Below are 94,496 nucleotides of genomic sequence, written 5' to 3' on the forward strand. Positions count from 1 at the left end.
GGCTGGAGCGGGTACTGCGCGCACTGGTCGCCGACCCCGACCGCCGGATCAGCCGCATCGACCTGCTCGACCACCACGAGCGGCAGCAGATCCTGCTCGACGGGAGCAGTGCGGCCACCGCCCGGCCCGCCTGCCTCCCCGCCCTGTTCGAGGCCCAGGCCGCCCGCACCCCCGAGGCCACCGCCGTACTGCACGACGGACTGCCGCTGAGCTACGCCGAGCTGAACGCCAGGGCGAACCGGCTGGCCCGGTTCCTGGTCGCCCGGGGGGCCGGTCCGGAGTCGGTGGTGGCCCTGGCCCTGCCGCGCTCGGCGGAGTTGATCACCGCGGTGCTGGCCGTGCTGAAGGCCGGTGCGGCCTATCTGTCCATCGACCCGGACTACCCGGCCCAGCGGGCCGGCTTCATGTGCGCCGACGCCGCACCGCTCGGCGTGCTCACCGCGGGTGACGCGGCCGGGCGGATGCCCGACACGGTGACCCGCTGGCGGCTGGACGACCAGAGCACGGCCGAGGAACTGGCCGGGTACTCCCCGGCGGACCTGTCCGACGCCGAACGCAAGGCGCCGCTGCGCATCGGCCACCCAGCCTACGTGGTCTATACCTCTGGCTCCACCGGGCAGCCCAAGGGCGTCCTGGTCAGCCACCGCGGCCTGGCGGCGCTGGCGCTCTCCCACCAGGAGGCGCTCGGGGTGGACGGCGACTCCCGGGTCCTGCAGTTCGCCTCGCTCAGCTTCGACGCCTCGGCCTGCGAACTCGTGATGACGCTGCTGGCCGGCGCCACCCTGGTGGTCCCGCGCCGTGAACAGGCCATCGGCGACGGGGTCGTGGCGCTGATCGCCGAGGCCGGAGTGACGCACGCGATGCTCCCGCCCGCCTTCGTCGCCACCCTCGACCCGGCCCAGGTGCCGACGCTGCGCGGCCTGATCACGGGCGGCGAGGCCTGCCCGCCGGAGGTCACCGCCCGCTGGTCGGCCGGCCGGACGATGCTGAACGCGTACGGCCCCACCGAGTCCACGGTGTGCGCGACCCTGAGCCGGCCGCTGACCGGCGCGGTCAACGCGCCGATCGGCCGCCCGATCACGGGCACCCGCGCGTACGTGCTCGGCCCCGGGCTGCAGCCGGTCCCGGCCGGGGTCCCGGGTGAGCTGTACCTGGCCGGCGACGGTCTGGCGCGGGGCTACCTCGGCCGGTCGGGCCTCACCGCCGAGCGCTTCCTGGCCGACCCGTTCGGCGAGCCGGGCTCCCGGATGTACCGCACCGGCGACCTGGCCCGCTGGAACCGCGACGGCGAGCTGGTCTTCGCCGGCCGCGCCGACGACCAGGTCAAGGTGCGCGGCTACCGCATCGAACTCGGCGAGATCGAGGCGGCCCTCACCCGCCACCCCGCCGTCGCCCGCGCCACCGTGGTGGTCCGCGAGGACCGTCCCGGCGACAAGCGCCTCGTCGGCTACGCCGTCCCCGAGGACACCGCCACCGCCGACCCCGTCGAACTGCGCGCCCACCTCGCGGCCGCCCTGCCCGAGTACATGGTGCCCGCGGCGGTCGTGCTGCTGGAGGCGATCCCGCTGTCGCGCACCGGCAAGGTGGACCGTGCCGTCCTGCCCGCGCCCCGGTTCGACTCGATCAGCTCGGGCCGCGGACCGCGCACCGCGCGCGAAGAGGTGCTGTGCGCGCTCTTCGCCGAGGTGCTCGGTGTGGAGCAGGTGGGCGTCGACGACAGCTTCTTCGACCTCGGCGGACACTCCCTGCTCGCCACCCGCCTGGTCAGCCGGATCCGCACCACCCTGGGCATCGAACTGCCGCTCGCCGCGCTGTTCGAGGCCCCGACGGTGGCGGCGGTCGCGACCCACGGCGGCGGCACCGGACCGTCCCGGCCCGCACTGGAGCGCAGGCCCCGGCCGGACGTGCTGCCGCTGTCCTTCGCCCAGCACCGGCTCTGGTTCCTCGGCCGGCTGCACGAGGCGGACGCCGTCTACAACATGCCCCTCCCGCTGGCCCTGACCGGCACCGTGGACCGCACCGCACTGCAGGCGGCGCTGGACGACCTGCTGACCCGGCACGAGTCGCTGCGCACGCTCCTGGTGGAGACCGAGGGGCGCGCGGAGCAGCGGGTGCTGCCGCCCGGCGAGGCCGCGTTCCCGCTGGCCTTCGTGGACGCCGAAGGGGCGGACCTGCCCGATCTGGTCACCGCCGCGGCGCGGGCCGGCTTCGACCTGGCCACCGAACTGCCCGTGCGCGCCTCGCTGTTCAGCTACGGTGCGACCGAGCACGTGCTGCTGCTCTCCCTGCACCACAGCGCCGCGGACGGCTGGTCGCTGGCGCCGCTCGCCCGCGACCTGGGCACCGCGTACGCGGCACGGCTGGAGGGGGCCGCCCCCGGCTGGGAGCCACTGCCCGTGCAGTACGCGGACTACGCCCTGTGGCAGCGCGAGCTGCTCGGGGACGAGGACGACCCCGAGAGCCTGGCCCACCGCCAACTCGCCTTCTGGCGCGACACCTTGGCTGGCCTGCCCGAGGAGCTCGCGCTTCCGGTGGACCGGCCACGGCCGGCCGTGGCCGGCCACCGGGGCGGGCGGGTCGCGGTGTCCTGGGACGCCGCTCTGCACCGGGCCGCCACGGCGCTGGCCCGCCAGACCTCGGCCAGCGTGTTCATGGTGGTGCAGGCGGCACTGGCCGCGCTGCTCACCAGGCTCGGCGCCGGCGAGGACATCCCGGTCGGCAGCCCGATCGCCGGACGCACCGACGAGGCGCTCGACGACCTCATCGGGTGCTTCACCAACACGGTGGTGCTGCGTACCGACACCTCCGGCGACCCCGGCTTCCGGGAGCTGCTGGCCCGGGTGCGGGCCGCCGACCTCGCCGCCTACGCTCACCAGGACCTGCCGTTCGAGCGCCTGGTGGAGGTGCTCAACCCGGTGCGCTCGCTCTCCAGGCAGCCGCTGTTCCAGGTCCTGCTGGCCTTCCAGAACACCCCCGAGGTGTCGCTGCGGCTGCCCGGCCTGGAGATCGGGCCGGCGCCGGTCGAAGTGGGCGTGGCCAAGTTCGACCTGTCGCTGAGCCTGCGGGAGACCGGGAGCGGCTCCGGCATCGAGGGCATGCTGGAGTACCGCACCGACCTGTTCGACCACGCGAGCGCGGAGCTGCTCGTCGCCCGGCTGACCCGGCTGCTGCGCGAGGCGCTGACCGATCCGGACCGTCCGATCAGCCGGATCGACGTCCTCGGCGACGCCGAACGGCACCGGGTGCTGCGGGAGTGGAACGACACCTCGGTGACGCTTCCCGGGTCCGGCTCCACCGTGCACCAGCTCTTCGCCGAGCAGGCGCGCCGGCAGCCGGACGCGGTCGCCGTCCGGTGCGGGGAGCGGGAGCTGACCTTCGACGAACTGGACCGCCGGGCCGGCCGGCTGGCCCGGCACCTGGTGGAGCTGGGCGTCCGGCCCGAGGACCGGGTCGCGGTGCTGATGGAGCGCTCGCCCGAGCTGGTGGTCGCCCTGCTCGGCGTCCTCAAGGCGGGTGCCGCCTACGCGCCGCTGCACGAGGGCTACCCCGCCGAGCGGATGCGGGAGGTGCTGCGCCGGTCCGGGGCCGAGGTCCTGCTCACCGACCGGGCCTGGCACGAGCGCGGCGTGCCCGAGGCGGCCCGTACCGTGCTGGTCGGCGCGGACGACCTGCCGGCGGCCGGCGAAGGGTCCGGCCCCGACGTGCCGGTGCACGCCGAGCAGGCGGTGTACGTGATGCACACCTCGGGCTCCACCGGCGAGCCCAAGGGCATCACCATCACCCACCGCGGGCTGCTGGAACTGGTGCTCGACCCGTGCTGGGAGTCCGGCCACCAGGACCGGGTGCTGATGCACGCGCCGTACGCCTTCGACATCGCCAACTACGAGCTGTGGATCCCGCTGCTGACCGGCGGCCAGGTCGTGCTGGCGCCGCCCGGCGACCTCGATGTCGCCGAGCTCAAGCGGCTGATCACCGAGTACGGCATCACGGGGGTGCACTTCACCGCCGGGCTGTTCCGGGCCGTCGCGGACGACCTGGCGGACGCGCTCGGCGGGGTCAGGGAGATCCTCACCGGTGGCGACGTGGTCTCGCCTGCCGCGGTGGAGAGCGTGCTGCGCGCCGCACCGCACCTGGTGGTCCGGCACCTGTACGGGCCCACCGAGATCACCCTCTGCGCCACCCAGCACCGGGTCACCGCCCCGGCCGGACCCGGTGACCGGCTGCCGATCGGCCGGCCGATGGCCAACACCCGGGTGTACGTGCTGGACGGCACCCTGTCCCCGGTACCGGTGGGGGTCGTGGGCGAGCTGTACATCGCCGGCGCAGGCCTGGGCCGGGGCTACCTCGGCCGGCCGGGGCTCACCGGCGAGCGCTTCGTGGCCGACCCGTTCGGCGAGCCGGGCTCGCGGATGTACCGCACCGGCGACCTGGTCCGCTGGAACGGCGCGGGCGAGCTGGTCTTCGCCGGCCGGGCCGACGATCAGGTGAAGATCCGCGGCTTCCGGGTCGAACCGGGTGAGGTCGAGGCGGTGCTGAGCCGGCACCCGGCCCTCGCCCGGAACACGGTGGTGGTCCGCGAGGACCGGCCGGGTGACCAGCGCCTGGTGGCCTACGTGGTGGCGGCCGATCCGGTGGCGGGCGTCGACCCCGCCGAGCTGCGCGAGTACGTCGGCTCGGTGCTGCCGGACTACATGGTCCCGGCCGCGGTGGTGCCGCTGCCTCAGCTGCCGCTGACTCCCAACGGGAAGCTGGACCGGGCCGCCCTGCCCGCTCCCGCCGCACCGGCGGCCGGGTCCGGGACGCCCCGGAACGCGCGGGAGGAGTTGCTGTGCGCCCTGGTCGCCGAGGTGCTCGGCCTCGACCTGGTCGGCGTGCACGACAACTTCTTCGAACTCGGCGGGGACAGCATCGGCTCGATCCAGCTGGTCGGCAAGGCCAGGGCGGCCGGTCTGGCACTGACCCCGAAGGACGTCTTCCAGGCCCGCACGGTGGCCCAACTGGCCCTCGCCGCAGGGACGGTGACCTTGCAGGCCACCGCCGACGACGGTGTCGGGGAGATCCCGCTCACCCCGGTGATGCACGATCTGCGGGCGCGCGGCGGCACGCTGGACGGCCTGTACCAGTCGGTGCTGCTGCGGGTCCCCGCCGAGCTGACCGAGGACTCGCTGGCCGCGGTGCTGCAGGCGGTGCTGGACCAGCACGACGTGTTGCGGCTGGAGGTCCAGGACTCCTCCTGGCGCCTGCGGACCCGTCCCGTCGGCGCGGTCGCCGCGGCGTCCTGCCTACGGCGGGTGGACGTGGCCGGGCTGGACGACGCGGCGGCCCGCGCGGTGATGGCCGCCGAGGCCGCCGGGGCGGGCGACCGGCTGTCCCCCGCGGACGGCGCGGTGCTCCAGGCGGTCTGGTTCGACGCGGGCGGCGCACGCCCCGGCCGGCTGCTGCTCGCCGTCCACCACCTGGCGGTGGACGGGGTCTCCTGGCGGATCCTGCTGCCCGACCTGGCGGCGGCCTGGAGCGCGGTCTCGGCCGGCCGCACCCCGAAGCTGGAGCCGGTGAGCACCTCGTTCCGGCGCTGGGCCAAGACCCTGGCCGAGCAGGCCGGGCTGGCGTCCAGGACGGACGAGCTCGGGTTCTGGGCCGCTCCGGGCGCCGGTGACGAGCCACTGCTCGGCACCCGTCGCCTCGACCCGGCCCGGGACACCACCGAGACGGCGCGCTCGCTCTCGGTGGCGCTGTCCGCCGCCGTCACCGAGGCCGTGCTCACCCGGGTCCCGGCGGCGTTCAACGCCGGCGTCGACGACGTACTGCTGACCGCGCTGGCGCTGGCGGCGTCGGCCGCCCGGGAGCGCCCGCAAGACGCGCCGGTGCTGGTGGAGGTCGAGGGGCACGGTCGGCAGGAGGACCTGGTGCCCGGTCTGGACCTGTCCCGCACCATGGGCTGGTTCACCACGGTCCACCCGGTACGGCTCGACCCGGGCCAGGTGGACTGGGACGAGCTGTGGTCGGCCGGGCCGGTGGTCGGCACCGTCCTCAAGGGGATCAAGGAGCAGCTGCGCGCCGTGCCGGACCACGGCCTCGGCTACGGGATGCTGCGGTACCTGAACACCGCCACCGCACCCTCGTTGGCGTCCTCCCCCGAGCCGCAGATCGGCTTCAACTACCTCGGCCGCTTCGACACCGCGGGTCCGGACGCCGACTGGGGCCTGGCCCCGGAGAGCGCCCAAGGCGACGCGGCCGGCCCGCCGCCGGGCCCGGCGGCGCCGCTGCGGCACGTGCTGGCGGTCAACGCGATGGCCCGGCCCGGGGCGGACGGCGTCGAACTGCGCGCCGTGTGGACCTGGCCCAAGGACGTACTGCCCGAGCGGGACGCCGAATTGCTGGCCGACACCTGGGTGCGGGTGCTGGAGGCGATGGCCCGACACGTCGAGCGCGCCGACGCCGGCGGCGCCACCACGTCCGACTTCGACCTGGTGCAGCTGGACCAGGACGAGATCGACGAGTTCGAGAGCGAGTTCATGAGCGAGGACGGGGACCTGCTGTGAAGCGTGCGCGGATCGAGGACGTACTGCCGCTGACGGCGCTGCAGGAGGGCTTCCTCTTCCACTCCCTCTACGACGAGGACGCCTGTGACGTCTACCATCTGCAGTTCGCCTTCGACCTGCGCGGCGGCCTGGACGCCGAGGCGATGCACCGGGCGGCCGACGGCCTGCTGCGCCGGCACGCCAACCTGCGGGCCGCGTTCCGCCAGCGCCGCAACGGAGAGACGGTGCAGGTGGTGCCGGGCGAGGTGGCGATGCCCTGGGTCGAGGTCGACCTCTCCGCGCTGCCGCCCGACCGGCAGGAGGAGGAGCTCGCTTCGATCCTCGCGGCGGACCGGGCCCAGCGCTTCGACCTCAGGAAGGCGCCGCTGGTCCGGTGCCAGCTGATCCGGCTCGGCGCACAGGCGCATCGACTGGTGCTGACCAGCCATCACATCCTGCTGGACGGCTGGTCGCTGCCGCTGATGCTGCGCGAGCTGTTCACCATGTACAGCGACGGCGGCGACCACGCGCTCCCGGCGGTCCGGCCCTACCGCGACTACCTGCGCTGGCTCGGCGGGCAGGACCGGGAGCGGGCCCTGGCCGCATGGCGCGGGCACCTCGCCGGCCTGGAGGAGGCGACGCTGCTCGGCCCGGCCGGCGCCGGCCGCGAGACGGTGGTGCCCGAGGAGGCCGTGGTCGAGCTGGGCGCGGAGCTGACCTCGGGGCTCACCGCCGCCGCCCGCCGGTACGGACTGACCCTCAACACGGCGGTCCAGGGGGCCTGGGCGCTGGTCCTCTCCCGGCTGACCGGCCGCGCCGACGTGGTGTTCGGCGCCACGGTCTCCGGCCGCCCGGCCTCCCTCCCCGGGGTCGAGTCGATGATCGGCCTGTTCGCCAACACCGTCCCGGTCCGGCTGCGGATCGACCCGGCCGAGTCCCTGCGGGGCCTGCTGACCCGGCTGCAGGACGAACGCTCGGCCCTGGCGGACCACGAGTACCTCGGCCTCGGCGAACTGCAGCAGCTCTCCGGGATCCGCGCGGAGTTGTTCGACTCGCTGTACGTGTTCGAGAACTTCCCGGCCCCGGCCGAGCGGGGCGGACCCTCCTTCCAGGGCCTGACGCTGGCCGGCGCCGAGGGCAAGGCCGCCGCCCACTACCCGCTGACGCTGACCGTCCTGCCCGGGGCCGCGCTGCGGCTGCGGCTGGACTACCGCGCCGACCTGTTCAGCCGCGCCACGGTGCTCGGCTGGGCCGACTGCCTGCGCGTGGCGCTGGAGGCGCTGCTCGCCGATCCGGACGCACCCACCGCGAGCGTGGACGTCCTCGACGAGGCGCAGCGGCGGCGGCTGCTGGTCGACTGGAACGGCACCGCGGCAGCGCCGGCGAAGCAGTGCCTCCCGGAGCTGTTCGAGGCCCAGGTGCGCCGCACCCCGAAGGCCCCGGCACTGTGGCGGGACGACGCTGCCGTCGGCTATGCCGAGCTGAACGCCGAGGCCAACCGGCTGGCCCGGTTCCTGGCCGTCCAGGGGGCGGGCCCGGAGTCGGTGGTCGCGCTGGCCCTGCCGCGCTCCCCGGAGCTGCTGGTGGCGCTGCTGGCCGTGCTCAAGTCCGGTGCCGCCTATCTCCCGCTCGACCTCGGCCATCCGCGCGAGCGGATCGAGATGATCATGGCCGGCGCGCGCCCGGCGGTGGTGCTGACCACGCTGGACGGCCTCTCCCGGGTCCCGGCCGGGGACAACCGCTGGTGCCTGGACGGCGCCGACTTCCGGGCGGCCCTGGCGGAGTACGCCGCCGAGGACCTGAGCGATGGGGACCGCAGGGCCGCGCTGCGGCCGGAGCACCCGGCTTACGTGATCTACACCTCCGGGTCCACCGGCACCCCCAAGGGCGTGGTGGTGCCGCACCGCGCCCTCGCCAACTTCCTTGCGGCGATGGCGGAGCTGGTCCCGATGAGCCCGGCGGACCGGCTGCTCGCGGTGACCACGGTGGCCTTCGACATCCATGTCCTGGAGCTGTACCTGCCGCTGCTGGCCGGCGCGGGCGTGGTGGTCGCCGACCGCGACGAGGTCCGTGACCCGGCACTGCTGGCCGCCCTGCTCCGCCGCAGCCGGGCGACGCTGATGCAGGCCACCCCGACGCTGTGGCAGGCCCTGCTCTCCGAGCACCGGGAGGACGCCCGGGACTTGCGGATGCTGGTCGGCGGCGAGGCGCTGCCCGCCGCCCTGGCCGAGCGGATGCGGGAGGTCGCCGAGGAGGTCACCAACCTCTACGGGCCCACCGAGACGACCGTGTGGTCGACCGCTGCGGAGCTCGATCCGTCCCGGGTCGGTGCGCCCGCCATCGGCCGGCCGGTCCTGAACACCCGGGCGTACGTCCTGGACGAGCGGCTGCGCCTCGCGCCGCCCGGGGCGGCCGGCGAGCTGTACCTGGCGGGCGAGGGGCTGGCCCGGGGGTACCTGGACCGGCCCGCGCTGACCGTCGGGCGGTTCACGGCCGATCCGTACGGCCCGCCCGGGTCGCGGATGTACCGCACCGGCGACCTGGCCCGCTGGGGCGGGGACGGCCGGCTGGAGTACCTCGGCCGGACCGACCACCAGGTCAAGATCCGCGGCTTCCGGCTGGAACTCGGCGAGGTGGAGGCCGCGCTGACCTCGTACCCGGGGGTGGTGCAGGCGGTGGCGGTGGTCCGCGAGGACCGGCCCGGGGACCGGCGGCTGGTCGGCTACGCCGTGCCGGCCCCGTCGGGTCTCGACCAGGCGGAGCTGGGCGCGCACCTGCGCCGGCGACTGCCCGAGTACATGGTGCCCTCGGCGGTGGTACCGCTCCGGGCCCTGCCGGTGACGCCCAACGGGAAGCTGGACCGCGGGGCGCTGCCCGCGCCCGACCCCGTCGCCCGGGTGACCGGGCGCGGCCCGCGCACCACACGGGAGGAGGTGCTGTGCGCCCTGTTCGCGGAGGTGCTGGGGTTGGAACACGTCGGTGTCGACGAGGACTTCTTCGAACTCGGCGGCCACTCCGTGCTGGCGACCCGGCTGGTGACCCGGGTCCGTGCGGAGCTGGGCACCGCCATCTCGATCCGCGGCCTCTTCGAGGCGCCGACCGTGGCGGCCCTGGCCCGGCGGCTGCACCGGGACGACGACCCCTTCGAGACCCTGCTGCGGCTCCGCGCCGGCCGCCGGGGCACGCCGTACTTCCTCATCCATCCCGTGGTCGGGCTCGGCTGGTGCTACACGGGCTTCATCACCCGGCTCGGCGCCGACTCGCCGGTCTACGCCCTGCAGGCGGCCGGCCTCACCGGGGACGGACAACTCCCGCGCAGCGTACGGGAGATGGCAGAGGACTACGCCGCGCGGATCCGCGCGGCGCATCCGCGCGGCCCCTACCGCCTGATCGGCTGGTCCTTCGGCGGTCTGGTGGCGCACGAGATCGCGACGCTGCTGCAGGCCGAGGGCGCCGAGGTGGAACTGCTGGCGCTGCTCGACTCCTACCCGGCGGCGGACGGCGCCGTCCCCTCCGGCGCCGAGCTCGAACAGGAGATCCTGGCCGCTCTGGCGGCCGGTCCCGGCGGCGGGCCGTCTCAGCCGCCGGTACCGCTGACCGCGGCCGCGGTGGCCGAGCTGCTCGGACGGCAGGAGGGACCGCTGGCGGGCCTGGGCGTACAGGGCGTCGAGGCGCTGAAGCGGGTCGCCGCCAACAACACCCTGATCGCCCGCGACTTCACGCCCGGCAGCTTCCGGGGCGACCTGCTGGCCTTCCGCGCCGGGCGGCACGGCGGCGAGCAGCCACCTTCGGCCAAGGCCTGGGCCGCCCATGCGACGGGCCGGATCCACGAGTTCGACCTGGACTGCACCCACCAGGAGATGACCGCACCGGCCGCGCTGGACGTGATCGCCGGTGTGCTGAACGACCGGATGTCGCCGACATCCGGGTGACCCAAGAGGAGAGAACTGATGGCGACCAACCCCTTCGAGGACGAGAACGGGACCTACCTGGTGCTGGTCAACCACGAGGGCCAGCACTCGCTCTGGCCCGCGTTCACGGAGATACCCGCCGGCTGGGAGAAGGTCCACGGCGAGGACACCCGCCGGTCCTGCCTCGACTACATCGAGGCGAACTGGACCGACATGCGTCCCAAGAGCCTGATCGAGGCCATGGACGCGGAACGCGCCTAGGGTCTGCAAAGGAGCGGCGAGAGCGTGCACATGACTGAGTTGGGCTTGGCAGGGCGTCCCGGCGGGCCGCAGGGCTCCGGCGAGGACCGGCCGATCGGCGTCGGCGGGGCCGCACTCGCGGTGGGGACGCCGTCGGACGGAATGCGGGCACTGCGCCGGGCCCACGAGGCGGTCTGCGACTGGTCCCACCGGATGGTCGGGTCCGGGTCCTTCGGCAGCTTCCCCTACCGCGCGGTCGTCGACTACTACCGCCAGGTGGGCAAGGCGCGGGTGTCCCCGGAGCTGGTCGCCCTGCTGCGCGGCCTCTCGGTCCGGATCGGCTGCTCCGGCCGGGGCCGCCCGTGGTCCTCCCCCGACGCCTGGCTGTTCGACAGCTGGCTGCCGCTGACCCTCACCGACCGGCCGATGGCCTACGACACCTATGCCGGCCACGAGTTGCTGCAGGTGGCGCACTGGGAGGCGGGCGACCCCGAGCGCTCCGAGGACCTGCTGATGGCCGCCCTGCTCGCGGACCTCGCGCAGATCGAGCTGGAGGCCCTGGGGTTCGAGCCGAACGCCCGTCAGCGGACCAGAACCGTCTCGGTGCTGCAGGCGCTGGCCAGGCTCACCGAGTACGCGCCGGCCACCGGGGTGGACACCGCGCCGCTGGCGGCCGTCCGGGAGGTGCTCGCGGCCAGGGGCGGGGACGAGGTGCTGCTGCGGGCCGGGGCCGCCGCCGCGGCGGCGGTCCGGGACCGGGTGCCGGAGCCGCTGGCGCGGGCGGTGGACATCGGGCTGCTCCCGGTCACCACCATGCACGACGAGCAGATGTTCATCCGCTGCATCCAGCTGTTCGAGCGCCTGTTCGCCCGACTGGCGAGCGCGCTGACGGACGCGGTCGAGGCGGTCCGCCTGGGGCGGCCGGCGGAGGCGGCCGCCGGGCTGTCCGCTGCGGCCGACCGGCTGGCCGGCGCCACGGCGCCGCTGTACCGGATCCTGACCACGATGCCGCCCGAGGCGTTCGCGGTGATTCGGGACCACACCCACGGCGCCAGCGCGATCCAGTCGCGGCCCTACCAGATGATCGAGCTGGTCAGCGCCAAACGCGAGGACGGGCCGTACTCCGCCGAGAAGGGGCCGCGGTTCACGGTGGTCGCCACGCTGCAGGAGGAGTTCCTGCAGTACTCCGGCGGCTGGCGGACGGAGGAGACCCGCCTGCTCCAGGAGGCCATGGTCCGCCTCGACGGCGCCTGGCGGGCGATGAAGCGCACCCACTGGGGCGTGACCCTGAAGATCATCGGCAAGGTCCCCGGCACCGGCGGCACCGCCGGCGCCGAGTACCTGAAGGCGGCGGCGAGCGTACCGCTCTTCCCGCTGCTCGCCACCGTCTGAGGGACGGCGCGGACCCGGTGCGGCCGATCCCGCGCACCCGGCAGGATCGGCCGCACCGGGCCTAACCGAGCACGGCGGCGAGGCCGCGGGCGGCGGCGAGGTCGGGGCAGCCGGACAGCAGGAGGGCTTCTTGCAGTTCGGTGCGCAGCAGGTCGAGGACGAGCCCGGCCCCGGCCTCGCCGTCCGCCGCCAGGCCCCACAGCACCGGCCGCCCGTACATCACGCCGTCCGCACCGCAGGCCAGGGCGCGCAGTACGTCCGTCCCGGAGCGGATCCCGCTGTCCAGCAGCACCTCGCAGCGCCCGGCCACCGCGTCGACCACCGACGGCAGCGCGGTGATGCTGGCCACCGCGCCCGCGAACTGGCGTCCGCCGTGGTTGGAGACGACCACCGCGGCGGCGCCCAGCTCCGCCGCCCGGGCGGCGTCCCGCGGATCCAGCACGCCCTTGAGGACCAGCGGCAGCGTGGTGTTCTCCCGCAGCCAGGCCAGGTCCCCCCAGCCGAGCGCGGGGTCGAAGGCCAACCCGGTGTGGGTGGCCACGGCCGAGGCCCCGGCCTGCCGGGTGTGCGTGGCCGTCAGCGGTTCGGCGCCGAAGTTCGCCGCGGTCACCGACCGGGGCAGCGCGAACCCGTTGCGCATGTCCCGCAGCCGGCGGCCCATCACCGGGACGTCGACGGTGACCACCAGGGCCTCGCAGCCGGCGCCCTCCGCCCTGCGGACCAGGTCGAGCACCTGGCCGCGGTCGCGCGACCAGTACAGCTGGAACCAGGTGGTCCCGCCGATGGCGGCGATGTCCTCCAGCGGGAAGCTGCTCAACGTGCAGATCGTGTAAGGGACTTGGGCCTTGGCGGCGGCGCGGGCGGCGGCGAGTTCGCCGTCCGGGTGCAGCAGCCGCTGGTAGGCCATCGGCGCGACCACGGCCGGCATCGCCGCGGTGCTGCCCAGCAGGGGGCCGGAGAGGTCCGCCTCGCCCGTTCCGGACAGGATCCGCGGCAGCAGCCGGACGCGGTCGAGTGCCGCCCGGTTGGCGGCCTGGACCGACTCGTCGCCGCTGCCGCCCGCGACGAAGTCCCAGACCTCGGCGGGCACCCTGGCGGCGGCCAGCCGTTCCACGTCGGCCGCGCACACCGGCGGGCACGCTCCGGACTCCGGCCCGGCGGCGCTCATCGGGCCGCCCCGTTCCTGGTCTGCTCCAGCTCCACCGCGGTGTACAGCGCCTTGATGTTGCCGCTGCCGAAGGTGCGCGCGCCCAGGCGCTCGATCACCTCGAAGAACAGGGTGCCGCGCGGGTGCACGGACCTGGTGAAGATCTGCAGCAGCTGGCCGTCCTGGTCCTGGTCGACCAGGATGCCGAGCGCCCGCAGCTCGTCGACGGAGTGCCGCAGCAGCTCCAGCCGCTCAGGCACCAGGTCGTAGTAGGCCCCGGGTGTGTTCAGGAAGCCGATGCCGCTCGCGCCGAGCCGGCCCACCTCCCGCACGATGTCGTCGGTGGCGAACGCGATGTGCTGGATTCCCGCGCCACCGTGGCTCTTGATGAACTGGTCGATCTGGCCCGGCTCCCTGGACGGGTCGGGCTCGATCAGGGTGAGTGTCACCTCTCCGGAGCGGCTCTGCACGACCATCGAGTCCATGGCCTGTCCGCCGACGACGATGCGCTCGGTGAAGACCATCTCGAAGTCGAGGACCGTCCGGTAGAACTCCACCGTGGGTATCAGCTGGCCGGCCTCCAGGCAGACCGCGAAGTGGTCGATGGTGCTCAGGCCGGTCTCCGGCGCGCCGGCGGGCACCGGCTCCCCGGCCGCCCCGGGAACGGCGTCCAGCCCTGGTAGCACGGTTGCGTCCACGGCCTGCGGACGCTGGACGAACGTGTGCACCACGTCGCCGAACGCGGCGATGGCGGCGGTGACCACACCGTCCCGCTCCACCGGCCCGCTCACCGGCCGGGCCCCGCGCCGGACGGCCTCGGTGAACGCGGCCGCCGCGTCCGGGGTGCTCAACGCGATGTCGCACACCCCGTCACCGTGCCGCTCCGTGTAGGCGGCCGCGGGGTGGTCGGCCGTCCCGCCCTCGGTCAGCACCAGCCGGATGCCGTGCCGGCCCACCGCGACCGCGCGCACCCCCTCGGCGGACGGCCCGGCGGACCGGGCGTAGACGCCGAACCCGTAGTGCTCCGCGAAGAGTTCGACCGACCGGGTCAGATCGGCGACCGCGAGCCCGACATGGTCCACGCCGAGTCCGTCGAACACGCTCACAATTGTCCCCTCGTCACGATATCGCCTCGTACTGCTCGAAGATGAAGTCCGCCAGCCGGTCGAGACCGACGGTGATCTCATCCGGCGTCAGGTAGCTGAAGGACAGCCGGATCTGGTGGCGCGGCACGCCGTCGCCGTAGAAGTGGTGCATGGGCGTCCACAACACCCGGTGCCGGCGCGCGGAGTGCTCCAGCAGCTCGTCGTCGACCGGGAACGGTACGTCCAGGACGACGAAGAAGCCTCCGCTGGGCGCGTTCCAGGACACCCCCGGGCACCTTCCCGGCGGGAAGCGCTCGGCCAGCCCGTCCAGCACATGGCGCAGGTTCCGCTGGTAGACCTTGTTCTCCTCGGTGTTCGCCGCCCGCAGGCTGCAGTCGTGCTCCAGGAGCTTCCCGCCGATCACGGCCTGCGCGATCGGCGAGGTGTTCACCGTCAGCATGCTCTTGATCTTCGCGAGCTGGTCGGCGAGCGGCTCCGTCGCGCCGTCCCCGGTGCTCACCCGCTGGTCGGCGACGACGTAGCCGACCCGGGCGCCGGGCAGGCCGGTCTTGGCGAACGAACCCAGGTAGACCACCCGGCGGTCGCGGTCGAGCGCCAGAAGCGTCGGCGGCTGCTCGGTGTCCGGGGACGAGAAGATCCCGTACGGGTTGTCCTCCAGGACCAGGAAGTCGTGCTCCTGGGCCAGTCGTAGCAGGCGCTCCCGGGTCTCGCGGCTGAGGCTGATGCCGGACGGGTTCGCGAAGTCGGCGACCACGTAGCACGCGCGGGGCCGCAGACCGGACTCCTTGGCCCGTGCCACCACCGCCGCCAGGTCCTCCAGGTCGATGCCCTCCGAAGAGCCCTTCACCGGCAGCAGCGGCATGTCCACCAGCTCGGCGGCGCCCGCGACCCCCACGTAGCAGGGCAGTACGGTCAGCAGCACGTCGTGCTCGCTCCGGCGCAGGGCCCGCAGCGTGAGGAAGAGGGCCTCCTGGCAGCCGACCGTGACCACGATCGACTCCGGGTCGACCACCACGTTCTCGTCCACCGCGAGGTTCCTCGCGATCAGGTCGTGGATGATCCCCTTCGTCCGGCCGTACTGCAGCATGGTGCGGCGCACCTGCACGACGTCGCCGTCGAACCGCTCCATCAGGTGGTCGGTGTACCGGCGCAGGTACCGGTGGACCGCCTCGGTGTCGAACAGCCCCTCGTAGGGGCGGCCCGCGGCGAGTGAGACGGCGTCCGGAAAGCGCTGCGAGACCTCATTGAGGAAGTTCATCGACTCGATGACCGGCGACGCCAGCGATTCGTGCAGACCGAGCAGGTCCAGCTCCGCCGATGCGCGATCGATGCCGGACATTCGCATCCCCCTGTCGACTGAATCACCCTGTGAACGCGGCAGATAACTCTTCTCCCCGAACTGCCGAACAACAGGAAACCCTGCGATGAAGTGACCTGCACCGCACTCAATAACGCATACGGAGAAAAACCGCGGCGATTCAACCACAGCGCTCAACAGGGCGTCAACCATTGCATTTCAGCGCCGAGTTGGTGAAAACTGACCCGAACTACCCGAAGCCGAACGGCAGCGGGATGACGGGTCGTCCGCTCGCGCGAAATCCGCCGCCACCACACGTTGCGCCGCGAGCCCAATTGCCGGTCGGTCTTGGACCGACCGGCGCGGAGCGGCCGCTGCCGCCGCCTCGGCCCCACTCGCCTGCTCGACGGAGCGCCGCGCGACGGCCCCCTGGCCGCCGAACGCCAACTCGAAGAGGTGGGCGGACATCGCGAGGGGGTGCACGGCCGTGGCCGGGCAGACGATTTCGATGGACAGGCCGGCCGATCGGAGGTCAACCGCCGAGGCGAGCTTCACCGCGAACTCCTTTGGGCTCAGGCTTCAATGGAGTGGTCCCGCCCACTCTACGGGGGGCGATTAGCCCGGCCCGCGCCAGGTCCGAGTGGAGGTGCGGACAGCCGGTCCAGTCGGCTGATGGGGCACGATCCCTTGCACCACGGTCATCTTGACGGCCACTCCGGACGGCAGCAGAGGCCAGCGCCGCCGCGACCCCTCGAAACACGCGGTGGCGAAGGCTATTTGACTTGACCTCATAATTGCTGAGCGGGACCGGCGTTCGACATTCGACGGCTTCCGCACCGGCCGTCCTGGAGACAGCGCACACCGAGGTCCGCCAGTATTGCCGACACGACAACCGAGCGGTCTTGAGCGGGACGGACCAGTCCTGCCGAGCACGGCCTGAACAGGGGGAACAATGCGTCTTCGGACCCGGGTGGCAGTCGTCGGCGCCGGACCGGCCGGCCTCGTCCTGGCGAACGTGCTGCAGCAGGCCGGCATCGACAGCGTCGTGGTCGAGCGGCAGTCCCGCCCGTACGTGGAGGCGCGCGCCCGGGCCGGCGTGCTCGAGCACCGCACGGTGGAGATCCTCGACGCCCACGGGCTCGCCGACCGGCTGCTCGCCGAGGGCGGCCGGCACGGCAGCTGTGAGTTCCGCCACCAGGGCGAGCGGTTCTCCGTCCGCTACCAGGAACTCGCCGGAGACCGGGCGCACTACGTCTACCCGCAGCAGTTCCTGGTCCGCGACCTCATCGCGGCCTACCTGTCCGGCGGCGGGCAACTGCTCTTCTCCCACCCGGCCGTCGCCCTGGACGGCCTGGACGGCGACCGGCCGGTGCTGCGCTGCGAGCCGGACGGCGACGCGGAGTCGGTGGAGATCGAGTGCGACTTCATCGCGGGCTGCGACGGCTTCTACGGCGCCTCGCGTCCGGCAGTGCCTGCGGGCCGGCTCCGCGCCTACGGCAGGCAGCACGAGTTCGGCTGGCTCGCCGTACTGGCCGAGACCCCGCCGGCCGGCGAGGAGATCATCTACGCCCTGCACGAGGACGGCTTCGCCGGACACATGCTGCGCACGCCGTCCATCACCCGCTTCTACCTCCAGTGCCCGGTCGGCGACCAGCCGGAGAACTGGCCGGACGAGCGGATCTGGTCCTCGCTGCACCGCCGACTGGGCATGACAGCGGCCGAGTTGAAGCCCGGGCCGATCACCGAGAAGAACGTCCTGGACATGCGCAGCTTCGTGGTCGAGCCGATGCAGTACGGCCGGCTCTTCCTGGTCGGCGACGCGGCCCACATCATCACCCCGGCCGGCGGCAAGGGCATGAACCTGGCCATCGCCGACGCCGAGGAGCTGGCGACCAGGCTGCTCGCCCACTACCGCGGCGCAGGCGCCCGGGCGCTCGACGGCTACTCCGCCGCCTGCCTGCCGCGGATCTGGCAGGCCCAGGAGTTCTCCCACTGGATGCTCCACCTGCTGCACAGCCCGGCGGCCGACCAGGACGACTCCGCCTTCCTGCACCGCCTCCAGCTCTCCCGCCTGGCCCAGCTGCGGGATTCGGCGGCGTACGCGACGAACTTCTCGGACAGCTACGTGGGTCGCGCGGTCAGTCCCGGTTCGGACGCCTCGGGCCGGTAGTGCCGTGAACCCGGCGAGCGCGGTGTTCCGCGCGGGCCGCCGGTCGAATCGCGTGCCGCACCTCCCGGCGGGAGCCGTGTCCCGCCGGGGCCGAAGCACGAGCCGGTCACCCCGTGCGGAGCGGGGTCGCCGGATGCCTTCGGCCGCGAGCTGCGCCGTGAACGTCCGGTATGGTGGCGGAGCATGACTTCCAGTGGGGCCTCGAACCCTCTGCACCCGAACCCCGTCCGCCCGATCCGGATAGCGGCCGCACAGGCCCGGGCGGTCGCCGGTGACATCGACGCCAACGTGGCCACGGTGGCCGGCATGATCCGGCAGGCGGGAGCCGACGGCGCCGCGCTGGTCGTCTTCCCGGAGAAGTTCCTCAACGGCTACGAACCGGACCTCATCAAGTCCGACCCGCTGCGCTACGCGGTGCAGCCCGAGGACTCGCGCCTCGCTCTGATCGCGGCGGCCTGCCGGGAAGCCGGAACCGCGGCGGTCGTGGGCGCGGCGGTGCTGGAGCAGGACGAGCTGTACGTCTCGGCGCTGGTGTTCGGGCGGGACGGGGCCTTCGCCGCCCGGTACGACAAGCAGGTGCTGTTCAAGTCGGAGCGCAGCTTCTACCGCACCGGGTCGACCGGTTGCACCCTCGAACTGGACGGCTGGCGACTCGGTCTCGGGATCTGCTACGACTCGGGCTTCCCCGAGCACGCCCGGGCCGCGGCCCTCGACGGCTGCCACGCGTACCTCGTCGGTGCGCTGTTCGGCGTCGGGAGCGGCCACCACGAGTCGCGCACCTGGTTCCCGGCCCGCGCCATGGACAACACCTGCTACGCCGTGCTGGCCAACCACATCGGCGTGACCGGCGGCTGGAACACCTGCGGCGGCAGCGCCGTCTGGGGCCCGACCGGCCGCCTGCTCGCCGAGGCCGGCCAGGACCTCCCCGAGCTGGTGATCGCCGACCTCGAACCCGAAGCGCTGCTGGCCGCCCGGGAGTCGGAGCCCATGCTCCGCGACCTCTCCGAACTCGTCGGCACCGCCACCGCCGCTCGGCCCCGGCGCGACCAGGTCCGCCTGGCCTGAGCCCGGCCGTACTCATCCGCGCCCGGCGGGGAAGCCGTGCGCACGGGCACCGACGATGACGAGGAGGACGGGCGAGTTGGAACGCCTCACCAGCGACGGGGCGGCCACCCGGTTCGATGTGGTGACCGCATGACGGCGGCGAACCCGTTCGGGCACCCGCACTGGGGGCTGCAGTTCCACTGGTGGGCCGTCGACCCGGCGGGCCGGGTGGGCCTGTTCTACTCCGCCTTCGGTCCCGTCCCCACGGCGGCCCGCCGCCACGCACCGGCCCTCGACCGGGCCACGGCCGCCGCGCGGGCCCGCCACCCCGAGTGGTTCGACACCGTCTGCCACGCCGACTTCGAGGACTGCCCCGTCACCCACTGCGTCGTCCGACTGGGCCACGCGCCCTACCTGTTCACCTGGGACGAGGAGTTCGACGACCGCTACACCCGCTTCGGCGTCCCCAGCCGGCCGGTCCATCTCGCCGAGCTCCCGGAGGAGTTGGCCCGGGCCGCGCTGCTGGTACCGGTCGGCTTCCCGCTGAGCGAGGCGGTCCGGGTCGACCTGGCCTACCCGGACGGCCGGGAGCGGCTGTCGGCCACTGCCTCGGACGGTGGTCCGCGCTAGTGCTGTGACCGCATAGGTTCACCGAGTTGGCGGCGACGGCGCCTGAACCGGTTGCATGTGGACCGACATCCGATTCGGTGTGGGGAGGCGTGGTGGCGGAGCCGGTCAGGGTCCGGGGGCTGACCGATCAGGAGGGGCAGCAGTTACAGCGGACCGTGCGCCGGGGCAGCACGAACACGGTGCGCTACCGGCGGGCGATGATGCTGCTGGCGTCGGCCGGCGGGAACCGCCACCCCAACCACACGACTCAGACCCGGGCCCTGCACGCCTACCTGCGCTGGCGCGACGCCAACGCCCGCCACCGCGACGTCCTGGCCGCCGAACGCAAGGAACGCGCCCGCATCCGCAGCGAGAAGAGCATCCGCTGGGGCGGACGCCCCCTCGCGACCGCGGCCCGAACGACCCGGCGAACCCATGCGGTCAGAGCACCTAGAGTTGCGAACCTCCTCCGTCGACAGGGAACTCCGCTCCCGTCGTGAAGGTCGCACCGAACGCCAAGTACGCCACCGCGGCGGCCACTTCCTCGGACGCCCCCAGCCGCTGCATCGGGATCACGCTCCGGTAGGTGTCCTCCATCATCTCGACGACGTCGGCAGGCAAGGAGCGGTTCAGGATGCCCGTGTCGATCGGCCCGGGGCTCACGGCATTGACGCGCACCTTGCGTGGCAGCAGCTCACGGGCCAGGGTGCGCGTCATCGACCGCAGGGCTGCCTTGCTCGCCGAGTAGACACTGAGCGCGTCCAGGCCCAGGACGTTCACCACCGACGTGGTGAGGACCACGCCGCTTCCCTCGCGCAACAGCGGCGCCAACGCCTGCACCGTGAAGTACGGGCCCTTGGTGTTGACGCCGAACAGCGCGTCGTACATCTCCTCCGTCGTTGCCTCGAACGGCGCGGACGCAGTGACGCCGGCGTTGACGAACAGCGCGTCCACCATGCCGAACCGCTCCTGGACCGTGCCGGCCAGCGCCTTGATGTCCTTCAGGGACGCGGCATCGCTGCAGACGGCGATCGCCTTGTCCCCCAACTGCTCCAGCGCGGCGTCCAGGGTGGATCGGGTACGGCCGGTGATCAGTACGTGCGCCCCACCGTCCACGAACAACCGGGCCGCGGCCAGGCCGATACCGCTGCTCCCGCCCGTGATCACGATCTTCTTGCCGTCATAAGTGGTCATGTCCTCAAGTCAAATATCCACCCGCACACCCTGTCCAAGACCTGTTCCGCATGCCGTCATGTCCCAGGCGTATGACGGCGCACGACGTACCCTGGGCGGATGGACCTCGACCTGCGACTCGTGCGCTACTTCACGGTCGTGGCGGAGTGCGGCAACTTCGGCCGGGCCGCCACCAGGCTCCACCTGGCGCAGCCGTCGCTGAGCCGTCAGATCCAGCGGCTGGAGGCTCAGCTCGGTGTCCGGCTGTTCGACCGCTCGCCGCAAGGCAGCAGCCTCACCGACGCCGGTCAGGCCTTCCTTCCCGGGGCCCGGATACTGCTCCAGGAGGCCGAGCAAGCCGCGCACACGGCCAGAGCCGCCGTCCAGCCCCGTACCATCACCGTCGGTTGCGCCGAAGGACTGGTCATCACCGCCTGTGTGCAGGAACTGCGCCGCCGGCACCCTGACGGCCAGTTCCGCACCAGGCACCTCGACTGGCGGGACGCACACGCCCTCGCCGAGGGGCGGGTCGACGCCCTCGTCGCGTACCGGCCCCTGCCCTTGCCCACGGCCGGCTTCCGGGTGACCAAACTCCATGAGGAGTCGCGGGTACTGGTCACGTCGGCAAGTCATCATCTGGCGAACGAGAAAACCGTCAGCCTGCGGGCCCTGTCGGACGAGGAACTGGTCGCCTGCGCCAGCACTCCGGTCCTCTGGGGCACGCCCAAGCCCGTCGGCGACCGCCCGGCACCACCCCCGCCCGCGATCGACGACAGCTACGAGGACAAGCTGGAACTCATCGCCACCGGCCACTGTGTCGCGATCTTCCCTGCAGGCGATCGACGCGCTGCTGTGCGCGAGGACATCGCCCTGGTGCCCGTCATCGACATCGATCCCTGCGAGCTCGTGCTCGTCACCCGCGCTGACGACCCCAACCCGCTGGTCGGATCGCTGGAAGACGTCGCACGTACATTGCTCGGCACAGCCTCCCGACGGGAGAACGACGAACTGCCGGTCAACTGAACCCATTGCCTCTGCGATGTGTTCCAGATGGCTGTCGCCGCGCTGCACAGTCCTGACGCACCGAACTGGTGCTGCCCCGGCGCACGATCCGCTGCAGCTTCTGCCCCTCCTGGTCAGTCAGTCGGCGCACACGGACAGGCTCGTCCACCGCAGCACCTCCAGCAGTCGGATCGGACGTCAGCGCACGTCCAACCGCCACCACGGTCAACCCGGCGAACCTATGCGGTCAGGGCACTGGGCCCGGTCAGCCGGTGGCGGTGATCCGGGCGGCCAGGCGGGCGGGAAGCGGGTAGGGGGTTTCGGCGGCGAGCCTGGCGTCGGCCTCGGCCGTCCGGCCCGCGCGGACCAGGGCATGGGCCTGGTGAGCCAGGGCGGTCACATCGGTGATGCCGAGGATCCACTCGTCGACATAGCGATCGACGGCCTCGCCGGACAGCCCGATCTGGATGGCCCGGTGGGGCAGCGCGGCGAGCTCGGTCGAGCGCTCGGGATCCCACTGGATGCGCACGGGACTGGCGGCCAGCTCCTCCTTCCAGGCGGCGGCCGAGGAGTGCACGTCGCGGTCGTAGTGGCTCAGGCAGGAGTGGGCCAGGGCCCATTCGAAGCCCTCCCGGCTGATCCGGACGGCCAGTACCCGTTCCTGCCCGGCCTTGACGCCCCAGCCGGAGCGGTACATCATCCAGCGGAAGGACGGCTTGATCCAGGTCATCCGCTCACGCTTGAACGGCGGCACGAAGGTGCCCGCCGCGAGCGCGGCCTCGGCGATCGGGGCGGGGTACGCCTGGTAGACGGTGAGGCCGTGCTCGTCGTGGGCGGCTCGGATCTGCCGGAGCAGTGGTTCGGTCATCGGTACTCCAGGATGGTCGGTTCGGTGGTCGGACGCCCGTTCTCGCTGCCGCCGGGAGAGCGCCCGCCGGCCTTCCCGGCCGGCGACAGGGGGTTGGGAGTTCTCGGCACCCGACGGAACGATGGCGCTTTCCCGAATGCCCTTCCGCAGTCCGGACGACCGGATTCCAGCCGGCGGTTCTCCGTGCGCGTCCAGTCTTCGTTCACATACGGACGGAGCACGGTCTCGACGGGGAAATCCCGGTTCGACACCTGGCCGATCGAGGTTTCTCCACGCTCGCCGATCGCAGCCCGACAGCTCCTTCGGCCCAGCCCATCCCCTGGGTGACGTGGCATTTTCGGGGCGAGGCCCGGTGGGTGCGGCCGGCTCTGCGAGGCGGGTCACGGAACGAAGGACCTACGCCTTCCGGTCGTCACATCCCGATCCCCTTGCGCCGTCCGGGCCGTGACAAGGGAACCGTCGAGACTGTCGGGACGTCAAGTGAATTACTTTTCAACGAACATGCGTCCGCGAGCAATCGGACCCGGCGCGGCAACTCACGGACGACCTCCGCTTTGTCGAGTCGCTGACCGGTCGCCGCCCGGTGGGCCAGATTATGAACATGCCAGGCACCACCAACCCCGTGCGGACCAGGTGCCGGCCAGCTACCGCCGGGGCAGTCGACCAAGATCACGCCGCGCCCTTATGCTGCCGCCCATGTCCACCAGCACAGCCCCCACCTTGCTCTTCGTGATCGGCCCGGCCGCCGTCGGGAAAATGACCATCGGCAGCGCCATAGCCGAACGCACCGGACTCAAGCTCTTCCACAACCACCTGACCATCGAGCCGCTGCTCCGGCTCTTCACCTACGAGTCACCGCAGTTCCAGCGCCTCAACCACGGCTTCCGCGAACAGATCTTCGCCGAAGCCGCCGCCAGCGACCTGCCTGGCCTGGTCTTTACTCTCGTCTGGGACTTCGACGACCCCGAGGACGCCGCCCTCGTCGAGCGCTACTCGGCCCCGTTCCGCGCGCGCGGCTCACGCGTGCTGTTCCTGGAGCTCTGCGCCGACCAGAGCGTCCGGCTGGAACGCAACTCCGGCGAGTCCCGTCTCGCGGAGAAGCCGTCCAAGCGTGACCTGGAATGGTCCAATCGCAACCTGGTCGGCATGGATGCCAAGTACCGGCTGAACTCGATCGACGACTTCGCCCACATCCCCGAATCGCACCTGCTGATCGACAACACGCACCTCGAACCCGACCAGGTCGCCCAGCGGGCCATCGAGTACTTCGGGCTCTGATCACATGCGCGAGTTCGCGGACAACATCGATACGGCGCACCGGGGTTCGACGGCGACGAGGCACAATGGGCAACTACACGGACTACACAGCCACCGGCATGGACGAGGAGGACGCGCTGTTCCTCGCCGAACGCGATCGGGTCGACACCCCGCCCGCGCCGACGGACGCGCCCACGCCCGGCTTCAGCCGATTCCTGGTGGAGATCGACGGATCGGCCGAGGAGTACACCGAGCGGCTGCGCTCGCTGCTCGGCGCGGCACTGGACCGGGCGGTGGCCGCGATGGACCTCGACCACCTCGACGATCCCGACTCCCTGGAGCTCGACCTGACGGTACGTCATGTCCCGGAGTGGTTCGCGGCGCTCTGCACCCACTCGGGCACCGAGCAGCCGGCCCCCGACTTCGCCCGGGCCGGCGCCGCCCGGTTCACCGCCGCCGGCCACGGCTCCGGTTGGCGCCTGAGCGGCTGGCTGGAGCGGTTCGACTGGGACAGCACCTTCCGCACCTGGGAGTGGTGGGACATCACCCGCACCGACGAGCGCACCCTGAGCATCTGGGTGAACGCCCACGGCGAGGACTTCTTCGCCTGCGACGACCTGCGCTGGGCCGCCTACACCTCCGGAGCCGTCAAGGTCACCGGGCCCGTGCTGGTGGACGCGGCCGAGTGGCGGGCGCAGCGCGGCCGAGCAGGAAGTGGGTGGCCGCCGGCAGCGGCCCCCGGTAGCCTCTCCGCCCATGGACGCATCGGAGAGCCGTGACGGCGACATCAGCACGCTTTTCGGACCGTCCCGGGTCGCGGCTCTCGACGCGCTCATCGCGGACCTCCGCTCCCCTGACCCCGTGCTGCGCGACGAGCGGGCCTATTCCAGGGCCACGCGCTGGATTCCCGCCCTCGACTCGGCGGAGCGGCAGTACCTGGGTGACCGCATGGCCGCGCGGTTCAGCGACCCTGCCGTGGCGGCCCGCGCCTTCGCTCCGCTGGTCCTGGCCCGGATCGTCGAGGCGGGCGACTGGAAGCAGGAGTGGTGGAGCGCCTTCGCCGACTGGTACCCGGCCGAGGCGGACCTGCGCGGCCATGACCCGGTCCTCGGCTGGCTGCACGCCGTCGCCCACGGCGCCGACCTGCTGGCCGCGCTCTCCCGGCATCCTGGCCAAGACCCCGTGCCACTGGCCGAGTTGGCGGTTGCGCGGCTGCTGGCCGCCACGGACCATCTCTTCGACGCCCAGGAGGACGACCGGCTGGCCCTCGCCCTCGCCCGGATCCTGAGCCACCCGGACCTCACCGCCGCCCAGTCGGCGCGATGGACGGACCCCGTCGCCGCGGCGTTCCGGACCGGAGAGCCGGGCCCGGTTCCGGCCTGGGCCTCCAACACCATGCGAACCCTGCGCATGCTCTACGTCCTGGTCGACCGCGGCCTGCGCGCCCCTGCCCCGGACGGCCCGCCTCGCACGGCCACCCACCGCGAGGCCGTCCTCGGCGCCCTCGCCGACACCCTCGCGGTCGTCGCCCCCTACACCGCATGACGTCAACGGTGAAGGCGTCCCGAAAGGTACGGGCCGTCCCGCCCGCCGGGAAGGCGGACAGGACGGCCCGCCGGGATCAGACCGCCGGGGCCGGGTAGGTCGGGTACTCCACCCCGGAGACGTGCTGGACGACCCGGATGACCTGGCACGAGTAGCCGAACTCGTTATCGTACCACAGGTAGAGGATCGCGTTGTCGCCCTCGACCTTGGTGGCGCCGGCGTCGACGATCGAGGCGTGGCGCGAGCCGATGAAGTCGCTGGAGACCGCGTCGGGGGCCGTGATGAAGTCGATCTGGCGCTTGAGCGGCGAGGTCAGCGACACGTTGCGGAGGTAGTCGAGGACCTCCTCGCGCGTGGTCTCGCGGGCGAGCTGCAGGTTGAGGATCGCGATCGAGACGTCCGGCACCGGGACGCGGATCGAGCTACCGGTGATCTTCGCGTCGAGGTCGGGCAGCGCCTTGGCCACGGCGGAGGCCGCACCGGTCTCGGTGATGACCATGTTGAGCGGTGCCGAGCGGCCGCGACGGTCGGAGCTGTGGTAGTTGTCCAGCAGGTTCTGGTCGTTGGTGAACGAGTGGACGGTCTCCACGTGGCCGCGCAGCACGCCGTACTCGTCCGCCATCGCCTTCAGCGGCGGGACGATCGCGTTGGTGGTGCAGGACGCGCAGGACAGGATCTGCTCGTCCGGCTTGATCGTGTCGTGGTTGACGCCGTGGACGATGTTGGGGACGTCGCCCTTGCCCGGCGCGGTCAGCACCACCTTGGCGATGCCGGGGCGGAGGTGCTTGGACAGGCCCTCGCGGTCGCGCCACCGGCCGGTGTTGTCGATCAGGATGGCGTCGTTGATGCCGTACGCCGTGTAGTCCACCGTGGTCGGGTCGTCGGAGTAGATGACCTTGATCTCGGTGCCGTTGGCGATGATCTTGTCGTTCGCCTCGTCGACGGTGATGGTGCCCTGGAACTGGCCGTGGATCGAGTCGCGCCGCAGCAGCGAGGCGCGCTTCACGATGTCTTCGCCCTTGCCCTTGCGCACGACGATGGCGCGCAGGCGCAGACCGGTGCCCGAACCGGCCTTCTCGATCAGCAGGCGGGCCAGGAGCCGGCCGATGCGGCCGAAGCCGTACAGGACGACGTCGCGGCCCTCGCGGCGCTCCTGCTTGTTGGCGCCCGTGGCGCCGGCGACGGCCTCGGCGGTGAACTCCGCCACGGAGAGGCCGCGGTCGTCGGTCCGGTACATCGCGGCGAGCATGCCGATGTCGATCTGGGAAGGGCCGAGATCGAGCGTGGTGAGAGCGGTCAGGAACGGCAGCGTCTCGGTGACCGAGAGCTCCTCACCGGCGATCTGGCGAGCGAATCGGTGGGTCTTCAGAATGCTGACCACCGACTTGTTGACCAAGGAGCGGCTGTGCAGCAGGACGGTGACGTCCCGCTCCCGGTGCAGCCTTCCGATGATCGGAATCATCGACTCCGCGATCTCCTCGCGGTTCTTCCAGTCCGTGAACACGTCGTCGTTGACAGTCACAAGTCCATCTTTCGAGCTAGAGGCGGTACTCACATGCTAGCTTTCGGCCATTTCGACCACGCGAGCGGCCCCGCCCGCACGCCCGGCTCCCCGCCGTACCGGCCCCGGCCCGCCCGGGCACACGGCGCCGGACGCCGGGCGCGCCGCGATCGATGAGGGCCATCGGCGTACCCGCCAGGTCGGGTTCGTTCCGGCAGGGTTGTGCCGGGCAGCCCCCGGTGTGCACTCGTTCCTGCGTGCCCCGCCTCCCGTCTGCGCCGCGCCCGGTCCGCAGGGGTCAGGTGTCCGCGGTGGCGGTCCGGGACGCGGCGTTGATCAGGCGGGTGTAGTGACCCCCGCTGGCCAGGAGGCCGGCGTGCGTGCCGTGCTCCACGATGCGGCCGCGATCGAGGACGATGATCTGGTCCGCGTTGCGGATCGTCGACAGCCGGTGGGCGATGGTGATCGTGGTGCGCCCCCGGGAGAGCGTCTCCAGTGCCTGCTGGACGGCCAGTTCGGTCTGGGTGTCCAGGGCGCTGGTCGCTTCGTCCAGGACGAGCACCCGGGGGTTGCGGAGCATGGTCCGCGCGATCGCCAGGCGCTGTTTCTCGCCGCCCGAGAACCGGTATCCGCGCTCGCCCACGATGGTGTCGTAGCCGTCCGGCAACCCCTCGATGAGGGTGTGGATCTGTGCGGCCTTGGCGGCGGCGACGATCTCCGCCTCGGTCGCGCCGGGCTTCGCGAAGCGCAGGTTGTCGGTGATCGTGGTGTGGAAGAGGTGGGTGTCCTGCGAGACCACGCCCACGGTGTCGGACAGGGTGGCGAAGTCGAGGTCGCGGATGTCGGTCCCGTCGATCGTGATGCGGCCCCGCGTCACGTCGTAGAGGCGCGGGACGAGGTAGCCGAGGGTCGTCTTCCCCGCTCCGGTGGCCCCGACCACGGCCAGGTGGCTGCCCGCCGGGAGATCGAGGCTGATGTCCGACAGCACCTGCGCCGAAGGGCCGTAGGCGAAGCCGACGTCCTCGAACCGCACGTGGCCCGCCGGGTGGGCGATCGATTTCGGCTGCTCGGGCTCGGGGACGTCGACGGGAAGGTCCAGGTACTCGAAGACCCGGTCGAAGAGAGCCAGCGAGCCCTGGACGGCGATCCCGGTCTGCAGCAGCGACACCACCGGGCTGAACAGGCCCTGCTGCAGCGTGGTGAAGGCGATCAGGGTGCCGACCGAGATCGTCGGGCGGCCGTGCTCGCCGAACACGCCGGCCGACCAGTAGATGGCGATCGGCATGGCCGCCATGATGATCGAGATCGTCGACTGCCGCCACCTTCCGGCCATCGAGGAGCGCACCGACAGATCGGTGATGGCACTGGAGTGGCCGGCGAACTCGCGGTTGAGCGTCCCGGTCCGGCCCATGGTCCGGGCCAGCAGGAATCCGCTGACGGACAGGGACTCCTCGATCAGTGCGGTCACGACCGCCAGGAGCTCCTGCCGCCTCGTGGTCAGCTCCCGGCGCTCGGCGCCGACCTTGCGGCTGATCCAGATGAACAGCGGGAGCATGGCCAGCGAGAGCAGCGTCAGCTTCCAGTCGAGCGCCGTCATGGCGACCAGGCTGGCCGCCAGGGTCGTCACGCTGGAGACGACCGAGGTCGCCGTTCCGGTGACGGTCGCCTGCATCGCCCCGATGTCATTGGCGATCCGGGACTGCACCTCTCCGGTCCGGGTCGTGGTGAAGAAGGCGAGGGACATCCGTTGCAGATGCGTGTAGACCGCGTTGCGGAGGTCCTCCATGACCCGCTGGCCCAGGCGGACGGAGAGGTAGGTCTGCAGAACGCTGAGCGCCGTCGCCAGCACCACCAGGGCGAACATCGCGGCGGACAGCGCCGTCAGAAGTCCCGCCCTCCCCTGCGGCAGAGCCACGTCCAGGATCGCCCGCAGCAGGAACGGCGGCACCAGCGCCAGCAGCGCCGAGACGACCACCAGCGACAGCACCGCCAGTAGTTGTCCCCGGTGGGGGGAGAACAGGCCGGCGATTCTGCGCAACGGCGGGCGGTGGCGGTCTGCCTCGGGCGTGGCCATGGTGTTCTACCTTCGGTGGCTGGAAATCACGCAGTGCTGCGCAGCCGGTCGGCGCCGGCTGCGCAGCACGAGGTGGGTGTCTTCGGCGAGGGGCCCAGGGCCTGCCGGCGGGTCAGCTGACGGTGAGGAAGCCCTCGCGCAGCAGGGTCCGCACCAGCACCAGGCGGCCCGGGGCGTCCAGGTCACCGGGGATGGACTCGGCCGTGAGCGGCTCGGCGCTGCGGTCCACCAGGTGGGCGACCTCCTCGGCGACGTGCACCGGCAGCTGCACGGTCTTGTTGTGGAAGTCCAGCCGGACGGATTCGTCGTCCGTGGTGAGCTGCCACTTCAGGTCGGGGCGCCTGCGCACCGGCGTCCGGAGGTCGATGCCGTCCGCCGCCTCGAGGTCGGTCAGGTGGTGGCGCAGCGGCGGCGCGCTGATCGAGACCGCCGTCTTCACGGCTTCCCGCACGGCCTGGTGGACGTCGGTCCTGGCGACGACCTCCTGGAGCAGCTCGGCGAGGGTCTCCTCGGCCTGGCGCTGCAGCGACTCGTCCGAGGCGAAGCCGATCGGCAGACCGGCGCGGAACCGGACGTCCTCGGTGACGATCTTGGCAATGGCCTCGTGCAGGAGAGCGGGCCACAGCACCGGGTGGATTCCCAGGGTGATGTGCAGCGAGGCCGTGTCCGTGGAGGTGGCGGCGTGCACCGTGCCGCGCGGCAGGTAGAGCAGGCTTCCCGGCTGCAGGTCGATCGTCCGATCCACCTCGGGAGCGGTCGTGGAGTGGTGGTCGTAGGGCCGGTCCTGCGTGGGCAGCTCGTAATCGGACTTGTACAGCCGCCACTGCTTGGTCCCATGGATCTGAAGGATGATCACATCATGGGTGTCGTAGTGCGGATTGAAGCCGCGGGCGCTGCCACCCGGCGTGAGGTAGACGTTCGCCTGGATCCGCGCGCTGAGCTCGGTGCTCAGCGCGGCGGACAGCCGGGCTATCGGTGCCCAGCGGCGCTCGAGTGCGTTGAGCACGAGGGTCGAGCCGGTGCGGTAGCGCTCGTAGAGCACCTCGAGCGCGGTGGTCTTCCCGTTCCGCCCCCGCCCGGAACCGAGTTCCGCGACCGGCGTCTCCTTGCCCTCGACCACCACGCGGATGCAGTCGAGCCCGGGACCGGAGAGGAGCAGCAGCTGGTCCACGTCGTCCAGGGTCAGAATGCCGGAATAGAAATCCTGGTCGTTCCGTTCGACCAGCAGCGGTTTCTTCTCCCAGAATTCCTGCTTGAATTCCTCCGGGGCCACCGGGTTGATAAGGCGCGTGAGATCAAGGAGCGGCCGCGCGACGGGCGCAGCGTCTTCTCGATCCGTAAGAATCGTCATGACTTCCGAGTCTCCCTACGGAATGCTTTGCACTGGACCGACCGGAATGCGGCCGGCCGGCACGGCGGGTCCGCGGGTCGATGACCCGCGGACCCGCCGGCCGCGTTGCCGCCGTCAGCTCACCGGCCGCGGCAGTGGACCGACGAATCAGTCCTTGTCGTCGACGTGGGTGGTGAAGCTGTCCCAACCACCGCTGTCGTTGCTGTTGTTGTCATCCAGCGGGCCGCGGCTCGTGTCGTGCATCGGGCGCACGGCGCCCGCCGCCGGACGGACGACGACGATGTCGGCGGCGTCAAGGCTCTTCGCCATCGTTTTCTCCCTTCGTCAGAATTCCTCGGATGGCGCACGTTTCGCGCACCACTGGCCCGGGAAGCAAGTCCCGAACCCCGGCGAGGGATCGCCCTTTGCGATCGGTTCGGATTCAAGCACGTCACTCACCGGTGGGCAACGCATTTCAAACGCTTCCTTAAGCGCCGGTCAATCAGCTGCATTTCGCCGGGAATGTCTCCTCGCCGTGCCCGGCCGTGCCGCCCGCGATCGGAGCGACGACGAGCAGCCGCAGCGCCTGGTAGCAGCAGAGCATGCCCCACAACTCCTGGCGCACCAGCTCCGGCGAGCGCGAACGGAACGGCGACCGGAGGTCCGGACGGGACCGGGTGAGCAGTTGGAAGACCGTCTCGGTGCGGAACCGCTCCAGGTGGGCCCGGACCAGCTCCTGGGCGGGCAGCACGTCCGGATCGACCACGGTGGTGGCGAGCCGGTGGGTCACCGGACTCGCTCCGCCCTCGGATGCCGAGCTGAACTCGACCACCCTGAGCGGCGGTTGGCCGGCACCGTCGCCCAGGACGGCCAGACAGCTGCCGTCCGCCAGGATGGACAGCGGCGTCCAGACCTCGGAAGCCGCCAGCCGCCAGGCCGCGTCGGCGCCGGCGGAGCGGATCTCGTGCAGAAGGTCCGCCGCCGGAAGGTCCGGGTCGACGAGGACCAGCAGCGGGCCCGGAGTCCGCCCCAGCAGGCTCCGCACCATGCCGCTCTGTTCGGTGCCGGCACCTTCGAAGGCGGCACCCAGCACCGCGCGGCTGGCGTTGTCGCCGAGCATCAGCAGCCGCCCCTGGGGCACCTCCTGATCCGGCGGGACGTCGAACGCGTGCCGGTTGTCGAAAGTGTCGGGCAGGGCCAGCAGCGCCCCGGTGAGCGAGCAGATCCGGCGCCCCGCCCGCACGGGACCGTCGGAGCCGCTCGGCGCGCCGGCCTGCTCCGGCGAGAGCTCGAAGAGCCGGTGCAGGGCCTCGTCCCCCAGTCGTGCCCTGGCCTTCGCTATCGACCCGTCACTCGGGATCTTGATGAACGGCGGCACGGCCGCCCGGGTCCACCGCAGTGCCGTCGCCAGCTTCTCCAGCACTCCCACGTAACCCAGCTGCGGCCAGACGGCCATGGCGATGACGAAGTACGTCACCAGCCGGGCCGGAAGTGCGCGACGTCTGACCTCCTTGCTCCCTACGTCCTCGACGGCGGAGTCGACGAGCTCCGGTGGAAAAATACTGACAATCAGTCCGATGACCGCCATGTCGGCCACGTTCACGCCACAGCCCCCGTTGTGCGTTCAGTGTTCTGACTCCTGCAGCATGGCGCTGCCTAAGGAAGCATCACTCAACGGAGGCAATCTTGGAAGTCTCGGGCTGCACACGGTCCGTGACGGTGCGTTCGGACCGACCCGACCAGGGCCGTTGGGCGGCGCTCGCCAGGGCAGCTGGGACCAGAGGTCGCAGTTGTGCTCCCTGGCGAGAGGTGTCGAAGTCACCGAACTCGTACGCGTGGACCGGAAAGTACTGGCCCATCAGGCGGTCGCCGGCCAGGGTCCGGCAGGACCAGATCCGGTCGGTGGCGACAGCGAGGGAGTCAGGTCGACACGCGGCCCGGCGACGAGTCCGCGAGCCGTGGCGGCAGGCGAGGCTACCGGCCGGTCAGGGTCGGGGCGAGCGGTGGTTCTGCCGGATCAGGCGGGAGGGGTCACTCTGATATGCCCTCAGGGATCGGTGGGGGTCTTGTCGGGGGTGTTCCCTGATGAGTCGTGCACCGGTCGTGCGGCACCGTCGTGGGCATGACTTCCAGGCCCTGTTCTTCCGGCACCAGGACGACTACGACGAAGGTCCGGCCCAGACGGGTGCCGGTGGCGACGCTCGCTTGCGCGGTTCTCACCGCGGTGGCACTGGGCACGGCCGTCCCGGCGATGGCGGCTCCTGCTGCGCGGTCTGTGGCGGCTGCCGAGCGCGCCAGTGGCCGGTTGCCGGACCTGGACCCGCAGATCTTGCAGCGGGCACTCTCGAGTGCGCCTGACCGGGTCACGGGGGTGCTGGCGCGAGTGAGCGGTCCGGACGGCCGCTGGGCCGGCACGTACGGGACCGGTGACATTGCGACCGGGGCACTGGTTCCGGTCGACGGCCGGTTCCGTCTCGGCAGCGTCACCAAGACCTTCATCGCCACCGTGGTGCTGCAGCTCGCCGCCGAACACCGCGTCGACCTCGACCAGCCCGTTCAGCGGTGCCTGCCGAACGTACTGCGCGGCGGCTACCCGCCGATCCCGGTCCGCACCCTGCTCAACTTCACCAGCAGCCTTCCCGAACTGACACCGGACGACCTGCCCACCACCCCGGACGGCATCGTCGAGCACCGCTTCGACGACCACCCGCTGGCGGAACTGGTCGCGAAAGCGGTCCGCCACGACCGCCCCTTCCAGGAGCCCGGCTCCATGCAGGTCTACGGAGCCACCGGCTACTACGTCGCCGCCATGCTCGTCGAGAACCTCACCGGGCACACCTACCAGCAGGAGATCACCAACCGGATCCTGCGGCCGCTCAACCTGCGTGACACCACCGCTCCGGAAACCGACACCACCATCCCCGGCCCCCACTCCCACGGCTACATCGCCGTCCCCCAGCCGGACGGCGGAACGCGGCTGGTCGACATCACCGAACAGAACCCGGGCGCCGGCGGCATGATCTCCACCACGGCCGACCTCGACCGCTTCCTGACCGCCCTCTTCCGAGGACGGCTCCTGCCGCCGGCCGAGCAGGCGGAGCTGTTCACCGTCCCCGACGTCCCCTACCTCGGCGGCTCCGACAGCGACCCGGGTCACGGCCGCGCCTACTACGGCGCCGGACTGATGCGCGCGACCCTGCCCGACGGAGTGACCGTGTGGGGCAAGACCGGAAGCACCTTCGGCTACACCGACGGCATGTTCGCCACCCGCGATCTGCGTCGGCGCCTGGTGTACTCCTTCAACCCCACCAACGGGGGAGGGAACGATCTCGCCTTGGTCAACCGGATCCTCTCCGCGACCTTCGCCTCATGAGAAGAAACACGGCACACGACCGACAAGGCGACGGCGCTTGATCCCGCGCGCCGAACCTTAGGCCGATTGCCGTGCCGCCGAGCCGAGTTGGGGGGATCGGCTCGGCCGCTCGGCGCGGTCAGATGGGTATGCCCCGGGCCGGATCCAGGTGTTCAGGTGCGGCTACGGGTTCGAGTACGGCTTCGGAGCGGCTCGGTGGGGGCGGCGGGGCCGCAATGCACTCGTCGGGCCCGGGCATCCTGAGCGTCGCGATGACGCCGAGGGCCACGATCGCGAGCGCGAGCGCGAGGAGGACCGCGAAGGCCGCGCCGACGGGGAAGTCGGCCGCACCGGATCTCATCGGCGGACTCCGATGACACGGTGGCCGAGGTGGGCGGCGAGGCCGTGGAGGAGTTTCTCGGACTGCTCCCGGGTGAGGGCGAACGCGAGCTGCTCGCCGGGGCTGACGTGGATGTCGAGGTCGACGGCCGCACGGACCTGGACTGCCGCATCGGGAACGGCCTCGACGTCGAGGTAGGCGACGGTGCTCCGTTCGACCTGCGTCGCATTGAAGGGGATCACGACTCCCACGCTTCGCCCCCTTCTTCCGCATCCCGGAGGAGGTCGAGGAGGTTGAGCACGGTGCTGACGGAGGCGTTGCCGAAGTTGACGAGAATGTGGTTGTTGACGACGCCGTTGGTACTGGCGGAGCCCCAGAGGATGCCGAACGGGCGTCCTCGCTCATGGAGTTCACGGAGCAGTTCGGTGACCTGGAAGTCGGTGTAGTCGCGCATCCGGGGGTCATTCGGCGCGATCGGCTCGCGGCGGGGGCTCACGCGGCGGCGTCCAGCTCGAACCAGACCGCCTTGCCTCCGCGCTTGCGCGGGGCGGCACCGAAGCGGTGGGTGAGCGAGCGGACGAGGTGCAGGCCTCTGCCGGAGAGCTCGTAGGGATCGGCGGAGGCACGCTGTTCGGGCAGGTCGGGGCTGTTGTCGGCGACGGAGACCCGGAGCGTGCGGTCCGCGAGGAGCACGACGACCACGACGGGCGCGGGACTGCCGCCGTGCTTCCACGCGTTGACGAAGAGCTCGTGGAGGGCGAGTTCGGCATCGCGGATCAGGTCGTCGGGCCACCCGGCGGCGGCCATGAGGTCGCGCAACTCCTCGCGGGCGGTGGACCAGTCGGGCGGCTCGGGCGCCTTGGGCGGGGTGAAGGTACACATGAGGGAACCTCCGTGAGGCTGTGATGTGGGTTTCGACCACCGGCGGATGCGTCGCCGTGAGCCAGGCCAGGACGGGACTGGTTGATGCCACGTGTGGCTGCTCTGCGGTGCGAGGGCAGCAGGCGCCTACTGCCCTGGTGACAGGCGTTACTGACGATCCGTTGGATCGATGTGACATTGACCATAGCGCAGCCCGACTTCAATTGAAGGCAGCCTCTGGAAAGTTCCCTCTTCCGTGGCAGCGCCCGAGATCGTTGGACCCATGCTCAAGGCACGCGGCAGACTGTTCCCACGCCCACCGAGAGGACACCATGCCGCTTCGTCGCGATCCGACCCTGCGTCAACGCCGACTGGGCGCAGAGATGCGGAAGATGAGAGAGCAAGCCGGACTCGGCGGCAGTCAGCTCGCCCGCGCTCTCGGGCTGAACCCCACCCAGGTGACGCAGATGGAAGCCGGAAAGATCGGCGTCAGCGCCGAACGGCTTCGCACGGTTGCCGCAGCCTGCATGTGTGACAATCAGCCCCTCATCGACGCCCTCGCCGGCATGGCCACGGAGCGAGTGAAGGGCTGGTGGGAGGAGTATCGAGGAGTCCTTTCGACGGACCCTCTTGAGGTGGCCGAGATCGAAGGCCACGCGACGAGGATCACCACCTTCACCATCGCCTTCATTCCGGGGCTGCTTCAGACGAGCTCCTACGCCGCTTCAGTGTTCGCAAAAGGCTACCCGCGTCTTCCCCAGCATGAGGTTGACCTCAGGACGACGTTCCGCCTACGGAGGCAGCAGATCGTCCGGTCCGGTGAAACGCCATACTCGGCGTTCATCCACGAGGCAGCGCTACGCATTCAGTACGGCGGGCCGGGAGTACTCAGCGAACAACTCGGCTCCCTCGTCGAAGACTCCGAACACCCAGGAATCTCCGTACGAGTCGTGCCGTTCGACACCGTCGACTTCCCCGGCCCCAGCGAGAATCTCACCTATGCCGCGGGGCCGGTGCCAGAGCTGGACACAGTTCAGGCTGACTCGTCTCATGGCTCCCACCTCTTCGACTCCCCGGCCCATCTGGCAAGCTACCGCGCGATCCTTGAGCGCATCGCAGCCGTCGCTCTACCAGAAGACGAGTCACGAGACTTCATCCGCTGCATCATGAAAGAAATGAAGGACAGGCATGACTAGCTTCGAGTGGCAGAAGTCCAGCTACAGCGCTGCGAATAACAACTGCGTCGAGGTGCGCACGGTCAACGGACTGGTCGAACTCCGCGAGTCCGACGACGGCGAGATCATCGTCCGCACCACCCCCGCCAAGTTCGCCAAGTTCCTCCAGGGCGCCAAAGCAGGCGAGTTCGACCACCACGGCGACTTCGCCAGCTGACCCGAAACGGCCCCTCGCTCCGCTCGCTGAGCAAGGGGCCGCTTCAAGGACGCACGGGGCCTGGACTACAGCCCGGCGGCCGGGGTCGGTTGGTAGTCCAGTTGTAGATCGTGATCTTGCCGGTGCGGCGCTGCAGTGACGACGCGTCACGCTCTCACATGTCGGGCATGCAGAGCCTGGTCTATACGCCCCGTCCGTCGATTGGAGGCCCTTGTCGTCCGTCGCACGGGGTGCGCTCTGCCGCATGGGTGGATTCGGTACGCCGTCCGACGGGTGATCAGGTGGCGCTCAGGCTGCGGTGGCGCCCGAACGCGGACAGTGGGCCGCGCGGCAGACGTCGCGACGGGTTGCGGACCGGTGGTGACGCCGCGAGGGACGGGTTGAGGACGCGAACCCGAGTGTGCGGCGGCGGAGATCCGCCGACGAGTTGGGGGCACCCGTCCGGCCCCGGAGGAGTGCCATGCACGGTCTTCGCCCGATCCGATCACTGCTGGCCACGGCCCTGGTGCTGGTGGGTCTGGCCGCCGCTCCGGCCGCCGCCCAGGCTCACGCCTCGCCCACCGGTCAGACTCCGCCGACCGCCGAGCGCGTCTGCTCCCAGCCGGCCGATCCCCTCCAAGCTGCCTGCGGGGCCATGATCCGCACGGACGTGAAGCCCCTCACGTCCCTTCGGCCGGGTGCGACGCCAGCCGGCCTCAGCCCCCTCGACATCAGCCGTGCCTACAACCTGTCCGGCCGGCACGGCGACGGCCGGACGGTGGCGATCACCGTCGCCTTCCACCACCCCAACCTGGAAAGCGACCTGGCCGTCTACCGCCGCCAGTTCCACCTCCCGCCGTGCACCACGGCCAGCGGCTGCCTCCGCGTGATCAACCAGCGCGGCGGCACCACCCTGCCGGCCGCCGTCGCCCCGTCCTGGTCGCTCGAGGAGGCCCTCGACGTGGACGCCGTGAGCGCCGCCTGCCCGGACTGCCGCATCCTGGTCGTCGAAACCGACGACAACTATCTGTCCAACCTGCTCGCCGGGGTCGACCAGGCCGTCGCCCAGGGTGCGAAGTTCGTCTCCAACAGCTGGCTCCTCCGGGAGGTCCCGTTCGAGACCGCCTTCGACTTCCACTTCAGCCGCAACCCCGGCGTCGTCTTCGCCTTCGCCTCGGGTGACGCCGGAGGCGTACCGGTGTACCCGTCCTCCTCCCCCTACGTCACCTCGGTGGGTGGAACCTCGCTGCTCCCCGCGCACAACCAGCGCGGCTTCGTCGAAAGCGCCTGGCGCGGCACCGGATGCGGCTGCTCCGCCTTCGAACCCAAGCCCGCCTTCCAGCACGACTCCATCTGTCCCAACAGTCGCACCACCGCCGATGCCTCCGCGGTCGCGGACCCCGCCACCGGCCTGGCGGTGTACACCACGACCCCCGCCCTCGGCTGGGCCGTCGTCGGCGGCACCAGCCTGTCCACCCCGCTGATGGCGGGGATGTACGCCCTGGCCGGCAAGCCCGCACCCGGCACCTTCCCCAACACCTACCCCTACGCCCATCCGCAGGACTTCCACGACATCACCACCGGCATGGCCGGCGCCTTCTCCGCGGTCCCGGGATACGACGCCCCCACCGGCATCGGCACCCCCGACGGCGTTCGTGGCCTGCAGGATCCCATCGGGCGATGGAACAGCACCGCCGGAGCGAGTAGCTGAGCCACCAGGACCGGTGACGGCGCCGCGCACGCTGCTTGTTGTCCGCTCACCGCTGCTGCGGGCGGGCGGTGGGTGTCAGACCCGACGCCTACCGCCCGCCTCGGCCGTCCGACCCGCTCAGGTGAGTCCGCGAGGTTGGCCACGCGGACTCGATCACGTGAAGGTGATGAGGCAAACGACCCTGTCCGCACCCCGGGTCCCGTTCTTTACCGTGCGGGCGACCTCATCGTTGCAAGCGTAGACGGTCAGAGAGTTCATGCATGGGCCGGACGAGGGCCGTGAACAGCCGCTGCGCCTGATCGCCGATCCGCTGCCGTATCGGGAGAACGCCATCCTGCGCGGACCGGAGCAACTCCCGGTCTCCTTCGAGCGACTGGGACCCGACGAGCTGGCCGCCTCAAACGCCCTCAATGGCCGGGTCCCCCAAGGCACTCACCTTCTTTCCCCCAAGGAAAGAAGGTGGTACTTTCCGTATGAGCAAGTACCTCGGATGACCAGGATGACCAGGGGGACCCATGACCTCGTACGACGCGCGGACCGCGCTCGACGCGATACACCACCACCAGGAGCAGACCCGTGACGCGTATGTGCGCCACGGCTCCTCGCTCCCCTACATGCTCGTCACCGCGTTGTCCGTGTTCGGCTTCAGTGCGGCCGCCGATCTGCAGAACCCCTGGCGCGCCCTCACCCTCCTGGCGGCGGGCGGCCTGATGGCGGGCACGCTGTTCGTGCACCAGCGGCGGGCCCCGGTCCGACGGAAGCCATCCGGCGCGGAGTGGGCGTTCTCCCTATGGCTGGGGGGCGTTGTCATCGTGATCCTGGTGGCGGCGGTGATCGGCGCCCGGCTGCTCAAGCTCCCGGAGCCCGGTGTGATCGCCGGGGCCGTCGCGGCCGTTGCGACCCTGGTGGCCGGGTATGCGACCCGCCCGATCGTCAAGGCCATCACACGCCAGGACGGCCACGTCTGATGGACCCGGACTTCGACGAGTTCCTGCACGCACCGGCCCGGCTCTCGATCGTCGCGCTGCTGGCTCCGGCCGACTGGGTGGAGTTCGGCTTCGTACGGGACAAGGTGGGAACGAGCGACTCGGCCCTGTCCAAACAGGTCGCCGCATTGGCGGAGGCCGGGTACGTCGAGGCGCGCAAGACCCGGAACCGTACGGGGCGGCACACTCACGTCCGCCTCACCGCGCACGGCCGGTGGGCGTTCCAGCGGCACGCCGCGGCCCTGCAGAGGATCGTGGCGGCGGCGCGCGAACCACAGGAGTGAGGTGCGCTGCCCGGTCCCAGCGAGAACTTCGTCTACGCCGAGGGATTGCTCCCCGAGCTGGACACCGTACAGATCGACATCAGCTTCGGCTGCCCGCTCTTCGATGCGGGGCCAGTTCGCCCTGCAGGGCTTCGGAGATGCCTTCGATGGCGAACTTCGCGGCGCGGATGGCGTCGTAGTGGCGCGTGATCGTCACTGGAGATCACCCAGTAGTGCTACCGCGCCAGTTCCGCCAGCCACGGATGACCGGGGTGCACGCGCTCCAGCCACCCGCTGAGGACGTCCGGACGACACGCCCGCCTTCGAGCATGCCATTGCCGCCCTACGCACCGAAGCTCTCCAATCTGCGAATTCCTGCCCGATATCGGGTAGAATTCTTGGCTTCTCGCAACTTCCTCCCGTAACTTCTCGCCGTGTGCGGGAGAAAACGAGAGAGAACGTGAAAGCACGCTTGAGCACGCGGCGACAGGTGGCAAGCACGAAGGCTTCGGCGGGCCTCGAGCAACTTGCCCATCGACCGCAATCGATGTCGGGGATGGCTTGGCTCGCGCTCACAGTCGTCTACATCGTGTGGGGTTCCACCTACCTCGGCATCCGGATCACCGTCGAAACTCTGCCTCCGCTGCTGTCAGCCGGTGCCCGCTTCATCACCGCGGGCGCCCTACTCATCGCCTTGCTGGCGTGGCGGCGAGGTCCCACAGCGCTGCGCGTGGCGCCGCGCCAGCTCGCCTCTGCGGCGCTTGTCGGCCTGCTGCTCCTGACCGGTGGCAACGGCCTCGCCTTCCTCGCGGAGACGCAGTTGCCCTCCGGCCTGACCGCGCTGCTGGTGGCGCTCACGCCGGCGTGGATGACCTTGCTGCGCGTCGGCAGCGGGTACCGGCCCAGCGTCATGGCACTCATCGGCGTTGGACTCGGGGTGTTGGGACTGCTCGTCCTCACCGCGCCAGGCCTGAGCGGCCGGACAGCGGTGACCGGCATCATCGTGATGGTCGCCGGTACGCTGATGTGGGCGCTCGGATCCGTCCTGTCATCCCGACTCCCGCTACCCGGCGATGTGTTCGCGACCAGCGCCTACGAGATGCTGGCCGGCGGCGCAGGTTGTCTACTCCTGGCGATGCTGCACGGTGAGCCAACAGGATTCCACCTGCATGCTGTTTCGGTCCGGTCCTGGGCCGCACTCGCGTACCTTGTCGTATTCGGCTCCATCGGGGCCTTCACCTGCTACGCGTGGTTGCTGCACGCGGCGCCCCTGCCGATCGTGTCGACCTACGCCTACGTCAATCCCGTCGTCGCGGTCATTCTCGGCGCCCTCGTCCTCCGAGAGCCCCTCACCTGGAACATCGTCATTGGCGGCACAGTGATCGTGGCCGCTGTTGCATCGATCGTCAGTGGCGAACGCCATCGCAGCAGGTAGCCAAGAAGGCCCAGGTCCCCCAACGCAACTACAGACCAGCTCGGTTGAGACGACAGGGCCGCATCCGCCCGCACCGGTCCTCCGGCTGACCCGAAGCGGCCCCTCGCTCCGCCGAGCGGGGGGCGCTTCAAGGGTTCCGATGTCGCTCAGGACGGAGACCGGGCCGCCGCGCTCGCGCTGGCGTGCAGCCTGCGTGCGCTCAACGAGGTCTCCAAGGACGTCGGCCCCGGGCCGGCTGCCGCACGGCTCACCGCCGCCCGCTCCACCTCCACCGACCGCCAAGGCCGCGGCGCGAGTAGCGGATGCGGACGCTGCTCATCGAGACCTGGCCCAGCACCCGGAGCACCGGGCTGCCGGGCGCCGGCGCGTCCGTCGCCCGGTTCTTCACCGAGCCGAAGCCCGCCATCACGCCGTGCGTGGTCACCGACCAGCCGCGCGGCACGACCACCTCGACGTTGCCCATGTGCACGTCCACGTCCAGCACCACCTCGCGGTGCCGGCACACGGCCTCGGTGAAGTCGATGACGATGCTGCCCTTGTCGCTGCGGGCGGTCAGCTGCCGGGGCACCTCCCAGTAGCCGTCCTGCTTGAGGCTGCCCGCCAGGGTGGTCAGCTCCAGCGGGCCGCTGAGCCGGGGGTCCGCGGCCGGCAGCAGATCCACCGTCAGCGGCGCCAGTTCGGCGTACGTCTTCGCCGCGTACGCCCGCTCCACCCGCTCCTCGAGCTCCGCCAGATCGATCCGGCCGTCGCCGGCCGCCTCGCCGAGCTGCTCGACGACCTGCTCGCGGTCGTCGTGCGAGGCCCGGTGAACGGGGTCCGGAAGGTGCGCGGGGTGCTGCGGCCCGGTCATCAAGCCGTTTCCGTCCAGGTGACCGGCAGCTCGTGGACGCCGTAGATGTTCATGTCGGTCCTGAGCTTCACCTCGTCGGCGGGGATGGCGAGCTTGAGGGTCGGGAAGCGGCGCAGCAGTCCGTCGAACCCGGCGCGCATCTCGATGCGGGCCAGTTGCTGGCCGAGGCACTGGTGGATGCCGTGGCCGAAGGACAGGTGACCGCGGGCCTCGCGGTGGATGTCCAGGGTGTCGGGGTTGTCGAAGCGCCGGGGGTCGCGGTTGGCGGCCAGCATCGAGACGACGACGGTCGACCCCTCGCGGATCGTTTCACCGCCGAGTTCGATGTCCTCCGCGGCGTAGCGGTAGAGGACGTCGACGACGGACAGGTAGCGCATGAGTTCCTCGACGGCACCGGGCAGGAGTTCCGGGTTGGCGCGCAGTTCGGCCAGCTGCTCGGGGTGCTCCAGGAGCGCGAAGGTGCCCAGCCCCAGCATGTTGGCCGTGGTCTCGTGACCGGCGAGCAGCAGCAGGAAGGCCATGCCGATCAGCTCCTCGATGCTGAGGTCCTCATCGCGGGCCAGGTCGGACAGTATGTCCTCGCCGGGGGCGGCACGCTTGCTCGTGACCAGTTCGGCGAGGTAGGTGGTCATCGCGCCGTACGCGGCCATCTTCTCGTCGACCGGCTGGTCCTTGACCATGAACTTGGCGGTGTTGACCTGGAAGTTCTCCCGGTCCGCGTAGGGGACACCGAGCAGTTCGCAGATCACCAGCGAGGGCACCGGCAGCGCGAACTCCTTGACCAGGTCCACCGGCGGGGTGAGGCGCGCCAGTTCGTCCAGTTGCCGCTCGGCGATGCCGATGATGCCCTCTTCGAGCTGCTTCATCCGCCTGACGGTGAAGGCGCCGGTGAGCTTGCGCCGCAGCCGGGTGTGGTCCGGCGGATCCATGCTGATGAACAGGCCCGGCACCTGCGGGGACGGTTCGGTGATCTCGGACATGCCGGGGACCTCGAACGGCACGTGGAGAAGCCCGAGGTCCTGGCGGGAGCTGAACCGGGTGTCCGCCATGAGCTGGCGGACCGCGTCGTAGCCGGTGACGAGCCAGCCCTCGTGACCGTCGGGAAAGACCATGGGACTGACCGGGCGGGCTTCGCGCAGCCGGGTGATCTGGCGGGGCGGGTCGAAGGGGCCCGCATCGCGCTCCATGGGGAGGCCGTGCGGGATGGGAGCCGTCTGACTCATCGGGTTTCCTTTCGCGGCGGTTGTTACGGCCACACTCGCCGAGGGACCTGACACAGGACTGACACGGCTCTGACACCGACGCCTGGCCGCACCAGTTCAAGCTCCGCATTCGCTATGCCGTCGGGCCGGCCGCGCCTCGGATGACGCGATGTCCTCACTCTGCAACGATCGGCAAGTCGCATACTCGGCACGGGAAGCGGCTCCGGGGAGACGGGCCACCCCGGCCCCCGGCCACGCGTACGGCCCTTGGCCACGAGCGGACATGCGACCTCGCTCGGGGCTGACCGGGACTCGATACAGGGCCTGGCCAGCAACCACGAGACCCAAGTAGGCCCCCGCCTGTCGGCGGGGGCCTACTGCTTGCCAAGCCCTACAGGCCAGCCGGCTTACCCCCGTCCCCGTAGGGTGGGTGACCCACCGAACCAGCCCTGGATCTGCAGAGCCGACTCTGCGCCGAGCTCCTGGCTGACCACTCACTTCCAGGTCCGGGTCCCCGTACCGTGGCCGGAGGTGTCGCGGTGTCGGCCGGGTCAGCCCGTCGCGGTGGTCAGGAGACGTTCCAGAGCTGGTCGGCGACGTCGCTGCACGGCCACTGGATGATCGGGTTGCCCCAGGACATGCTGCCGCCCCGGTCGCTTATGCACATGTTCGAGTTCTTGTTGATCAGGTGGATGGGCCCGGTGTCACTGCCGCTGGTGTACCAGATCTGGTTCGCACCCCCGTGGCAGGTCCACTGCCCGAGCTGGGCCCCCGGGGCGGTGGTCCAGCCGGGCGCCTCCAGGCACATGTGGTTGGCGTTGACGAGCTCGATGCCGTCACCGGACTGCACGAAGTCCCATGCCTGGTCGGAGTTGTGGTTGCACTCCCACTGGATGGCCGGCGTCCCGTTCGCGCTGCCGCCCCCGGATATCCCGAGACAGATCCCCGACTTCTGGTTCTGCAGACCCGGCGCCGCCGCCGAGGCGCTCTGCTGTGACGCCACCGTCGACGAGAGCACCAGCACGAACAGGGCGCCCACGGTCCTGGCGGTCCGTCCGAAACTGAAGGTCTTTTGCATGTCCACTCCCCGATCATGGGCATTCACTCGAATGCGAACTGACACTCTGCCACAACCGGTGGGCCCGGCTCACCGACGTGCGGGGGGGTTCAGACGGTGCGCCGCCGGTAGTACGCGAAGGTCACGCGAGCACGATTGGGCCGGCCACCAGCCGTTGCGGTACGAGACCTCCTCGAACCCGAAGGTGTGCGTCCAGGTGAGCGGCATGGGTTCGAAGAGCACCACTACATCTGATCGGCGGCCGGGCCGGCCGTGAGTGCGGCGTCGGCAGCGTCCAGGATCTTGCCGAAGGTGTGGGCGATGACGGGTTTGGCGAGTGCGCGGGTGACGGCCGAGCCGAAGGGGAGGCGGACCTGGAAGGTGGTCGTCCATGCGACTTCGGTGCCCCCGGCGACCTCGGTGAAGGTCATGCGGCCGAGCTCGTGCCGGGACGGCGGGAAGCTGCGTTCGACGGTGTAGTCGAAGTCGTACGGCGGGTTGTAGCCGGTGACCCGCTCGCGGAACCAGCCGATCGCCCAGGTGTGCAGCCGGACCGCGCCCACTCCGTACGGCGCACCCGCGCCCGGCCGGGCCAGTCGCGCCCTGAGGATGAGCGGGGAGCGGGTGTAGTTGGTGGTCGTGGCGCACCAGTCGAACACGTCCGCGATCGGCGCTGCGATGACACGTCGAACGGTCAAGGTCTCCATCTTCGCTCTTCTCCTGTCCGGTGGTGGCGCGGAACGACGGCCGCGCTCGGCAGGTAGACGGCGCACCGCCCGGGAACGTGACGACGTCGATGGTGATGCGCGTCACGCTGCGGTGAACTCGGCTGCCGCGCGAGGGGCGTCCCCGAGCGCTACGACCCGGCTGCCACCGCAAGAGCGGTGCGGGAGTCCCTGCCTGCCGAGTAGGCCTCAGGTGGTGGCCGGGATCGTCGGGGGGTGCGCAGCCGATACCCGGTGGTGAAGGACCGCTCCGGGACCCGGTCGGTGACAGCCGCCACCGAGGCCGCGTAGGATCACCGCACGGCACTCGCCTCGTCGAGCCTCCCACACCGCTCCGAGGGCACGACTTCTTACATGATTGATGGAGCATCACTTTGACCGCCAACGACGGCTTCCGCACCCAACGGCGTTGGACGGCATGCCTGGTGGCAGTCGCCGGAATGACCGCGGCCGTGCTGTCCGCCTGCGCCTCCACGGCGACGACCACCACCGCACCGCCCCGTGCCACCGAGACGACAGGTACCGGCGAGTCGGCCGGTGCCGCCAAGGTGAGCCTGCCTCCGGTCCACGCCGGCTTCGACTACCAGATCGGCGACCCGTACACCCCGCCGCCCGGCGTGGCGATCGTCAGCCGGGACCACACGGCCTCCCCGGCAGCCGGGATGTACAACGTCTGCTACGTGAACGCATTCCAGGCCCAGCCGGACGAGCAGGGCCAGTGGCCCGCCGACCTGTTGCTGCACGACGCGCACGGTCAGGTGGTCGTCGACTCCGACTGGAACGAGGCTCTGCTGGACATCAGCACGACCGACCGGCGCGCCCGCGTGGCGGCCAGGGTCGACCAGTGGATCGACGAATGCGCCGGGAAGGGCTTCAACGCCGTCGAGCTCGACAACTACGACAGCTACACCCGCTCGAACGGCACGCTCACCGCCGCCGACGCCGAGGCGTTCATCACCCTGCCAGCCGCACACGCCCATGCGCGCGGCCTGGCCGTCGGCCAGAAGAACAGCGCGGACCTCGCGGGTGACAGGTCCCGGACCCACCTGGACTTCGCCGTTGCCGAGGAGTGCGCCGAGTACGACGAGTGCGGCACGTACGCTTCCGCGTTCGCCGATCACGTCCTCGTGATCGAGTACACCGACCAGGGCCTGCGCAGCGCGTGCTCCGCCTTCGGCAGCCGGCTCAGCATCGTCCGCCGGGACAAGGGCGTGACCGCGCCGGACCACAACGACTATGTCCGCCGGACGTGTTGAGCCGTCTCTTGAGCTTGATCCGCTTTGACGGACACCCCTGAGTTCGACGCCGGCCAGCCTTCGCCGACTCCGAGACCCGCTTCCCTTTGGACACCGGTTTCACCACCCGGAGCGACGAGGCGCCGACCTGTGCCGCATCATGGAGCAACGGTGTTGATGCATGCACGACTTGACGTACAGTCATGCACTTCTGCGACACGGCGCGCGTGCGTGTCCACTTTGACTTTCGAACCAGTTCGGCCGCTTCCAGTACCCAGCCCAGAGCTCCCAGGTCCAGCGGGCCGGCCAGGCGCAGGCCGAGCACGACTTCGTCCAGAAGCTGCTGGCGATGAGTTCGTGTAGGCGCCTTCGCCCTCGAAGTCCTGCTGCCAGACCAGGTTTCCGCTGCAGCCGTAGCCTCCTGCGTGGGCGGTGCCCGAGATGCCTGTCACCAGACCGGCCGCCAGCACGGCCGATGCGCCGACCCCGGCCAGGCGCCGCTTCAGCCCGGACTCCCTCATGTCCATCGCCTCCTGCTTCCTCCGCTTCCCCGGAAAGGACGCCTTTCCTGGACGAGAACCATCGTCGACTGCCGCAGCCGCCGATCCCATGGCGTTGACTTGCCGCTCGTCTGGTCTTTCGTCACCGCGATGGTCTACGGTCATGGGTTGACCGGCGGCACGGGAACCACGGGCCGCCGGCCGTGTCTGACGACTGTCGGCGGGGGATGCACATGCCTGGGCAGTTCGGGGAAGCACTCCGGCGCCACCGGTTGCGGGCCGGTCTCACACAGGAGGAGCTTGCGGAGCGGTCCGGTGTGTCCGTGCACGCGATCAGCGTGCTGGAGGCCGGCCGGCGGAGCCCGCGGCTGTCCTCCGTGTCCAGACTCGCCGCGGGTCTCGGCCTGGAGCCGGCCGACCAGGAGCAGCTGATCGCGGCGGCCCGCAGGCCGGATGCTCCCGCCGCCCCGGCCGCTGGCACCGACAGTCCGGCAGACCGACCGCAGCACCGCACCGCACCCTGCCAACTGCCGTACGACACCCGGCTGTTCACCGGTCGCACCCGGGAGCTGGAGCAGCTGCTCCGGGTGGCCGAAGGAGCACCCGCGGGCAGCCACGCGGGAATGGTGGTGGTCTCCGCGATCGACGGGATGGGAGGCGTCGGAAAGTCCGCGCTGGCCGTCCACACCGCCCACCGGGTTCGCGCCCACTTCCCCGACGGCCAGCTGTTCATCGACCTGCACGGCCACACCCCCGGCACCGCACCGCTCACCGCCGAGGACGCCCTGGGCCTGCTGCTGCGCTCTCTCGGCGTACCTCCGCAGCAGATCCCCCGGGATCCGGGCGAGCGCGCCGCGTTCTACCGTGACCGCCTCGCCGGGACCCGCACCCTGGTCCTCCTGGACAACGCTGCCAACGCTGCCCAGGTCCGGCCCCTGCTGCCCGGCATGCCCGGCTGCCTGGTCCTGATCACCAGCCGCACGCACCTCGCCGGCCTCGACGACGCACACCTCCTCGCGCTCGACGTCCTGCCCGGCCCCGAGGCCATCGCCCTGCTGCACGAGGCCGCCGGCCCCGGCCGCATCCCCGCCGACCACCCGGCGACCGCCGACCTGGTCGACCTCTGTGCCCGCCTCCCCCTGGCCATCCGCATCTCCGGCGCCCGGCTGCGCCACCACCGCGCGCTGCGGGTGGCGGACCTGGTCGAGCAACTACAGGACGAACACAGCCGCCTGGACCACCTCCAGGACGAGGACCGCAATCTGACGGCCGTCTTCGACGCCTCCTACGCCGCCCTGTCCGACGCCGAACAGCAGCTCTTCCTCCACCTGGGCCAGATCCCCGGACCGGACTTCGACCCCTTCGCCGCCGCCAACCTGGCCGGCACCGACCACCGCACCGCCGAACGCCTCCTGGAGTCGCTGCTGGACCACAACCTCCTCATCCAGCACACGCCGGGTCGCTACCGCTTCCACGACCTCGTCGGCCTCTACGCGCGCACCCGGCGCGACCGGCTCGGGAGGGAGGAATCCGAGGCCGCCCTGGAACGGCTGCTGGACTACTACCAGCACACCGCCCGAAGAGCCGACCACCACCTCGCCCGCCGCAGCAGACCCGGATCGCCGGCACTCCCCACGGCGCCCGTCACCGCACCGCAACTGGCCGACCGGGACGCCGCCCTGACCTGGATGCGCGCCGACCGCGACAACCTGACCGCCGCCGTCACCCATGCCACCGCCGACGCCCGGCACTCACACGCCGTCGCGCTCACCGCCGCCCTGGCCACCGTCCTGCTCCTGGACGGCCCCTGGACGCAGGCCGCCGGGCTGCACCAGTCCGCGGCAGCCGCCGCACACGCACTGGGAGACCGCAACGGCGAGGCGGCGGCCCTCTGCGACCTGGGCCGCACGTACCACGCGACCGGGGACTACCACGCCTCGGCCGAACTGTACGAGCGGGCGCTGGCCATCTACCAGGACATCGGCGACCGCCGCGGCGAGGCGGCCGGCCTGCACGAGCTCGGCCGCATCCGCGTCCTGACCGGGGACTACGACGCGGCGGCCGAACTGCACGAGCTGGCCCTGGTGATCTTCCAGGACCTCGGCGACCGCCTCGCCGAAGCACGAACGCTGTGCGATCTGGGCCGCGCGCGCCATTCGACGGGCGACTCCCCTGCAGCCATCTCGCTGATGGAGCGGGTCCTGGCGCTGTACCGGTCATGCGGTGACCGCCGGGGCGAGGCAGGCGCCCTCCACGACCTGGGCTACGTGCTGCACGAGACCGGTGACTACCCGGCCGCCGCGAAGCTGCACCAACAAGCCCTGACGATCTACCGCAGCATCGGCAGCCGCCAAGGCGAGGCCATCATCCTGTGGAACCTCGGCCGCGCCCGGCACGCGACCGGGGACTTCCCGGCAGCCGCCGAACTGCACGAGCAAGCCCTGACGATCTACCGCAGCATCGGCAGCCGCCAGGGCGAGGCCGACGCACTCCAGGGCCTGGGCCGCGTACGGCACGCGACCGGGGACTTCCCGGCAGCCGCCGACCTCTACCGGCAGGCCCTGACGATCTACCAGGGCATCGGCAGCCGCCCCGGCCAGGCCGAACTTCTCACCAACCTGGGCGCGTTGGTCGCGGACACCACCGGCCCTCGCGAAGCCCTGCCTCTCTACCAGGAGGCCATGCGGCTCGCCCGCCAGATCCACAGCCCCCTCGACGAGGCCAGGGCCCTGGAAGGCACCGCCCACTGCTCCGCGCAATTCGGCGACCGCGACACCGCACTCACCGACCTCCGGCAGGCCGTGGCCATCTACCGACGCATCGGCGCCCCCCAAGCCCCGGCCGCCGCCGCCCGCCTCACCGCCTGGGAGACCACCGATCTCCGCGCCGACCCACCCCGAGCGCTCACGGCAACCCTCGCTCAGCCGACCGCCACGTCCCCGCGGTCGAAGCATCGTTCACGGCACCGCCCCGGCTGAGCCCGCACTCCACCGCTGCTCCCGGCCGGCACCTCACCGACCTGCTACCGTGCCGGCGCCCGCGCGAAGACGAAGAGGTGTGCGATGAGTTCCCTGCCCCTGTCCGGCCCGCTGGTCACCGTCGAGTGGCTGGCCGGCCACCTCGGCCACCCCGACCTGGTGGTGCTCGACGCCAGCGTCGGCGCCGCCCGGGGCGCCGGGACGGCGATCGCCGGCGCCCGGGTGTTCGACATCGACGGGGTGATGTCCGACCACGACGACCCGCGCCCGCACACCATGCCCGGTACCGAGCAGTTCGTCCGCGAGATGCGGGCCCTGGGCGTCAACGACCGCTCCACCGTGGTGGTGTACGACGCCGTCGGCGTCTACTCCAGCGCACGGGCCTGGTGGATGCTGCGCTCGATGGGCTTCGACCGGGCCGCCGTCCTCGACGGCGGCCTGCCCGCCTGGACGGCCGCCGGCCACCCGTGCCGCCCGTTCGACCAGGAATCGCCCGCCCCGGGCGACTTCACCGCGCGGCCCCGCACCGGGCTGCTCGTCGACAGCGACACCGTGCGGACGGCACTCGCTGACGAGGCCTCGGCCGTTCTCGACGCCCGCTCCCGGGGCCGGTACGCGGGCACCGAGTCCGAGCCCCGGCCCGGCCTGCGCGGCGGCCACATGCCCGGCGCCGCCAACCTGCCGTTCACCGAACTGCAGGCCGACGGCCGGATGCTGCCCGTCGAGGAGCTCCGCTCCGCCTTCGCCGAGGCGGCCGGCGGCCGCGAGCGGCTGCTGTTCAGCTGCGGCTCCGGCGTCACCGCCTGCGTGCTCGCCCTCGGCGCCGAGCTGGCCGGCTACCGCGACCTCGCGGTGTACGACGGCTCCTGGAGCGAGTGGGGCCTGCCCTCCGATCTGCCGGTCGTGACCGGCACCGATCCCGGCGAGGAGTAGCACCCGGCACCGAGATCCGTTGCATTTGTGATCACCTACCGGGCAGCCGGCTCCGTGAAAGCGCGAGGGCTGTGGTGGCCGCGATGTCACGGCGTCAAAAAGACGTGTGGTTGACCGGTTCGGGGGACGGGAGTTCCGCCCGGAGCCGTTGGAGCAAGGCCCTTGCTGCCGTGCCGGCAGGGCCGTCGCTGCGCCAGGTCAGCGCGATCCGGCCGCGCGGCTGCGGGGCGACCAGTTCCAGCGAGCGCAGGCCCAGCGCAGTCGCCGCGCCGTCCGGGAGGGCCGGCAGCACGGCTACGCCGAGTCCGCGGACGGCCAGTTGGGCGAGCAGGTACGGGGTAGCCGCCTCGAAGGCGATGCGCGGCTGGAAACCCGCGGCGGCGCAGGCCCGGTCGAGGACACCGCGCAGGCCGGTGCCGCGCGGCAGGGTGATCAGCGGGCGGTCGCGCAGGGCGGCCATCGGGATCTCGGTGCCCTCGGTGCACGCGACCAGCGGGTCCTCCGGGGCGAGGACGGCAACCAGCGGGGTGTCGATGATGATCTGGTGCGACAGGCCCGGCGATGATTCGGCGTCCGTCAAACCGACCAGCGCGAAGTCGAGTTCGCCGCTGTACAGCGCGGCGTGCATCCGCTCGGAGGTGTCCTCGCTGAGGGTGATCTCGATCTGCGGGTGCTCGTCGTGGAAGTCGGCGAGCACCGAGGCCACGTCGAGCTCGTGGGTGGCGGTGCCGGGAACCAGACCGATTCGGACTCGGCCGCGCAGCAGCCCGGTGAATTCGTCCACCGCCTGCCGGACGCCGTCGAACGCGGCGATCGCGGCACGTGCGTACGGCAGGACGGCCCGCCCGGCCTCGGTGACGGTCACCGAGCGGCCGGAACGATCCAGCAGCTGTTGCCCGAGTTCCCGCTCCAGTTGCCGGATCTGATTGCTGATTCCCGGTTGGGCGAGCCGGAGCCGGGCGGCGGCCCGGGTGAAGTTGGCTTCCTCCACCACGGCAACGAAGTACTGCAGCTGACGGAATTCCATAACTGCTGATTCTAGTTACGAGACCTGCGAAGTATTGGACCTATAGCAGAGCGTGCTGGCATGCTGAAGCCATGGGGAACGCCAACCACCGGAATTCGCAAGAATTACCCACATTCCACGGCCCGGTCTTTCGCCCGGGCGATGCCGGGTACGACGACGAGGTCTCCGGCTTCCAAGCGGCCTACAGCCACCAGCCGTTGCTGGTGGTCGGTGCGGCAGACGCCGACGACGTCCGCGCGGCCGTGTCCTACGCGGCGAGTGAGGACCTGCCGGTCGCGGTCCAGTCGACCGGGCACGGCCTGTCGGTGGCCGGCCAGGACGCGGTGCTGATCAGCACCCGCCGGCTGACCGAGCTGACGATCGACCCCGACAGGGGAACTGCCCGGATCGGCGCCGGAGTTCGGGCCGCCGAGCTGATCGCGGCCGCCGGCGAGCACGGGCTGGCCCCGCTCAACGGCTCCTCGTCGACCGTCGGCGTCGTCGGCTACACCCTCGGCGGCGGAATCGGTCTGATGGCCCGGCAATTCGGCTACGCGGCCGACCACGTGCGGGCGATCGAGATCGTCACCGCCGACGGCGAGCTGCGCCGGCTCGAACCGGGCGACGAGCTGTTCGGCGCGGTCCTGGGCAGCGGCGGCAACTTCGGTGTCGTCACCGCCCTGGAGACCAACCTTGTCCCGGTCCGCACCATCTTCGGCGGCCAGTTGGTCTTCGACACGCCGCTGGTCGAACAGGCGGTGGAGACCTGGCGGCAGTGGAGCGCCACGGTTCCGGACGAATTGACCTCCTCGGTCACCTTGATCGGCTTCCCCGACATTCCGCCGGTCCCCGCCCCGATGCGCGGCCGGTACGTGGCGTCCGTCCGGATCGTCTACAACGGACCGGCCGAGGAGGGCGAGCGCCTGGTCGCACCGCTGCGCGCGGTCGGCGACCGGATGATCGACGCCCTGCAGACCCTCCCGTACACCCAGTGCGCGGCGATCCACCAGGACCCGGCCGACCCGCACCCGTACGCCGCGACCAACGCGCTGCTCGGGGAGTTCCCGGCGGAGGCGGTGCGCGCGGTGCTGGACGTGGCCGGCCCGACGTCCCCGGTGCCGTGCCTGGTGGACATCCGCCACCTGGGCGGCGCGCTGCGCACCGCCGGGCCGGGCGGGATCGCGGTGGACCACCGCGAGGCGGAGTACGCCGTCCGGGTGATCTCCTCGCCGGGCTTCGGCGGGGTCGGCCCGGACGCGATCCGCGAGCGGCACGCGCTGCTGCGCGAGGCCCTCGCGCCGTGGACGCTCGGTCACAGCCTGGCCTTCCTCTACGGCGACGGCGAGCACGCGGACGAGGCGCAGACCCGCTTCGGCTACCAGGCGACCACCTACGAACGACTGGCCGCGCTGAAGGCCGCGCACGATCCCCGGAACCTGTTCCGGTTCAACCGCAACATCCGCCCCGAGTCGAAGTCCGCCGAGGCGGACGGCGGCCCCGGCGCCGAGTGACACCGGGCGGTCGGCCGGAGAACCGCCGGTACTCCGGCCGGCCGCCGCACGACAGGAGAGCAGCATGGACATCCGAAGCGCGATCGCGGCCGAGCGCCGGGAGTTGGCCGACGTCCTGGACGGACTGTCGCCCGAGCAGTGGGACGCGCCGACGCTGTGCGAGGGGTGGCGGGTCCGCGAGGTCGCGGCCCACATGTCAGTGGGGTTCCGCTACTCGTTCCCGCAGCTGGCGCTCGACCTGGTGAAGGCCGGAGGCAATCTGAACCGGATGGGCGACCGGGTCGCCCGCCGGGATGCGGCCGCCATGACCGAACGCCAGATGGCCGCCACTGTGCGGGACAACGCGGACCATCCGTGGACTCCCCCGGTCGGCGGGATCACCGCGGCCCTGGGCCACGACGTGATCCACGGCCTGGACATCACGGTGCCGCTGGGCTTGGACCGCAAGGTGCCGCTGGAACGGGTCGAGGCCGTCCTGGCCGGCGTGGGCACCAGGACGCTCAAGTTCTTCGGTGCCAAGCTCGACGGGGTCCGGCTGACCGCCGACGATCTCGACTGGTCCTTCGGGTCCGGCGCCCCGGTGTCCGGCTGCGCGCAGGACCTCCTGCTGGTCGTGTACGGCCGCAAGGTGCCCGCTGGTCGCCTCAGCGGCGAGCTGGCCGCCCGCTTCGCCGCGGCCTGACCCCTCCGGCCGGCCCGCGCCATCCGCGCCGCCGCCACAGACTGACTGTCCGCCAACCCCAGAGGCCGGCAGTCGGGCCGTTCCGCCCGTACGGACCCCCGTGGTACGGGCGGAACGGCTTTTCCGCGTCCGGCGTCAGGCATCCGGAGTGCCACCCGATCAGGACGCCAAGACGTTCAGCCCGCCACCGGCTCCGGTGCCCGTCCGGCCGACCGACCCGGCGCGAAGACCCGCCAGAACCAGGCCTGGGCGAAGGCCACCGCGACCAGCGCCGGCAGCACCGTCACCGCCAGCAGGGTGAGTGTGGAGGAGGCCGCGACGGCGTCGCCGAGGCTCAACTCCCCCACCCCCGAGCGGGTCGCCAGGGCCGTGGTTCCGTTGGCGATGCCGACACTGACCGGCAGCGCGATGAGCGGGGCCGCACCGCGCGCCAGCGCCCGGACGGTCTTCCCGTTGGCGTGGTCCCGTCCGGAGCCGAGCACCGCGATCGCCGGGAAGAGCCCGTTGATCGCCACCGCCACCTTCGCGTCGCAGCTCACCAGGCCGATGACCGCGGTGAGCAGGATCAGTCCGGCCAGCGCCAGGGTGAGCTGCTTGGCCAGCCGGTCCGCCCGCTCGCCGAGCGGGTTGTCGCCCCCGGCTGACAGAGCCGTGAAGAAGATGCCCTGCCGCAGGCTCGCCAGCACCAGGACGGCCGCGCTGCCCAGCGTGAACGGGTGCAGCAGGTCGCCGAGGGTCGCGGTGGGCTGCCCGCCGCCGCCGATGGACAGCCCGCGGATCAACACCGAGAGCACCACGCCCCAGCCGGCCGCCAGCACCAGGCTGGCGACGGGCAGCACGGCGTCCCAGGCCCGACGCCAGCCGGCGCCCGGGTGCGCGGAGCGGAACCAGAGCGCGGCGTCGCGCAGGAACCAGGCGAGCAGCAGCAGGGTCACCGGGATCCGCAGACCGGCCAGCAACTTCCCTTCCAGCAGGGGCAGGGCGCCGAACAGCAGACCGACGAAGGCGACCAGCCACACCTCGTTCGCCAGGAACAGCGGCACGACGAGGCGGCGCATCCGCGCGCGGTCGGCCTCGTCACGGGCGAACGGGATCAGCATGCCGACGCCGAAGTCCGCGCCCTCCAGGGTCAGATAGCCGACCAGGAGCAGGCCGACCAGCGCGTACCAGAAGATGTCCATCAGCAAGTCTCCGTCAACCGGGCGTGTGGGGCAGGATCAGTAGGTGTGCGGAACACTCGTCCCCCCTGGTCCGCCCGCTCCGACGGCCACGGGCGTGCCGCCGTCCGGCCGACGTCCGTCCACCGGGAAGAGGTCGTCGGCGGCGAGCAACCCGCCGTCCGGGCCGAGCAGGGCGTAGCGGCGCAGTAGCGAGACGTCGACGACCGCCAGGACGGTCAGGACGACGGTGAAGGCGATGTACGAGGTGAGCATCCCTCCCCACGACACGTCGCCGATCGCCTGCTTGACGGTGAGTTCGCCGGTGACCATCCAGGGCTGGCGGCCGACCTCACGGGTGAGCCAGCCGCAGATCAGGCCCAGCGGGGCGAGCGGCAGCAGGATCACGGCCAGCCGGAGCCGGAAGGTCCTGGCGGGCAGTGGCTTGCCGCCGCCCCGCGCCGCAGTGGCCGGGATCCAGCCGAGCAGCAGCACCAGGACGCCGATCACCATCATCAGGTTGGACGGACCGGTGATCCAGGACGGGGGCGCCCAGTCGCCGACCCCGTGCAGGGCCTCGGCCGCGGCCTTGGCCTTCTCCACCTCGTCGTGCTCGCCGGTGAGGATCCCGAACTTGGCCGGCTGGTAGTCCTTCAGCGGCCCGTAGGACGCGAAGCCAACCACGATCGCCACGAAGGCGCCGATCGTGGCCAGCAGCGAGCCTTGCACCAGGGTCGGGCGGAAGAACTCCACCTCCCGGCCCCGGCGGATGTGGTAGGCGCTGACGGCGGCGAGGAACAGCCCCGCCAGCACGGACACCGCACCTGCGATGTGCGCCAGGGCGATCCAGGTGGCCTCGTTGGTGAGGACCGCGAACCAGTCCGTCACCTCGGCCGCACCGTTGCGCATCTCGTAGCCGACCGGCTTCTGCAGGAAGCCGTTCACCACCATGATCCAGAATGCCGAGGCGTACGCGGTCAGGGCGACCAGCCAGATCAACACGGCGTGCACGCGGGCCGGCAGCCGGTTGAAGCCGAACGCCCACAGGCCCAGGAAGGTCGACTCGAGGAAGAACGCGACAATGGCCTCCACCGCCATCGGCGCCCCGACGATGTTGCCCATGACGTGGGACAACCCGGACCAGTTGAGCCCGAACTGGAATTCCTGGGCCAGGCCGCTGATGATGCCGAGCGCGTAGTTGATGACGTAGAGACCGCCCCAGAAGCGCACCCGGCGCATCCGGGTCGCGCGCAGCTCCGGGTCGGTGGTGCGCAGCCCCCTGGTCTGCATGCACGCAACCACCGTGACCAGCCCGAGGGTGAGGGCGACGAACAGGAAGTGCAAGGTCGCTGTGGTCGCGAACTGCAGTCGCGCCAGATCAACTTCCGTCACGTGTCATTCTCCGATGAACGGGTTCCCACCTGCGAGCGGCGGGCGAACCTGGCCGCGTCGCGCACGAACGTCGTTGCGGCTAATGGTTTTTGAGATCTCGTCATATCAATACGGTACGCGTGTAGGAGACCAGGGCGCGGGCCGCGGGGCCGAGACCGCCGCCGGGCCGCCAGGCGATCGCGAGCCGGGCGCGCAGGTGTGGGCTGGGGATCCGCACCGGGTGCAACTGATCCGCGTTGGCGCTGACGAACGGCTCGGGCAGGATCGCCACCCCGAGACCGCGCGAGGCGAGTTGGGCCAGCACCCGCGGGTCGCTCGCCTCGAAGGCGATCCGGGGGCTGATGCCCGCAGCTGCCCAGGCCGCGTCGGAGGCCGCCCGCAGGCCGCTGCCGGCGGGCAGGCACATCAGCGCGTGGTCCTGCAGCTCGTCCACGGTGACGGTGCTCCGCTGGGCCAGCGGATGGTCGTGGCTGACCGCGCCGACCAGCGGCTCGTCGGCGATGACCTGCACGTCCAGCCCGGGCGGAGGGTCGGCGGACAGGCCGATGATGGCGACATCGACCCGGCCGGCACGGGTGGCCTCCACCAGTTGCTCGGTGCTGCCCTCGGACAGGGATATCTCGACAGCGGGGTACTTCTCGCTGAAGTCGGCGATCACCTCGGGCAGGCTGAGTGACAGCGAGGAGGCCACCGAGCCGACCGTGACCTGGCCGTGGACCACACCGGTGAGGTCGTCCACGGCGTTGCGCAGGCTGTCGGCGGCGGCCAGCACGACGCGCGCGTGCGGCAGCGCGGCCAGGCCGTACTCGGTCAGCTGCACCGAACGGCCGCTTCGGTCCAGCAGGTTCTGGCCGAGCTCCCGTTCCAGTCTCCGCACCTGCGCGCTCACGCACGGCTGGGTCACGTAGACCCGGGCGGCGGCCTTGGTGAAGCTGCCTTCTTCGGCAACGGCAACGAAGTACTCCAACTGACGCAACTCCATGCCGCGAGTCTAGGCATCCGGTTCGTCAATATCACTGGTTTTTATGGGACTTGAGTTTGATCCGGGTTCGGTGTCGAAAGTCGCGCGTCGCCCGTCCGTGGGAGGACGGGCGACGCGCGCCGCGGGCCGCGGGCCGCGGGCCGCGGTCAGGACGCGACCGGTTCGAGCCTCCCGCCGAGCCGCTGCAGCCGGCCTGCCAGGTAGAGATCCCGGCAGTACCGGCGGCGCACCTTGCCGCTGGTGGTCTTCGGCAGGTTGCCGCGGCGGATCAGCACCACCTCGTCGAGGTCGATCCGGTGGTTGCGCCGCACCGCCTCGCGCACCGCGGCCACCATCTCGTCCTCGGCCATCCGCTTCAGCACGGCGGTGTCGGCCTCGACCACGACGACCACGGCCTCGCGCTCGCCGTCCTCCACCGGGAACGCGGCAGAGGACGCCGGGCGCAGCAGCGGATGGCTGGATTCCACCGTCCGTTCGATGTCCTGCGGGTAGTGGTTGCGGCCCTTGATGATGATCAGGTCCTTCAGGCGGCCGGTGACGTACAGCTCGTCGCCGCGGACGAAGCCCATGTCCCCGGTGCGCAGGTAGGTCACGGCGCCCTCCTCACCCGTGATCCGGGCGCGGAAGACCCGCTCGGTCTCCTCCTCGCGGCCGATGTAGCCGGCCGTCACGCACGGGCCGTCCACCCAGATCTCGCCCACCCGGTCGGAGCCGACGGCCCGCCCGGTGGCCGGGTCCACGATCCGTACCCGGGTGTCGCCGACCACGGTCCCGCAGCTCACCACGGAAGCGGTGGGCCGGTCCTCGCCCCGCTCGTCCGCGGCGGGCACCGGCACCACCCGGCCGGTGCGCAGTGCCTCGGCGTCGAGCCGCAGGGCGGCCGCCCGGATCTCGGGCGGGCAGCCGGCCACCTTGAGCGTGTTCTCGGCCAGGCCGTAGGCCGGAGCCATGGCCGCCGGGGGCAGTCCGTACTCGGCGAACGCCTCGGTGAAACGTTCCACCGTCGCCGCGCGCACCGGCTCGGCACCGTTGATCGCCACCCGCCGGTGCGAGAGGTCGACCGGGTGCCGGGGCCCACCACTGCGCACGACCAGGTCGTAGGCGAAGTTCGGCGCCGCGGTGTGCGTGCCCCGGAAGCGCGAGAGTGCCTCCACCCACCGGGCCGGGCGGCGGATGAACGCCTCCGGGCCCATCAGGTAGGCCGGGTGGCCGGACCACAGGGGCAGCACCACACCGAGCATCAGGCCCATGTCGTGGAAGAACGGCAGCCAGGAGACCATGACGCCGTCGTCGCCGACCGGCCACAGGGCGTCGGTCTCCTCGGCGTTGGCCCAGAAGTTGGCGTGGGTGACCATCACGCCCTTGGGCGAGCCGGTGGAGCCGGAGGTGTACTGCAGCAGGGCCACGTCGGACAGGCTCACCCCGGGCAGCCGGGCCGGCTCTCCGGAGGCGGGCAACTCGTCGGTGGCGATCAGTTCGAGCCCGGCGAGGTCGGGCAGGCCGCCGAAGTCCGCGAGCACCTGCTCACGCACGGCACGGGTGGTGAGCACCAACGTGGTGCCCGCGTCGTCGGCGATCCCGCGGAGCCGCTGCACGCCGTACTCGCGGGTCGGCACCTGGACCGGTGCTCCCTGGAGTCCGGCCGTGGCGCAGGCCAGCCAACCCCGGATGAACTCCAGGCAGGTGGGGTACATCAGCACCGCGCTGGGCGTGCTGCCGGCCAGCCGCGCGAGGGCAGCGGCCCGGCCCCGCACGGCGTCGTGCAGTTCCCGGTAGGTGGTCTGCTCGCCCGGTTCCTCGCCGTTGACGAGGTGGACGTAGGCGACCTGGTCCGGGGTCTCCTCGGCCCTGCGGGCGAGGATCTCGGTGAGTGGCGACGGGCGTCGTCCGGTTCTGGTTCCAGTACTCATGGCCGTCCGTTCGTCGTGGGCTTGCGTCCGCCGGCTGACCGGAGGCGGCCGTCAGCCGAGGTCGGTCAGGCCCGCGCGGGACGCGTTGACGAGGGCGGCCATGTTGCCGGGGGGCTGGCGGTTCTCGTGCATCAGCTGGTGCGCGTCACCGATCTTGTCGAAGGTGAACGGGTCGGACAGGCAGGGGTCGACCAGCCCGGCCGAGACCAGCTGGATCATGGCGCGCACCTGCGACGGGTTGAAGCCGTGGGAGCCCTGGAGGCGCTTCTGGCGCATCCACAGGAAGCGCAGGTCGACGTCGGCCGCGTAGCCGGAGGTGCCACCGCAGATGACCACCATGCCGCCGGTGTCGCACAGGTACATCGAGGTGGGGATGGTGTCCTGGCCGCTGTGCTCGAACACGATCCTCGGCGCGCGCCGCTCGCCGAGCTCCTGCCAGAAGGCCTTGCCGAAGGCACGGACCTGGCCCATCCACTCACCGTAGGCGGGGTCCATCAGGTCGGGCATCCGGCCCCAGTGGGTGAACTTGGTGCGGTCGATGTAGCCGACCGCACCGAGCTTGCGGCAGTACTCGCCGCGCTCGTCGCTGGAGACCACCGCGACCGGCAGGCCGCCGGCGTTGCGCACCAGCTGGATGGCGATCGAGCCGAGGCCGCCCGCGCCGCCCCAGACCAGCACCGGGTCACCGGGCTGGACCGTGTTGCCCGCCCAGCCGAAGAGCTGGCGGTAGGCGGTGGCGCCGGTCAGGATGAACGAGGCCGCCGACTCCCAGGTCAGGTTCTTCGGCTTCGGGTGGCACTGGAAGTCCTGCACCAGCGCGAACTGGGCGAAGGAGCCGAAGTTGGACTCGAAGCCCCAGGCCTTGGTGCTGTCGGCCATGGTCGGGTCGGTGCCCAGGCGGATGTCCTCGGCGTGCTCGTCCCACTGCCCGCCCGAGAGCACCACGTGGTCGCCGATCTTGACTCCGGCCACGTTCTCGCCGACCGCGAAGACCACGCCTGATCCCTCGGACCCGCCGATGTGGAAGTTCTCCGGCTCGCCCGCCTTCTGCCGGGCGCGGATGACGTCGAGCGGGAAGCCCAACCCGGCCCAGACGTTGTTGTAGTTGATGCCGGCCGCCATCACCCACACCAGCACCTGGCCGGGCCCCGGCTTGGGCGTGTCGATCACCTCGACGGCGAAGGACTTGATCGGCTCGCCGTAGCGGTCCGGGCGGATCAGGTTGGCGTACATCTTCTCGGGCACCTCGCCGAGCGGGGGCATCTCGCCGAGCTCGTAAAGGGACTTCACCATGGTTGTTGCCTCCTGCTGTTGGTGGTCCGGCCCCGGGCACGCGTGCGGGCGTGCCCGGGGAGGGATGCGTCAGTTCGCGGGTACCGGAAAGGCGGTGCGCCGGAACGGGTAGCCGGGCACGGCGGTCTTCCGGGGGGTCTGCGGCGCGTGGAGTTCCGGCCAGGCCACGTCGGCCCCGGCCGCCCACAGGCCGCCCAGCGCGGCCAGCAGGATCTTCACGTCCGAGGTCGGGTCGGTCGGGTGCGGCAGCGCCTGAAGGATCTCGTGCTCCTCGCGCAGTTGCGGGTGGCGGCGGGCAAGTGAGGACAGGCTCGTGCCGGGGCCGCATTCGACCAGGACGCTGTGCGGGATCGCTGCCAGCGTGTCGAGCACCTCGTGGTAGCGGACGGTCCGGCGCATATGGTCGCGCCAATAGCCGGGGGTGGCGATCCGTGCGGGCTCGACCCAGGTGCCGGTGGTGTCCGAAATGACCGGGACGGACGGCTCGTTGAGCTCGATGCCAGCCACGAACGCCTCGAACTCGTCCAGCACCGGGTCGACCAGCGAGGAGTGCCCGGCACCGGGGATCTTCAGCAGCCGGACCTCGTGGCCGGCCGCCGCGGCCTCCTCGACGAACTGCTCGACCAGGTCCTTCGGGCCGGAGACCGACACCTGGTCCGGTCCGCTGATCGCGCCGATGCCCACGCCCTCCGGGAGCAGCGGGAGCAGGTCGGCCTCGGGCAGTCGGACCGCCGCCATGGCGCCGGGCTTCAGACCGGCGAGCAGTTCGGTGCGCTTGCCGACCAGCTTGATCGCGTCGGGGAAGGAGAACACCCCGGCCACACAGGCGGCCGCGTAGGCACCGAGGCTGTGCCCGACCACTGCGCTGGGGCGCACGCCCCAGCGCGCGAAGGCACGGGCGAGGGCGTACTCGACCACGAACACGCCGGTCTGGGCGATGATGCCGAGCGCCAGCTCCTTGCGCACCCGCTCCTCGTCGTCGGGCGCGGGGTCGACCAACCGGCGCGGGTCCAGGCCCTGTTCGGCGAGGACGTGCTCGGAGCAGGCGTCGATGTCGACACGGAACCGGGCGTCGGTACGGTAGAGCTCGCGGGTCATTCCCAGGTGCTGGCCACCGTTGCCGGGGAAGGTGAAGACCACCGGCGGCGCCTCACGCCGCGTCTTCCGGGCGGCCCGGCCCGGGGCCTTCGCGGTCTCCAACTCCTCGACCGCCTCGGCGGCGGTGCGGGCCACCACGTAGCGGCGGTGCGGGTGGGCCGTCCGGCCGGTCTGCAAGGTCCAAGCGGCGTCCGGGAGCTCGGCGTCCCCGACGCCCCCCAGGTGGCGGCCGAGGCGGGCGGACAGGTCGTCCAGCCCGGCCGCGGACTTCGCCGAGAAGGGCAGCAGCTGCCAGCCCTCGCCGGCCGGGGCCGACCGCCGGTCCGCGCCGGCGCGGCCGGCCGGGGCCTGCTCGACGATGGCGTGAGCGTGGCCGCCGAACGGGCCGGCGGCACTCAGCCCGACCCGCCGGCAGCCGTCCTCGGCCGGCCAGCCGTCGGCCCCCCCGGGCGGCCCGCCGTCCTGGACCGCCAGCACGCTCTCGATCAGCGCGGCCGTCACGGGAGCGGTGTCGGTGAGGTCCGCGCCGGCCGCCGGCAGGTCGCGGATCAGGACCGACTCCGCACTCACCCCGCCGACCGCGCGGGCGTCCCGGGCGATCCGGGCCCGGGCGGCCTCCGGCTGCTCACCCCGCCCGGCGGTGCCGACCGCCGTGGCCCGGACGACGCCGTAGATCCGGTCGCCGTCCTCCAGTGCCGCCTGCAGCGGCTTGAGCACGACGATCCCGCAGCCGCCGGCGCCACCGCCGTCCTGGGCGACCTGCACGGTGACCGCGCCCGCCAGCGCGAGGTCGCACTCGCCGCCGAGCAGGCCCTGGACTGCCGTGTGCACGGCCACCAGGGCGGTGGCGCCCGCCGCCTGGACGGACACCGCCGGGCCGGTCAGGCCCAGCTTGTAGGCGGCCCGGGAGGCCAGGAAGTCTGCGCCGGTGGCCGCCCGGATCTCCCGGTCATCCACATGCACCAACCGGTCGGCCCGGGCCCGCAGCCGCGCCGCGTGCGACGTGCTGGCGCCGCCCGCGTAGATGCCGACCACGAGATCGTCGGCCGCGACCTGGACGCCCGCGTCCTCCAGTGCGTGGTACGCGCACTCCAGCAGGATCCGCTGTTGCGGGTCCATGATCACGGCCTCCCGCGGGGAGATGCCGAAGAACGTGTTGTCGAACGCGTACGGGTCGTCGAGGGCCAGGTCCGGGCCGGCCGCCGTACGCGGCTGCCCTCGGAAGGCCTCGACATCGGCCGCCGGCCCGAAGCGGGCCGCCACACCGACGATGGCGATCTCCGCCCCACCATCGGCAGGGTCGTATTCGGTCATGCTGGTCCGCCCCTCCTCTTCACGTTCGGGACCTCTCTGGGGCCTCAGGCAACCGGGGTCGCCGGCCGGATGAAGCGGCCGTCCTCGACGCCGAGCACCGTGTCCCGGTGGCCGGCGATGAGTTCGTACGGCTGCCCGGGGCGAATCGCGCTGACCTCGTCCAGCCGGGCCACCTGGGCGTCGTCGAGAGCCAGGTCGAGGGCTGCGAGGTACTCATCCAGCTGGTCGACCGTGCGGGGTCCGATCACCGGCACCATCGCCGTCGTCGAGCGGGCGGCCTTGGCGCGCAGCCAGCCGATGGCGACCTGAACCGCGGAGCGGCCGGTCTCCTCGGCGACGGCGAGGACCGCGTCGAGGACGGCGGTGCGCTGCTCGCTGTCCTCCTGGCGGATGGCCAGGCCGTCCCAGTCGCTGAGTCGACCCTCACGGCTGTGCCGGTACTTGCCGGTGAGCATGCCGCCGCCGAGCGGGGACCACAGCGCGGTGCCCAGGCCCAGGGCCTCGGCCATCGGCAGCAGTTCGCGGTCGGCGCCGCGCTCGGCCAGGCTGTACTCGAACTGGACACCCACCAGCGGTGCCCAGCCGCGCAGTTCGGCGATGGTGGCGGCGCGGCTGACCCGCCACGCGGGGAAGTTGGACAGCCCGGCATGGAGGATCTTGCCGTCGCGGACCAGGTCGTCCAGCGCCGTCAGAACCTCCTCCACCGGCGTGACCTCGTCCGGCAGGTGGGCCCAGTACAGGTCCAGGTGGTCGGTGCGCAGCCGCTTGAGGCTCGCCTCGACCGAAACGCGGATGTTCTTGCGGCTGTTGCCGGTGCTGGAGATCCGGGCCCGGCCCGCGCCGAGGGAGAACTTGCTCGTCACCACGAAGTGGTCGCGGTCGGCCGCCAGGAACTCGCCGAGCAGCTTCTCGGACTCGCCGATCTGGTAGTTGTCGGCGGTGTCGATCAGGGTGCCGCCGGCGTCGGCGAACCTTTCGAACACCTTGCGGGCCTCGCTCTTGGTGGCACCGCCGCCCCAGAGGGTGCCGAAGTTGGCGGTGCCGAGCGCGAACTCGGACACCCGCAGGCCGGTCCTGCGGCCGAAGGTCGTGTAACGCATGTCGGTCCCCCTACGCGTCCGCGCTCGTCGCCCGGCCGATGAGCCGGATCAGTTCTCGCTGCTGTTCCCCGTCGCGGAAGTAGAAGTGGCCGCCCTTGAGGACGTGCGCGTCGAGTCCAGCCGTGGTGTGCGTCTGCCAGTCCAGCTGCGCACGGTTCTCCTCGGAACCGACGAACGCGGTGATCGGAACGGGCAGCGGCTCTTCGGCCACGTACTCGTAGGTGTCCGCGATCTCGGCGTCGGAGCGCAGGTAGCCGAGGACGATCTCCTTGAGCTCCGCGTCGTCGTGGATCTCCTGCGGCAGCGCGCCCCAGCGGCCCTCGATCTCGGCCAACAGCCCCTCGGAGGACAGCCGGCTCGCGCCCTTCGTCGTGGTGATCGGCGGCGGCTGCATCGAGGAGATCAGGAGCCGGCTCGGCAGCTTGCGTCCGGCCTTGCGCAGCGCCCGGGTGACCTCGAAGGCCACCAGGCCACCGAGGCTGTGGCCGAAGAAGGCGAAGTCCCGCCGGCTGAAGTCGATCTGCTCGACCAGGTCGGCGACCAGCTCGGTCATCCGGGTGTACGGCGGCTCGCTCTCGCGCGGCGCCCGGCCTGGCATCCGCACCGCCCAGAGCTTGACCCCGGGCAGGCCGTCGGACCAGCGCATGAACTCGCCGGCCGAGCCGCCCGCGTGCGCGAAGCAGTAGAGGTCCGTGAAGGTCTCCTGCCTGGACCTCCGGCTGGACAGCCAGCGGCTCTCGGCTGCCGTCAGCGCTGGGGACGTCACGTCCGCGCCGCCCGTCATCGGGACTCCTTGTCTGTGCTGTGCTGGTTGCCCCCGTCGGCCAGCTGACGCTCGATGAGGTCGGCGATGCCGGCGGCGGTGGGGGTCAGGAAGAGCGAGCGGGCCTTGATGTCGACCGGGTACGCCTCGCGGATCTCGGCGAGCAGCTTGGCGCCGATCAGCGAGTCGCCACCCAGGTCGAAGAAGCTCTCGTCGGGCTCGATGTCATCCAGGCCGAGGGCCTGCCCGAAAAGGCGCAGGACGAAGGCGAGCGGGGTGACCAGCTGACGCTCGATGAGGTCGGCGATGCCGGCGGCGGTGGGGGTCAGGAAGAGCGAACGGGCCTTGATGTCGACCGGGTACGCCTCGCGGATCTCGGCGAGCAGCTTGGCGCCGATCAGCGAGTCACCACCCAGGTCGAAGAAGCTCTCGTCGGGCTCGATGTCATCCAGGCCGAGGGCCTGCCCGAAAAGGCGCAGGACGAAGGCGAGCGGGGTGCCGTCGGCCGGCCCGACGCCGGTCGGGGCCGGCTCCTCGACCTCGGCCGGCTGCCCGGCCCCGGTGTCCGCACCGACTTCGGCGAAGGGATCCGGCGACCCGCTCGCGGGCAACGCCGGCGCGCCGGGCGTCCAGGCCGTCTCCGTGGTCCCGTCGGCCGGGTGCCGCACCAGGTAGGGCAAGCGCTCGAAGGCGTAACCGGGCAGCGGCAGCTTGGCCCGGCGCTCGCCGTCGTGCACCCCCGCCCAGTCGACCGCGGTGCCCTCGGCCCAGAGCCGGCCGAGCGCCGCGTAGAGCGTCTCCAGCGCGTCGGCACCGTTCAGTTCGCGCTCCGGGAAGGCCGCCAGCGCGGTGTGCGCCGGGGTGAAGGACTCGTGCTCGCGGGCCGCGTCGACCAGCGCCGAGCCGAAGCCGACCTGCAAAAGGATCCGCTCGTGGTCGGCGAGCAGGTGGGCCGTCGCGCCGTCCCGGTCCGCCTCGCGCGCCTCGCGGGCCCACCGCTCGGCGCTCACCACGGCTCCGGCGTCGTACCGGCGGCCCTCGCCGCCGAGCACGACCGGCACCGTCAGCGGGCGCGCGGTGACCTCCGGCACTTCGTCAAACTGCCCGGCGCGGGCGTTCGCGACCACCAGGCGCAGCGCGTCGGCCGGCTCGAACGCCCCCGCCACGGTGGCGGCGACCAGGGCACCGACCCCGGTACCGGACACCTCCGCCGGTCGGACGCCCCAGCGGTGCCAGAGCGCGGCGAGCGAGTACTCCAGAGCGAACACGTACACGTCGCGCACCGCCGGGTCGGCCGGCCACGCCCCGCCGCGCGCCACCTTCCGCACCAGGGCGGCGAGTTCGGGGTCGACGGCGTCCAGGCAGGTGGTGAACGCCCGCCGCAGGGCGGGCTCGGAGGCGTGCAGTCGCCAGGCCTCGGCCGGGCCTGGTTGCCCGGGGAACAGCAGGACAACCGGGCGGCGGCGGGCCGGGCCGACCGCGACCACCGGCACGAGCTCCTGGAGGCCGTCCTCGCCGGCCACCGCGAACGCGCGGTACTCGTGCTCGCGCCGCCCCTGCTGCAGGGTCCAGGCGACGTCCGCCGCCGGCAGCCCGGGGTACTCGGCCAGGTGCGCCGAGAGCCGGTCGACGCCGGCCTGCAGCGCCGAGGTGGTGCGGGCGGAGAACACCAGCAGCTGCGCGGTGCGGTCCGACTCCTCGGCCGCCCGGGCCGGGGCCTCCTCCAGCACCAGATGGGCGTTGACCCCGCCGACGGCGAAGGAGCTCACCCCGGCCCGCCGGGTGGGCCCGCAGGGCTCCCAGGCGGTCAGCTCGGTGGCCACCCGGAACGGGCTGGACGTGAAGTCGATCTGCGGGTTCGGCTCGGCGAAGTGCAGGCTCGGCGGGATCTGGCCGTGTTCGAGCGCCAGCAGGGTCTTGATCAGCCCAGCGGCGCCCGCGGCCGCGTCCGCGTGCCCGATGTTGGTCTTCACCGACCCGATCGCGCAGAAGCCGGTGTCCTCGGTGTCGGCCCGGAACGCCGTGGTCAGTGCGGCCATCTCGATCGGGTCGCCGAGCGGGGTCGCGGTGCCGTGCGCCTCGATGTAGGTGATGGTGCGGGCGTCAGTGCCGGCCGCGACCTGCGCGTCCCGCACGGCCGCCGCCTGGCCCTCGACGCTGGGCGCGCCGAAGCCGATCCGGTGCGCGCCGTCATTGGTCACGGCGGAACCGCGCAGCACCGCCCGGATGTGGTCACCGTCGGCCAGCGCGTCGGAGAACCGCTTGAGCACGACCACACCCACGCCGTTGCTGGCCACGGTGCCCGCGCCCCGGGCGTCGAAGGTGCGGCAGGTGCCGTCCGGCGCCAGGGTGCCGTCACCGCCGGTCCAGGCGATCTTCTTCGGCGGGACGTGCACGGCGACGCCGCCGGCCAGTGCCAGGTCGCAGTCGCCGGCCAGCAGGGCGCGGCCGGCCGTGTGGACGGCCACCAGGGCGGTGGCGCAGGCGGCCTGGACCGCGACGGCGGGGCCGCGCAGTCCGAGCCGTTCGGCGGTGCGGGCGGTCAGGAAGTCCGGCGCGGTGCCGAGCAGGATCTCGTCCTCGGTCAGGCCCGGCAACCGGTCCTGCTGGGCGCGCAGGGCCTGCGCGTACTGGGTCTCGGTGGAGCCGCCGTAGACGCCGATGGAGCCCGGGAAACGGTCCGGATCCTGTCCGGCGTTTTCCAGTGCGGCCACCGCGGTTTCCAGGAAGACCCGGTGCTGCGGGTCGATCAGGAACGCCTCACGGGCGGAATAGCCGAAGTATTCGGCATCGAACCATTCAGCGGCGTCCAGTCGGCCCCGGGCCGGCACGTACTCCTGGTCGCCTCCGTCCGCGGCGCCACCGGGAATGATCCGGGCGGGCTCGCGGTCGATGGTGTCCAGACCGGCGGCGAGATTGCGCCAGAATTCGTCGACGTCCACGGCGCCGGGAAAGCGGCCGGCCATTCCGACGACGGCGATGAACTCGTCCTCGTCGGCGGAGTACTCGATCTCAGCCACCGAAGCCCCCCTCGCCCGGCAGACCGGGCAGGCCGTCCGCGGCGGACCCGTCGCGGGTGCCGAGCTGCGCCCGGCGGTTGCCGAGCCGGGTGTTGCCGCGGGTCCGCCGGCCGGCCGGCCGGCGGTTGTCGGACCGGTCCGCACCGGATCCGGAATCCATGAAGCGCGCAAGGGAGTTGACGGTCGGGTGGTTGAACAGGTCGACCAGCTCGACGTCCTTGCCGAGCCGCTGGGAGACCCGGTCGCGGACCATGTGCAGCATGATCGAGTGGCCGCCGATGTCAAAGAAGTTGTCCTCGGTCCCGACCTCGGGGATCTCCAGCACCTCACGCCAGATCCCGGCGACGACCTCGGCCGTCTCCGAACCCGGGGACCGCCATCCGGCCGTCGGCCCGACGGCGGATTCCCCCTCCGTCGGATTCGGCTCAGCTGCGTGATCCACTGCGCTCCTCCCCTGGAACTGCGGTATTCCGCTTTCCCTGTGATCATCCGTTGCCAGCGGAGGGGTTGTCCAATAACAAGCTTGGCTAGCAGGAAGAAAGACCGTTTATGCCGACGGGCACGACAGTGCGGCGCGGACCTGGGTCCGCCGAGGAGCGAGGAGTTCCGGGCGCGAAATGCGGCGGCGGCCGGGCACGAAATGCCCGGCCGTCGTCAAATGAGCCGAAAAGGTGCTGGAAACGCGTGCAGACTCAGCGTCCCGGGGCCGTCAGACCCGGACGACCGTCTTGCTGCGCATCAGGAACTCGCCCAGGTAGCCGTCGTGCGGCAGCCCCGGCCGGTGCCAGTGGGTGGCGCGCGGACCGACGTGCAGGTTGCTGATCGTCGGCTCCGCCACCAGCTCGTCGACGAGTTCCTCGTCCTCGGTGAGCACGGCCAGCACCAGGGTGTCGCGCAGCGGCGCGATCCCGTCCGCCCGGTTCCAGGGCGCCACCCACACGCACGGGAAGGGCAGTTCGGCGCCCACCTGCGGCGCGTCCGGGGCGTCCACCTGGTGGACGGTCGGCCGCAGGACGGCGCTGCCGTCGCCGAGTTCGTCGACGAAGCCGGTCCCGCCTAGCCAGGCCCGGGTGCCCTGGGCGCGTTCGAGTACGTACTTCTCCAACGCCCGGGCCGACTTGGCCGACTGCACCGGCAGGCAGGCCCGCTCGTCGTGCGGCGGCAGGCTCGGCAGCGCGGCCAGGCGTTCGGCGATGGCCCCGGCCAGCGGCGCCGGGTCGCCCTCGACGAGGATGCCGGTGGCGTTGACGCAGCCGCTGCCGGCGTGCCGGGTGATCGAGTCGACGATCATGTCCAGGTGATCGCGCCAGTCGGCGTCGGCGGTCACCAGGATCTTCGAGCGGCCCGGCTGCAGCGAGAGCACCCCCGGGTCGTCGGCGTACTGGCGGATGATCTCGTCGCCGCCGTAGGCCAGGTCGGCGCCCTGCACGATGGCGTCGGCCGCGTCGTGCCCGCAGGGCAGCAGCATCACGTGGTCGTTGCCGAACCCGGCCTCGCGCAGCGCCAGCACCAGCCGGTGCGCGGTGAACGGTTCCCGGGCGGCCGGGCGGACCGCCACCCGGTAGCCGAGCGCCAGCGCCTCGGGCCAGAATCCGTGCGTGCCTGGGTGGTTGCCGGGCACGTGCACGGCGAGCACCTCGCCGCGGCGGGCCCACACCGCCTGGCCGGTGCGCGCCAGCGGGTCCCGCCAGTCGGACACCGCGCCGCGCGGGCCGGCCAGTTGGACGCTTCGGTAGGACTGCCCGACCCGCTCGGCGCAGGTCTGAGTGGCGGTGCGCACCACGGCGATCGGCAGCCCGGAGACCCGGCTGACCGCGGCCTCGTACTCCTTCGGCGTCAGGCCGCCGAGCGTGGCGGTGCGGAACAGCTCAGCGGCGCGGGCCAGCGCGGCGGCCCGCCCGGCGGCCGGCAGCGGCGTGGCCGCGCGCAGCGCCTTCACCGCGCGGTTGACGTACAGCGCGGGCGCCAGGCTGAGTTCGGCCATCACCGCGCCGGTGACGTCGGTGATCTCCTGGCGGTTGTGGGTGCGGTAGGGACCGGAGGGTCCCAGCGCGTCCAGCACCGGCAATTCGGCCGCTGCCTCAACCGTCAGCGGTTCCTCGGTGGCCGTTGCCATCAGTAGACCCCTTCGATGACCGTCTCGTTGTCGAACGTCTTGACCGGGGCGATGCCGGCCGCCGAGTCGCCGACCCGGCCCTCGGGCGCGGCGACCCGGATGGCGGTGTCGCGCTCCAGGTTGTTGGGCAGCAGCAGCGCCTTGGAGACGTGGTGCATGACGACCTGTCCGCGCTGCCCGTAGGCGACCGGGGCGCCGGTCTGCGGGTCCACCACCTGGAAGGTGATGTACGGGGAGAAGGTGTCGAAGACGCACGGCTCGCCGATCGGGGTACCGTGCCGCTCACCGGCGATGCCGAGGATCATCGTGCTGCCGTAGTGGCCGTACAGCGTGGCCTCGGGGAAGATCTCGGTGCGGTACAGCGCCGCGGTGTCGGCGTCCATCTGGGTGCCGCCCCAACGGATCGCCCGCACCTTCTCGTTGACCAGCTCCACCAGCTCCTCGCGCTGGGCGATCCGCTCCAGCAGCGGTGGGGTCACCGTCATGACGCCGATCGGCTGGGTGCGCAGGATGTGCGTCGCCTGGTCGATGACGTGCTCGGCGTAGGCGTCGGCCTGGGATCCCTTGCCGCCGGCGATCAGCCGCTTGACCCAGCGCGGGTCGAGGTCGATCTGGAAGCCGTGGCGGCCGTGCGTGGTGGCCGAACGACGGAAGATCTCACCGACGATGTGCGGGCCGGACGGAGTGATGCCGAGCCAGTCCACGCCACGCGGGAAGCCGTGCACGTCGAGGTTGGCGTTGCTCCAGCCGACCAGCTTCTCCATCCAGTCGGTCGGGCAGACCACGCGCTTGGGCGCGCCGGTGGTGCCGCCGCTCTCGAAGATGCCGACGAGGTCCGGGTGTTCGCCGTAGCCGCGCGGGATGAGGTCGTGTGCGGGCACGTCGCGCAGTTCGTTGGCGACATTGGGGAACAGGGTCAGGTCGGCGTAGCCCTTGACGTCCGCCAGCGGGTCGAAGTCCAGCGTCTTCGCCCGCTCCAGCCAGAACGGGGAGCCGGTCTCCGGGCTGAAGTGCCACTCGATCGCGGCCCGGACGAGCTCGTCGGGATCCGGGTTCGCGTCATAAGGCAGATCCAGGATTGACAGGTCTGCGCGGGCCACTGGTCCTCCTCGGTCGGCGGCCGGCCGGGCCGGCTGGTCAGCCGGCCCGGCCCTGCCCCTCGGGCTCTGTTCGATGGGATGCGGATGGGTGTCGTCGTCTCAGATTCGATCACTCGGGGCGGCGCACCCGCCTGAGTGGTCACTACTCAATCGCGGTCAACGTGCCTGCACTGTGGCGTAGATGACGTTTTAACAGCCAAGCGCCATTCATACACTGGTGCGATGAAGGCAATGATCGCTTGGTGGGACCTCACCGAGTCACAGCAGAGCGCGGAGACCCTGCGCGATTTCCTCCGTGAGGAGGCGGAGCAGGCCTGGTCGGACATACCGGGCCTGATCCTCAAGATCTGGGTGTCCGACCCGGCCTCGAACCGCTGGGGGGCGGTGTTCCTCTGGGAGTCCGAGGAGGCCGCCGCGGCCGCCAAGATGCCGCGCAGCGCGGGCGAGTTGATCGGGTACCCGCTCGCCTTCCGGGAGTGGTTCGACGTCGAGGCGACAGTGGAGGGGCTCCACTCGCTGACCTCGCTGAGTGGACTCGGCCTGGCCCTGCAGTCGCTGGTCCCGTAGACCGACCGGCGATGGGGCCCGCGACGTCACGGGCCCTATCGCCGGTCGGTCTAGTTGCGCGGGCCCCCGGTTCACCGCTCGGGGGCCACCACCAGCACGGAGTTCTCCATCGGGAGTTCCTCGATCCGCTCGACGGCCAGCCCGGACCGGCCGAACAGCGTGTGGTACTCGTCCAGGGTGCGCTGCCGACCGCCGTTGACCACCAGCAGGTGCACGTCCCAGAGCGCGGCGAGCGGCCCGGTGCCGTCCTCCCGGACCACCCGCTCGAGCACCAGCAGCCGACTGTCCGCACGCATCACGGCCCGGACCTCGGCCAGCAGCCGCAGGCAGGCCGGCTCGTCCCAGTCCCCCAGCACCCGGGAGAGCAGGTAGGCGTCGGCTCCCTCCGGCAGCGGGCCCTCGAACATGTCCTGGCCGACCAGCCTGACCCGGTCCTCCCCGACGGTGGCCGCCAGGTGGGCGCGGGCGATCGGCAGCACGTGCGGGAGGTCGACCAGTACACCGTGCGCATCCGGCGCGGCGGCCAGGACGGTGGACAGCAACTGCCCACTGCCGCCGCCGATGTCCACCACCAGCCTGCACCCGGCGAAGTCGAAGACCTCGGGCACCCGCTCGAAGAAGAAGTTGCTGCCCTGCATGGCCCGCTGGAACCGGCCGGCCGCCTCCTGGTTCCCGCCCAAGTAGGCGATCAGCGACTGTCCGTACTCCTGCTCGAAGGCGGGCCGACCGGTACGCAGCGCATGCTCCGCGCCGCTCCAGGCGCGGTAGAACTCCTCGCCGTAGAGCAGGGACAGGTCGCGCAGCGAGCCCGGCCGGTCCCGCAGCAGGTCGCCGACGGCGCTGTTGCGGTAGCCGTCCGGCTCCCCGCCCTCCAGGACCCCCAGGATGACCAGCAGCCGCAGCAGCCGGTGCAGGGCATCGGTGTCCGTGCCCGTCGCCTCGGCGAGGGCGGCGCCGGTGGTCCGCCCCGCAGCGATCAGATCGGGCAGGCCGAGCCGGGTGGCGACATGGACCGCCTGGGCGCGCCAAGCGCCGGTCAGCAGGTCCACGGCCGCGCGGGCGGCCGACGGGTCGGTGGTCATGGACGAATCCGAATCCTCTCGCCGATCGTCCGTCAGTTGTGCTTCCCGGGAGCGATGTTGCGGTTCGAGCGGAACAGGTTGGCCGGGTCGAGCCGGGTCTTCAGGTCGGTCAGCCGACGATGGTCGGCCGGCTCCCAGAAGTCGTCGGCGGGCCGCTCGGGGGCGCCGTCCGCGTACCGGCCGTACACCAGGTTCTGGCAGCGGCCGACAACGGAGTCGGCCGTGTCGAGCAGCGCTCGGTGGGCGGCACGGACCTCGTTCGGCTCCGCCAGTCCCACCGGGGTCAGCACCCGCAGCAGGTAGTGGGCGTCCCGGTGGCCGACCGCGTTCGGCACCTCGGGGGCGCGGCCGAGGGCACCGCCGAGGTGGCGCACGTCGACCACGCAGGGCACCGCGGTACCGGGGGCGGCAAGCTTGGCCACCGCATCGGCCTGGCCCGCACCGAACTCGCGCAGCAGCACGTTGTCGCCGACGTAGGCGTGCGGCTGCGGCGGGTCGTTGTAGATGGCGCCGCATTCCGTGTACGGCATCTCGGCGACCGTATCGGTCAGCCGGGGGCCCAGCGCGCGCAGCGGGGCGACGAGTTCCTCGCCGGTGCGCGAGTCGCCGGTGTAGGCGATCCGGACATGGCCGAGGTGGCGCCCGCGCAGCCGCTCCGGCAGGACCGGCAGATCGGGGTAGCCGATCAGCGACACCGAGGAGGTCAGCTCCTCCGGGAGCGTCTCGGTCCAGCGCAGGTACTCGGCCAGCAGGCCGGGGGTACCGGCCAGGTCGAAGACCAGCTCGCCGCCGTAGATCCGGGTGACCGGCACCAGGTCGACCTCGACCGCCGTCACCACACCGAAGTTGGCGCCGGCGCCGCGCAGCGCCCAGAACAGCTCGGGGTCGCTGTCGGCGGTCACCCGGCGCGCCGCGCCGTCAGCGGTGACCAGCTCGACCGCCCGGACGTGGTCCGCCGCGTACCCGAACTGCCGGGCCAGCAGGCCCAGTCCGCCGCCGAGGAGGTAGCCGACCACGCCGACGTCCGGCGCCGAGCCGTTCAGCGGGGCGAGGCCGTAGCGGGCGCCGGCGTCGACGACCGCCGCGAAGCGGACGCCGGCCTCGATCCGCGCGGTCCTGGCTTGCGCGTCCACCGTGACCCCGGCGAGCCCGGCGGTGTCGATCAGCACACCACCGTCGGCGGGGACGGACAGTCCGTGCCCGGTCGCCTGGACGGCCACCGGCAGCTCGCAGGCGGCGGCGTGGGCCACGGCCGCCACCACGTCCTCGGCCCCGGCGGCGCGCACCAGGACGGCCGGCCGGTGCCGGTAGGCGGTCTGGAAACCCGCGCAGCCGGCGTCGAAGCCGTCGTCGCCCAAGGCGAGCACCTTGCCGCGCACCCTGGCGCGGAGTCGGGCGAGAGCGGCGTCCGGGTCGGTCGCGGACACGTCGTTCATGTGGGTGTGTTCCCTTCGGTCCGGTGCGTGGATCTCGGGTGGGGCGGTCTGCTAGAGGGGGAATGCCTCGAGTTCGCCGGAGGCCACCTGCTCGCGCAGCGCCTTGCGGTCCACCTTGCCGTTGGCGTTCAGCGGGAAGACGTCCAGCACGTGGTAGGAGAGCGGGATCATGTACGGGGGCAGGGTGGCGTTCAGCCCCTCGTCCACCTCATAGACGTCCAGTCCGTCGCCGGACAGCACGGCGGCGAGCACCGAGGTACCCTCCTCCGTGCCCGGGACCGCGACCACCACGGCCTGCGCCACGCCCGGCTGCCGCAGCAGGTGCGCCTCCACCTCGCCGGTCTCGACCCGGTGGCCGAGGATCTTCACCTGGGTGTCGAGGCGGCCGACGTAGCCGTACTGCCCACCGGCGCCCGGGCGGACCAGGTCGCCGGTGCGGTACCAACGGCGGGTCTCGCCGTCCTCCCCCGTCACGATGTGGAACGCCTTGGCGGTCAGCTCCGGCGCGTTGAGGTACCCCGCGAAGACCTGCGGCCCGTGCAGGCACAGCTCGCCGGTCCCGCCGTCGGCCACCGGGGTGCCGTCCTCGTTGAGCACGGCCGTCGCCATGCCCGGGTACGGGGCACCGATCGAGACGACCCCGTTCACCGACAGCCCCGGGGAGAGAGCCGGGTCCCATCGGTGCACCAGGCAGGCGATGGTCGCCTCGGTGGGCCCGTAGAGGTTCTCCAGCACGGACCCGGAAGCCGCCTCCTGCCAGGCCCGGGCCGCCGTCTCCGGCAGCGCCTCGCCGCAGAACAGGCTCCAGCGCAGGGACGGCAGGCTGCCCGGTTCGAGCAGCCCGCGGCGGTGCTGCAGCACCGCCACCGAGGGCACCGAGAACCACACCGTGATGCCCTGCTCGCGAATGAAGTCCAGCGGCGTCATCAGCTCGAAGGTGTCCATCGGCACCACGCAGGCGCCGCTTCCCCAGGCCATGAACAAGTCGAACATCGACAGGTCGAAGGTCTGGTCGAAGGTGTTGGTGAAGCGGTCGTCCGCGGTGAAGCCGTACCGCTCGGCGTTGACCCGCAGGAAGTGGCTCACGTTGTGGTGCGTGATCGGCACGCCCTTGGGCCTGCCGGTCGAGCCCGAGGTGAACAGCAGGTAGGCCACCTCACCCGGATCGGTGAACCGCGGTGCCTCGAGCGGCGTGCAGCCCTCGACGTCGCCGCGGGTGAGCACCAACGCGCTGGCCGGGGTGCCGGCCGGCGCCTGGTCGCTCTCCGGCAGCAGCGCCGGCGGGGCGTCCGGCAGCGCGTTCAGCAGCTGGCGCAGCTGCGACAGCGAGCCGTCGTCGGCCAGGATCGCGTCCAGGCCGGCCCGTTCGGCGATGTCCCGGTTGCGGGCCACCGGGTACTTCTTGTTCAGCGGCACGACGGCGGCGCCCGCGTAGAGGGCGGCCAGGAAGCCGACGTAGGTGACCAGGCTGCGGTGACCGAGGATGCCGACCCGCTGGGGCCGGTCGGTCGCCTTGAGCAGCGCCGCCGCCCAGACCCGGGCAATGGTGTCCAGCTCCGCGTACGTCCAGGTCCGCTCGCCCAGGGCGAGCGCCGGGCGGTCCGGCAGGCGCTGGGCAAAGGAGTGGAAGCCAGCGTGGAGGAAGTGCTCCTGCATGGTGATTGTCGCGTTCCGCTTCGAAGGTGTGGTCTGGGGGGGCGGTGGGTCCGGTGCGGGCCCTACGGCTGGAGGCGGCTGACGTTCCAGCCGTCGCCGTCCCGGTCGTAGCGCAGCCGCTCGTGCAGGCGCTCGGTGCCGTTGGCCCAGAACTCGATCCCCTCGGGCCGCAGTTCGTAGGCGGTGAAGGAGGCCGGGCGGGGCAACGGCTGCCCGCGCTCACCGAGCTCGCGGGCCCGCGCGCGCAGGTCGTCCACCTCGTCCAGGCCGCCCAACGGCTCGCTCTGGCGCGAGGCCGTGGTCATGGCGTGGGTGAAGACCGCGCGAGCGGCCCACAGCGCGTCGGCCTCGCTGTCGGGCAGCCGCACGACCGGGCCGGCCACGGCGATCTGCTGGCTGGTCTCCCGCCAGTACAGCAGTCCGGAGGCCCACGGGTTCTCGGCGATCTCCCGGCCCTTGCGGCTGCCCTCGTGGGTGACGAAGACGAGCCCGGTGTCGGTCACCTTGTTCACCACCACGATCCGCGAGGAACTGCGGCCCTGGGCGTCGGCGGTGGCCAGCGCCAGTGCCTTCGGCTCGCGGACCTCGTGCCGCACCGCCTCGTCGAGCCAGGCCCGGAGCAGCCCGATGGGTTCCGCCGGGGGCGTGTGGAACTGCGGGAAGTCGATCTCGACAGTGCCGGTGAGGGTTTCCGACTTGGTGCTGCTCATGGGGCTACTCCGGTGGCTGGGCGCGAGCTGGGTGCGAGGTGCGGGTGAGGGGCGGTCAGACCCGGATGGTCCCCTCGATGACGAGGACGCCGTCGCCGCCGGCCTCGACCGAGTAGACGGTGTCGCCCTCGCCCTCCGCGACCGCGAACATCGGCGAGGGGCGGCCCATCTCGACGCCCTGGGTGATCTGGATGCGCTGCCCGTACTCGATCAGGCCGCGGCGGGCGAGGTGGATCGCGATCGGACCGGCCACCGAGCCGGTGGCAGCGTCCTCGACCACGCCGTAGGCCGGCGAGAACATCCGGTTGCGCCACGTGGTGCCGGAGCCGGCGAAGCAGTTGGCCGCCATGTCCTCGAACGCGGACAGCGCACGATGGTCGGGGGTGAGCGCCGAGAGCTCCTCGACGCTGCCGAGCGCGACCAGGACGTGCCGCGGGCCGTTGCGGTAGATCTCCACCGGCAGCACGGTGTCGGTGACCCCGAGCGCCGCGAGCAGTTCCTCGCGCCGGTCGAAGGGCTCCCAGACCGGGATCGGCTGCTGCATCCAGGCCGAGGTGACCACACCGTCGGTGCGGACCAGCTCGAACGGGATCAGACCCATCGCGGTCTCCAGCTTGAGCTGGTCCACCGAACCGCGGTTGCCGAGCGCGATGGCGGTGCCGAGCAGCGGGTGGCCGGCGAACGGCAGCTCGTTGACCGGGGTGAAGACCCGGATGTGCGCGTCCCCGCCGTTCTTGGGGCTGAGCACGAAGGTGGACTCCGAGAGGTTCATCTCCCGGGCGATCCGCTGCATCTGATCGCCGGTCAGGTCATCCGCGTCGAAGAACACGGCCACCGGGTTTCCCTTGAGCGGCTCGGTCGCGAAGGCGTCGACGACGACGTAGGGGTGCATGTGCTTCTCCCGCTGTTCTGTGGTCAAAGGCCGAGCGCGTCCCGCACGGCGGTCGCCAGGATGCGCGGACCGTCCTGAGTGAGGACCGACTCGGCGTGGAACTGCATGGAGGCGAAGTGCGGGCCGCGCAGCGCGTACACCTCGCCGGTATCCGGGTTGCGGCTCACCTCGACCACGCCGACACCCTCGACGTCGCGCTTGTCCTCCCGGCTCCGCGCGGCGAAGGTGTTGTAGAAACCGACCCGTTCGCGCGAACCGAACAGGTCGATCGGCTTCTGGACGCCCTGGTTGGGGGCGTCGAGGCGAGCCACCTCGAAGCCGAGCGCCAGGCAGAGCACCTGGTGGCTCAGGCAGACCGCGACGAACGGGCCACCCCGCTCCAGCAGGGTGCGCACAGCCGTGCGCAGGTGGTCCATCTTCGGGTTGTCCGGCTCGCTCGGGTCCCCCGGACCGGGGCCCATCACGACCAGGTCGTAACCCTCGAAGGAGTACTCGTCGTCGAACCGGTGGACCGTCACCTCCATTCCGGTGGAGGTGAGTTGGTGGTAGATCATGGACGTGAAGGTGTCCTCCGCGTCCACCACCAGGACCTTCCGCCCGACCAGCCGGGGCTGCTCGGTGCCGTGGCCGGCGCCGTCGCGCAGCCAGAAGTCGGCGATGGTGCCGTTGCGCTGCTCCAGGACGGCCCGGACATCGGGGTGGTCGGCGAACCGCACCGGGCCGGCCGACTCCAGGGCGGCCATCACACCGGACGCCTTGGCGCGGGTCTCCGCGGCCTCGGAGGCCGGGTCCGAGTGGCGCACCAGGGTCGCGCCGACGCCGATCTCCACCCGGCCGGCGGCGTCGATGGCCGCGGTGCGGATGAGGATGGCGGAGTCCAGCGCGCGGCCGCCGTTCTCGTCGCGGCCGATCAGCGCGGCCACGCCGCTGTAGTAGCCGCGGCCCTTCGGCTCGTAGCGGCTGATCACCCGACAGGCGCTCTCCAGCGGGGAGCCGGTTACCGTCGGGGCGAACATGGTCTCCCGGAGAATCTCGCCGACCGTGCGGGTGGTGCGGCCCTCGATCAGGTACTCGGTGTGCGCGAGCCGGGCCATCTCCTTGAGGTACGGGCCGACCACGCGGCCGCCGCCCTCGCAGATCCGGGCCATCATCTTGAGTTCCTCGTCGACCACCATGTACAGCTCGTCGGCCTCCTTGCGGTCGGCGAGGAAGTCCATCACGCCGGTCAGGGTGGGGCCGGTGGCCGGATAGCGGTAGGTGCCGCTGATCGGGTTCATCACTGCCGTGCCGTCGTCGACGCTGATGTGCCGCTCGGGCGAGGCGCCGACGAAGGTGCGCTCGCCGGTGTGGATGAGGAACGTCCAGTAGGCGCCCACCTCCCGCGACAGCAGCCGGGAGAACAGTGACAGCGCACTGTGCGGCCCGTAGTCGGTGATGTCGGCGACGAAGGAGCGCTTGATGACGAAGTTGGCGCCCTCACCGGTGCCGATCTCCTGCTCGACGACGGTGCGCACGATCTCCTGGTAGGCCTCGTCGTCCACGTCGAAGTGCCCGCCGCGCAGCGCGGTCGGCACCTGCGGGAACCGGGCCAGCGCGTCCGCCAGGCTCAGCCGCTGCTGGCCGGTGACGGTCAGCGCGATCAGCGGGGCGCCGTCGTCGGGGGCGGTGTAACCGCGCTCGACGATCTGCCGGTACGGGATGACCGCCAGCACCTCGTGGTGCGCGCCGGGCCGGGCCGGCTGGTCCGGCAGCGGCAGGCCGTCGAGCGTCGCGGGCTCGGTGACGTCGCCGACCAGCAGCTCCAGGCTGTCCGCGCCGACCGACTCGGGGCGGTGCAGCAGCGCGTAGGCCTTCGGCGGGTCGGCCAGGATCCGGGCCAGCAGGTCGTCTCCGGCGGGGCCGGTGATGGGCTGGCTCACGCGAAGACCTCCTCGGCGGTCAGGACCATCGCGCAGCGCTCGGCGGCGTAGCTGACGGCCAGGCGGTGGTACTGCTCGTTGAAGTCGGCGACGGCGTCGGCGACCAGGAACGGCTGGATGTCGTTGGTGAAGGCCTCGACCGCGGACATCAGGACACCGACGTGGGCGTAGACGCCGCAGATGATCAGCTGGTCCCGGCCGCTCTCCCGCATCCGCTCCAGCAGCGGGGAGTTGAAGAAGGCGCTGTAGCGCCACTTGGTGAGCTGCCAGTCGCCCTCCGAGGGGGCGAGTTCGTCGACCACCTCGCGGTCGGCAGGGTCCGGGCGCATGCCCGGACCCCAGAAGTCCTTCAGCAGACCGCGCTGTTCCTGGGTCATGCCGCCGGGTTGGGCGGTGTAGGCCACCGGGACGCCGAGGGCCGCGCAACGCTTCCGCAGAGCCGCCGCGTTGCTCACCAGCTGCGCCCGGACCGTCTCCGGGAACGGTGCCAGGAAGTACCGCTGCATGTCGTGGACGAGCAGGACCGCGCGGTCCGGGTCAGGTGTCCACCGGGCGGTGTTGGCAGGCAGGTCACCAGGGGACGGCAGGGTGTAGGGCTCGATGGGGGGAATGCCGGGCATGACCTCGTCTTCCAGTTCCTGTCTCGGTGGCTCGTGCGTGCCCAGGGGTCAGCCGTTCCAGGCGGAAACCACCGAGATCGCCTGCTGCGGGTTGAGCCGCGGGTCGCAGTAGGTGGTGTACTTGTCGCCGACCCGGCCCAGGTCCTCCTCGTGCATGACGCACTCGGTGACGTCGTCGGGGGTGGTCTCCAGGTGCAGGCCGCCACAGACGCCGCCGGCCCCCGCCACGGCCTCCTGGAAGCGCAGCACCTCACGGACGACGGTCTCCACCAGCCGAGTCTTGTTGCCCTCGGGGGCGGTGACGGTGTTGCCGTGCATCGGGTCGGTCAGCCAGATCACCGGGTGCCCAGCGGCACGGACGGCGGTGACCAGCCGGGGCAGCCGTTCGGCGATGCGCTCGGCGCCCATCCTGGCGATGAGGGTGAGCCGGCCGGGATCGCGCTCGGGGTCGAGCTTCTCGCACAGGGCCAGCAGTTCCTCCGGCTCCATGGTCGGGCCGACCTTGCAGGCGATCGGATTGCTCACCTCGGCGAGCAACGCCACGTGGGCGCCGTCGAGTTGGCGGGTGCGCTCGCCGATCCACGGCCAGTGGGTGGAACCGAGGAACACCCGGCCGCGCTCGTCGGTGCGCAGCATCGGGATCTCGTAGTCGAGCAGCAGGGCCTCGTGGCTGGTCCACACCTGCTGGCCGACCGGGTCCTGGCCGGCGCCGTGCCGACGCCAGCCGAGGTGTTCCACGATGTCGGCGGCGGCCATGTAGCCGGCCAGGATGCGCAGCGGGTCGGGCCGCCTGGTGTCCGGATTCGGTTCCGGGGCGTTGACCATGTGGCCCCGGAAGGTCGGGATCACCATGTCGCCGACGGTCTCGGTGGAGCTGGAGCGCGGCTTGGCGAACTGACCGGCGATGCGGCCCACCCGGACGACGGGCTTGTGCGCGTTCATTCGCAGGGTGCCGGCCAGCAGGTCGAGCAGCGCGGCCTTGCGCGAGACGTCCATGGCGGTGCACTCGGCCGGGTCCTCCGCGCAGTCACCGGCCTGGACCACCATGGCCTCGCCGGCGGCCACCCGAGCCAGGGCTTCGCGCAGGACTGCCAGGTCGCCCGCCCGGACCAGGGCGGGGCGCGAGAGGAGCGTCTCCCGCACCAGCTCGACCTGCGCGGGGTCGGGCCAGTCGGGCTGGTGCAAGGCTGGTCGGACTCGGATGTCACTCAACACGTTCTCCACGAGCGTCTCCAATGTGGCGCCGGGGGTGCGGTCTGGTGCCAAGGGGAAAGCGGCAAGAAGCCGGGGTCAGGTGGGGATGCCCTCACGCTTGATCTCCGGGACGGGGATGCTGAGCGCTCGCAGCTGCTCGAACGGGTTCATGAACTCCCGCTCGCGCTTGATCTTCCCGTTCTCCATCTCGAAGGAGTGCAGGAAGTGGTTCTGGTAGTGGCCCTCGGGGTAGCCGGGGAAGAGGATCTTGCCGCGACCGTCACACTCCACCCAGAAGTGGTTCGGGTCCTGGGTCTCGAAGACCTGGACGTTGTACCACTCCCAGTCGGGGAAGCACTTGAGCGACCAGACGGCGTGCTCGGCGAGGCGGTCCCGGCCGTTGATGGCGATCGGGGCGCCGGTGTCGGTGGTCCACAGACCACCGATGCCGTCCTCGGTGAACAGGGTGTGGCGCTGCAGGCGGTCCTGGCCCCTGGTGGCCATGTACTTCTCGACCGTCGCCCGGTTGATCCGGCGCAGCTCGGCCTCGTCGGTGAACCCCTGCGGCTGTGCGGACTCGGACATGGGCGTCTCCAAGGCTGAGTGGTGAATGAGGATCGGACCCAACGTGGTCGGCCGCGCAGAGGGGCGGGCCAGGCGCGCTGGCGCCGGGTCGTGACACCAGTCTCACCGCGCGGGGCGGAGTGGTTCAAGGAACCAAGATTCAGATCGCGGTGAAACTACGTCAGGCTCTGTCAGGCGCTTCAGGAGAACCTGACCAGCGTTAGATGAATGTCAATTCCTCGGCAGATGTTGCACAGATTTCACACCGCGCCTCGCGGCGACAGTCAGCCGCCTCTAACGTTGCGCATCGGGTGCGGCCCGCCCGCTCCGGGCGGGCCGCGCTCAGGAACGGCCGAACTGGAAACCGACACCGCGCACGGTGACGATCCAGTCGCTCGCACCGAGCTTGTTGCGCAGGCTGCTCACGTGGGTGTCGATGGTCCGGCGTGACCAGACGTCCCCCCACACCTGCTGCATCAACTGCTTGCGCGGAACGACGGCATCGGAATTGGAGGCGAGGATGAACAGGAGGTCGAACTCCTTGCGCGTCACCTTGACGGGCCGGCCGTTCAGACTGACCTGACGGGTCGTCGCATCGATGCGAAGGCCGCCGCGCGAGACGACCGAGGGAGGCTCGGCATGGACGGGGTGCATCTGGGCCGGGACTCTCACCCGGCGCATCACCGCCTCCATACGGGCGAGCAACTCACGGAATCCGTAGGGCTTGACGAGATAGTCGTCGGCTCCGGCCTGAAGTCCCAGGACGCGGTCCAATTCGGTGCCGCGGGCGGTCACCGCGATGATCGGGACCGGGCCGGCGGAGCGGACCCGACGACAGACCTCCAGCCCGTCCAGGTCGGGGAGTTCGAGGTCCAGGAGCACTAAGTCGGCGGCTCCGTAAGCGCTGAGAGCGGCGTTGCCGGTGTCGACCCGGGACACCGTGTGGCCGTGTCGGCGCAGCCCGCGAACCAGGAACTCCGCGTCCTCGGTGTCGCTCTCGACCACCAGGACCCGCCACACCGCGGGCATCGACCCGCTGGCCGACCAGGGAGGAGCCGACTCCTCCTCGACGTACCGCGGATCGAAAGCGTCGTATCTTACTGGCGATTGACGAACCGTCGATACAGATTTGATCACTGTTCCCCCAGTTGAACGGCCCACTCAGAACTGAACATCGCCCAGAGCCTGACCAGGGGTACGACAGCCCGGTCAGCGGCCATAGCACATGGCCGCTGACATGCTTGTTAGTGCCCTCCCCGTTGCAGGCGTCTGCAGCATAACAAGCGAGTCATCAGGTTTTTGGTCAACTCCCGTTCGCATAGCGAACCCTGAACGTCGCCGCACGACGCCACACAGACGTCAAATGACGTCGAATCGACCCGAAACAGTTCCGGTCCGGCACACCCCGGATCCACCCCTTCGGGCGCGAGCATCCGCACGGCGCGGGCTTGATCAGGTCGAGCGTGCGGACGGGATGTGGCCGTTGGTGATCGATTGCGGTGACGTGGTCGCACCGGCCGGCGAGGGCGGTGCGGCACAGGCCGGCCATGGGCAGAGCGAGTTGCCGGCGCGGATCTTCGAGGCGTCCTCGCGCGGGGTGACGGCGCGCGGGTGGCGCGGAGGCGTCGAAGGTGACGACCTTGCCGGCCAGGTCCACGGGTTCGAGCAGGGGGGGCGGAACGCGCGGGTGACGGCGGAGATCGGGGAGGGCGGCATGCGGACGCGGCTTCGGTTGCAATCAACAACTCCAAACGCCTTGGCCATCCGAAATCGTGTCTCGCTTCGCCAACGCCGTGAAACCGACAACGCGCCCACTCCATTACAACCGTGACGTCCAGTCACCCTAGAAAGCTCGAGCTCCGAACCCATCCCGATGGGGGGTTTCGGGGTCGCACCGCAATCTGAGTACCGACTACTCAGGCGTCCACCCGAGCCTTCGTGATCGCCTGATACTGGCGGGTGTGTAAACCGAACGTGAGAACGGTCACATCCGGCTACGGCCGGAGCAGAAGGGAAACAACGATGAGGGCAGAGAGCGTCTACCTGTCGGGGATCGGCAGTTACGTGCCGGATCTGGTGACGACCGAGCAGGCCGTCGCGAACGGCTGGTACGACGAGGCGACCCGCCAGGCCTCCGGGCTGGAATCGGTGGCGATCAGCGACACGCTGTCGGCGCCCGAGATGGCGGTCAAGGCAGCCGAGGTCGCGCTGCGCCGGTCCGGCCACGCCCCCGAGGACTTCGGGGCCCTGGTGCACGCCTCCGCCTACCACCAGGGTCCCGACGGCTGGTCGCCGCAGCACTACATCCTGCAGAACACGCTGCGTCAGCCGATCACCGCCATGGAGCTCCGACAGGGCTGCCAGGGCATGCTGACCGGCCTGGCCTTGGCGGCGCACCGGCTCGCCTACGAGCCGGAGAAGTCCGCCGTACTGCTCACCGCCGCGGACAACTACTCCGCCCCGCTGGTGAACCGCTGGACCACCTCGCGGCTGTCGATCTTCGGCGACGGCGCCGCGGCCGTGACGGTGTCGCGCGAGCGCGGCTTCGCCAGGCTGCTGTCGGTCGGCACGCACTCCGCGCCCGGCATGGAGGCGCTGCACCGCGGCAGCGAACCGATCTTCCCGCCGGCGGTGACGGTCGGCCGGGAGATGGACTTCGAGGCGCGGGTCCGGTTCTGGATGGAGGAGTGGGCCGCCGGAAACACCCCGCCGATGGCTCACCCGGGCGAGGTCATGCAGAAGGCCCTCGACATCGCCCTGAAGGACGCCGGCATCACCTTGGACGAGATCACCCGGGTCTGTCACCCGAGCGCCACCCTGGACGCTCTGCGGGACCAGTTCCTCGACCCGCTCGGCCTGGAGCTGGAGCGCGGTATCTGGGACCACACCAAGAAGGTCGGCCACATCGCCGCCGCCGACGTCTTCATCGGCCTGGAGTACGTGTGGCGCAGCGGCCAGGCGGGCCCCGGCGACAAGGTGCTGATCTTCACGGGCAGCCCGGGCTTCGAAGCCGGCTGCGCGATCGTCGAGATCCTCTCCGACCCCGAGGGCGAGTAGAACCCACCCGTTCCCATTCGTTCGTACGCCAGAAAGGGCCGCAACGAGCATGACCGCCCCCGACCCCACCAAGACCGCCCCACTCGTCGGCGAGGAACTGCGGACGCACCTGGCCGAGCTGATCGACGTGCCGGTGGAGGACGTCACCGACGACGCCAACCTCATCAAGCTGGGGCTGGGCTCCCTGCAGATCATGCGCCTGATCACCCGGTTCCGCCGCGCGGGCGCCGACCTGGGCTTCGGTGACCTGGCCGGGATCCCGACCTTCGCGAGCTGGAACGCCCTGGTCGTCAAGGCCCTGGAGGCCACCCCGGCGGAGCCCGCCGTCGGCTGAACGCACAAGGCCGCCGGGTCGCTCAGGGCGACCCGGCGGTCCTCGTCCCGATCCCTCTCCCTGTTGTCCTCCTCGGCCCGTACCGATGTCCGGGCTCCGGCTCAGTGAGTGCGCCCGGGCCGTTTCACCAGGCGGTGGGCGAGCTCGCCCCGGGTGGCCACGCCCAGCTTCGCGTAGGCGCGGTAGAGGTGGTTCTCGACCGTACGCACCGACAGCACCAGTTGCGCGGCGATCTCCTGGTTGGACAGGTGGGAGACCGCCAGGGTCACCACTTCCCTTTCCCGGCTGGTGAGTTCGGTCTGGGCACCGACCTCGCGCCGCCCCTCGTCGACGGCCCAGTCCGGCAGACCGTGGTCGCAGCGGGAGACCAGCTCGCTGCTCCTGACCCGGGACGCGCGGCTCTTGCGGTGCCCTCCCGCCGCCTGGTGTGCCCGGGCTGCCATCGCCGCCGCCTCTGCCGCCAGCGGCAGCAGGCCCAGGCGCTCGAAGCATGCGGCGGTCGCGTCGAGGGCGTCGCCGTCGCCGTCCGCCAGCGCTCGCACGTGCGCGGTCCGGGCAGCCGACAGGCCGGCGGGGGCGGCGCTGCCGGCCGGCGGGTCCGGCGGCAGCAGCGCCGCGGCCTTGGCGGCCGCGCCCGCCCGGGCCGCCAGGTGCAGTGCGGCCAGCGCCTGGGTGCGGCGGCCAGCCGCGCCCGCGCGTTCGGCGACCTTCAGGGCCTGGCGCGCCGCGGCGGTGCGGTCGCCGAGCTGCGCCAGCACCAGGGCGTGCTCCAGCGCCACCTCGTCCGCCGCCACCGGGTACGGCAGCGACTCAACCGCGGCGCGGGCCTCGTCCAGCACCGCCGCCGCCTCCGCGCTCTCGCCCGACTCGGCCAGCGCGCCGGCGAGTTGAGCCAGTCGCTCGGCCCTGGTCGCGAGCCACTCGTCGGGCCCGCGGTACACCGCGGCCTGGCGCAGCAGGTCGACCGCGCGGGCCGTGCGTCCGGCGCCGCGGTGGATCCGGGCTTCCAGCAGCGCGACGTGCATCCGGTGCCGGGGCCCGTCGTCGTCCCCGTCCGGGCAGTCCAGCAGCGCGGTGGCCTCGGCTTCCCCGCGGGTGTGCAGGGCGATCCGCCCGGCCAGCACCAGTCGCTCCAACCGTGCCTCGCTGTCGTCCTCGTGCGCGTCGCGCAGGGCCTCCAACGCGCCCTCGTCGTCCCCCAGCTCGTGCCGGGCAAGGGCGAGCACGGCCAGGCCGGCGGGCGACCCGGCCTCCCGGATCCCGTCCGGTCGGCCAGCCAGCAGCCGCAGCAGCGACCGGGCGTCCGCCACCTCGCCGGCCCCGGCCACCGAGCCCGCAGGGCCCGACTCGGCCTCCGCGACCAACGCTTCGGCCTCCGCCGGCCGGCGCAGCCCGAAGGCGAGGTTGAGCACCCGCAGCCGGAGCAACCCGGCCGGCGCGGCGGTCCCCGCCGTCCGCGCCAGCCGTGCCTCCGCCTCCGCGTGCCGGGCCTGGCCGATCACGGCCTCGGCGAGCAGCAGCTCCCACCGCGGGTCCGCTGCGGCCGCTCCGGCCGCGAGGGCGGCGCGGCACAGCCGTTCGGCCAGCGGGTAGTCCTGGTCGTGCAGCACCCCGAGGGTGGTGGCCCGCAGCCGCGACGGCTCCGGGATCCAGCCGGTGGCGAGTCGCAGCCGGGCGATCCGCACCGCGTCGCCGGCCCGCCGTGCGCCGGTGTCCTCCAGCGTGTCGGCGATCCGCTGCCGGAGTCGACGCGCCGTCAGCTCCGGCAGCGAGGCGGCGACGACGGCCGCGCAGAACGGATACGCCAGGCGCAGCGACAGGCGGAACCCAGACCGCTCGGTGACCACCACGCCCCGGCGGTTCAGCGCCTCGGCCGCCTCGCCGAGCCCGGCGACGACCGGCAGCCCGGCTTCCAGGTGTCCGGCGAGGGCCAGCATGCCGACCAGTTCACGCTCGTCCTGGTCCAGCTCCCCGAGCAGCAGTTCGGCCAGGTCGACCAGCCGGCTGTCCGGCGCACCGCTCAGCCCGGGCCACCGCCAGCTGTCCTGCACCTGGCGCAGGCTGCCCTCGGCGAGAGCGTGCTCGGTCAGCTCCCGGAGCACCAGGGCGCTGCCGTGCGTCAGGGTCCACAGCTCCTCGACCGTATCGGCCGCAACCGGCCCGCCGAGCCATGCGGCCAGCACCCTGGCGGTGCCCGACCGGTCCAGCGTGCCGACGGTCAGCCGGCGGATCAGCTTCTTCAAGGAGAGCTGCCGGATCAGGTCCGGCAGCGGGCGATGCGACGGCGTGGCGGCCAGCAGCACGACCTGACCGGCGTTCACCAGCCGGTGGGCCAGTTCGAGCCGGGCGCCGTCGAGCAGGTGGAGGTCGTCGGCCCAGGCGATCACGCGCCGCTTGGCGCCGCTGCGGCACCGGCCCCGCAGGTGCCCGGCCCGGCGCGCCTCCCGGGAGTGACCGGGCAGCGCGGCGAGCGGCGGCTCGGTCAGTTCCTCCAGGCGCACCACCTGGGCGCCGCCCCGCTCGGCCCGGGCCAGCGCAGCACGCAGCAGCGCGCTCTTGCCGACGCCCGCGTCACCGACCAGCAGGACGCCCACCCCGGTGTCCACCGAGCGCTCGATCTCCGCGAGTTCGGCCTCCCTCGCGGCGAACGGCCAGTCGGTCGTCACCGGCCAGTCCGCACCGAGCTCTACCGCCATCTCTCTCCCCCATGTTCACCGGTGCTGACGCGTGCGGCCCCCAGGGCCTGCTCAGGCCTGCGGGGCGCGCGCGCGGATGTACGTGACCGGCACCGGCACGGTGATCACACCGCGGTCGTCCTTCAGGGCGTCCAGCCGGGCCGCCACCTCGTCGGCCAGCCCGCCGTCGCCCAGCTGCTCGATCTTCTCCCACAACCGGCGCATCCCGGTCGTGCGCGTCCACAGCACCCACTGCGCCCCGGACTCGACGACCAGCGGCAACGGCTCCTCGAGGACCTCCACCTCGACGAAGCCGGCCTCGGTCAGCTCCCGCTCGACCGACTCCGCGCTGATCAGCCAGTTGTTGCCGACGCTCGCGAACGGGAAGTCCCGGTCCTCGGCGGCGCGGGCCGGCCGCATGTACGGCATCAGCAGGTCGTCCACGACCTCCGGCATCAGACCCCAACGCCCGCCCTCGGTCGGGAAGAACGAGGGCGTGCTGATCGCAAAACGGCCACCGGCCCGCAGCAGCGGAAGGTAGGGCTTCAGCTCGGCGGCACCCTTGGTCCAGATGAACAGGCTGAGGCTGGCGATCACGGCGTCGAACCGGCCGGCCGGGAACTCCGGCGCCTGACCGTTCATCACCGTGGTGCTCACCTGCGACAGGCCGCGCTCGTCGGCCCCCTCGGCCGCGAACCTGACCATCTCCTCCGAGATGTCGATGCCGACCGCCTCGCCGCCGGCACCCACGGTCACCGCCGCCGGGTAGAGGGCAGCCCCGCGGCCGCAGCCGACGTCCAGCACGGATTCCCCGGCGGACAATCCGGCGAATTCGACCAGCCGACGGCCGACCGGTACAAAGAATTCGACGCCGGTCTGGTCGTAAACTCCTGCGGTCCGATTGAAGAGGCGGTGCATCTCTTCGCTGGTTTCGGTCTTTTCCATTCCGACGGCTCCTTGCTGAAGAGGAGTGGACCGGGCGAGAATCCACAGAAGTGAGCCCATGCCAACACGGCTTCCGCCGGGGTGTCCAATAGGAAGATCTTCTTCCGGCCAGTAATGATCGTTATGCGCCGTAGCGGGTGCGGCGGGCGTACCGTGCGGCGGCCCGGCCGCCACACCCCCGGGGCGGCTCAGCCCGGGTGCGCCGGGAGGCCCCTCCCGGAATCAGCTCGGTGGATCCGGGCTCAGGCGCTCGCCGAGTCCATCGCCTCGACCAGGCTCTTGGGCCGCATGTCGGTCCAGTTCGCCTCGATGTAGTCCAGGCAGGCCTGGCGGGTGTCCTCACCGTGGACCTTCGCCCAGCCAGCGGGCACCTCGATGGACACCGGCCAGAGCGAGTGCTGGCCCTCGTCGTTGACCAGCACCAGGTAGGTGCCGCGCTCGTCCTCGAAGGGGTTGGTCGCCATTGTGTCTCTCCTCGGTGTGAGCCGGTTCGCTGTGGCCCGGTTCGCTGTGACGGGCACGGCGGGGCGCCGCGCCGACGCCCGGGAAACCACGCGGGGAAGGCGATGAATTGGATGCCGGCGAAACCCGGTCCCGGTTTGTGCCGGGAAATCCGTGTCGCACGTGACCTCGCCGGCCGTGTCACCCCGTGGGCCGGTCCGAAGTCATCCGTTCCGTCAAAGGCTAAACAGCACCAGAAACGGCGTCAACCGGCGTCCCGTGCGTCATGATCCCGGGTCAACTCCGGCTGGAGCAAGCCACTGTGGGTGGCATCACGAACCGGGAAGGAAGTCTGCCCCGCCCCCGCCGTCCGCCGCAGGCGATCCGCCCCCTTGATCGTCCTTGTTAGCATCGGCCCGGGGGCACGAGGTGGCGAGACGGGTCGGGGGGCCTACCGATGCACACATCGAGGCGCGGATGAGCGGGTCGGCACCGGGGACGGGCGTTCCGGAGGGCCGGCCGGAGGCGGGGCGGGTCACGGGCCACGTCCTCGGCCCCGTCGAACTCGCCGGGCCCAAGGGCGTCCTCCGTCCCAGCGCGGGCAAACAGCGGGTCCTGCTCGGCGGTCTGCTGCTGCACGCGGGGCGGGTCGTGTCCACCGACGAGCTCATCGAGTGGCTCTGGGCGCAAACCCCGCCCCCGACCGCCAAGGAGACGCTGTACGTCTACCTCATGCGCCTGCGCAAGCTGATGCAGGACCAGGTCGGCGGCGCGGCCCGGCTGCGGACCGTTCCCGGCGGGTTCCGGCTCGACCTCCCGCCCGGCGCCCTCGACCTCTCCGCGTACCGCACCGCCGTCGCCGAGGCCCGCCGGTCCGAGGAGGACGGCGACACCACGGCCGCCGTAGACCGGTTCCGGGCCGCCGAGGAGTTGTGGCGCGGACCCGCGCTGGCCGACGTCCCGTCCGACCGGCTCCAGCGCGACGAGGTCGTCCTGCTCACCGAGGAGAAGAACCGGGCCGTCGAGGACCGCATCGAACTGGAGCTGCACCTCGGCCGGCACACCGCCCTGCTCGGCGAGCTGCGCGCGCTCACCGCCCGGTACCCCCTGCGCGAACGGCTCTGGGTCCTGCTGATGCGCGCGCTTCACCAGGACGGTCGCCGGGCCGAGGCGCTGGACTGCTACCTGCAGGTGCGCACCCTGCTGCTAGACACCTACGGCCTGGAACCCGGCGAGGAACTGCGCGGTATGCAGCGGCACATCCTGCGCGGGGGCGTACCCGGGCCCGCCGGTCCGGGCGCCGCACTCGATCCTGCCTGGCAGATCCAGTGCCAACTCCCGTCTCCCCCACCGGTGTTCGTCGGGCGCTCGGACGAGACCGGCGCCCTGGCCGCGGCCCTCACCCCCACGGAGACCCCCGGCGTCCCGGTCGCGCTGGTCTCCGGACCACCCGGGATCGGCAAGAGCGCGCTGGCCGTGCGGGTCGCCCACCAGCTGCGGGACCACTTCCCCGACGGTCAGTGGTACGTGCAGTTGGACGACCTCGCACCCGGCGAGCACATCGGCGACTTGCTCCGGCTCTCCGGCGCCGCCCCCGAGTCCATCCCCGCCTCCCTGCCCGCCAGGGCGGCCGCACTGCGTGCCCGGCTCGCCGGCCGTCGAGTGCTGCTGCTGCTCGAGGACGCCACCCAGCTCGACCAGATCCGGCCACTGCTGCCGAGCACGCCCGGCTGCGCCTTCCTGGTCACCTGCCGCCGGGTGATCGCCGGACTCCCGGGCGCCGAACAGGTCCGCCTGGACGTGCTCGACGCCCCCGACGCCGAGCGGATGTTCGCCGCAGTGGCCGGCCGCCGCGCCGCCGAGGACCGCGAGTCCGCGCGGCGGATCGTCGAACTGTGCGGCGGGCTCCCGCTCGCCCTCAGCATCGCCGGTGCCCGCCTGGTGGCCCGACCGGACACCACGCTCGCCGCCTTCGCCCACCGGCTGGCCCGACGGAAGTGGCGGCTCGACGCGCTGGAGGTCGACTCGCTGCGCCTGCGCGCCGCCGTCCGGGCCGCGTACGTACGGCTCACTCCCGCCGCCCAAAACGCCTTCCGGCTGATCGGCCTGCTACCGAGCAACGTCTTCCCGTCCTGGGTGCTGTCCGCACTGATCGGGCCGCCGGACGACGAGGGCGTGGCCGAACAGCTGCTCCGTGCGAGCCTGCTGAACGCAGAACCGGACCCTCGGACCGGTGAGAGCCGGTACCGCGTACACGAGTTGCTCCTCGCCTACGCCGAGGAGCTGGCCACCGCCGAGCCCGCTGCGCAATCCGTGGAGGCGCTTCGCCGACTGCTCGGCGCCTTCCTCCAGATCGCCGAGGCCCGCCACCCCGATCTCCGCCCACGGCTGCCACTCCCCCCGGACGACGCACCGGCCGACCAGGTGCTCCCGCAGGACCGGGCCCGCAGACTGGCTGACCCTCGCGCCTGGGGCCCCGCCGAACGGGAGCTCGCCGGCCACGTGATCGAGCGCGCCCACCGCCTCGGCCGCCCGAGGCAGGCGGCCCGGCTCTGCCACCTGCTGCACCTCACCCCGCCCTGCTTCAACGACGGCTCGGATGCGGCACGTCGTGACGAAGACGGCGCGGCGGACGACAGAGCTCCGCACCCGAAACGGCCCGGTGAACCGCGTGCGACGGGCTGGTTGCTGATGCGCGCCGCCCGCGCCCAGTTGGAGCGCGGCGCGGTGGCCGCGGCCGCCAGGTCCGCTCGCCATGCCTGGAAGGTCTTCACCGAGGAGGGCGAACTGCGCGGCAGCGCGGCAGCCGCCAGACTCCTTCGCCAAATACATATGACCCTATGACATTTCTGTCTATTCCAAAGGTGATTTGGCATCCCGTAATCCGGGCATAATGGACTGAGAAGTCCCGGGCCCGGCGCGGACAAGGATGGCGACATGGGTGGAACGCTCGGACCACTCGCGCACCTGGTCCGCCAGGTCCGCGCCTTCGACCACTTCCCCACCGTGGACGACGCGTTACGGGTCATCCGGGCCGAGGCGCAGGCGGTCCCCGACAGCACCGTCCGGCGACTCGGCGTCTCCCGCGCAGGAGAGCCCCTCGACCTGATCTCCCTCGGCACCGGCCCCCGCGGCATCCTCGTACTGGCCGGCCCGCACCCGAACGAGCCGGTGGGCCTGCTGACGGCCTGGGAGCTGGTTCGCCTGGTCGGCGCCGCGATCCGCGCCGGCGACCCGGCGGTCGCCCCGTTCACCTGGCACGTCCTACCGTGCTGGGACCTCGACGGTGCCCGGCTCAACGAGGCCTGGTACACCGGCCAGTTGGACGTCACCTCCTATCACCGGCACTTCTACCGTCCCGGGCTCGCCGCCCAACCCGAGTGGACCTTCCCGCTCGACCTCCCCGGCGCCCGCTTCGATCGGCCCCTGCCGGAGACGGTGGCGGTCATGGCCGCGATCGACGTCCTGCGGCCGCAGGTGATGTGCTCCCTGCACAACAGCGACCTCGGCGGCGCCTTCTACATCATCGACCGCAACGACACCCGGGTCGTCCCCGAACTGGCCCGGATCCCGGCCGCCCACGGCCTTCCGGTCGAGACCGTCTCGATGGACACCATCGGCTGGGACTCCCCCGCCGCCGGTGTCCACGTCCTCCCCGGAAGTGCCACGCTGCACGCCGGCGCCGGGCCCGACCGACCGCCCGAGCACGGGCTCTGCAGCCTCCACTACGCCGCCCAGCGCCACGGCACCTGGGGGGTCATCGCCGAGGTCCCGCAGTGGCACGTCCAGCGGCCTCCCGCACCGGTCACCACCGAGGCGTGGACGGCGGCGATCGGCCGGGAGGCCGCGCGTCTGCTCGACGTCCTCGCCCCGGTCGAGGTGGCCCTCGACGCCGCCGACCGCGCCACCCCGGACAGCCCCTTCGTCCCGGCCGTGCGCGACACCGTCCGGCTGGCCCGGCTGTCCGCCGCGGTCTGGACCGCCAAAGTGGGTCTCGCCCGCCCGACGGACCCGGTCCTGGCCGAGGCACTGTGGAGCGCCGTCCACGACGGGGCCCGGCTGTTGCCACTGCGGGCCTTGGGCATGTGGCAGCGGGCGTTCCCAGAGCCGTCGGCGTGCGGGGACACGGGTGACAGCGGTCGCGACGACATCCTCGGCCGGTCCGCCGAGCACGCCCACCTGTCGCTCGGCCCGCTGTGCGAGGCCTTCGCGGCCGAGACCAAGCTCGCGCCGTACCCCATCGGCACGCTGGTCGCCGCCCAGCTTGACGCAGTGCTCACCAGCGCGAGCGGCTGCACCAGCAACCTGACCCACGCCTGACGTATTTGACGTTCCCCTGACATCGCGTCCGGCCCAATGCTGGGACCGGCGCTAGGTCACCCCACCTAGCCTTGATTCACAAGTCTGCCGTTTGCCGTGCCCGCGTTGCGTTCGTGTGCGGTGGCACGCTCATTTGATCAAGGCTTCACGGGGGTTTCGCATGAAGGTCACACAATTCTTTTCGGGTGCCATCGCCGGGGAAAATGCGGGATTCATCGAAATATGCGGGGAAGTCCGGACCGACCTGCTCGACGCGGCCTTCCGGCAGGCCTGGGGCGAGTTCACGGACAGCTGCGATCTCCCGTTCGGCGTCGAGCTGACCGAAGCCGGTACGGACCGGACGGTCCGGCGACTGCGGATGACCGGGCTCTCGGCGCACGAACACACCCGCTGGCTGATCGCCCAGCGTGCGGTGGACCTCTACGCCGCGGCGTCGGCGGATCGGGAGGGCACCGCGCCCACCGCCGTCTTCACGCTGCGGCCCGCGGAGGACGCACCGGGTACGAGCATTACGGATTTCGGCACCCGCTCCGACGGCAAGACCGGCACGGCTGATGGGGCCGACCCTGCGCTGACCCGGCGCATGACGCCGGCGGCCGTCGTCGCGGCGTACCTGCACGAGGTTGCCGGCGCGACCGAGGTCGTCTGCGAGGTGAGGGCGACGGCCACCGGGGCGCCGGAGCCGGTGTCGGCGTCGGTGTCGGTGTCGGTGTCGGTGAGCATCCCGGTCGACTCCGCCGACGGGCTCGTCGGACTGTCCCGGCGGATCGCGAACGCCTGCCGCGTGGCGGCCGACGCCCACGGGCTGGGCCCGGTGGAGAGGCTTGCCGTCGGCATCCGGCCGGCTGGCGGGCCGGATGCCCCGGGCCTGCCGGGTCTCGCGGACCTGCTGCGCTTCGTCGAGGGCACGACGGGAATGTCCGACGGCCAGCTTGACGAGCAACTCTCCTTCTGGATCAAGGAGTTGGACGGCCTCCCCGAGCAGCTCTCGCTGCCCTTCGACCGGTCGCGCCCCAACGCGCCCTCGGGGCGGACCGACACCGTCGACGCCCGCGTCGCGCCCGAGCTGCACGACCGACTCGCTGACCTGGGCCGAGCCGCAGACGCAAGCACCTTCATGGTCCTGCAGGCGGCGATCGCCATCCTGCTCACACGCCTCGGCGCGGGCACGGACATCCCCCTCGGCGCCGCCGCCCCAGCGCGGTCCGGTCTCCTTGCCAACACCCTCGTGCTGAGGACGGACACGTCCGGCGATCCGTCGTTCCGCGAGTTGGTCGAGCGGGTGCGGGTGCTCGACCTGACCGCGTTCGCCCATCAGGACGTCCCGTTCAACCGCGTGGTCGAGGCACTCGACCCGGAGCGCGCGGGAGCGGTGCATCCGCTGTTCCAGGTGTTGCTGACGGATCGACGGAAGATCTGGCAGCACCGGATCGGGGTGACAGCAGCCGACCTGGCCTTCACGGTGTCCGGGACGGAGGAGTCAACGGGCGGGCTGGACGTCGATCTGGAGTTCAGCACGGACTTGTTCGAGCGGTCGACGGTGGAAGGACTGGCCGGTCGCCTGGTGCGCCTGCTCGAAGCAGCGACCACCGAACCCGACCTACCCATCAGCAAGCTGGAAATCCTCAGCCCCGAGGAACGCGAGCTGGTCATC

General features: G+C 71.6%; 74 protein-coding genes and 1 pseudogene. 30 read left to right on the forward strand and 45 right to left on the reverse strand.

The annotated features are described in order from the left end of the window. The 4 genes from ABD369_RS30825 to ABD369_RS30840 all read left to right on the forward strand — a co-directional run. Nucleotides 1-6,542 (forward strand): amino acid adenylation domain-containing protein (locus ABD369_RS30825; protein WP_344639872.1); only part of this gene is annotated, 6,542 nt, incomplete at its 5' end. After that, nucleotides 6,539-10,453 (forward strand): amino acid adenylation domain-containing protein, encoded by a 3,915-nt coding sequence (locus tag ABD369_RS30830; protein ID WP_344639873.1) that lies wholly within the window; start codon nucleotides 6,539-6,541, stop codon nucleotides 10,451-10,453. The genes ABD369_RS30825 and ABD369_RS30830, both read left to right, overlap by 4 nt. Before the next feature lie 18 nt (nucleotides 10,454-10,471). Then, nucleotides 10,472-10,693, forward strand: coding sequence for an MbtH family protein (locus ABD369_RS30835; RefSeq protein ID WP_344639874.1), 222 nt, complete (start codon nucleotides 10,472-10,474; stop codon nucleotides 10,691-10,693). Between the two features lie 24 nt (nucleotides 10,694-10,717). Continuing rightward, nucleotides 10,718-12,064, forward strand: coding sequence for a tryptophan 2,3-dioxygenase (locus ABD369_RS30840; RefSeq protein WP_344639875.1), 1,347 nt, complete (start codon nucleotides 10,718-10,720; stop codon nucleotides 12,062-12,064). Nucleotides 12,065-12,125: 61 nt separating this feature from the next. Here the strand turns inward: ABD369_RS30840 and ABD369_RS30845 are convergent, their stop codons facing one another. The 4 genes from ABD369_RS30845 to ABD369_RS30860 form a co-directional block, all read right to left on the reverse strand. After that, nucleotides 12,126-13,232, reverse strand: a complete 1,107-nt coding sequence (locus tag ABD369_RS30845) for an alpha-hydroxy acid oxidase (protein WP_344639876.1) — start codon at nucleotides 13,230-13,232, stop codon at nucleotides 12,126-12,128. Further along, entirely contained in the window at nucleotides 13,229-14,311 is a 1,083-nt protein-coding gene (hppD, locus tag ABD369_RS30850) for a 4-hydroxyphenylpyruvate dioxygenase (RefSeq protein WP_344639877.1), read from the reverse strand. Before hppD ends, ABD369_RS30845 begins: the two co-directional genes overlap by 4 nt. A 19-nt stretch (nucleotides 14,312-14,330) precedes the next feature. Then, nucleotides 14,331-15,656, reverse strand: a complete 1,326-nt coding sequence (locus ABD369_RS30855) for an aminotransferase-like domain-containing protein (protein ID WP_344639878.1) — start codon at nucleotides 15,654-15,656, stop codon at nucleotides 14,331-14,333. A gap of 177 nt (nucleotides 15,657-15,833) precedes the next feature. Next, nucleotides 15,834-16,169, reverse strand: coding sequence for a hypothetical protein (locus tag ABD369_RS30860; protein ID WP_344639879.1), 336 nt, complete (start codon nucleotides 16,167-16,169; stop codon nucleotides 15,834-15,836). A gap of 397 nt (nucleotides 16,170-16,566) precedes the next feature. On the opposite strand from ABD369_RS30860, the gene ABD369_RS30865 reads away from it, so the two are divergent. From ABD369_RS30865 to ABD369_RS30880, 4 genes and pseudogenes are all read left to right on the forward strand, one after another. Then, nucleotides 16,567-17,784 (forward strand): 4-hydroxybenzoate 3-monooxygenase, encoded by a 1,218-nt coding sequence (locus ABD369_RS30865; RefSeq protein WP_344639880.1) that lies wholly within the window; start codon nucleotides 16,567-16,569, stop codon nucleotides 17,782-17,784. 183 nt (nucleotides 17,785-17,967) lie between these two features. After that, nucleotides 17,968-18,849, forward strand: coding sequence for a carbon-nitrogen hydrolase family protein (locus ABD369_RS30870; protein ID WP_344639881.1), 882 nt, complete (start codon nucleotides 17,968-17,970; stop codon nucleotides 18,847-18,849). A gap of 129 nt (nucleotides 18,850-18,978) precedes the next feature. After that, nucleotides 18,979-19,458 (forward strand): hypothetical protein, encoded by a 480-nt coding sequence (locus ABD369_RS30875; protein ID WP_344639882.1) that lies wholly within the window; start codon nucleotides 18,979-18,981, stop codon nucleotides 19,456-19,458. Between the two features lie 224 nt (nucleotides 19,459-19,682). Continuing rightward, nucleotides 19,683-19,853 (forward strand): annotated as a pseudogene (locus ABD369_RS30880) (IS630 family transposase); the annotation flags it as partial. A 34-nt stretch (nucleotides 19,854-19,887) separates the two neighbouring features. Here ABD369_RS30880 and ABD369_RS30885 read toward each other — a convergent pair. Next, nucleotides 19,888-20,631 (reverse strand): SDR family oxidoreductase, encoded by a 744-nt coding sequence (locus ABD369_RS30885; protein ID WP_344639883.1) that lies wholly within the window; start codon nucleotides 20,629-20,631, stop codon nucleotides 19,888-19,890. Between the two features lie 99 nt (nucleotides 20,632-20,730). On the opposite strand from ABD369_RS30885, the gene ABD369_RS30890 reads away from it, so the two are divergent. After that, nucleotides 20,731-21,633, forward strand: coding sequence for a LysR family transcriptional regulator (locus tag ABD369_RS30890; RefSeq protein ID WP_344639884.1), 903 nt, complete (start codon nucleotides 20,731-20,733; stop codon nucleotides 21,631-21,633). 244 nt (nucleotides 21,634-21,877) lie between these two features. On the opposite strand, the gene ABD369_RS30895 is transcribed toward ABD369_RS30890, so the two are convergent. Beyond that, a complete protein-coding gene (locus ABD369_RS30895) occupies nucleotides 21,878-22,480 on the reverse strand; it encodes a DUF4291 domain-containing protein (RefSeq protein ID WP_344639885.1) in 603 nt (200 codons plus the stop codon). A 696-nt stretch (nucleotides 22,481-23,176) separates the two neighbouring features. Between ABD369_RS30895 and ABD369_RS30900 the strand changes: the two genes are divergently transcribed. The 3 genes from ABD369_RS30900 (at nucleotide 23,177) to ABD369_RS30910 (ending at nucleotide 25,282) form a co-directional block, all read left to right on the forward strand. After that, nucleotides 23,177-23,758 carry a hypothetical protein gene (locus ABD369_RS30900; protein ID WP_344639886.1) on the forward strand — a complete coding sequence of 194 codons (582 nt, stop codon included), beginning with the start codon at nucleotides 23,177-23,179 and terminating at the stop codon, nucleotides 23,756-23,758. A gap of 65 nt (nucleotides 23,759-23,823) precedes the next feature. Then, a complete protein-coding gene (locus tag ABD369_RS30905; RefSeq protein ID WP_344639887.1) occupies nucleotides 23,824-24,516 on the forward strand; it encodes a hypothetical protein in 693 nt (230 codons plus the stop codon). Next, a complete protein-coding gene (locus ABD369_RS30910; RefSeq protein ID WP_344639888.1) occupies nucleotides 24,494-25,282 on the forward strand; it encodes a DUF2785 domain-containing protein in 789 nt (262 codons plus the stop codon). Before ABD369_RS30905 ends, ABD369_RS30910 begins: the two co-directional genes overlap by 23 nt. A gap of 76 nt (nucleotides 25,283-25,358) precedes the next feature. Here ABD369_RS30910 and ABD369_RS30915 read toward each other — a convergent pair whose 3' ends face one another. From ABD369_RS30915 to ABD369_RS30935, 5 genes are all read right to left on the reverse strand, one after another. Beyond that, nucleotides 25,359-26,804 (reverse strand): glyceraldehyde-3-phosphate dehydrogenase, encoded by a 1,446-nt coding sequence (locus ABD369_RS30915; protein ID WP_344639889.1) that lies wholly within the window; start codon nucleotides 26,802-26,804, stop codon nucleotides 25,359-25,361. Between the two features lie 277 nt (nucleotides 26,805-27,081). Next, the gene (locus ABD369_RS30920) at nucleotides 27,082-28,857 is read right to left on the reverse strand and encodes an ABC transporter ATP-binding protein (protein WP_344639890.1); all 1,776 of its coding nucleotides are present in this window, start codon (nucleotides 28,855-28,857) and stop codon (nucleotides 27,082-27,084) included. 112 nt (nucleotides 28,858-28,969) lie between these two features. Beyond that, nucleotides 28,970-30,130, reverse strand: coding sequence for a cupin domain-containing protein (locus ABD369_RS30925; protein ID WP_344639891.1), 1,161 nt, complete (start codon nucleotides 30,128-30,130; stop codon nucleotides 28,970-28,972). Between the two features lie 225 nt (nucleotides 30,131-30,355). Next, a complete protein-coding gene (locus ABD369_RS30930; protein ID WP_344639892.1) occupies nucleotides 30,356-30,517 on the reverse strand; it encodes a hypothetical protein in 162 nt (53 codons plus the stop codon). 172 nt (nucleotides 30,518-30,689) lie between these two features. Next, a complete protein-coding gene (locus ABD369_RS30935) occupies nucleotides 30,690-31,775 on the reverse strand; it encodes a transposase domain-containing protein (RefSeq protein ID WP_344639893.1) in 1,086 nt (361 codons plus the stop codon). A gap of 663 nt (nucleotides 31,776-32,438) precedes the next feature. Between ABD369_RS30935 and ABD369_RS30940 the strand changes: the two genes are divergently transcribed. After that, entirely contained in the window at nucleotides 32,439-33,560 is a 1,122-nt protein-coding gene (locus ABD369_RS30940; protein WP_344639944.1) for a serine hydrolase domain-containing protein, read from the forward strand. 118 nt (nucleotides 33,561-33,678) lie between these two features. On the opposite strand, the gene ABD369_RS30945 is transcribed toward ABD369_RS30940, so the two are convergent. From ABD369_RS30945 to ABD369_RS30960, 4 genes are read right to left on the reverse strand one after another with little or no spacing between them, the layout of a single operon-like run. Next, nucleotides 33,679-33,900 carry a hypothetical protein gene (locus tag ABD369_RS30945; RefSeq protein WP_344639894.1) on the reverse strand — a complete coding sequence of 74 codons (222 nt, stop codon included), beginning with the start codon at nucleotides 33,898-33,900 and terminating at the stop codon, nucleotides 33,679-33,681. Beyond that, nucleotides 33,897-34,121, reverse strand: a complete 225-nt coding sequence (locus tag ABD369_RS30950; RefSeq protein WP_344639895.1) for a hypothetical protein — start codon at nucleotides 34,119-34,121, stop codon at nucleotides 33,897-33,899. Before ABD369_RS30950 ends, ABD369_RS30945 begins: the two co-directional genes overlap by 4 nt. Next, the gene (locus ABD369_RS30955; protein ID WP_344639896.1) at nucleotides 34,118-34,333 is read right to left on the reverse strand and encodes a hypothetical protein; all 216 of its coding nucleotides are present in this window, start codon (nucleotides 34,331-34,333) and stop codon (nucleotides 34,118-34,120) included. Before ABD369_RS30955 ends, ABD369_RS30950 begins: the two co-directional genes overlap by 4 nt. 38 nt (nucleotides 34,334-34,371) lie before the next feature. Then, entirely contained in the window at nucleotides 34,372-34,761 is a 390-nt protein-coding gene (locus ABD369_RS30960; RefSeq protein ID WP_344639897.1) for an ATP-binding protein, read from the reverse strand. Nucleotides 34,762-35,072: 311 nt separating this feature from the next. Here ABD369_RS30960 and ABD369_RS30965 point away from each other — a divergent pair, with 311 nt between their 5' ends. From ABD369_RS30965 to ABD369_RS30990, 6 genes are all read left to right on the forward strand, one after another. Continuing rightward, complete coding sequence (locus ABD369_RS30965; protein WP_344639898.1) at nucleotides 35,073-35,936, forward strand: helix-turn-helix domain-containing protein; 864 nt, start codon at nucleotides 35,073-35,075, stop codon at nucleotides 35,934-35,936. Next, nucleotides 35,929-36,132, forward strand: coding sequence for a DUF397 domain-containing protein (locus tag ABD369_RS30970; RefSeq protein ID WP_344639899.1), 204 nt, complete (start codon nucleotides 35,929-35,931; stop codon nucleotides 36,130-36,132). The genes ABD369_RS30965 and ABD369_RS30970 overlap by 8 nt, the downstream gene beginning before the upstream one ends. A gap of 460 nt (nucleotides 36,133-36,592) precedes the next feature. Beyond that, the gene (locus ABD369_RS30975) at nucleotides 36,593-37,822 is read left to right on the forward strand and encodes a S53 family peptidase (RefSeq protein ID WP_344639900.1); all 1,230 of its coding nucleotides are present in this window, start codon (nucleotides 36,593-36,595) and stop codon (nucleotides 37,820-37,822) included. 515 nt (nucleotides 37,823-38,337) lie between these two features. After that, nucleotides 38,338-38,790 (forward strand): hypothetical protein, encoded by a 453-nt coding sequence (locus ABD369_RS30980; RefSeq protein ID WP_344639901.1) that lies wholly within the window; start codon nucleotides 38,338-38,340, stop codon nucleotides 38,788-38,790. Continuing rightward, on the forward strand, nucleotides 38,790-39,092 hold the full coding sequence (locus tag ABD369_RS30985; RefSeq protein WP_344639902.1) for a transcriptional regulator: 303 nt from the start codon (nucleotides 38,790-38,792) through the stop codon (nucleotides 39,090-39,092). The genes ABD369_RS30980 and ABD369_RS30985 overlap by 1 nt, the downstream gene beginning before the upstream one ends. Nucleotides 39,093-39,561: 469 nt before the next feature. Then, on the forward strand, nucleotides 39,562-40,506 hold the full coding sequence (locus tag ABD369_RS30990; protein WP_344639903.1) for an EamA family transporter: 945 nt from the start codon (nucleotides 39,562-39,564) through the stop codon (nucleotides 40,504-40,506). Nucleotides 40,507-40,753: 247 nt separating this feature from the next. Here ABD369_RS30990 and ABD369_RS30995 read toward each other — a convergent pair whose 3' ends face one another. The 4 genes from ABD369_RS30995 to ABD369_RS31010 form a co-directional block, all read right to left on the reverse strand. Then, entirely contained in the window at nucleotides 40,754-41,356 is a 603-nt protein-coding gene (locus ABD369_RS30995) for a DUF1707 domain-containing protein (RefSeq protein WP_344639904.1), read from the reverse strand. Further along, nucleotides 41,356-42,579: a cytochrome P450 gene (locus ABD369_RS31000; protein WP_344639905.1), complete on the reverse strand. Its 1,224-nt coding sequence runs from the start codon at nucleotides 42,577-42,579 to the stop codon at nucleotides 41,356-41,358. Before ABD369_RS31000 ends, ABD369_RS30995 begins: the two co-directional genes overlap by 1 nt. A gap of 547 nt (nucleotides 42,580-43,126) precedes the next feature. Beyond that, the gene (locus ABD369_RS31005; RefSeq protein WP_344639906.1) at nucleotides 43,127-43,636 is read right to left on the reverse strand and encodes an RICIN domain-containing protein; all 510 of its coding nucleotides are present in this window, start codon (nucleotides 43,634-43,636) and stop codon (nucleotides 43,127-43,129) included. A 224-nt stretch (nucleotides 43,637-43,860) separates the two neighbouring features. Continuing rightward, a complete protein-coding gene (locus ABD369_RS31010) occupies nucleotides 43,861-44,322 on the reverse strand; it encodes an SRPBCC family protein (RefSeq protein ID WP_344639907.1) in 462 nt (153 codons plus the stop codon). A gap of 392 nt (nucleotides 44,323-44,714) precedes the next feature. Here ABD369_RS31010 and ABD369_RS31015 point away from each other — a divergent pair, with 392 nt between their 5' ends. The 3 genes from ABD369_RS31015 to ABD369_RS31025 all read left to right on the forward strand — a co-directional run bounded on the left by ABD369_RS31015 (nucleotide 44,715) and on the right by ABD369_RS31025 (nucleotide 49,986). Next, on the forward strand, nucleotides 44,715-45,596 hold the full coding sequence (locus ABD369_RS31015) for an endo alpha-1,4 polygalactosaminidase (RefSeq protein WP_344639908.1): 882 nt from the start codon (nucleotides 44,715-44,717) through the stop codon (nucleotides 45,594-45,596). Between the two features lie 712 nt (nucleotides 45,597-46,308). Continuing rightward, nucleotides 46,309-49,053: an ATP-binding protein gene (locus tag ABD369_RS31020; RefSeq protein ID WP_344639909.1), complete on the forward strand. Its 2,745-nt coding sequence runs from the start codon at nucleotides 46,309-46,311 to the stop codon at nucleotides 49,051-49,053. A gap of 84 nt (nucleotides 49,054-49,137) precedes the next feature. Then, a complete protein-coding gene (locus tag ABD369_RS31025; protein WP_344639910.1) occupies nucleotides 49,138-49,986 on the forward strand; it encodes a sulfurtransferase in 849 nt (282 codons plus the stop codon). A 94-nt stretch (nucleotides 49,987-50,080) separates the two neighbouring features. Here the strand turns inward: ABD369_RS31025 and ABD369_RS31030 are convergent, their stop codons facing one another. Then, on the reverse strand, nucleotides 50,081-51,013 hold the full coding sequence (locus ABD369_RS31030) for a LysR family transcriptional regulator (protein ID WP_344639911.1): 933 nt from the start codon (nucleotides 51,011-51,013) through the stop codon (nucleotides 50,081-50,083). A gap of 71 nt (nucleotides 51,014-51,084) precedes the next feature. On the opposite strand from ABD369_RS31030, the gene ABD369_RS31035 reads away from it, so the two are divergent. Continuing rightward, complete coding sequence (locus tag ABD369_RS31035; protein ID WP_344639912.1) at nucleotides 51,085-52,503, forward strand: FAD-binding oxidoreductase; 1,419 nt, start codon at nucleotides 51,085-51,087, stop codon at nucleotides 52,501-52,503. Nucleotides 52,504-52,567: 64 nt separating this feature from the next. Continuing rightward, nucleotides 52,568-53,185, forward strand: coding sequence for a maleylpyruvate isomerase family mycothiol-dependent enzyme (locus ABD369_RS31040; protein ID WP_344639913.1), 618 nt, complete (start codon nucleotides 52,568-52,570; stop codon nucleotides 53,183-53,185). A gap of 176 nt (nucleotides 53,186-53,361) precedes the next feature. On the opposite strand, the gene ABD369_RS31045 is transcribed toward ABD369_RS31040, so the two are convergent. The 12 genes from ABD369_RS31045 to ABD369_RS31100 all read right to left on the reverse strand — a co-directional run bounded on the left by ABD369_RS31045 (nucleotide 53,362) and on the right by ABD369_RS31100 (nucleotide 70,430). Then, nucleotides 53,362-54,366 carry a cytochrome d ubiquinol oxidase subunit II gene (locus ABD369_RS31045; RefSeq protein ID WP_344639914.1) on the reverse strand — a complete coding sequence of 335 codons (1,005 nt, stop codon included), beginning with the start codon at nucleotides 54,364-54,366 and terminating at the stop codon, nucleotides 53,362-53,364. A 36-nt stretch (nucleotides 54,367-54,402) separates the two neighbouring features. Then, the gene (locus tag ABD369_RS31050) at nucleotides 54,403-55,734 is read right to left on the reverse strand and encodes a cytochrome ubiquinol oxidase subunit I (protein WP_344639915.1); all 1,332 of its coding nucleotides are present in this window, start codon (nucleotides 55,732-55,734) and stop codon (nucleotides 54,403-54,405) included. Nucleotides 55,735-55,834: 100 nt separating this feature from the next. After that, on the reverse strand, nucleotides 55,835-56,716 hold the full coding sequence (locus tag ABD369_RS31055) for a LysR family transcriptional regulator (RefSeq protein WP_344639916.1): 882 nt from the start codon (nucleotides 56,714-56,716) through the stop codon (nucleotides 55,835-55,837). Between the two features lie 146 nt (nucleotides 56,717-56,862). After that, nucleotides 56,863-58,626 carry a fatty acyl-AMP ligase gene (locus ABD369_RS31060; RefSeq protein ID WP_344639917.1) on the reverse strand — a complete coding sequence of 588 codons (1,764 nt, stop codon included), beginning with the start codon at nucleotides 58,624-58,626 and terminating at the stop codon, nucleotides 56,863-56,865. 51 nt (nucleotides 58,627-58,677) lie between these two features. Next, complete coding sequence (gene ccrA, locus ABD369_RS31065) at nucleotides 58,678-59,919, reverse strand: crotonyl-CoA carboxylase/reductase (protein WP_344639918.1); 1,242 nt, start codon at nucleotides 59,917-59,919, stop codon at nucleotides 58,678-58,680. A 69-nt stretch (nucleotides 59,920-59,988) separates the two neighbouring features. Beyond that, nucleotides 59,989-62,331: an acyltransferase domain-containing protein gene (locus ABD369_RS31070; protein WP_344639919.1), complete on the reverse strand. Its 2,343-nt coding sequence runs from the start codon at nucleotides 62,329-62,331 to the stop codon at nucleotides 59,989-59,991. Between the two features lie 44 nt (nucleotides 62,332-62,375). Continuing rightward, nucleotides 62,376-63,431, reverse strand: a complete 1,056-nt coding sequence (locus ABD369_RS31075; RefSeq protein ID WP_344639920.1) for an aldo/keto reductase — start codon at nucleotides 63,429-63,431, stop codon at nucleotides 62,376-62,378. Nucleotides 63,432-63,441: 10 nt separating this feature from the next. Further along, on the reverse strand, nucleotides 63,442-64,215 hold the full coding sequence (locus ABD369_RS31080) for a thioesterase II family protein (RefSeq protein WP_344639921.1): 774 nt from the start codon (nucleotides 64,213-64,215) through the stop codon (nucleotides 63,442-63,444). Next, nucleotides 64,212-67,214, reverse strand: coding sequence for a type I polyketide synthase (locus tag ABD369_RS31085; protein ID WP_344639922.1), 3,003 nt, complete (start codon nucleotides 67,212-67,214; stop codon nucleotides 64,212-64,214). The genes ABD369_RS31080 and ABD369_RS31085 overlap by 4 nt, the downstream gene beginning before the upstream one ends. Beyond that, a complete protein-coding gene (locus ABD369_RS31090) occupies nucleotides 67,207-67,656 on the reverse strand; it encodes a phosphopantetheine-binding protein (RefSeq protein ID WP_344639923.1) in 450 nt (149 codons plus the stop codon). The genes ABD369_RS31085 and ABD369_RS31090 overlap by 8 nt, the downstream gene beginning before the upstream one ends. A 267-nt stretch (nucleotides 67,657-67,923) precedes the next feature. Next, nucleotides 67,924-69,330: an aldehyde dehydrogenase family protein gene (locus tag ABD369_RS31095; RefSeq protein WP_344639924.1), complete on the reverse strand. Its 1,407-nt coding sequence runs from the start codon at nucleotides 69,328-69,330 to the stop codon at nucleotides 67,924-67,926. Next, nucleotides 69,330-70,430, reverse strand: a complete 1,101-nt coding sequence (locus ABD369_RS31100; protein WP_344639925.1) for a phenazine antibiotic biosynthesis protein — start codon at nucleotides 70,428-70,430, stop codon at nucleotides 69,330-69,332. The genes ABD369_RS31095 and ABD369_RS31100 overlap by 1 nt, the downstream gene beginning before the upstream one ends. A 222-nt stretch (nucleotides 70,431-70,652) precedes the next feature. On the opposite strand from ABD369_RS31100, the gene ABD369_RS31105 reads away from it, so the two are divergent. Further along, a complete protein-coding gene (locus ABD369_RS31105) occupies nucleotides 70,653-70,997 on the forward strand; it encodes a YdhR family protein (RefSeq protein WP_344639926.1) in 345 nt (114 codons plus the stop codon). 71 nt (nucleotides 70,998-71,068) lie between these two features. On the opposite strand, the gene ABD369_RS31110 is transcribed toward ABD369_RS31105, so the two are convergent. The 10 genes from ABD369_RS31110 to ABD369_RS31155 all read right to left on the reverse strand — a co-directional run bounded on the left by ABD369_RS31110 (nucleotide 71,069) and on the right by ABD369_RS31155 (nucleotide 82,099). After that, entirely contained in the window at nucleotides 71,069-72,079 is a 1,011-nt protein-coding gene (locus tag ABD369_RS31110) for a methyltransferase (RefSeq protein ID WP_344639927.1), read from the reverse strand. A gap of 32 nt (nucleotides 72,080-72,111) precedes the next feature. Beyond that, complete coding sequence (locus tag ABD369_RS31115) at nucleotides 72,112-73,515, reverse strand: FAD-binding oxidoreductase (protein WP_344639928.1); 1,404 nt, start codon at nucleotides 73,513-73,515, stop codon at nucleotides 72,112-72,114. Between the two features lie 51 nt (nucleotides 73,516-73,566). After that, complete coding sequence (locus ABD369_RS31120) at nucleotides 73,567-75,171, reverse strand: amino acid adenylation domain-containing protein (protein WP_344639929.1); 1,605 nt, start codon at nucleotides 75,169-75,171, stop codon at nucleotides 73,567-73,569. Nucleotides 75,172-75,233: 62 nt separating this feature from the next. Continuing rightward, nucleotides 75,234-75,881: a phenazine biosynthesis FMN-dependent oxidase PhzG gene (phzG, locus tag ABD369_RS31125; protein ID WP_344639930.1), complete on the reverse strand. Its 648-nt coding sequence runs from the start codon at nucleotides 75,879-75,881 to the stop codon at nucleotides 75,234-75,236. A gap of 55 nt (nucleotides 75,882-75,936) precedes the next feature. Continuing rightward, the gene (locus ABD369_RS31130; protein ID WP_344639931.1) at nucleotides 75,937-76,800 is read right to left on the reverse strand and encodes a PhzF family phenazine biosynthesis protein; all 864 of its coding nucleotides are present in this window, start codon (nucleotides 76,798-76,800) and stop codon (nucleotides 75,937-75,939) included. Further along, on the reverse strand, nucleotides 76,797-78,680 hold the full coding sequence (locus tag ABD369_RS31135; protein WP_425557820.1) for an anthranilate synthase family protein: 1,884 nt from the start codon (nucleotides 78,678-78,680) through the stop codon (nucleotides 76,797-76,799). Before ABD369_RS31135 ends, ABD369_RS31130 begins: the two co-directional genes overlap by 4 nt. Before the next feature lie 8 nt (nucleotides 78,681-78,688). After that, nucleotides 78,689-79,312 carry an isochorismatase family protein gene (locus ABD369_RS31140; protein ID WP_344639933.1) on the reverse strand — a complete coding sequence of 208 codons (624 nt, stop codon included), beginning with the start codon at nucleotides 79,310-79,312 and terminating at the stop codon, nucleotides 78,689-78,691. A 48-nt stretch (nucleotides 79,313-79,360) separates the two neighbouring features. After that, nucleotides 79,361-80,536, reverse strand: a complete 1,176-nt coding sequence (locus tag ABD369_RS31145; protein ID WP_344639934.1) for a 3-deoxy-7-phosphoheptulonate synthase — start codon at nucleotides 80,534-80,536, stop codon at nucleotides 79,361-79,363. Between the two features lie 66 nt (nucleotides 80,537-80,602). Beyond that, nucleotides 80,603-81,091: a PhzA/PhzB family protein gene (locus tag ABD369_RS31150; RefSeq protein ID WP_344639935.1), complete on the reverse strand. Its 489-nt coding sequence runs from the start codon at nucleotides 81,089-81,091 to the stop codon at nucleotides 80,603-80,605. 321 nt (nucleotides 81,092-81,412) lie between these two features. Further along, on the reverse strand, nucleotides 81,413-82,099 hold the full coding sequence (locus ABD369_RS31155; RefSeq protein ID WP_344639945.1) for a response regulator transcription factor: 687 nt from the start codon (nucleotides 82,097-82,099) through the stop codon (nucleotides 81,413-81,415). 993 nt (nucleotides 82,100-83,092) lie between these two features. On the opposite strand from ABD369_RS31155, the gene ABD369_RS31160 reads away from it, so the two are divergent. Beyond that, nucleotides 83,093-84,127 (forward strand): ketoacyl-ACP synthase III family protein, encoded by a 1,035-nt coding sequence (locus tag ABD369_RS31160; RefSeq protein WP_344639936.1) that lies wholly within the window; start codon nucleotides 83,093-83,095, stop codon nucleotides 84,125-84,127. Nucleotides 84,128-84,176: 49 nt separating this feature from the next. Further along, entirely contained in the window at nucleotides 84,177-84,461 is a 285-nt protein-coding gene (locus ABD369_RS31165; protein WP_344639937.1) for a phosphopantetheine-binding protein, read from the forward strand. A gap of 101 nt (nucleotides 84,462-84,562) precedes the next feature. Here the strand turns inward: ABD369_RS31165 and ABD369_RS31170 are convergent, their stop codons facing one another. From ABD369_RS31170 to ABD369_RS31180, 3 genes are all read right to left on the reverse strand, one after another. Continuing rightward, nucleotides 84,563-87,157, reverse strand: coding sequence for a LuxR C-terminal-related transcriptional regulator (locus ABD369_RS31170; RefSeq protein WP_344639938.1), 2,595 nt, complete (start codon nucleotides 87,155-87,157; stop codon nucleotides 84,563-84,565). Nucleotides 87,158-87,208: 51 nt separating this feature from the next. Beyond that, a complete protein-coding gene (locus tag ABD369_RS31175; protein WP_344639939.1) occupies nucleotides 87,209-88,081 on the reverse strand; it encodes a class I SAM-dependent methyltransferase in 873 nt (290 codons plus the stop codon). Between the two features lie 242 nt (nucleotides 88,082-88,323). Next, nucleotides 88,324-88,545, reverse strand: coding sequence for an MbtH family protein (locus tag ABD369_RS31180; RefSeq protein WP_344639940.1), 222 nt, complete (start codon nucleotides 88,543-88,545; stop codon nucleotides 88,324-88,326). Nucleotides 88,546-88,999: 454 nt separating this feature from the next. On the opposite strand from ABD369_RS31180, the gene ABD369_RS31185 reads away from it, so the two are divergent. The 3 genes from ABD369_RS31185 to ABD369_RS31195 form a co-directional block, all read left to right on the forward strand. Beyond that, the gene (locus tag ABD369_RS31185; protein WP_344639941.1) at nucleotides 89,000-91,366 is read left to right on the forward strand and encodes an AfsR/SARP family transcriptional regulator; all 2,367 of its coding nucleotides are present in this window, start codon (nucleotides 89,000-89,002) and stop codon (nucleotides 91,364-91,366) included. Between the two features lie 93 nt (nucleotides 91,367-91,459). Next, nucleotides 91,460-92,842: a M14 family metallopeptidase gene (locus ABD369_RS31190; protein WP_344639942.1), complete on the forward strand. Its 1,383-nt coding sequence runs from the start codon at nucleotides 91,460-91,462 to the stop codon at nucleotides 92,840-92,842. Between the two features lie 160 nt (nucleotides 92,843-93,002). Beyond that, a partial coding sequence (locus ABD369_RS31195) for a condensation domain-containing protein (protein ID WP_344639943.1) occupies nucleotides 93,003-94,496 on the forward strand: 1,494 nt, incomplete at its 3' end.

Origin of the sequence: Kitasatospora cystarginea, from assembly GCF_039533515.1 — a bacterium.
Classification (GTDB): domain Bacteria; phylum Actinomycetota; class Actinomycetes; order Streptomycetales; family Streptomycetaceae; genus Kitasatospora; species Kitasatospora cystarginea.

Bases quoted from the DNA above. Each gene is read 5' to 3' on its own strand.
- ABD369_RS31030 (WP_344639911.1), bottom strand. From the start codon at position 51,013: ATGGAATTCCGTCAGCTGCAGTACTTCGTTGCCGTGGTGGAGGAAGCC.
- ABD369_RS30890 (WP_344639884.1), top strand. From the start codon at position 20,731: ATGGACCTCGACCTGCGACTCGTGCGCTACTTCACGGTCGTGGCGGAG.
- ABD369_RS30835 (WP_344639874.1), top strand. From the start codon at position 10,472: ATGGCGACCAACCCCTTCGAGGACGAGAACGGGACCTACCTGGTGCTG.
- ABD369_RS31080 (WP_344639921.1), bottom strand. From the start codon at position 64,215: ATGACGGGCGGCGCGGACGTGACGTCCCCAGCGCTGACGGCAGCCGAG.
- ABD369_RS31175 (WP_344639939.1), bottom strand. From the start codon at position 88,081: ATGGAAAAGACCGAAACCAGCGAAGAGATGCACCGCCTCTTCAATCGG.
- ABD369_RS30870 (WP_344639881.1), top strand. From the start codon at position 17,968: ATGACTTCCAGTGGGGCCTCGAACCCTCTGCACCCGAACCCCGTCCGC.
- ABD369_RS31180 (WP_344639940.1), bottom strand. From the start codon at position 88,545: ATGGCGACCAACCCCTTCGAGGACGAGCGCGGCACCTACCTGGTGCTG.
- ABD369_RS30855 (WP_344639878.1), bottom strand. From the start codon at position 15,656: ATGTCCGGCATCGATCGCGCATCGGCGGAGCTGGACCTGCTCGGTCTG.
- ABD369_RS30845 (WP_344639876.1), bottom strand. From the start codon at position 13,232: ATGAGCGCCGCCGGGCCGGAGTCCGGAGCGTGCCCGCCGGTGTGCGCG.
- ABD369_RS31005 (WP_344639906.1), bottom strand. From the start codon at position 43,636: ATGCAAAAGACCTTCAGTTTCGGACGGACCGCCAGGACCGTGGGCGCC.
- ABD369_RS31160 (WP_344639936.1), top strand. From the start codon at position 83,093: ATGAGGGCAGAGAGCGTCTACCTGTCGGGGATCGGCAGTTACGTGCCG.
- ABD369_RS31060 (WP_344639917.1), bottom strand. From the start codon at position 58,626: ATGAGTACTGGAACCAGAACCGGACGACGCCCGTCGCCACTCACCGAG.
- ABD369_RS30955 (WP_344639896.1), bottom strand. From the start codon at position 34,333: ATGCGCGACTACACCGACTTCCAGGTCACCGAACTGCTCCGTGAACTC.
- ABD369_RS30980 (WP_344639901.1), top strand. From the start codon at position 38,338: ATGACCTCGTACGACGCGCGGACCGCGCTCGACGCGATACACCACCAC.
- ABD369_RS31070 (WP_344639919.1), bottom strand. From the start codon at position 62,331: ATGACCGAATACGACCCTGCCGATGGTGGGGCGGAGATCGCCATCGTC.
- ABD369_RS31185 (WP_344639941.1), top strand. From the start codon at position 89,000: ATGAGCGGGTCGGCACCGGGGACGGGCGTTCCGGAGGGCCGGCCGGAG.
- ABD369_RS31170 (WP_344639938.1), bottom strand. From the start codon at position 87,157: ATGGCGGTAGAGCTCGGTGCGGACTGGCCGGTGACGACCGACTGGCCG.
- ABD369_RS30910 (WP_344639888.1), top strand. From the start codon at position 24,494: ATGGACGCATCGGAGAGCCGTGACGGCGACATCAGCACGCTTTTCGGA.
- ABD369_RS31110 (WP_344639927.1), bottom strand. From the start codon at position 72,079: ATGACCACCGACCCGTCGGCCGCCCGCGCGGCCGTGGACCTGCTGACC.
- ABD369_RS31040 (WP_344639913.1), top strand. From the start codon at position 52,568: ATGGACATCCGAAGCGCGATCGCGGCCGAGCGCCGGGAGTTGGCCGAC.
- ABD369_RS30995 (WP_344639904.1), bottom strand. From the start codon at position 41,356: ATGACCGGGCCGCAGCACCCCGCGCACCTTCCGGACCCCGTTCACCGG.
- ABD369_RS31190 (WP_344639942.1), top strand. From the start codon at position 91,460: ATGGGTGGAACGCTCGGACCACTCGCGCACCTGGTCCGCCAGGTCCGC.
- ABD369_RS31150 (WP_344639935.1), bottom strand. From the start codon at position 81,091: ATGTCCGAGTCCGCACAGCCGCAGGGGTTCACCGACGAGGCCGAGCTG.
- ABD369_RS31025 (WP_344639910.1), top strand. From the start codon at position 49,138: ATGAGTTCCCTGCCCCTGTCCGGCCCGCTGGTCACCGTCGAGTGGCTG.
- ABD369_RS31035 (WP_344639912.1), top strand. From the start codon at position 51,085: ATGGGGAACGCCAACCACCGGAATTCGCAAGAATTACCCACATTCCAC.
- ABD369_RS30965 (WP_344639898.1), top strand. From the start codon at position 35,073: ATGCCGCTTCGTCGCGATCCGACCCTGCGTCAACGCCGACTGGGCGCA.
- ABD369_RS30945 (WP_344639894.1), bottom strand. From the start codon at position 33,900: ATGAGATCCGGTGCGGCCGACTTCCCCGTCGGCGCGGCCTTCGCGGTC.
- ABD369_RS30985 (WP_344639902.1), top strand. From the start codon at position 38,790: ATGGACCCGGACTTCGACGAGTTCCTGCACGCACCGGCCCGGCTCTCG.
- ABD369_RS31155 (WP_344639945.1), bottom strand. From the start codon at position 82,099: ATGCCCGCGGTGTGGCGGGTCCTGGTGGTCGAGAGCGACACCGAGGAC.
- ABD369_RS30935 (WP_344639893.1), bottom strand. From the start codon at position 31,775: ATGGCGGTCATCGGACTGATTGTCAGTATTTTTCCACCGGAGCTCGTC.
- ccrA (WP_344639918.1), bottom strand. From the start codon at position 59,919: ATGGTGAAGTCCCTTTACGAGCTCGGCGAGATGCCCCCGCTCGGCGAG.
- ABD369_RS30900 (WP_344639886.1), top strand. From the start codon at position 23,177: ATGTCCACCAGCACAGCCCCCACCTTGCTCTTCGTGATCGGCCCGGCC.
- ABD369_RS30975 (WP_344639900.1), top strand. From the start codon at position 36,593: ATGCACGGTCTTCGCCCGATCCGATCACTGCTGGCCACGGCCCTGGTG.
- ABD369_RS31105 (WP_344639926.1), top strand. From the start codon at position 70,653: ATGAAGGCAATGATCGCTTGGTGGGACCTCACCGAGTCACAGCAGAGC.
- ABD369_RS30930 (WP_344639892.1), bottom strand. From the start codon at position 30,517: ATGGCGAAGAGCCTTGACGCCGCCGACATCGTCGTCGTCCGTCCGGCG.
- ABD369_RS30970 (WP_344639899.1), top strand. From the start codon at position 35,929: ATGACTAGCTTCGAGTGGCAGAAGTCCAGCTACAGCGCTGCGAATAAC.
- ABD369_RS30940 (WP_344639944.1), top strand. From the start codon at position 32,439: ATGGCGGCTCCTGCTGCGCGGTCTGTGGCGGCTGCCGAGCGCGCCAGT.
- ABD369_RS31055 (WP_344639916.1), bottom strand. From the start codon at position 56,716: ATGGAGTTGCGTCAGTTGGAGTACTTCGTTGCCGTTGCCGAAGAAGGC.
- ABD369_RS31095 (WP_344639924.1), bottom strand. From the start codon at position 69,330: ATGGCAACGGCCACCGAGGAACCGCTGACGGTTGAGGCAGCGGCCGAA.
- ABD369_RS31140 (WP_344639933.1), bottom strand. From the start codon at position 79,312: ATGCCCGGCATTCCCCCCATCGAGCCCTACACCCTGCCGTCCCCTGGT.
- ABD369_RS30920 (WP_344639890.1), bottom strand. From the start codon at position 28,857: ATGGCCACGCCCGAGGCAGACCGCCACCGCCCGCCGTTGCGCAGAATC.
- ABD369_RS30865 (WP_344639880.1), top strand. From the start codon at position 16,567: ATGCGTCTTCGGACCCGGGTGGCAGTCGTCGGCGCCGGACCGGCCGGC.
- ABD369_RS31045 (WP_344639914.1), bottom strand. From the start codon at position 54,366: ATGGACATCTTCTGGTACGCGCTGGTCGGCCTGCTCCTGGTCGGCTAT.
- ABD369_RS31010 (WP_344639907.1), bottom strand. From the start codon at position 44,322: ATGGAGACCTTGACCGTTCGACGTGTCATCGCAGCGCCGATCGCGGAC.
- ABD369_RS31165 (WP_344639937.1), top strand. From the start codon at position 84,177: ATGACCGCCCCCGACCCCACCAAGACCGCCCCACTCGTCGGCGAGGAA.
- ABD369_RS30885 (WP_344639883.1), bottom strand. From the start codon at position 20,631: ATGACCACTTATGACGGCAAGAAGATCGTGATCACGGGCGGGAGCAGC.
- ABD369_RS31075 (WP_344639920.1), bottom strand. From the start codon at position 63,431: ATGCGTTACACGACCTTCGGCCGCAGGACCGGCCTGCGGGTGTCCGAG.
- phzG (WP_344639930.1), bottom strand. From the start codon at position 75,881: ATGAGCAGCACCAAGTCGGAAACCCTCACCGGCACTGTCGAGATCGAC.
- ABD369_RS31115 (WP_344639928.1), bottom strand. From the start codon at position 73,515: ATGAACGACGTGTCCGCGACCGACCCGGACGCCGCTCTCGCCCGACTC.
- ABD369_RS30875 (WP_344639882.1), top strand. From the start codon at position 18,979: ATGACGGCGGCGAACCCGTTCGGGCACCCGCACTGGGGGCTGCAGTTC.
- ABD369_RS31000 (WP_344639905.1), bottom strand. From the start codon at position 42,579: ATGAGTCAGACGGCTCCCATCCCGCACGGCCTCCCCATGGAGCGCGAT.
- ABD369_RS30960 (WP_344639897.1), bottom strand. From the start codon at position 34,761: ATGTGTACCTTCACCCCGCCCAAGGCGCCCGAGCCGCCCGACTGGTCC.
- ABD369_RS30895 (WP_344639885.1), bottom strand. From the start codon at position 22,480: ATGACCGAACCACTGCTCCGGCAGATCCGAGCCGCCCACGACGAGCAC.
- ABD369_RS31120 (WP_344639929.1), bottom strand. From the start codon at position 75,171: ATGCAGGAGCACTTCCTCCACGCTGGCTTCCACTCCTTTGCCCAGCGC.
- ABD369_RS31020 (WP_344639909.1), top strand. From the start codon at position 46,309: ATGCCTGGGCAGTTCGGGGAAGCACTCCGGCGCCACCGGTTGCGGGCC.
- ABD369_RS30905 (WP_344639887.1), top strand. From the start codon at position 23,824: ATGGGCAACTACACGGACTACACAGCCACCGGCATGGACGAGGAGGAC.